This is a genomic window from Bradyrhizobium sp. dw_411, assembly GCF_018449695.1.
Taxonomy (GTDB): domain Bacteria; phylum Pseudomonadota; class Alphaproteobacteria; order Rhizobiales; family Xanthobacteraceae; genus Bradyrhizobium.
On sequence record NZ_JAAVUY010000003.1, the window covers coordinates 115,343 to 230,685 of the forward strand.

Sequence of the window (115,343 nt, forward strand, 5' to 3'; positions counted from 1 at the left end):
ACGATGCTGACATAGTGGCCGTCGACCACGGAGCGGGTGTCATACTTGCGCTCAAAACTCCAGCCGCCGTCGTGAAACAGTTGCGGATCCTGTTTGCGCGAGGCGTTGGTCTCCGCGGCATTCTTGTCGATCCACTTTTTGCCCTCGGCAAGACAATCGGCGGCCAGTGCCGGATCGGCCTTGATCTTGTCGTCCAGGAATACGTTGGCTTCGACGTTCCTGTTCTTGATCGCGGCGTCGGGTTTGAGCTCGGCGGCAAAAGCTGCCGATAGCGCGAGACAGGCGGCAGCACCGATAAAGCCCATCCTGCGGGCGAACGTAACGGTAGCTGTGGAGCGCAAAGTGGAAATCCTTCGAATGAAAGCGGTCGCGGGGAACTATTCCGCCGCCTCGCTATGCCCGAGCCGTGCATTGAGCTTGTGGATCAGCTCCTCAGCGGCGTCGGCGATCACGGTGCCGGGCGGGAAGATCGCCTCGGCGCCGGCCTTGTACAGCGCATCGTAATCCTGCGGCGGCACCACGCCGCCGATGATGATCATGATATCCTCGCGGCCTTGTTTCTTCAGCGCGGCCTTCAGTTCCGGCACTGCGGTGAGATGCGCTGCAGCCAGCGACGACAGTCCCAGAATATGCACGTCGTTCTCGACCGCCTGCCGCGCGGCCTCGTCGGCGGTCGCGAACAGGGGCCCGATATCGACGTCGAAGCCGACATCGGCGAAGGCCGAGGCGATCACCTTCTGGCCGCGGTCGTGGCCGTCCTGGCCGATCTTGGCGACGAGAATGCGCGGCCGGCGGCCCTCGGCATCCTCGAACGCGTCGATCAGCGCCTGTACCTTTTCGACCCGGTTCGACATGGTCGATGCCTCCCGCTTATAGACGCCGGTGATGGATTTGATTTCGGCGCGATGCCGCCCGAACACCTTTTCCATCGCGTCGGAGATTTCGCCGACGGTGGCCTTGGCGCGCGCCGCATCGATCGCCAGCGCCAGCAGATTGCCGTTGCCCTCGCCGGCACTGCGGGTCAGCGCCGTCAGCGCGGCGTCGACATCTTTCTGGTTACGCTCTTTTTTAAGCCGCGACAGCTTGTCGATCTGCAATCGACGCACCGTGGAGTTTTCCACCTTCAGCACGTCGATCGGCGCCTCGTTGACCGGCTTGAAGGTGTTGACGCCGATCACCGCCTGCTTGCCGGCGTCGATCCGGGCCTGAGTTTTCGCCGAGGCTTCTTCGATCCGCAGTTTGGGCACGCCGGCCTCGATCGCCTTGGCCATGCCGCCGAGCGCTTCGACTTCCTGGATATGGCCCCAGGCCTTGGCGGCGAGATCGCGGGTCAGCCGCTCGACGTAATACGAGCCGCCCCAGGGATCGATGATGCGGTTGGTGCCGCTCTCTTGCTGCAGGAACAATTGCGTGTTGCGCGCGATCCGCGCCGAGAAATCGGTCGGCAGCGCCAGCGCTTCGTCGAGCGCATTGGTGTGTAGCGACTGGGTATGACCCTGCGTCGCCGCCATCGCCTCGATGGTGGTGCGCATCACGTTATTGTAGACGTCCTGCGCGGTCAGCGACCAGCCCGAGGTCTGGCAATGCGTGCGCAGGCTCAGGGAGCGCGGGTCTTTCGGGTTGAAAGGCTTCAGGAGCTTGGCCCAGAGCAGCCGCGCCGCGCGCATCTTGGCGACTTCCATGAAGAAGTTCATGCCGATGGCCCAGAAGAACGACAGCCGTGGCGCAAAGCGATCGACGTCGAGCCCGGCCGCAAGCCCGGCGCGGAGATATTCGACACCGTCCGCCAGCGTATAGGCGAGTTCGAGGTCCTGCGTCGCGCCGGCTTCCTGCATGTGATAGCCGGAGATCGAGATCGAATTGTATTTCGGCATCTTCTGCGACGTATACGCAAAGATGTCCGAGATGATCCGCATCGAGGGCGCCGGTGGATAGATATAAGTGTTGCGCACCATGAACTCTTTCAGAATGTCGTTCTGAATAGTTCCGGACAGTTTCTCCGGCGGTACGCCCTGTTCCTCGGCGGCGGCGACGAACAGCGCCAGGATCGGCAGCACCGCGCCGTTCATGGTCATCGACACGCTCATCTGGTCGAGCGGAATGCCCGAGAACAACGTGCGCATGTCGTAGATCGAATCGATCGCGACGCCGGCCATGCCGACGTCGCCGGTCACGCGCGGATGATCGGAATCATAGCCGCGATGGGTTGCCAGATCGAACGCGACCGAGAGACCTTTTTGCCCGGCGGCGAGATTACGCCGGTAGAACGCGTTGGAATCTTCCGCCGTGGAGAACCCGGCATATTGCCGGATGGTCCAGGGCTGGTTGACATACATCGTGGGGTAGGGGCCGCGCAGATAGGGCGCGATGCCGGGCCAGGTATCGAGGAAGTCGATGCCTGCGAGATCGGCTTCCGCGTAGGCCGATTTGACCGGGATGCCCTCGGGCGTCAGCCATGGCTCGGCGCCGCCGGCGGGCTCGGCGCGAGCGATCTGCTCGAATGCGATATTCGCGAAGTCAGGTATGCGGCTCATGCTCCTGCACTCTTTCGAATCTGAACACGACGCTCGATCTCTCTGGTTATGGCACGAATCTCGCTGACGATATGGGAGGGATCCAGATAGTCGTAAGGATCTTGGACAATCACTCTTGGCGTCATGTTGAACAGCATGAGATAGTAAGCCCAACCATACCTTTTCCTCACCGACTGGTTTGCTTGCCAAGCTCTCTCGAGCCGGTCAGCCAACTCAATATCCTCGAGTCGGATCAGGTCAGCGCGCTTTGTTAGTTCAAGCATGAGCGTAGCTGCTATGTTTCTTTTAGCGTATCATAGGCCCGATCAGCGTTGCCAGCGTCTTACGTGGTACCCTTAATCATGGTCCGGATGCTGGTGGCTGACGATGCCGCCGAGCTTGTCCGGCCCGTAATTCTGCAGCGTGGTCTGGCTCGGCAGGTTGGCAATCGCGACCACCCAGCCCAGGCGGGACTCGGTTCCGAATTGCTGTGTTGGCACCACCCGGTCCGCGCGGTCGAAGGCGCCGGTCAGGATCTCGATCCTCGGGCCGTCGATGCGGCGGAAACTGAGGGGCGTGCCGCAATCCCGGCAAAAATCCCGCTCGGCGATCGAGGACGAGCGAAACACCGCCGGTGTGCCGCGGGTCCAGGCGAAGTCGGCGTTCTCGATATCGGCCAATGAGGCGAATGGTGCGCCGGCCGCCTTCTGGCACATCCGGCAATGACAGATGCTGACCTTCACGGGGGCGGCCGACAGCGCAAAGCGGATCGCGCCGCATTGACAGCCGCCGGTCAGAACGGGTTTTGTTGCCGTCGTCATGTTCACTCCATCAGCCGATAGGCTTGCTGCAGTGTGGCCAAGGCATCTCCGCCGGCAAAGATAAAATCGTTAACGCCGGCGGCACACAGCGCAGCCTCCTGTTCGCCGGGCCGACCCACCAGATAGATATGTGTGGCGCCGGCCGCTTGCAGGGCCTTTGCCGCTGCGGCCGCCTGTTCGGCGTAGATTTTATCCGATGAGCAGAGACAGGCCAGCACCGCGCCGGAAGTTTTGAAGGCAGCGGCGAGGGCGGCCGGATCGGTAAATCCTGAGGTATCGACCGCCTCGATCCCGCCGGTCTCGAAGAAGCTCTTGGCGAAAGTGGCCCGGGCGGTGAAATCGGCGGCGGTGCCGAGATTGGCGAGAAATACTTTTGGCCTGCTGCCGCGCGCTTTAAGCATTTCGTCCGAGCGGTCGCGCAGGCGTTCGAAGGGCATGGCCAGGCGGATCGGCGTCAGCGCGTCGAAGGTGATCGTCTGTGCGGCAAGTGGTGCGGGCACGGCTGGCTTCACATCCAGCACCGCGACGTGAGCCTCATGCAAATTGGGAAATTCGCTGGCGCCGGTCTGCACGTCCTTGCGCTTGGCGATATTGGCCTCACGCATCGCGCGTGTCGTCGCGACCTTGTGCTGGATCAGGTTTTGCTCCAGCGCAGCAAATACGCCGCCGGCTTTCTCGATGTCCTGAAACAGCGTCCAAGCCGCCTCGCACAATTGCTGCGTCAGGCTTTCGATGCCACCGGAGCCGGCGGCGGGATCGGACACTTTGGAGAGATTGGATTCCTCCAGCAGCACCAGTTGCGTGTTGCGCGCCGCGCGCCGCGCGAAGGCGTCCGGCAATCCCAGCGCCAGCGTATGCGGCAGCACGGTAATTGCATCGGCACCGCCGAGGCCGGCGGAAAACGTCGCCATGGTCGCACGCAGCATGTTCACGTAAGCGTCGCGCTGCGTCAGCATCCGCCAGGACGTTTCGGCTGCGATGAACGCCGACCGTGGCGCCAGACCGCAGCTTTGCTCGACCCGCGCCCATAGCAGTCGTAGCGCGCGGAATTTCGCCATCGTTAAAAATTGATCCGCGTCGGCGCAAAGCCGGAACGAAATGGCTTTGGAGGCAGCGTCGAGCGCCATGCCGCCGGCTTCCAGCATGCGCAGATAGGCGACCGCGACGGCGAGCGCGAAGGCCAGTTCCTGGACTTCCGATCCACCGGCATCATGGATCGGGCGGCCATCCGCCAGCACGAATGGGCCCTTGAAGCCGCGGCTCATCAGACCGCCGACCACTTTGGCAAACGGTATCGTCATTTCGGACCAGGGCGATGGCGCGGCGCCGCGGACCGCCATGGTGGTTAGCGCCTGATAGTTGACCCGCAGGTCGACATCGGCCGGGTTGACGCCCTTGGCCTCGATGATGTCAGCGAGAACCGTGCCGGCATTCTCGCGCCCGACCACCGGATTAAGCGCAATCGAAATTCCGGCGTCGAAAAAAACGCCGTCGAACAGTTTTGTCAGGGTTTCCCGGGTAGCGTCGGCGACGCCGAAGCCGCGCGCGCCCGGTCCGCCCGCGAATTCGATTTCGAGCCCGGTCGCGCCGTTTTCGAGATCATGCAGCGCCTGTGCGTTGGCCATGACAGCATCGGGATGATCGACGCGCTGCATGATCTGCCACGGCTTGGTGGCGGCGCGGCCGGCGATCGGGGCGCGATCATGGGCGCGCTGGTAGATCGGTTCGATCTTCAGGCCGTCATAGGTCTTGCCGATCAGTTTCTCGAACGGCGCGCCTTTCAGCACACCGTCGACCAGCTTGCGCCAGTCATCATAGGTCGCCGGCGCAAAGTCGGCTGCCAGCCGCAGATCGTCAGTTACAGATGTCATTCGGCGGGTCGCTCCCGGCAGCGGTTCTTGCTGTTACCCCGAAATTGCCACGGGCCGACCGCCAAGCCAAACGGTTGTTTTTGACTCTTTTAGCTTAGCCCGGATCGGGCAACCGCTCGATCCCCTCGACCGGCAGCTTGGCCAAAGCTGTGGCGACGCTTTGACCTGCGATCAGGCGATCGGGCACGATCTGTGCCAGCGGAACCAGCACGAAGGCGCGTTCGAACAGCCGTGGGTGCGGCAGCGTCAGTTCCGGTTTCTGGATCGACACGTCGTCATAGGCGATCAGATCGAGGTCGAGCGTGCGCGGTCCCCAGCGGGTTTCCTTGCTGCGGTCGCGGCCGAACCGGGCCTCGATCTTGTGCAGCGTGAACAAGAGAGCGTGGGGATCGAGGTCGGTTTCGATCTCGATGGCGGCATTGATGAAACGGGCCTGCTGCTCGTCGCCCCAGGGCGGTGTAACATAGTCGGACGAGCGTGCCAGCAACGCGGCCTGCGTCATGCCGCAGATATTGGCGATCGCCTTTTGAAAGGTCGCGCGGACGTCGCCGACATTGCCGCCGAGTGCGATCAGGACGTCAGCCATGTCTAAGGTTGTTGCCGGGTGCGGGTCAGGACCACACCGACGTCCTCGAAGATCGCGGCGATCGGCGCATGCGGTTTGTGGACGGTGACCTTGATGGCGCTGATGCGCGGAAACGCCCTCAGCACGGCGTCGGCGACGGCGCCGGCGGCGCGCTCCAGCAATTTGTAATTGGCGTCCTTGAAGGCTGCGGTCGCGGTCGCGACCACGTTGGAATAGGACACGGTATCGGCGAGGCGATCGGTGCGTGAAGACTCCGATAAATCGGCGGAGAGTTCGAGATCAATGACAAAACGCTGGCCGACCTCGGTCTCATGTTCCATCACGCCATGGCGGGCATGGATCACGACACCTGTAATGAAGATCGTGTCGGTCATATCCGGTCCTCGATCGCTGCGGCCACGCGTAATGCCTGTACGGTTTCCTGGACATCATGGGTCCGGATGATCCGCGCGCCGCCTCTTGCCGCGACAAGGTGGGCGGCAATCGAGCCGCCCAGGCGCTGCTGCGGTTCGGACGGTGTGACCGAACTGATGAAGCGCTTGCGCGAGGCGCCGACCAACAGCGGCAGGCCGAAAACGTGCAGTTCTTCCAGCCGGGCCAGCACCGTCATGCTTTGTTCCGATGTCTTGCCAAAGCCGATGCCGGGATCGAGCACGGTGCGATCGCGGGCGATGCCTGCCTTGTCGGCAATATCGAGCGAACGCGCAAAGAACGCCGCGATGTCCTTCATGATATCGATGGAGGCATCGGCGCTGTCGCGGTTGTGCATGATAATGACCGGGCAGCCGCGCGCCGCAACCAGCGTGGCCATACCGGGATCGCGCTGCAGGCCCCAGACGTCATTGGCGATGGCCGCGCCCGCATCGAGCGCCCAGGCCACGACCGGCGACTTCATGCTGTCGATGGAGACGGGAACGCCGAGCGCAACCACCTCGGCCAGGATAGGCGCCAGGCGTTGCCGCTCCTCATCGGCCGAGACCGGTTGTGAGCCGTAGGGGCGGGTGGATTCCGCGCCAATGTCGATGATGTCGGCGCCTTCGGCGATCATGCGCCGGGCCTGCGACAAAGCGCGCTCGGGCGCGACAAATTGTCCGCCGTCGGAAAAGGAGTCCGGCGTGATGTTGAGCACGCCCATCACGGCGGGCCAGCGCTTGGGCGACAAGAGCTTGGACAACAGTTCAGGCCACACCGGATGATCTGCCGGGGAGGCCGCCGGGGAGGGTCTGGACGTGGTCGCGATCATGCGGTCGCTTTGCGCGGTCCCCGCATGGGAGTCAAGATGCGGGACCCGCCCCAGGCGCGACGTCAGGTGGGCTGTCTGTCAATCCGGCAGGCACACCGTCTTGCAATTGATCAGTAGGTAATTTTGGGCTGAAGTTTGCGCGCCTGCGCGATCAGTTGCTCGACCGACTTCTCCGAGGGCAGCACCCGGACCAGTCTATCCCTTGTATTCACTTCCCGCATGTTCTGCGCCAGGCGGGCCGGATTGCGCAGCGCGAGTTCGCGCACCGTGGTAACGCCGGCGGCACGCACCAGGCCGACCTTGGCCTTGCCCATGCCGGGAATCCGCATGTAGTCGGAAACATTGGCCCATTCCAGCAATTGCTGTTCGCTGATGCCGGTCTTCGCCGCCAGTGATTTGCGGCCTTTAACGGTCCGGGCCGCTTCAAGCAGCCCTTCAGTGGTGCGAATGCCCAGCGATTTCAGTTTGGAAGCAGCGAAGGACGGTAAGCCGTCTATCTCGGAGATTGGATATGTCATGATACTCGATATGAAAAAGGTGCTTTAAGCGAACTGGCTGAGCCCCGGAGTCCATGCGATGATCTCGCCCATCTGATCCGCTCCGATTTTGTCTCGGCCGAACCGGAAAAGTTCACGCGCGACGTTCTGAATCTCAGACATACCGAGGCCAAGCCCCATCAGCTTGGTGCCGAGCGCCATCAGGCCGCCGCCCATCAGATTTGCAAGACCGCCACTGTTGCTGGAGGCTGAGATCGCGGCTTCCGCGCCGGGAATCTTGTCGATCAGGGCCTGAACCTTGTCCGCGGGTCCTTCCTTGCGCAGGAAACCCAGAACGATGCCGATGGTTTTTTCGGCGACAGCCTTGTCGATGCCGGCCTTGGCGGCCAGCTGTCCTATCAGTTCGTCCATATTGCCCCGCCTCAACCGGTTGCCTGCCGGATCCTTAGTTTGCGAATTTATCTTGATCTTCCGCGATACGAATTACAAGCGATGACCGCACGCAGTGGTGCGATTCATTCTTGATCGCGTCTCAAGTGTTGCAGCAATGCAAGAGTCCGGTGTGCGGTTTGCGTTATATTGCGTAGCACGTTTCGATTTTTACCGTGATCTTGCGGGGTCTCCAGATACGTCAAGCCCGTTGAACGGTTTCAATCGGCTTGCAAGATGCGGTATAATCGTGGTGGCGGGTAACTGCGAACCCGATAATGCGGCATGACGAGGCGACGCAATGGCTATATCCGACAATCAGATGGCCGATAGCGACGAGAAGATTTTTATTGGAAAGGGTGAACAGCCGGCATGGCTGACACTCGGGCTTGCCAATCGCCACGGCCTCGTCACCGGTGCGACGGGAACCGGAAAGACCGTCTCGCTGCAGGTGATGGCTGAAGGATTTGCGCGGGCCGGTGTTCCCGTGTTCGCGGCCGATATCAAGGGTGATCTTTCAGGAATATCGGAAGCAGGCGAGGCCAAGGATTTCATCGTCAAGCGGGCGGCCGATATGGGCCTGAGGTTCCAGCCCGACCAGTTTTCGACGGTGTTCTGGGACGTGTTCGGCGAGCAGGGCCATCCCGTGCGCGCGACGGTCTCGGAAATGGGTCCGCTGCTGCTGTCGCGCATGATGGACCTGAACGACGTCCAGGAGGGCGTCGTCAATATCGCGTTCCGGGTTGCCGACGAGCAGGGATTGTTGCTGCTGGACATGAAGGATCTGCGGGCGATCTTGACTTTCATCGCCGAACACGCCGCCGAACTCACCACGCAGTATGGAAACGTATCGAAACAGACGGTTGGAACCATCCAGCGTCAGCTTCTGGTGCTGGAAAATCAGGGCGGCGCCAAATTTTTCGGCGAACCGGCGCTGGCGCTGAAGGATTTCATGCGCACCGACCGCGACGGACGGGGAATGATCAACATTCTGGTCGCGGACAAACTGATGCAAAGCCCGCAACTCTACGCGACCTTCCTGTTGTGGATGCTGTCCGAGCTGTTCGAAGAGCTGCCGGAAGCCGGCGACCCGCCAAAACCCAAGCTCGTGTTCTTTTTCGACGAGGCGCATCTGTTGTTCAACGACGCGCCGAAGCCGTTGATGGACAAGATCGAGCAGGTGGTGCGGCTGATACGTTCCAAAGGCGTCGGGGTGTATTTCGTCACCCAAAATCCGATCGACGTGCCGGACAAGGTGCTCGCCCAGTTGGGCAACCGCGTGCAGCATGCGTTGCGGGCGTTTACCCCGCGTGACCAGAAGGCGGTCGCGGCGGCGGCGCAGACGTTCCGGCCCAACCCCAAGCTCGACACCGCCCAGGTCATCATGGAATTGGGCAAGGGCGAAGCGCTGGTCTCGTTTCTGGAAGGCAACGGCGTCCCGGCGATGGTCGAGCGCGTCATGGTCCGGCCGCCTTCGGCGCGGATCGGGCCGATCACGCCCGAGGAGCGCAAGGCCATCATGGATCTGAGCCCGGTCAAGGGTAAATACGACACCACAATCGATTCCGAATCCGCCTATGAGGTGCTACAAAAGCGCGTTGCCGGCACCGCCGCAGGTGCGGCCGGGGCAGGGGGCATCCTCGGGCACATCGGCGCGATCGTCGGGACGATTTTCGGCACCAACGTCCCGCGTGGTAAGATGTCGACCGGTCAGGTCATCGCGCGAAACGTGACGCGGTCCGTCACCAATCAGGTGGTGGGCGGGGTTGTCGCCGATCTCGGCAAATCACTGGGCGGCTCGGTTGGCGGTTCGGTGGGACGTGCCCTCGTGCGCGGCGCCCTCGGCGGGCTGCTGCGAAGATAGAATTTTCCCGGCGCTCGCCACGCGCGATCGCTGTGATTTTCGGAAAGTGACGTGTGTTAAAATATCCGTCGTTGCGAGCTCCGCTCGATATTCTTTTCCTGGTCTGCTGCATCCTGCTGACCGCCGACGTTCTCGTTCCGGAGATTTTCGGCAGCGGAAAGACCAAGGACTATCCGCTCTGGTTCTGGGCCGGCCATCAGATTCTGCAGGGAAAAGATCTCTATCCCAGCGATCCCAAAGAGTATTTCGAATTCATCTACCCGCCGCTATCGGCGATCCTGCTCGCGATACCCAGCTATTTCGGCAAGATACCGCTCTATCTGCTGCTGTCGGTGATGAACGCCGCCGCGTGGTGGATGACCGCCCAGTTCTCGAATGCGATGACCGGGGCGGGGCGGATACCCAGTCCGTGGCTGTTTGCACTGCCGGCCTTCGTGACCGTCTCCTTTGTTTTCGACATGTTCGATCTCGGGCAACCCAATCTCGTGCTGCTGGTGATGATGCTGTACGGGTTCTGGCTGTTGCAGCACGAGCGCCCGTGGATGGCGGGAAGCATGTTTGCGCTGGCGACGGCGATCAAGGTTTTTCCGGTAGCCGTGTTTCCCTACCTGGTATGGCGGCGGAAGTGGAAGGCTGTCGCTGGCATGGTCGTCTTCCTGGGAATCTTCCTGTTCGTCGTTCCCGCTCCCGTGCGCGGTTACCAGCGCAACGTTTCCGAGCTGAAGACCTGGTATCAGGGCATGGTGGGGTCGAGTTCGGAGCAGGGATTTGGGCAGCGCGCCGAACAGAACTGGTCATGGGTCAATCAATCCATCATCGCCGTGACGCATCGGCTGACGCGTCCGGTGAATTACAACCAGGATAATCCGGCCAAGCCGCCGCAATTCATGAATCTGGTCGATATCGATTTCAAGACGGCCAACTGGATCGTGGTTGCGATCTCGCTGGCGATCGGGCTCGGCTTTATCGCGGTGCTGCCCGCGCGTTCGCGGATAACACGGCTGTCCGAAGCCGAGGAACTTGGTATCCTGTTCTGCCTGATGACGGTGGCATCGCCGCTGGCCCGGCAGTATTATTTTCTGTGGCTGTTTTTTCCGGTGACCGTCCTGATCCACCGGGCCGCCTATGATCTTCGCAGCCGTGTGCGGTCGGGAACATGGACTGTGCTTGCGATCGCGGGGCTGTTGATGTGCCTGTCGCTTCCGGTTTTCCCCCATGATCTGCAGGCCTATGGCAATAATCTGGCCGCCACCGCCGTGATTGCCGGGGGCCTGGTCTGGCATATTCTGCACCCGGTCGCGGACGGAACAGTCCATGTCGTATCTTCCGGCGCGAATCCTTCCAGTGCGAGTTCTTCCAACGTCTTGTCTTCGACAACCGGCAAGCTACAACCCGATACGCAGATTAGCCCCAGCTAACAAAGGGAAAATCCGAATGTCCGACGCAGCGCAACTTCAGCCGGTCCTCGACCGCATCGATGCCGATTTCGACAACAGCCTCGAGCGGTTGTTTGCGCTGCTGCGGATCAAATCGATCTCAGCCGATCCGGCCTTTGCCGGGGATTGCAAAGCGGCAGCCGATCATCTGGCAAAGGATATCGCGACGCTCGGGTTCGTCACGGAAGTCAGGCCGACCGCCGGTCATCCGGCCATCGTCGCCAAGATGGATGGCAAGGCAAGCAACAAGGCAAGCGGCGGCGCGCGGCCGCATGTCTTGTTCTACGGCCATTACGATGTGCAGCCGGTCGATCCCTTGAATCTGTGGCATCGTCCGCCGTTCGAGCCTGTTGTCACCGACCACGCGGACGGACGAAAAATCATCGTCGCGCGCGGTGCGGAAGACGACAAGGGACAGTTGATGACCTTTGTCGAAGCCTGCCGGGCCTGGAAATCGGTGACGGGTTCGCTGCCGGTCGACATCACCATCGTGATCGAAGGCGAAGAAGAAGTCGGGTCGAAGAATTTCGTTCCGTTCCTTGAAGCCAACAAGGCAGATCTCAAGGCCGATTTCGCGCTGGTCTGCGACACCGGCATGTGGGACCGCAACACGCCGGCGATCACGACCTCGCTGCGCGGACTTGTCTATGAGGAGGTGCGGATCAAGGCCGCCAATCGCGATCTGCATTCCGGCATCTTCGGCGGCGGCGCCCAGAACCCGATCCGGGTGCTGACCCGCATTCTCGGCGGCCTTCACGACGAGAACGGCCACATCACGATTCCCGGTTTCTACGACGGCGTAAAGGATTTGCCGGCCGATATTCTGGCGCAATGGGAAAAGCTCAATCTGACAGCGGATTCTTTTCTCAAGCCGATTGGACTTTCGATCCCCGCCGGCGAGAAGGGCCGTTTGCTGATCGAGCAGATCTCATCGCGTCCGACCTGCGACATCAACGGCATCATCGGCGGCTATACCGGGGAGGGTTCCAAGACGGTCATTCCGGCGGAGGCTTCCGCGAAGGTCTCGTTTCGGCTGGTCGAAGGGCAAGACCCCAACAGGATTCGAAATGCATTTCGCGATTACGTCACCGCGCGATTGCCCGGCGACTGCAAAGCCGAATTTCTGGATCACTCCAATGCGCCGGCGATCGCGCTGGACTGGAACATGAAGCCGCTGGCCGCCGCCAAGCGTGCATTGACCGACGAGTGGGGCAAGGAAACCGTTCTGATGGGATCGGGCGCTTCGATCCCGATCGTCGCGGATTTCAAGCGGACGCTCGGTCTCGATTCGGTATTGGTGGGCTTTGGCCTGGACGACGACAACATCCATTCGCCGAATGAAAAATATGACCTGCGCAGCTTCCACAAGGGCATCCGTTCATGGGCGCGCATTCTTGCCGCGCTGGCGGACGCGCCGCGGTAGGGAAGGTGTTTTTGCCGATGGGTTCGCGCCGTAGCGTAACCCGTCGACAAGCAGGGCGACCATGCCTCGCGCGTGCGAGGTATCCTTGTCCTGGGCCGGCGTACACAGGAGCGCGACCGCTCGCAGCAGATCGTATGGCTCCACATCGGCGCGCATCTCGCCAGTTGTGGCCGCGGCTTCGAGCAAGGTTTGAAGCGCGGGTAGGAGGCGCTTTTCAAAATACGCGGGCAAGGTATCGAAGGCTGGATTTCCCGAGTGCAGCGCCGCTGCGAGGCCGCGCTTGGCGGCAATGAAGTCCACGTAACGCTGCATCCATCGCGCCAGCGCCTCGCCCGGCTCATACTCGGTCGCGAGGACCGAAGCCGCATCCGCGCACGCGTCGACTTCGTGACGGAAGACGGCGCCAATCAGGTCCGAGCGCTCCGGAAAGTGGCGATACATAGTGCCGACGCCGACGCCGGCTTTTTCGGCGATCTCTCGCACCGGCGCGTCCACGCCAGAAGTTGCGAACACCGCCATGGCTGTCTGGAGCAAAGTATCGATGTTGCGCTGGGCATCGGCGCGCACGGGCCGGGACTTCGGGGCGGCCTCGCGCCCGGCGTCATCTCCTTTTCCCGCGACCTTCTTGCCCATCGATAAAAATCCCCCTTGATAAACGGAACATCGTTCCATATATAAATGGAACGGGGTTCCGTTTTATTAACCTAGCGCAGCAGCGCGACGTTGGCCACACACCGACGCACGGCTGGAGATGATCAGGCAGGACAATCCGCCGCCCTGGTTGCCGAGGCCAATGCCCGGCGCGGATGGTCCGACCGGACTTTCGCCCGCGCGGCGTCGTGATCCCGCGGTGATTTAGCTCGCCAAGCCCTGGACAAAATTCAAAAGGAAAAGCCATGCAATACCGCACGCTGGGACGAACCGGCATCAAGGTCAGCCCTTACTGCCTAGGCGCAATGATGTTCGGCGGACCGGGCAATCCCGACCACGACGACTGCATCCGCATCATCCACAAAGCCTTGGACTACGGCATCAACTTCATCGACACCGCCGACAGGTATAGCCGCGGCGAGTCGGAGGAGATCGTCGGCAAGGCGCTGAAGGGCCGGCGCGGCAACGTCGTGCTGGCGACCAAGGTGCACGGCCCCATGGGCGAGGATCCGAACCAGCAGGGCAATTCGCGACGCTGGATCATGCAGGCGGTGGAGGCATCTCTGCGCCGGCTGCAGACCGACTGCATCGACCTTTACCAGATCCATCGGCCCGCGCCGGATACCGACGTCGAAGAGACGCTATCTGCGCTCACCGATCTGATGCGTGCGGGAAAAGTGCGCGCGATCGGATCATCGACCTTCCCCGTCTCGGAGATCGTCGAAGCGCAGTGGGTGGCGGAACGGCGCGGGTTCGCACGCTTCCGCACCGAGCAACCACCCTATTCGATCCTCGACCGCGGCATCGAGCGCGACATGCTTCCCACCTGCGAGCGTTATGGCATGGGGGTGATGGTCTGGAGCCCGCTGTCGAAGGGCATGCTGACCGGCCGCTATCGCAAGGGACAGCCGATGCCCGACAGCCTACGCTCGAAATACTTCCCCCAACAGATGTCCGATGAGCGCAATCTGGATGCGGTCGAGCGGCTGATTCCCATCGCGGAAGCGGCCGGGCTGTCGCTGACCCATATGGCGATGGGGTTCGTGATGGCGCATCCTGGCGTGACCTCGGCGATCCTTGGGCCACGCACGATGCAGCATCTCGACGACCTGCTCGCCGGCGCAGAGGTTCGTCTCAATGACGAAATTCTGGACCAGATCGATCAAATCGTCCCGCCCGGAATCGACGTCGCGCCGAATGGGGCCGCTTACAATCCGCCGGCGATCCTGAGCGCAGGCCTGCGCCGGCGGCCAACCGCCGAGCGCGCCGCGGCGTGATCGCGTCAGGGGCGGAAGCTTTGAAACTCGGTTCCCGCTGATGCTTCCGGAAGCGGTCGAGATCTGCGGGGCCGAACGAAATCATCTCTCCTCCTGGGAGGTCGGAATCGTCGACAGCAAGGCACGTGTCTCCGCGACCACGCGATCCCCGAACTTCGGGTCGCGCACGAGCGCAGAGCCTTGCATCGGTTGGCCGCGCTCGTCGTAGTAGACGCCGGTTTGACCGGATGTATCGATCAGGATTTTGGTAATCACGCGCGCGGCTCGCTTCGGGGTGCTCAATATCTTTATGAAGGGCATGAGCAGCGGTACAAGCAGCGGAACGATGTATGTCTGCAGAAAGCGCACGGAGGCGCCGACATCGCTCCCGCCGAGACCCGTGGTCGGATTGAAGCCCGGCTCGACCGCATTGAAGTGCAGCCTTGGAGTCTCGCGGGCGAACGCCCTCGCCGTGGCGAGGGTACATTGCTTGGACGTGGCGTAGGCGTCAAAGCCCGGATTCGCGGAACCGCCAAGTTTCCACTCGCCGCGCGCACTGGCCTCCGCCGAGATATAGCGACCGCCGCGAAACCCGGCAGCCACGGCGGGCTTCCGCTCGGGATCTTCCACGGCGGAAGCGACGAAGACGACGTTCGCTCCGTCGGGGAGATGCGGCATGAGCGCCTCTGTCAGCGCGAACGGCCCGAGGTGGTTCGTCGCAAACGTCATGTCCCAGCCCAGCGCGTTCTTCGTCGCGCGCATCTGCATGATGCCGCGTTGTTGAGCAGCCCGACGATCGGAAGATGGAGTGCGACGATCTCCGCGGCCGCGCGCCGCACGCTCGCAGGATCAGACAAGTCGCACACGACCGAAACCGCGTGCTGACCCATGTGCTCGATCGTTTTCTGCACCTCGTCGAGCTTTCCGTGGTCTCGGCCGACCAGCACGACGGTGCCGTGCTTGGCCAGTTCGAGTGCCGTGCGGCGACCTATGCCGGAGGTCGGGCCGGTGACGATGTACGCGTTGCGATCTGAAGGATGTTTCAGAACAGGGCTCGGCATGTTTTCCTTCACTTAGTTGTGTGTCTAGTCAGTCTTTAATTAGGAAAAAAATCAGGCGATCATTCGCCAGAGAGCGTTGAATGCAGCCTTGCTGTGTTCCTCTGCGTTGGCAGGGTCACGAATCATGAAGTCGGTAGCTGCTTCCGCCAGCGCATTCATGAGGGATGCGACGAAGGCCAGCGGCGCAGCACGCATCGGTCCATTTTCGCGGCTTCGTTCCAGAAGCTCGCGGATTCCAGCGAACGCGTTGCTTGCAGCCTGATGACTTGCCGGGGTGATATCGTCCGATACGGCGAGTTGCGCGAGCGTCCGGCGCTTTTCGGGGCTGGACGTAGCCCACCGCAGCCAATGGGACCACGCATATTGCATTTGCTTACGGATGCTGCTCTTCGTCGGAAGCCCCTCTAACGCAGTTGCAGCCATCTCCGCCTTGAGATCCAGATAGAGCTGGTTCATCAAGTCGGCCTTGGTTTCGAAATAGGTGAATAGTGACCCATTCGAGACGCCTGCCTCCTTCGCGATCGTTGCCGTCGCTGCGCCCAGGCCCTCGGAGGCGATGACACGGATGGCTGCCGCGATGATCGCGCTCCGTTTATCGTCGCTTCTCGGTCTGGCCATGCTTCTCGTCCCCAAGCGGCTTGCAGATATATATAAGAGAGCGGCTAGTCAGTCAACTCGTGATAAGATGGCATCAGAGCGTTTTCGAGCCAACGGGTCGCGCGAACGCGCGCCCGATGACAGGCTCCGTGGATACCGGTTCGCGTGAAGAAAACGCGTCAAAACAAAAGACTGGAGCCCGGTTCTGATTCAATCAGAACCGATAAGGCTCGAATCAATCGACTCCCGGCCGCCGGTTGCGCGATCTCCGAGATCGGCTCAAATAAAAACGCCGCCCGGAATTGGGCGGCGTTTGAATTTTCGAACGTGTAGAGGTCGTTCAACCGTTACTCTACACAAAAACCGCAAAATTTCAATTCTTGTAGTTGGGGTCGAGGCGCTCGACCTTGCGCAGCAGCGCCGGCCACACCAGCGTGGTCGAGCGCAGTTCCTGCCGCTCGGGGTTCGCAAGCAAAGCGGTATTCTTGTCAATCACGGCCGCATCGACCGGATAGGCCGTCGGTCCCAGCATGCGGGTGCGCACCTGCATGGTGCAGGCCCGCTCGAGATGGAACATGCGCTCGAAGGCCGAAGCCACCGAGCGGCCCACGGTCAGCGTGCCGTGATTGCGCAAGAGCATGTGGTTCTTGTTGCCGAGATCCTTTTGCAGGCGCGGGCGTTCGTCATGGTCGAGCGCGATGCCTTCATAGTCGTGATAGGCGAGATCGTAGGTCACAAGCTGCGCGGTCTGGTTCATCGGCAGCAGGCCTTCCTGGCTGCTCGCAACTGCAGTCCCGTCGGGCGTATGCAAATGCAGCACGCAGCCGGCATCCTCACGGACCTCATGGATCGCCGAATGAATCGTGAAGCCGGCCGGGTTGATGTTGTAGGGGCCCTTGGTGAGCAGGTTGCCGTCGAGATCGACCTTGACCAGGCTCGATGCGGTGATTTCGTCGAACATCAAACCATATGGATTGATCAGGAAATGATGTTCCGGACCCGGCACCCGCGCCGAGATATGAGTATCGACCAGATCATCCCAGCCATAATGCGCGATCAGACGGTAGCAGGCGGCAAGGTTGACGCGCTGGCTCCACTCGGCGTCCGTCATATCAGACGGGACTTCCTTCAGGCGGGCTTCCGCTGGTGACATGATCGGTTCTCCGTTGAAATCTCGATGGCGAGCCTAATCCTGCGGCAGGTTCGCAGCAAGGCGCGGACCCGGCGTGGCAGTCATGCCCTGGTAACGGCGCCCTTGCGTCAGGGCGCCGGAATAGCGAGCAGGCTGGAAATACTGCGGCCGCGGATGTCGTAGACGCGGGCGAATACGACATCGTCGCGCTTGATTTCCACCATGACGGGCGCGGTCAGGCCCTTGCAGTAGAATTCGCCAAGCGTCATCGCGAAATCGGCAGCATTGCTGTCCCAGCCGATCGTGAAATCGGGGCCAAGCGCGACCTGGGCCGGACGTTGCGGACCGCACACCGCAACCTTCCATTTGCGCCCGTGAGGCGCGACTTCCTGACGTTCGTTGAGTTCCTCACGCAGGCTGTCGGAAGCCTGTTTGAAGGCGAGGCCCCAGTAATCCAGCATATAGAGCTCATCGGCACCGCGCACTGTGCCCGCGATGTGGTTGAAATGAGTGTACTGGTAGGGGTGCAGCCGGATCATTTCGCCGAGCGGCAACAGCAGGCCGAACGAGAAGATGGCGACGGCGACCGGCTGCCAGCTGCGGCGGTTTTCCCGGAGCCAGTCCATTCCCCAGGCAAACGTCGCGCCCGCGAGCACGGTCATCGGCGGGATAACGAAGATGAAATGGCGAATGCCGTTATACAGCGCCGGGCGCTTCACCATCGCGATCACCAGCGGCAACGTGGCCGCCAGCGTCAGCATCAGCAGGATGGTTTTGCGGCGGCCCGGCACGCCCGGTCGCGACAGCAACACAAAGGTGCCGGCGACACCGGCGATCGTCAGACCGAGCAGCACTTCGGGAAGCTGCAGCGCGAACAGCGTCGGCAGATAGAACCACGGCATGTCCGGCACCGAGACCAGCGCGCCGTCGAACATTTCCTTCCATGGCTTCTCGAAGAAATGCGAGAAGTAGGTGAGGGCCTGGAACGGATTGCCGGGCTCCATGATCGACCACGGCCAGATCAGCCCCATCACCAGGTAACCGAAGATCAGGCCGGGCAGCAGCACATAGACGACGTGCGAGAATCGTCTGACGGCCTCGCGAGTGCCGTTGGTGCGCATTTCTTCCAGCAACAGCGGCACAAAGCCGATCAGGGCATAGACCAGCGCCAGTCCGCCAAGAATGCGCGAACCGATCGACAGACCCGCGCCGAGCCCAACGATCAGGATCGTGCGCGGCGAGGGCGAGGGATATTCCTCGGCGAGGCGCACGAGACCGAGCATCAGGATCACCATCGCCACGGCGAACGGCGCATCCTTTGGATTCATGAACATGTGCCCGTAGAAGGTGGGGCACAGCGCCAGCAGCAGTAGCGCAGCAAGTCCCGCCAGCGGACCGCCAACACGGCGGCCAAGCCGCCAGGTCACAGCAAGGCCGATCATGCCGACGATGGCGCCGAGCAGGCGGCGGGTTTCAAACAGTTCGAGCGGAATGATCTTGTGCAGCAACGCCGCGACCATGTCGAAACCGCCGCCATACATATAGAGATTGGCGAACGACAGCGCGCTGACGTCCTTGAACCCGGACTCGTACATGCGCAGCAGCAGATCGGCATATTCGGCGTGGGTGTAATCGTCCCAGCCCAATCCATAATCGCGAAATGTGAGACCGGCGATCAGCCCGACCGCGGCCAGCACCATGACGGCGAGGTCGTCGCACGTCCGTTCCACCGAGCGCCGCGTTGGCGTGTCGATAGCCGAAGTAGTGATGGATGACATGGCTATTGGTAACCCAGTCCCCTGTGGCCCAGTAGCGCTTTGGGCCTCTTCCCCGGCATCCATATAGCGCAGTTCCCTTTCCAAGTAATTGGGAATTGTGGCGTAATTTTCCTGATGCAACGCAGCAATCGTCAGGTGAACAAATTTTAACGCTAACGGGGAATGGCGGGTTTGATCAGAATTAAGTCTTAGGTTGCTCTTGGGTTGTACCATTAGGCCAAGTCGGCAGCCGTGTTTTTACGGGAACTGGCCCGTAATTCCCGGTTGGCGAGGTGCGTAATATGACGGTATCGTGGCATCGGGGCCTTGCGAGTATTTCGAGCGCGGCCCGGGGGTTAGTTTGATGATGATTGTGATGTTGGTCGCCGGGATTGGCTGTGTATTGGCCGGTCTTCTGGCGATCGGTTTCGGCATCCCGGTTCAGGAATTCAGTTTCGGTAACACCCTGATTCTTTCGGGGGCCGTTACCGCATGCACCGGCCTGATCATCCTCGGCCTCTGGGTGGTGGTCGGCGAATTGCGGAATATTGCGCAGCGGCTTGGCGCCGGCGTTGCCCCGAACCTGGCGGCACCGCGCAATCCAGCGCCGGAAATCAGCAGTTTTCCGTTCAACCGCGATCAGGCGGCGCCGGAAGACGCCGGCCACGCCGAAGCAAATGTGCCATCCGCAGCACCGTCACCGGCGCCATGGCGCGAGGAGGCTGCGGCACGTACGCGCAGCGAAGTGTCGCCGCCGGCACCGGAGCCGGCCGAAGCCGAAGCGCTGGCCCCCAAACCCCGGCGCAACCTGCTGTTTTCTTCGTCATCGCGGAAGGAACGCGAGCGCGCGCAGAGCCGAACGGTCGATCCGGCCCTCTCCGAATTTCTGCCCGCCCCAGCCGTCGCACCGCCGGTTGCCGAATCGGACGACGTGCCCGCGGCGACATTCGACGATGCCTGGCCCAAATCAGAACGTGCGCGGGCAGCCGACACGCCACCATTGCCGCCGCGTCCAACCCGTACGCCGTCGATCTTTGCCGAAGCGGCCGCCATACCCGATCGCCCTTCGCCGCCTGCGCGAGCCGAGGAGCAGCCGCCGGTGACGGTGCTCAAATCGGGTGTCGTCGATGGCATGGCTTACTCATTGTATTCCGACGGCTCGATCGAGGCGCAAATGCCCGAGGGCATGATGCGGTTTGCGTCGATCGACGAACTGCGCTCGCATCTCGATCAGCGGCCTTAAGCAGGATACCGGCCATTCCGGCTCGAAAAATAAAGTGCCGTTGTTCTTGTCACCGTCAAAGTAATCCGCTCATATTCGGCAGGTCGAGCAAGGCGCCACAAGCGTAATGGCGCGACGGTTACTGTTCGGTCCGTAATATTTCTCGCCACTAACATTGCTCGCGCGATGACGCTTTTCAGAAGGTTCAGGCCATGACCGACGCTGCCGGAAAGAGTTTCATCGATCTGACGGCGAGCATCGTATCGGCCTATCTCAGCAACAATCCGACGCCGGCATCGGAAATTCCGGCCCTGATCAGCCAAATTCACGCCGCGTTGCTGCGGGTCTCGACTGGCCGGGCGGAGACGCCGCTGGAGCCCGCCAAGCCTGCGGTTTCGGTGAAGAAGTCGATGACCCCGGATTATCTGGTGTGTCTCGAGGACGGCAAGCGTTTCAAATCGCTGAAGCGGCATCTGCGCTCGCAATACAACATGACGCCGGAACAATACCGGGACAAATGGGGCCTGCCGCCTGACTACCCGATGGTGGCGCCGAATTATGCGGTGGCGCGTTCGCAGCTCGCCAAGAAAATGGGACTGGGCCAGCAGCGGCGGCGGCGGAAATAAGCTTTACGACGTCGCCGCAAGCGCCTCGCGGGCGTCGGCGCGAATCCGCTCGACCATCGCGCGCAGGCCGTTGGAGCGCTGCGGCGTGAGATGTTCGCGGAATCCCAATTCGTCGAACACCGCGGGTGCATCGGTGGCCAGAATCTGCTGCGGCGTGTGGCCGGAATAAAGCGTCAGCAGGATCGCGATCAGGCCGCGCACAATATGGGCATCGCTGTCGCCGAGATAGTTCAACGACGGTTCGCCGCTTTGCTTGCGGTCGATCTGTTTCGAGAGCCAGACCTGGCTGGCGCAGCCCTGGACCTTATTGGCCGTGGAATGCTCGGCTTCCGGCATCGGATCGAGCGTTCGGCCGAGTTCGATGACATAGCGATAGCGGTCATCCCACTCGTCGAGCAGCGCAAAATTGTCCCTGATTTCGTCGATCGTCATCGCATCCCGCACTCAATCCCTCGAAGCCCTATATAGGGTCCAATGCGGCTGAAAGCGATATGATTACGCGGAAAACTGAAGCGGATCCGAAGCCTTATCAGGGAGACGGCGGCGCCTGCCACTCGACCTGCATGTCATCGGCGGTGAGCGTTTCGCGCGGCGCCGTTTCCAGTGACGGGTCGGCATTCTCGATCCCGCCGATCGAGCCGGTGTGGTCGGGCGCACGCTTGTCGGTGATGATCCGATAGAGCTTGCGCGCGCCGTTTTGGGCGCGCTGGCCGATCACGGTAGCCGCCTGGCCGCCGACTTCGCAGGCCGCCGGCTGGCGCTTGCAGAATTGACTCATGTCGGACACCGCGGCGGTCGCAGCGGACACCGCTTCGGACGCGCCTACTTGTGGCAGCTTGTCCGATTCGGGTGTCTTGTCCCTGGGCAGGAGCACCAGTACGAGCCCAACCCAGAATACCATGCGAAGCAGAAAGAACATCTCGCGACCCCGGCCGCTTTTCGATCGTGTTGCGGTCTAGTTTGACTAACAGCCGTCGATAAATCGCAAGTGTTTGCATTGAGGTTAAATCGCCGAAAATTAGCGAAAAATTCGAATCATTCGATTCGGCGTAAATTTTCGATTGATGCCGTTTTTGCGGCGAAAGTACTGCTTTGCGCATATCCACCATTTCGAAACCATACCGGGCCCGCGCCGGAAACCCCGCGTTCACCATTCGCGCCGATCGAACGGCCCGCAAATGCCCGAAAACCGCTGGATTATGCGGTGTTCGGACGCGGGCCCCGCGCGCCTTAGCGTTCGCTTAAGTTAGCTCTGACACGGTGAGGCAACGATAAAGGGGGCGTTCCGGCGCGTCTGTTTGATGCACACAAGCCGCAGCGTGAGAGACGTGACAGTGTTGAGTATTTTTCGCGATTGTCTTGATGCGTTGTTGCATCCGTCTGCGCGCTACGATGCGCTGACGCGTGCGCGCCATCGCGCGTTCATGGCGCCGAGGCTGCTCGGCAGCCTCGCGGCCTTTGCGGCATTTCCGGTCTATCTCGCGATGCGCGGCGCACCCAACGCGCTTGAGGTCGCCGCATTCACGTGGCTGATCGCGCCGATCTTGCTGTCCTGGTTCCTGTCGCGCACCGGCCGCTACGAGGGCGCACATGTGCTGTCGTCGCTGGCGCTGGCCGGTCTGGTCGTGACGATTGCGATGAGCACCGGCGGGATCGAATCCTTTGCCGCGATCTGGCTGGTGGTTGTGCCGCTTGAGGCGGCGTTGTCGGCATCGCGCCGGGTGGTTGCGTTTGCGTCCGCTCTGGCGCTGGCATGTGCCTCGCTGCTGATCGTTCTCGGCCATCTGGACATGTTGCCGGTGCCCGAAGCCAATACGGGCTTGCGCGCTTTCTTCATGGGATTCGGCGTCGCGTCGGCAACGCTTTATGCCGCCGGGCTCGCCTTCGGCGCCGAGTCGCTGGCGCGCACCAGCGTGTCGCTGCTCTATGTCGAAGAAGATCGCTATCGCCTGCTGGCGCGCAACATGAGCGATGTGATCTCGCGTCATCATCGCAACGGCATGGTACAGTTCATTTCGCCGGCCGCAGAGGCGATGCTGGGTGCGCCGGTAGCACGGCTGCTCGGGCACGGCCTGTTCGATCGCGTCCATGTCGCCGACCGGCCGGCCTATCTCACAGCACTTTCGGATGCGGCGCGCGGCGGCGAGGCGCGCAGCGTTGAATTTCGTCTGCGGCGGGATGCGCCGCGCAGCCGCGAGCGCGGTCAGAACACGCAAGTGGATTTCATCTGGGTCGAGATGCGTTGCCGGCCGCTCGAACAGGTGCTGGGAACAGCCGCCGCCGAAGCCGAGGTCGTCGCCGTGATGCGTGACGTCACCGACCGGAAGACTCAAGAGCAGGCGCTGGATCTGGCGCGCACCGCCGCCGAGCATGCGGATGCTTCCAAGACACGATTTTTGGCCACCATGAGCCACGAACTGCGCACGCCGCTGAACGCCATCATCGGTTTCTCCGAGATGATCGTTCAGGAAGATGCGCTGATGCTCGATGCCGCGCGCCGCAAGGAATACGCGCAGTTGATCAACGATTCGGGTCAGCACCTGCTGTCGGTGGTCAACGGTATTCTCGACATGTCCAAGATGGAAACCGGCAATTTCGAAATCACGCCGGAACCGTTCGAGCCGCGCACGGCGCTGATCAATTGCTGCAACCTGCTGGCGCTTAAAGCGCGCGAGAACGCCATCGACCTCGTGACCCGCGCGCCGGAGAATTTGCCGTACATGACCGGCGATCCGCGCGCCTTCAAGCAGATCGCGCTCAATCTCGTTTCCAACGCGATCAAGTTTACCGAGCGCGGCGGCTCGGTGACGGTTTCCGCCGGCGTGGAAGGATCGCGGCTGGTGCTGCGCGTCGTCGATACCGGCGTCGGCATCGCGGCCGACGATCTCAAGCGGGTCGGCGATCCCTTCTTCCAGGCCGGCAAGACCTATCAGCGACGGCATGAAGGCACCGGTCTTGGGCTGTCGATCGTCAAAAGTCTGGTCGCCCTGCACAGCGGCGAGATGACCGTGCAAAGCAGGATCGATGAGGGCACCACCGTCACCGTCGCGTTGCCGTTGGCGTTCACGTCGCCGGTGCCGACCAGCAATATTGCAACGTTGACGCCGCCGTCGCGCTCCGCCACCCAAGACCAAGTCCATCAGGTGAAGAAAAGTGCCTAGACAGATATCGAACGACGAAGAGATGCCGCGTCGCCGCCGCCGCGGCGCCAGCGCGGTGGCGATCGAACCGGAAGCCGAGAGCGAGCGCGGTCTGGTAATGCGCGTTCTCTTGCATAGCCCGAAGGATATGGTCGCAGGCGCGCTGGCCTTTGCCGCCGTCAGCGCCATCGTCACCAATGCGCTATGGTTGCAGGCCGGCCGCCATCCGGCGCCGCTGTTCGGGACCATCGTCAACCTGCCCGCGGTGACGTCAGCGCCAGCCAATCTGTTGCCGCGCCCGCGTCCGGTCGAGGCCGACGTGCAAGAGTCAAAGTCCACCGAACTGAAACCAGCCGATCTCAGGGCTGCGGAGCCAAGAGCTGCAGAGCCCAGAACCGCGGAGCATAGGGCTGTCGAGCCTAAAACTTCCGATCCCAGAACTTCCGACCCAATGGGTAATCTCGTCAAGGCGACCAGCACGGCGCCCATTACCAATTCGATACCACGGCCACCGGCCTCGATTCCGGGCGACGGCATTTCGGGCGCACGCCGGGTCGCAGCGGTGCAGCGCGCGCTGACGGAATATGGCTATGGGCAATTGAAACCGACCGGCACCGTCGGTTCGGATACCCAGGCGGCGATCCAGAAATTCGAACGGGCACGCAAAATCCCGGTGACAGGCCAGATATCCGATCGCCTGGTGCGCGAACTCACTGCGGTGATCGGTCACCCGATCGACTGATCGCGGTTCAGCCGCCCCGTCACGCCTTTTCCGGGGTGGCCGGGCTGGATGCCTCGAAGTGATCCGGCACGGCCTTGAACATGTTCAGGAGCCAGGCCGCACCCACCATGATCGCCATGCCGGCAACGCTGACCAGGATCTGGGCCAGGATATCGCCTTCGATCTGGACCAGGAACCAGTGTGCGGCGAATGACAGGAAGACACCGAGGCAGAAAATCGGCAGCGAGTTCTGTCCCATCAGAATCAGCGGGCGCAGGATCCGCGAATGCAGCGCTGGCCACTGGCGCGGGATATAGCGCACGAACACCACAGCCAAAGCGAGGAAGTGGATCAGGCGGAACATGTCGAGATCGGATTTGTCGATCGGGTAGATGATATGGATCATCCATTGCGGGACCAACACGCCGAGGGCCGGAATGTGCCAGGTCATCACGATCAGGAACGAGAACGCGATCCAGGCCAGCGCCAATATCTCGACCGCGCGTGACTTGATCAGTGGTGCAATCTCCTCAGCCTTGGTCAGGCCGCACCATGTCCCGAACACAAACAGCATTTGCCATGCGAAGGGGTTGAAGTACCAGTTTCCGCCCGGAAACGACGGCAGATTCCAGTCGAACATGCGGGCCAGCACGTAAAGCACCGCCGAGGCGAGCAGTGTCCAGCGCGGTGCCTTGATCAGACCCCACAAAATCAAGGGGAGTGCCAGCACCAGCACGATATAGAGCGGCAATACGTCGAGATCGACCGGTTTGAACTTCAGCATCAGGGTTTGCCCGATCATCACGTCGGGATGTTCGAGAAACAGAAAGATGTTGTATTCATTGCCGTACATCGGATTGTCGAAGCGGCGTGCCGCGCGCGCGATCTGGGCCACGAAAACCAGGAACAGGAAAATATGCGCCACATAGAGCTGCCAGGCCCGTTTGAGCAGGCGCTTGGTGGCGGCGAAATACTGTCCACAGGCCATCGCCGGGCCGTAAACGAAGCCGGCGGTATATCCGGAAATGAAGACGAAAAATTCAGCGGCGTCGCTGAAGCCGTAATTGCGCAGCGTCAGCCAGCTAACGATATCGTAGGGAATGTGATCGAGGAACACCATCCACTGTCCGATGCCACGCATCAGATCGAGCCGCAGATCGCGTTCGGCCGGAGCCAAAAGACCAACACCGTTGCGATCAGCCATGTTTCGTCCCCATCGCTGTGGCCAGTGTGCGCAACTTGCGCCTGCGAAACAAGATCAAACAAGTAATGCATCCTGCCGCAAACCGCTTTTGTGATCCGGCAGGCGCCGGCTCAGGTCTCAACGGGCCATGAGGAGAGCCCTAGCGGTAATTGACCGGCTGGCCTATCGTCATCCCATGCGTTTGAAATCGAGCATATGGGTGGCGGCCTATTTACGCCGTTGCCAGACCGAGGGAATCTTCGGGGCCGTACGCCGCCGCGGCGCGGAGGAGGCCGGTGCTGTGTTCGTCAAGGTTGCGACGCTCGACGGCAACGCTATGCTGTACGCGCCCGCACCGCAGACGGTTTATGACGACAGCCGGCCGATCGAGCGTATTTTCGCAGCCACGTCACCGCAGCCGGTGCCGGAGCCGTCAGTGGAAGAGCGTCTGGCCAAGGAAGTCCGCTTCGACCCCGACGTCTGGATTGTGGAGACCGAGGACCGGGCCGGGCGGCATTTTCTCGATCTGGCGAAGAGCTGACCTCAGGCGTCCCTTATGACTGGACGGCCTGGCGTTTTGGCGCCGAGCGCCAGACCAGCCATTCGATCAGCATGACGATCGCTGGCGTAATCAATGCGATATAGATGTCGTCGATCCCGAACGGATCACCCATCATGTACCACGCCGTCGTCGTCACGGTCGCGCCGATCAATCCAACCGTTGCACCAAGATTGCTGCCGAAGCGCGGAAAATAGAAAGCGAAGATCGCCACGACGGAGATCGACAACCTCAGGGCCCGCGTGAAGAACGACAGGTGCAGAATTTCAGGCACAAAAAAGACCAGCAGCAGGGGGAGAAACCCGATCGGCAACGCCAGCAGCCGCGCCATGCGCAGCTCGGTTTCGACGCCGGGCTTACGCCATGGAACGTAGAAATCGCGGACGATCAGGGCGGAGATCGCCAACACAGCGCTTCCGACCGCAACCAGAATCGATGCGATGATCGAGACCGTCACGATCGCCGCGAGAAACGGCGGCATGTGGCTGAGAAATACCGGGAAAGCGTAGAGGCTCCTGATGCCGGGAAAAAGGTACTTCGCTGTAACCCCGATGAGCCCCAGCGCGATGCTGATCGGCAGGCACAGCAGTGCAGAGATGTTGCATGCCTTGCGGACGTCTTCCGGCCGCTCGAGAGATGCGATGGCCTGGATGATGTATTGTGTCGAGAAGATCGCGCCGATGCTCGCAATTGTCCACGCGATGATCGTCGTAGGGCCGATCGTACCACCCCAGCTGAAATAGACCGGTGGCAGTTTCTCGACCACGGGTGTTACGCCGCCGCTCATGTAAAGGGCGACGCCGAGCACGATCACCACGCCCAGCATCTTGAACAGCGTGTGCATGAGCGACACGTAAGCCGTACTCTTCTGGCCGCCGATCATGCAGTAAAAAACGCTGATCGCGGCAATCAGGAGGGACGATGTCGTGAGGGAAAGACCGAAGGTCGAGGCAAGAACGGCCGCGCCGCTCACATATTGCGCGACCAGCACGAGCAGGAGTGCGTAGATCATGATGAGCGACACCGTGAGCTGTGTCGATCTGCCGTACTTCTTGGCGATGGCGGCCGAGATCGTATACTCGCCGGATGCGTATAATTTTTTGGCCAAAACCCATCCGAACAGCAGGAATCCGATCGCAACGCTTGCGACCGCCCACGAAGCGGCCATGCCCGATTCGAATGCGGCCTGCGCGACGCCGACCGTCGATTTTGGCGCGATGAACTCCGACATCATCAGCACGCCAATGACAACCGCGGGGACCGAGCGGGCTGCGACCATGTAATCTTCCGAGGTTCTGGCTCGGTAACGCAGCGTCAGCCAGGTCGTGATCCCCAAATAGGCGATGACCAGCACGATCGTTACGATCAAAGCGACGCCTTGTGTTGCGCCTTCCATGGCTGTTCCTGCTCCCGTTGTTGTTTTATTTATTTTTGTTGGTTTGTAGAAATTCGACAATTCGCGCGGTGGTGGCTTCGGGCTGTTCCTGCTGCACCCAATGCCCGGCCCCGGCAATGAAGTGTGTCTCCTGCATGCGGGTAAAGACGGCGGTTCTCATACGCTCGAGCCCGCCTGGAATTTGCTGCGCGCCCCAGTCGCGATCGCCGGCAATGAATAGTGCCGGACAATCGATCGTCCTGCCAGCGAACAAGGCCAGGTTATGCGCAAGGCTGCCATTCATGCGGCCGCGATACCATTGCAAGCCGCCCTGAAAGCCGGTGCGACGATATTCCTCGCTGTAGAATTCCAATTCGCGCTCGGTCAGCCATTTGCAGGCTGCGATATCAGCGGGAGACGGCATGTGCGGCGCGACAGTCTCGGCCATGCCGAGCTGACGTGGCATGATGTAGTAATCCGGCATCTGGGCGAGTTCTTCGGCGACCCAGGATTTGAGCGCAAACGGTCTGTTGCCGGGCCAGTCGCCGCTCTTGAAATGGAAGTAGGCGCGCAGGAATCCGTGGACGCCTTGCGAGCAATGCCACATATCCTCGTTCGCTCCAGCGGTGGCGAAATAAGAGTGGTAATGTTTGCGTGGAGGATTCAATGTCGCCAGCGCATCATTGACCGGATCGTTCGACCGCGGTGGTGGCAGCGGCCAGGACGGCGCGCCGGTAAAGGGCGCACTCATGATGACGAGCGATCCGAACAGATCAGGTCGTACGAGCGCGCAGGCCGCCGCCGCCCCTGCGCCGTAATCGTGGCCGACCACACATGATACGGATTTGATGTTGAGCGCTGCCGTCAGCGCCACCATGTCGCGGACCAGATTGAGAATCTCGAACGGTGCGAGGTCGTCCTCGAACGAGGTCGGTATCGGCGAGGTGCGGCCATAGCCACGCTGATCGGGCGCAATCACATGATAGCCGGCTTCGGCGAACAAGCCCATCACCTTGCGCCAGGAGCAGGCGATCTCCGGAAAGCCATGCAGGAGCAGGAGGACGGGACGTTCGCTTCCTGACCAGCCGGCCTCGAGTATGTGAAAGGAGATGCCATTCACATCAGGGACGATCCGGGCGCGAATTCCAGACGGCAGCACGGAAGAAGGAGCCGGGGCAATACCAGTCACGTCCAAACTCCATCGTCGATGTGGAGTTGACCGTGATCGCATTGTTTGTTGAAAGGGCGTGCGGCCGGGAGCAATCTTGCAAGGCCGTTTGGTTTCAATAACATCATCGGATGTTCGGGCTTGCGCGTCGCGGCCCCGCGGACCTGGAGAATCTCGATAAAATGGTGCAGCAGGACGAACCGGAGCAGGCTCGCTACATCGTGACGGCGCTTCGCCGTGGCCTGGCTGTGCTGTCGCTGTTCCGCCGCGAGCGACGCGTCATCACCGTGCCCGAGATCGCTTCCGCCTTGAAGCTCTCCCGCGCCACGGCGTTCCGGACCGCCTATACGCTCGAGCAAGACGGCTACCTGCAGCGCCTTTCGAATTCCCACGCGTTCCAGCTTGGTCCTCGGGTGCTTCTGCTCGGCTTCGATTATTTGCACGGGACGGAGGTCGTCGCTTGCGGCCGCGAAGCGGTCTACGCGCTGCGCGACCGTACCGGTTTTTCCGCCCATATGTGCGTGCGTGACGGCACCGAGATCGTTTACGTCTTGAATGCTTCCTCGAACCATCGTCTGCGAGGCGAGATACCGGTCGGCACCCGCTATCCGTGCCACGCCGTCGCGTCGGGCCGTGTGCTCCTGTTCGACATGAGCAAGAGCGAGCTTGGCGCGCTCTACCGCGGCGTCAAGATGCAGGCCTTTTCCGAACAGACGCCGACCACGGTCGCGGCGCTGTTTGCGACGATCGCGGCCGAGCGTGCGCAGGGATACGCAGCGAACATTTCCGGCTTCGTCAGCGGCATTGTCAGCCTGTCCGTGCCTATTCGAGACCGGGACGGAACGATCGTGGCGGCGATCAATGTGTCGGATTCCGAGACCGTTCTGAAAGACCTGCCCTCGGTGCGAAACGAGGTATTGAATGCCGCGAGCCAGGTCTCGGCCCAGCTCGGATGGCGCGGATAACTTTTGAGCGGTGCCTGAAACCATCAACGCAGTTCGTCCGCGTGCAGCGGCATGCCGATCTCGCGCAGCGCGCTTTGGATACGGTCAATCGGAGCTTCGCGAACCGTGGTGTTGCCTTCCAGCGCAATCGCGGCGGCAATGCCGGCGGCCTGTCCGGTTGCCATGCAGGCGGGAACGTTGCGGCTGCGGCCATGCGCGGCATGATCGGCCGAGATGCAACGGCCTGCGACCAGCAATTGCTCGACATCCAGCGGCACCATGCAACGGTAGGGTAGCTCATAGGGACGTAGCCCCTGGAAGTCGACGTCGCCTCCCTTCACGTCATGCACGTCAAAGGCAGAGACATCCGCTGCGATGCTGTCGGGAAAGCTCTTGTCGCCGCGGACATCGGACTCGGTGAGCGTGTACTCGCCGATGATGTGCCGGGTCTCGCGGACGCCGAGCACGGGCGCGATCTGGGCAATTTTTGCCTTGGAGAAGCCGGGCACCTTGGCGATCAAGAAAATGGCGTATTCCTCGATTTGCCGATAACATTCCACGATTGCGGCGCTGAACTCGGTCGGCGAGAACACGTTGACATTGAGGACACGCGTCGCATTGACATACATCAGGCCGTTAGCCGTCTTCAGCGTGATGTTCTCGCGCGGCAGGTCGATGTTCGTTTCCGTCCGATAGGCTTTGATCGTATTGTTGAAGCCCGTCAACCACAGACCATAGTCGAGGTCTTCGTCGTTTTCCGGAATTGCCTGCGCGGGAATATCGTCGGTCTTGCGTGCGAAACGGGCCAGTTCGACGACGTCGACGTCGGACATGGTGAAGTACATGCCGACAGGCTGCATCTTCGGGCTTCCACCATCTTCCTCGCCCGTGCCCATCACGAACGGCGCGCCGGCGCCGGCGGCGATATCGCCATCGGCCGAACAATCGATCACGACCTTGGCGCCGATGAAGCTGCGGCCGGCCTTGTTTTCGATGACCACACCGCTGATCGTTTTCCCATCGAGCACAGCACGGGACACGACTGTTTCGAACAGGATCTGGACGCCGGCATCCACGCAAAGGCGCGTCAGCAGCATCTTCATGATTTCCGGGTCGCACGGGGAGGCGATCTTGACCTTTCCTGTTTTGGTGCCGGCAAAGTAATCGTCGCCGGCGGCGCCTTCGGAACGGGCCAGGGTCCAGAGCTCGAGCGGTAGACCACCGACCAGCGCACCGGATGGTTTGGTGTTGAGGCCGAGCGTGAGGTTGCCACCAAGCGAGCCGAAGCGCTCGATCAGCACGACCTTTTTGCCCCGACGGGCTGCTGCCACGGCGGCGATGGGTCCGGTGGTCCCTCCGCCCACGACGACGATATCGGCGTCCATCAAAACGGGAATGTCGCGAGCTGGCTCTTGGATCGTACGCACTCTGTTTTCTCCCTATGCTTCGTATATGAAACATTAGTTCATTTTATGCTTTGCAAAGTAAGGTACGGCGCGGTTGTCCGTCAATCGTTTTGGTGAGCCAAATCGGATGGAATCGTCGCGTTCGCGTATTCGATGCGCCGTTTCGGTGGGGCCGGTCGTGGGATCTGCTCTTATAGAAATGGATCAATGGCCGGCAGATCACGGCCGCGCTCGAAGGCGAATTCTCGGATGTAGCGTTGCTCCGGAAAGGGAGCAGTGCGTTATGGTGGTAAAAGCGACTTTCCCTGTCGGCACTCAGCGGCAAAATAACGCGAACTTGGAATGTCCGCTTTCGGCGCTGAAGCCGAACTGCGCTTTAGCGCTCGGAACCCTGCGAACCCTTCCGCGGCGTGATGCCGGCGCCGGGCAGGGAGGCTGCCGGATGGGCCTGGGCGGTAGCGGGGCGGGCGCGATTGCGTTCGTCGTCGTAAAGGCTGGGGCGATATTTGGCGCGGGTCACCGCCATCGTCGAGCCGCGCCACGCCGCCAGCATGACCAAAGCGGATCGCTCGCTCAACCGGTCGTACAGACGCGACAGCCGGTAGACGGTTTTGACCGACGTTCCGAATTCGGGCTTGAGGAACAGCAGGACGCGCTGGAACACCGGACCAGGCATGTCCAGCACCCTGGCCGCGCAAGCCAGCGGCTCGCCGCCGGGATCGTTGACCACCTGGACGGCTACTTTCCACGGCAATATCAGCGCCTCGCCGATCTCGATCGTGAAGCTCTCGACATCGGCGGCGAAGGCGGCCATTTCCAGCGTTTCGACCGCCCGCGCCGCGCGTGCGGCGGGAACACGCGGCGAGGCCCGCAGCGGGGTTTCGGCGAGATTGTGCAGGATCAACGCGCGTTCGCTGGCGCTTGCGCCAAAAAACATTCCGCTGATTTCGGCGGCGTCCTTTGGCTGCATCGACAGGCTGGACGCCATCCGCAATTGCGTTTCGCTCATGGCCTTGACCGGCGGTGCCGATGGGGCGGTCTCCTGCGTGAACGGCGCATGCGCGGTGGAAGCCAGTGGCTTCAACCCGAGTTGTTTCATGACTTCGATCGGTGTGCCCGGATAGACCGCAAGCCGGGCCCGCACGGCCGCGCGCGTCGTGTCATCAACCTGATCGATCAGACGGGAGGTGAGTTCGACAAACTGCCGCGTCTCGTCCTCGCTATGCACGCTGGCCTGAACGAAGAGGTCGGTCAGCACACGCAGCAGAGTGGGCCTGATATCGACACCCTCCCGGCGGGAGAGCGTCATCAATCCATCAAAACCCGGGAACAACGGAGATGTGGTCATGTCAGGGATACGCGACTGAGTAATATTCGCGCCAGCCTACGATGGTTGCTTTAACAGCTCGTTAACTTTAACGAAAATCTGAAATCTTTAAGCAATTGTTGACGCGCCCCAGCGCGGATGCCGCGGGAGTGCATGCCTTCCGAGACGCTTCGGATTCAGGAGTTCGTTCCTTGCTGTGTCGTTCCTGAGCCGGCAGATGGGCGTTGGCGTATAGGAAGTCGAGATCATAAGCGCGGCGTACAGATGCGTGGCATTTTTTTTCTTATTCATCATGGATGTTGGCGCGTCCACGCCCGAATGTGCGAGCTCACCTTTGCTTGAGCCCGCTGAAAAGAAAATCACCGATCGTTGATCGGACCATAAGAGTGGTTGATCTCCATGCGGATAAGCCTCGACGTTGATGCGGTCATGTAAGACTAAATTCGTTTTTAGTTGAGAGCCGCGCGTTCGATTCCCATCTACCAGTCACTCCAGGAGTTCATCTGAACGTCAGCCTCATTTTCGATGAGCCGTTCAAGAAGAACCTTTTCAGGAAACGCTTAGGGGTGAACGGGGGAGAGACCCACCCATCCGATGGCGGAACCTGTGCGGAGGTAAAGATGATTTTGTTTTCGCGGTCATTTGTTCGCAGGCGCGTGATCTCACTCGCGACGACAGCAGCCGTCGCTGCGACATCATTGGCTTTGGCACACAGGCCGCTGAGGGCGCGAGACTCCCGCGTAACAATACCCGTCCAATATGTTGCGAGTCGGCCCGGCATTTCCGGCGAAGCGCCGTCCATGTTGGACAGCGCTAGCGCGATGCGCGCCGCCACTGGAAAAGATTCGGCAGCATCATCCCAACTTGGCGCGTCGTCTGCGTCGCCGCAATAACGAGCGCGGCTCGCCAATCGATCGACAAAGGCGAGCGCGCATTAAGGATATGCCATGGGCATTGTTCGTTTCGCCCTTAGATTTCCGCACACGTTTTACGTCGTGGCCGCCCTGATCCTGTTTCTGGGCATCGTCGCAAGCCGTGAGATGCCGACCGACATTTTTCCGGAAATAGATATTCCGGTCGTGACGGTGATCTGGAGCTATACCGGCCTCAGCACGCCGGAGATGGAGCAGAGGGTCACTACCTACAGCCAATACGCGATCAGCTCGAACGTCAACGGCATCAAGAATATCGAGGCACAGACTCTCGCCGGACTGTCGGTTCAGAAAATTTACTTTCAACCGGATGTTAATCTCGACCTCGCGATTGCACAGATCGTCTCGGCGACAAATGCCATCCGTTCTTTGCTGCCGCCGGGCATTCAGGCCCCGCTTGTGGTGCAGTTCAACGCTTCCAGCGTGCCGGTTTTGCAGGTTAGCCTGAGCTCGGACACGCTTAATGAGCAGCAACTCTACGACTACGGTATCTATCGAATTCGCCAGCAATTGGCCCCGATACCCGGCGTCACGCTGCCGACACCGGCGGGTGGAAAATATCGCCAGATCATGGTCGATCTGGACCCCTCAAAGCTGCTGGCAAAGGGCCTGACGCCGCTTGATGTCGTGAATGCGGTCAACGCGCAGAATCTCACGCTTCCCGCCGGCACCGCAAAATTCGGATCGAAGCAATACGTCGTTCGAACCAACGCGACGCCGGCTACGATCGAGGATCTCAATGACATCCCCGTCAAGGTGGTGAACGGCGCGACGGTGTTCGTGAAGGATGTCGGTCAAGTCCATGACGGATGGCTGGTGCAGCAGAACATCGTCCGGCAGAACGGCAGGCATTCGGTGTTGCTCAGCATCATCAAGAACGGCAATGCCTCGACATTGAGCGTCGTCAATGCGGTCCACCAGGCCTTGCAGACGGCCCGCGCCGCGGCGCCTCCGGGCATGGAGATCAAGGAACTGTTCGACCAGTCGGTATTCGTCAAAGATTCGGTCGCGGGAGTGCTTCGGGAGGGCGCGATCGCGGCTGCGCTCACCGGATTGATGATCCTGCTGTTTCTCGGATCATGGCGATCGACCGTGGTCGTGATGATTTCGATTCCGCTGGCGATCCTTTCGTCGCTGGTCGTGCTGTATTTCATGGGTGAGACGCTGAATACCATGACACTTGGCGGCCTGGCGCTTGCGGTGGGTATTCTGGTCGACGACTCGACGGTGACGATCGAGAACACCCATCGTCTGCTCACCGAAGAGGGGCAACCGCTGCCACAAGCGACGCTGCATGGCGCGGCGGGGATCGCCATCCCGACCCTGGTTTCGACGCTCGCGATCAGTTGTGTCTTTACATCGGTGATCTTCCTGAACGGGCCGGCGAAATATCTGTTTACGCCGCTCGGTCTGGCCGTGGTTTTCGCGATGCTTGCTTCCTATGGCCTGTCGCGAACATTGACGCCGATCACGATCGGCTTGTTGCTCAAACACGAACATCACGGTCCGGCGGAAGCGGGTTCGGCCGGGTTGTTCGCTCGTTTTCATGCCGGGTTCGAGCGCGGCTTTGAATCGATGCGCCACGCTTATTCGGGGCTTCTCACCGCATTGCTCAATCACCGGTTCATTGTTCCTGCCGTCGTGGTCCTGGTGCTCGCGCTCGGGGGCGTGATGTTGCCGCTGGTCGGGCGTGACTTCTTTCCGAACATCGATGGCGGACGGATTCAGCTCCATGTTCGTGCGCCCGCTGGAACCCGGATTGAAACGACAGAGCTGATCTTTCAGCAGGTGGAAGACAAGATTCGCCAGATCATCCCTGCGAACGATCTCGATCTCGTGGTCGATAACATCGGACTGCCGGCTCGCGCCTATAATCTGGCATTCACCGACGGATCCACGATCGGCGTCAATGACGGCGTGATTCTGGTGTCGTTGAAGGAAGGTCACAAGCCGACCGGTGACTATGTGCGCAAACTGCGCGCGGCGCTGCCCGCGGCATTTCCTGAAGACACCTTCTACTTCCAGGCAGCCGACATCGTCACCCAGATTTTGAATTTCGGGCTGCCCGCGCAAATAGATGTCCGCACCGTCGGCTACGACAAGGCCAACGACCTGCGTGTGGCAAAGGAACTGCGCGAGCGCATTGCGGCAATCCCGGGAATAGCGGATGCGCATCTTCAGCAGGAGGTCGATGCGCCGGCGTTCTACGCCGATATCGATCGTACGCGGGCCGCTCAGCTCGGGCTCAATGCGAATACCATCGCAACCAATGTCAATGTGAGCCTGAGTTCGTCGGAGCAGGTCACGCCGAATTTCTGGACCGATCCGACGTCGGGAATACCCTATTATCTCGCGGTTCAGACCCCTGAGAACCGGATCAGTTCGATCAGCGACCTCGGTAACACGCCGGTTTCCAGCTCGATATCCTCGTCCATGACGAATGTTCCGGTGCCCGGCTTGCTCAGCAACGTCGCGACGTTCAATCGCGACAAAATTCCGACCAACAGCAATCAGGCCAATGTGCAGCCGGTCTATGAAGTGTTTGCGAACGTTCAGGATCGTGACCTCGGCAGCGTATCCGGCCAGATCGGAAAGGTCGTGGCCGACCTGCAGAAGCAGTTGAAGCCCGGAAACACAATTCAGGTCATCGGCCAGATCCAGAGCATGAACGATGCGTTCATTGATCTGGGCATCGGATTATTGTTTGCTTCCGTATTCGTCTATCTGCTGATGGTCGTGAACTACCAGAATTTCGGCGATCCGTTCGTCGTCATCCTGGCGTTGCCGGCGACGTTATGCGGGATCCTCACGATGTTGTTCATTACCGGAACGACGCTCAATGTGCCTTCGCTGATGGGGGCCATCATGGCCGTTGGCGTCGCCTCGGCGAATTCCATCCTGCTGGTGACCTTCGCGCGGGAACAGCAATTGACGGGCAAGACCGCGTTCGAGGCGGCCATCGAGGCCGGGTACACACGGATCCGGCCCGTGCTGATGACGGCCGCGGCGATGATCGTCGGCATGATCCCGATGGCGATAGGTGCCGCGGGGGAAGAACAGAATGCGGCATTGGCGCGCGCGGTGATTGGTGGCTTGCTGTTCGCGACGCCGACGACGCTGCTGGTGGTGCCGTATCTGTTCGCCATGCTGCGAAAAGGCAACGACGGCAAGATACATCACGGGGTATTTGACGAGGTGCTCGAATGAATGTCCACGAACCGATTGATCCAAAATCCCCGGCGATGAAAGATAACCAATCCGAACCGGCGCCGGTCAGGCGCCGAACGGGCCGGCGATGGAAAGGCCGGCTCGCGCTGCTCGGCCCGGGACTGGCGCTGGTGGCGGCGCTGGCATGCGGAGCATGGAGTCACTATGCCCTAAGCCGCGAAGTCGCCGACACCGCCTTGCAAAGCCGCAATCTCGTTCCTGAGGTGCGGGTGACCACGGTGCAGCCGAGCAGTGGCACTGAAATCGTCACGCTGCCTGCGACGACATCGGCCTTCTCGGTCGCGAACGTCTTTGCTCGCGCCAGCGGCTATATCGACAAGCGCGAGGTCGATATCGGGGACAGAGTGAAGGCAGGGCAATTGCTCGCGGAAATCGTGGCTCCCGAGCTGGATCACCAGATTGCGCAGGCGGATGCTACGCTTGAACAGCTCCGGGCGGCCCTGCAGCAGGCCCAGGCCAATAGCGAGCTTGCAAAGGTAACCTGGGATCGCGATAACCCGCTGGTCAGCAAGGGATGGCTGACGGCGCAGCAGGGGACCATTGACGTTCAGACATTGAAGGCGCAGCAGGCCGCGGTCTCCGTGGCGCAAGCCAATGTGGTGGCGGAAGAGGCGCAGGTTCAGGTGCTGCATCAGCAGAAAATCTATCAGCGCGTCGTTGCGCCGTTCGACGGTGTGATCACCCAGCGCAATGTCGATATCGGCAGCCTGGTGCAAGCCGATGCCACCAGCGGCACGTTCATGTTCACCATCATGCAAGGCAATGTTATTCGAACCCAGGTATTCGTGCCTCAAGACCATGCCTTTGGACTTGAGCCGGGGATCGACGCGGTGGTTCACGTTCCGGAAATCCCGGATCGTACGTTTCCCGGCAAGGTGACGCGCATCGCGAATGCCTTGCAACCCGGTTCGCGGACACTGTTGACCGAAATCGATATTCCGAATCCCGATGGCGTTCTGACGCCCGGAATCTATTGCACCATAGACCTCCATATCCCGCGCAAGGCCCCGAGCTTCACGATCCCCGCCGATGCGATCATCTTCAACGAATCCGGAGTGCAGGTCGCCGTCGTCGAGAACGGTGCGGTGCACCTGCGCAAGGTCGCGGTGATCCGCGATCTTGGCGAGGAGGTTGAGGTCAATAGCGGCGTGAAACAGGGCGACCGGTTGATTCTCAACCCGGCGGTCGATCTTGCCGAAGGCAGCAAAGTAACAACCGCACCCGCGGTCGCGCAGGTTTCCTGATTGCGGCGCCGGGCCGGGAGCCATCGAGCCAATGACATTCTTGGCCAGGCGCCGATGTCATCCGATCATGAAGTTTGATACGTGGAGTTGGCTGATCGTGGTGCCAACAAAGTCGATGGACCCGGCGGCTGGGTCGGTCCCCAGCGCAAGCAGGGTGCCGCCGTGTCCATCGCCATGCAATGCGCTCATGATGTCGGCAGCGGAGTGGTAGTTGCCGACCCCGTTCATAAGATGGACGATGCCGAGCGCGTCGCCGCCGAAGCCGGTGATTGTATCGACCTGGCTGCTGGAATTTATCGAGACAGCCAGACCCACACCTTGATCGACGATATCGACATGGGCTTGACCATTGATGATCGCCTGATTGCCGGACCCGACGAAATGGAATTGGTCCGAGCCGCCATTGGCCGTCAGCACGTCCAGCCCGATCTGATTGCTGACCGTGGCTTGTGATCCATTGAGCACGACGTGGTTGCCCGTTCCGGCCAGCGTAATCGTATCGTGGCCCGCGCCGGTGACCACGCTGTCCAATCCGCTTCCGGCCGTGATCGTGTTGGTCCCGGAGCCGACGGCAATCTGATTTCCCATTCCCCCAAGCGTCACGGTATCGTTGCCATTGCCTAGACTGACCTGGTTATTGCCATCTCCGCCCATGACGACGTCACTGCCATCACCAAGGGTGACTGTGTTGCCGTAACCAGCGATCGTCACCTTGTCGGAACCGTTGCCAGCGGTCACCTGGCTTGTGCCATCACCCGCATGCACAACATCGTTGCCGTTGCCGAGTGTGATACTGTTTCCATATCCGCCGATGTTGACAGTGTCGCTGCCATTGCCGAACGCAATCGTGGTGGCGCCTGTCGATCCAGTCACCGTGATGTCGCCGTTCCCGGCGGTGACGTGGTTGACGATCCCCTGCAGGTGGACCGTGCCATTGCCGCTTGGCAGATCGACCGTGCTGTACAATCCTGCATAGACGGTGTCGTTTCCGCCATTGCCGTGGATGGTGTTGAACATTCCAAAGGCGTTGATGATATCATCGCCAGTCGTACCCTGGATGATCGCGTAACCGGACGCCGGGCCGTCGATCGTGTCAGGCGCGGCTTGATGTGTGTCCGTGACGGAAGTGCTGGCGTCGCTTACGGTCAGGCCGACGCTACTCGTATCGCTCAGAGTGAATGTCGTCGTCGCGCTGCCGTCGCCGTGCTGTGAGGCCGTGAAGGTGAGGTTGTGCAGCCCGGCGGTGAGGTCGGCAGCAGTGGTGGCGGCCAATTCGTAAATGCCGTTTCCGAGCGAGATTAGCCCTGTCCCGGACAAAACGCCGCCCGCGCCAGCGAGTGTGATCGTCAAACTATCCGTTGCTCCCGCGTTCGGATCGGTAATCGCTACAGCAGCGAATGGATTGATCGCAGCTTCGTTGCTGGTCTCTTGTCCCGACACGGCTCCGGCGATGGTCGGTAAGGCCGCCGCCGTGAGCAGTATGCCGCCGGAACTGTCCCTGGTGATGCCGAAATGCGTGACCGACGTATTCGCCAGCGTGAAGCTCTCACTGGCTGCACCGTTGCTGACAGTGAGAGTCGAGCCGGACACGTTTGTTGTTGCTCCGCCTGTATAAGACAAGCCGGACAGATCGATTGAGTCGCCGAGCGCGATGCCGGTAATCTGGCTTGCAAAGGTCGATGTGCCGGAAAGCACCTTCTGCTCGATCTTGAGTGTGCCTTGTCCGGAGAAAGTGATGGCGTCATCCGAAATCGCCCCGGCTTTCAGATCAAGCGCGCCGCCGGCGATCGTGGTCGCACCGATGATGCCGCCGGTCTCGACAAGCTCGGTAGCGCCAAGATGAATCGTCGAAGCATTCGCAGTGCCCTCGTTGAGGACATCAAGCGTACCGCCATTGAGCGTCGTGGACGTAATGATCGCGCCGTCCGAGACGGAAAGGCTGCCCGAATTGAGGATCGTGCCGGTCGCTGCACTGGCATCGATGGCCGGAAGATTGTAAATCGGATAGCTGGCTGCAGGATCCGGAATCGATCCTGAAACGGTCATGACGCCACCGTTGACGGTGGTGTTCGATGCAATGCCCGCGCCCGATAAATGAAGCTCAGCACCGCTGCCGACAATGGTTGAATCGAGTTGGCTCCTGATGACTTCGGCAAATTGCCCCCCGGGAGAGTAATAGATCGTCTCTCCTGAAACATTGACGGCGCCGCCTGACTCGATGACGTCGCCACTGACTTTGCCTCCAGCGGTCACATTCTGGATACCACCGGAACTGATGGTGGTCGCGGTCACAATGCCGCCGTCGATATCCTGCTCGCCGCCATTGTTGACGGAGGTGTGATCGGCGCTCCCGGGACCTGGCTCGTCATGTATATAGATGCCCTCCACACGCTGAATGCCACCCATGTTGATGGTTGTGTAGCTCGCAACGGCGCTGAGCGCGATATCCTGTTCGCCGCCATTGATCACGGTATTATTGGCAGTGCCTCCTTGGTCAGATTGTCCGACGAGTTGCGTGCCGCCGGCTGAAATCGTCGTGTTGTTGGCTACACCAAAGACTTTAAACACCACGCCACTCGACACGGTGAATCCATCTTCCTCATAGCCATAGTCAGCAAGCAGCGTTGAACCACTCTCGAAAACGGTGTTGGTTTTGACAGCCCCTTCTTCAAGGACGAGTGTTCCGCCTGAAGCGACGACACTGTTCTCCACCACGCCGCCGCTCAAAACGGCCAGCGTCACAGTATTTGCGACGGTGAATCCGTTTTCGGTCGCGCCATCGCCGATCTGCAGGGTGCTGTTAGCGTTAAGCACCAATCCGGAACTAACGGCGTCACCATACAAGTAAAGCACGCCGTATTGATTTACCGTCGTATCGGCCGCCGTACCGCCTGCGTCGACAATTAAAGTGGAGTACGCGTCAACTATCGTACCGGCAACCACTCCTCCATCCGAAACGGTCAATGTTCCATCACCTTCAACGGTGGTTCCGGTGGCCCTGCTGTGGTCGACGGCCGGCGCGCCCGGGACGTTGGCAAAAGGATCCGGTATCGATCCCGAGACGGTCATAACACCGCCATTGACGATCGCATTCACTGCGGTTCCGCCACCTGTGATATCGAGTTCGCCTCGGTAGTTGACGGTTGCCGCGGTCGCAACGCTTTGGATGACGGGCTCGGGGAACACGGGGGCGGTTTCTACAGTCTCACCCGAAACCGTGAGCTTGCCGCCGGAATTGACGATCGTGCCGCTTGCACTGCCGCCATTCGTCACATTCTGGACGCCGCCGGAATTGACAGTCGTTGTGGTTACAATGCCGGTGTCGACATCCTGCTCGCCGCCATTATTGATTGTGGTGTGATCGGCCGCTCCCGGGTTTGGTCCTTCATGGACATACTCACCGGTGACATGCTGCCGGCCACCGATGTTGATCGTCGTGAAGCTTGCGACGCCGTCAATGAGGACGTCCTGTTCCCCGCCATTGATAACGCTGTTGGTTGCCGTACTGGTTCCTACAGAGCCGCCGACGCTCTGCAAGCCGCCGGTCTCGATTGTCGTATCGTCCACCGAAGCGGCATCGGTGACATCCATCGTATCGCCGTTGTGAAGGGTAATGCCATTGGCGGGGGCGACGACTGTCATCGGACTGCTCCATGATTAGCGCGCGAATTGAAAAATCACACAGTCAACGCTGACTGAAACGACTTCCAAAAGAAAATCGCTGCCGTTGATCGATACGCGTCAAGCGATCATTATTTTAAGTGGGATTTGTGACCGGCCTCCCGCGCACTTCGAAGAAGCCGGATGTTTTTCGTGTGACGAAGAAATTGCCATGAAGAACCGGACGATAATTGCCTGATGAGGTCTTCGGCAGAGTGGCAAAAGTTGTGGCGAGAAATTTGCTCGCAATTTGCGCACGTCGTGCCAGGGAGAGATTGATCAGTAACATTGCGTCGATGTTGCTCAAGCACATCGAGTTCCCACAACGTCGCTTGCGATGCGGATTGCCGGATACTGGACGGTCATTCCCGATCAGGCGTCGCCGCCGGCGGCTCACCGCGCCGTGGGCGCCATCGCACGGCTTTTCCATATTTCCGGCTCGAAGCCAACTTCGATCCCAGGTGCGAAATTAAGATGCCGTTAACCACGTCCTGTTTTTAATGTTGACGTGTCGCCGGCAAATCACGCCGGAGCGGCAACCAGAGAGAATTTGGCATGGGCACTATTATTGAATTTCCGGCGGATGCGGCAGCGCGACGGCTGGGCCCAACCATGGAGGGCGCGCCGCGCGAAGGCATGGGCACCGTCCTTATTCTTCCTGTCATCCGGATCGAGCGCGAACCCGAGGAAACCAGCGGTGGTCGCGGGCCGGAAGAGGGCACGGCGCCGCGCCGCCGCCGCCGCCGAAGATAACATCGGACATTGGATATGCCGGAGACGTTTTTTCCGATCCGGACCAGAGCGCGGGTTCCGGTCGCCGCCGCAACGTTGTTTCTGCTCGGCCTGACGCTCGGGGGATGCAGCGGCGGCGATTTCGGCCGCACCCGCCAGGATTTTGTCAACGACGACATGCATCGATGGATGGGCGGCGAGGCCACCGGCAGCATTGGTCTGCGGGCGTCGCAATTCCAGCTCACCGATGGTGAACGCCAGCTTCGCGATCAGGCCTATCCCCTGATCGAACCGCCGCATTCGCGCCCCGCCTGGAAGAGCGTGTTTGGCGATTATGCCGTGCTGCCGTCGCCGTGGCGGCAGAAACAGCCGCCGTTCGACCGCACCACCTATGGGCGCCAGTTAATCGATGAGCCGCACCGCTCCCACGCCTCGCGCTATTCGCAGATGACCGACGATGTGCGCGACGACATCACCCGGTTCGAGCCGTTCTACGCCAATGCCGGGCGGGTGCTCGATCTGGACAGAAAACGCAAGGCCAGCCTCGCGCATGTTTCGGAATTGTCGCCGCGCGAACGCGCCGACGCGGTCGCCCGGATGGAAGAGAATACCCTGATCGTGCAATGGGTGCAGCAATGCCTGGAGCGCAGGATCTCGTCCTACCGGTGGGCGCTCGAGCGGCTGGTGATCCAGGCGCCGGACAACATGGCGGCGGAAGTCGATCGATTGATCAATGAGCTCGCCGCCCAGACCGCCAATCCGCCGGTCGCGACACAGCCCGTGATCGGACACGCCGTCGTCTCGAAGGGCTAGAGATTCCGTCGCGATCAGCGTTTGGCCGGCGTCGGCTCGGTCTGCACCTTGCAGCTTGATGCGGCGAGTGAAGCCTGGGCCTGCGGCATCAAGCCGGGCTCAGCCGCCAAGGCCTTCAAGACGATCAGTCCCGCCGCGGTAGGAGAATCGATGATCAGGCGGTCGGCCGCGGTCACGTCTTCATCTTCGGGCAATTCGGCATGCTGCGCCTCGGTCATCAGATCGAGCTCGATCACTTTTCGCCCGGCGGAGCGGTCGTTGATGGCGTAATAGGCCACTTCATTGCGCGTATAGAACGACACGGACGTGTAGGCCTGACTGACGGGGACCGTGAGCTTGATCGGTCCGCCTGAGAGGTCATAGCGGCAGATCGCGGTGGCGAAGGCCGGATCCATGAACGGCATCGAAGCGTTGTTCGGATCGGCCTGCGGCAGCGGACTGACGGCGTTGAGTTTCGTCAACGGCGTGAGACGCGAATAGGCGTCCTGGGTCGCAATCCGCGGCAGCGCCAGCACGCTGACGAGATGCACGACGCCGCCGAGCAGCACGCCTGCGACGATGGTGAACAGCAGCCGGATCATGGGCAACCCACCGTCGTAATCGTCGGCATCGGCGCATCGCGCTGGGTTCGCGTCGCCACGCCGACCGGGGTGTCGTACAGCCGGAGCATCAGCGCGTAACGCTCGATGCCCCCGGTGGGCAGCCAGTTGCCCGCACGCGATCGCGACGCGACCCGGACCTCAAACGCGCCGTCGGCGCCGCGGATGATTTCCTGACTGGTGAAGCCGTAGCGTTGCAGCGTGTTCGCGACCAGGCGTCCTTTGGTGTCGTAGAGCGTCAAGGTCCAGAACCGCGCCGCGGGCGTGACGCCGCTGACGATCACGTCGCAACGGCCATCGAGCGGCCGCTTGCGATCGTCCGTTGTCGCCGAGAAGGCCACGCCGTCACCGGTGCCGATCGGCAACTCGCCGCTGCGCGCGATGGAGGCGCGTGAATAGGGATCGACGTCGGCGGTGCCGGTTTTGGGCCGGGCGGTCCAGGCGCCGATTTTCAGCGTGCCGAGATCGGTGCCGCGCGTCGCCGTCATCCACGTCGCGCCGAGGCCGACGACGGTGGCAAGGATCAGCGCGAGTAACGTGATGAAGATCAGCCGCACGGTCAGTTCTTGCGCGGCGCTGATTTGGCCGGATCGCCTGGGGCTGCCGCTGCAAAGCTTTCAGGGTACGGAAGCGAGGTCGATGAGACCGGCTTGGCTGGTTTTGCGGGATCTACAGGCGGCGTGTTGCCCGCGGTCTGCGCCGCATCGTCGAGCAGTTTTTCAACATGCATCAGGGCATCCGCGCCGCGTCTGGTGAGGATCGGAGACACCGCAGACTTGGCCTCCTGAGCCCTCACGGCGCCATTCGCGGCCATGGTCGTTGCGGCGGGCGCAGGCAATTTCGTGCCCGCGCCGATACCGGCGATTTCCTTGATCTCGACGCCCTGATGGGCTGCGACCATGATGTCGTGCCAGGTCTGCGCCGGCAGCGAGCCGCCGGTCATGCGGTTGGTCGCCGAATAATCGTCGTTGCCGTACCAGACCGCGCAGGTGAAATTGCCGGTGTATCCGACGAACCATGCATCGCGATAGGCGTTGGTGGTACCGGTCTTGCCGGCGGTCGGAATGCCGTCGAGGGCCGCGCGCCGCGCGGTGCCTTCGCTGACCACATGGCTCATCATGCCCGCCATGTCGGCGGCGACCGAAGCCGGGATCGCCTGCAGCGGTTTCTTGCCGTCGCGGTCGAAACGCCAGACCAGATCGCCGGCGCCGGTGCGGACTTCCAGCACGGCGTGCGGCGTGACCGATTTTCCCTTGTTGGGGAATGTCGCGTAGGCCACAGCGTGTTCGAGCACGGTGACTTCGTCGGCGCCGATCGGCAGCGACGGCGTATCCGGCAGCGGCGCCTTGATGCCGAAGCGGCGCGCGACTTCCACGATCTTTTCACGGCCGGCCTTCGGGCCGCCCTTGCCGCCGATCGCGATCGACAGTTTTACCGGAACGACGTTGATCGAGCGGGTGATAGCCTGCGTCAGCGTCACCGCGCCGGAATAAGAGTGGCCGTAATTCTGCGGACACCAATTGCCGATGCAGACCGGACCATCGACCACGATCGAGGTCGGCTTGAAACCGTTGAGCAGCGCTGTCGTGTAGACATATGGCTTGAACGACGAGCCGGGCTGCCGGTAGGCGTCGGTGGCGCGGTTGAACTGGCTGGCGCCATAGTCGCGGCCGCCGACCATCGCGCGCACGCCGCCGTCGAGATCGGCCACCACGGTCGCCGCCTGCGTGGCGTGATAGTCGCGGCCGAACTGGCGCAACTGGTTCTCGATGGCGTCTTCCGCGGCGCGCTGCACGTTCAGGTCGATCGCGGTGCGGACCACGAAAACGCGCTCATTGTAGGATTTCGGGAACGTGTCGACCAGCTTGCGCATCTCGTCGAACGCCCAGTCGAGATAATAGTTCGGCGAATTCTCGTCGCGGCGATCGACCGCGGTGGCCGGATTGCGCCGGGCGCCGAACACCTGGCCCTCGGTCATGAAGCCGGCGTCGACCAGATTATCCAGCACCACGTTGGCGCGGGCACGCGCCGCGGGCAGGTTGATATGCGGCGCATATTTGGTGGGCGCCTTGAACAGCCCGGCGAGCATCGCGGCTTCCGCCAGATTGACGTCGCGCGCGGACTTGTTGAAATAGAAGTGCGCAGCCGCGTCGACGCCGAAAGTGCCGCCGCCCATATAGGCGCGATCGAGATAGAGCTTCAGAATTTCGTTCTTGGTGAGCCGCGTCTCGAGCCAGATCGCGAGAAATGCTTCGTTGACCTTGCGCTCGATGGTGCGCTCATTGCTCAGGAACAGATTCTTGGCCAACTGCTGGGTCAGCGACGAACCACCCTGTCGCACGCCGCCGGCCTGCGCGTTGGTCACCAGCGCGCGAGCGGTGCCGGCGATGTCGATGCCGAAATGATCGTAGAAGCGGCGGTCTTCGGTCGCCAGCGTCGCCTTGATCAGATTGTCCGGAAAATCTTCCAGCGGAATCGAGTCATTATGCTTGATGCCGCGGCTGCCGATCGGGTTGCCGTAGCGATCGAGGAACGTGACGGCGAGATCGGATTTCTTCAGCCAGTCTTCGTCGGCGGTTTCGCGAAACGCCGGCACTGCGAGCGCCAGCATCAACAGCAATCCGCCAAGTCCGAGCGTGGCGGCTTCCGACAACGGTTCGATGAAGATCCAGCGCTTCCAGCGGCCGACATAGAAACGATCCATGAACGTCGAGAAACGCTCATAGAGTTCGCGGGCGCCCTTGCCGGAGGAGAACAGCGTTGAATCGATGCGCGCATCGAGATCCAGCAGCCAGTGCCGGATCTTTTTCTTCCATTCCGTAGGTACGATCTTGCGCACCGGGACCCTTGGTCAGTTTGCAGCGCTCAAGCACCCGGCTGGGGCACCGTCGAGACGTCTTGCGGGAATGTTGCGGCAAACCCAAGGCGCTATTACGCCACGGGGGACTCCATCCCTATCTATCCGAGCGAGGGCCATAAACCAATGGTCCTGCTGCTATTTCGATCGGCAGGGCTAACGCTGTCCCGGCCTTTTCGATTGCCTCGCCATCGCAATTGCACCTGTGATGCTGCAGCCTCCAGGGCCCGGTTCCGATGAAGTCAGAACCGGGCTCTAATCTCAGGTTTTGACGCGTTTTCTTTCCACGAACCGGTATCCACTTCACTCGAAAACGCTATAGAACGGCCTTTTACGGCCCTCAGGCCCATTACGCCCGGAAATCGTCAGGACTCATGACCGCCCCGCCCAAGCCGCCCTCGACTCAAGAGGGATTCTTTTGGAAAACCAAGACGTTGGAGCAGATGTCCAGCGCCGAATGGGAAAGCCTGTGCGACGGCTGTGCGCGGTGCTGCCTGGAGAAATTGGAGGACGAGGACACCGGCAAGATCTATTTCACCCATGTTTCCTGCAAATTGCTGGATGCCGGGCTTTGTGCCTGTAAGGATTATGCAAATCGCTCCGATCAGGTTCCGGATTGCGTCCGACTCACGCCAGAAAATGTCCGCACGCTGAACTGGCTGCCACCGAGTTGCGGTTACAAGCTGGTCGCCGAAGGGCGCGATCTCTACTGGTGGCATCCCCTGGTTTCCGGCGACCCCAACACGGTCCATGAAGCCGGTGTTTCCGTGCGCGGGCGGGTGCAAGGAACCGAGGACGAGATCGCGGACGCCGATCTCGAGGATCATATCGTGCGATGGCCGGCGCTGCTGCCGAAGCGGGCGCGGCTGAAAAAGCGGCCAAAATCCTGAAACCGCGCTGCTCATCCCGTCACGGGATTGCGTTGGTCCTCCGGCGGGACGCACCCATGCGCGCAACCCGCTGCCAAAGCGCCGGTTTTCCGCTTAAGTAACGGGCAATATGATGATTCCCGCGGCCTTTGCCCGCGCACCCCGTATAACCCCAATTCCGCATGAACAAGTTCGAACGGCAAAGCCCCCAACCGGCTGACCAACAGACATTGCCCGATGCCGTCCCCGGTGGCCTGTCACAATTGTCAACTGAAGTCATCGATATCAGCGATGCGCCGCCGATCGCGCCGCCTGCGCCGCTGACGCCGAGCGAAGTTCACACCATCCTGCTCAGCCTGATGCTGTCGATGTTTCTGGCCGCACTCGACCAGACCATCGTCGCCACCGCGCTGCCGACCATCGGGCGGCAGTTCCGCGACGTCTCCAGCCTGTCATGGGTGATCACGGCCTATCTGCTGGCTTCGACCGCGGTGGCCCCGGTGTTCGGTACGCTCAGCGACATCTACGGTCGCAAGGCCACGATCATCACCGCGATGAGCCTGTTCATGGTGGGTTCGATTCTGTGCGCGGTGGCGCCGAACATGCCAGTCTTGATCCTGGCGCGCGGACTGCAAGGGCTCGGCGGCGGCGGCATCCTGCCGATCGTGCAGACCGTGATTGCGGACGTGGTGTCGCCGCGCGAGCGCGGTCAGTACCAGGCCTATTTTAGCGGCGTGTGGATGGCGGCCGGCATCGGGGGACCGATTCTTGGCGGCGTCTTCGCAGAACATCTGCATTGGTCGATGATCTTCTGGATCAACGTGCCGCTTGGGCTGACAGCGCTGGCGCTGCTGTTGCCGAAAATGGGCAAGATCCCGGTGTTCCACCGAAAGCGCAAGGTCGACTGGCTCGGCGGCGTGCTGCTGATGGCTTCCGCCGTGCTGTTCATGCTGGTGCTGACGTGGGGTGGTAACCGGTATCTGTGGTTGTCACCGGCGATCACCGGGATGATCGGCGCCTCGGTCGCACTGGCGCTGTCGTTCGTATGGCATGTCCGGCGCACCGATGAACCATTTTTGCCGCTGCCGCTGCTGGGCGGAGCAGTCGTGCCCTATGCAATGGGCGGCGGCAGTCTGGCGATGGGCGCGATGCTGGGGCTGACCGTGCATCTGCCGCTCTATTATGAGGTGGTCTATCACCTCAGTGCCAGCGAGGCAGGGCTTGCGCTGATTCCGCTGGCGGCGGTCTCGACCGGCGGCGCCGCGATTGCCGGCCGGGCGATGGCGCGCTCCAAACATTACAAGCGTGTCGCAATCATCGGAGCGTTGTGTGGGGCATTGGCGGGCGGCGCGCTGGCGTCGACGTTCATGCCGCTGTGGGTTTTGCTGGTGCTGTTGTCGCTGTTTGCGCTCGGTCTTGGCACCGTGTTCCCGGTCACGACGGTTTCGGCGCAAAATTCCGTAGTGCGGTCGCAGGTCGGCACCGTGACCGGGGCGCTGAACTTTTTCCGCTCGCTGAGCGCGTCGTTTACAGTGGCCGTCTTCACCGCGATCCTGCTGATGGCGTTGGGGGCGGATATTTCGCTGAGCGGCGAGCATCACGGACCGGTGAACTCTATTCCGGTTGCCGACATGGTTATCGCGTTTCGTTATGTGTTCGCCGCCGCTACGGTGATGCTGGCGGCAGCCTCGCTGTGTGTCGTCCTTATGGAAGAGAAGCCGCTGGCGGGTCCATCCACGCCGCTGGAGATGGCCGAGTAGGGCGCTCTGCCCTGAAGCGGTAAACTTGCCGGCTTGGCGATGACTTCGTCTATCCCTGCGCCGCGATTTGATCTAACAGCGGCGCCAGCAAATCAAGCAGTGGAATCCGAAGGAGCCGGCCATGAGCAAAGCCACCGTTGAGCAGACCCGGATGGGCACCGAAGGCATCGCCTTTTGTATCGCGCGTACTCTGATCGAGCGTGATCCCTCGTTGAAGGCGCCGATGCGCGCCAATCTGCGCAAGATGTGGGAACTGCTCGAGCAGCGGGAAGATCACGACGCCGCCGATATGGTGGATACGATGATCAAGGCGCTCAACGATCCCGCGTTCTTCAAGCCGTGAGCTTGCGGTTAATCTGCCTGTGAGGCCTGAAGCCGACGCTCTCCTCCGACATCGGCGGGAGTTCCGGCGCCGTTATCGTGCGTTCGGCGCTCCCCGGCGGATCAGCACGTTGGCGATCAGAGCGCGCAAAATAGCCTTCATCGGGTGACGGGAATTCGCCAGTTCGGCGGCGGCGGATTGCTCGTCGATCTCCTCGCGCAGGACACCGATATAGTTCTTTCTCAAATCCTGCTTCTGCACTGGCATGTTCGCTCACCCCTGAGACGCCGGTCGCAACCATGCGAGGCCATCGCAAAATCAGAAGTAAATTTTTGATGCCGTATAAATACCGTGGATGGATACGGAAATTGCGAACGATTTATTTAATCCCTCGTTGAGGGTGTTTATCAACACGGTTGCAACCAATGTGTCGCTAGATTTCCGCGCAATTCGGCCTGACCTGCCAACAGGAGTTTTTCGATGGGGCTGCTGGTTTCAAGATTCCTCAGCAATGAGTCCGGCGCGACCGCGATCGAATATTGCCTGATCGCAGCCGGCCTTAGCATCGTGATCGTAACCGCCGTCAACGGTATCGGTAGTACCCTCAATGGCCGATTCACCTCGATCAATACGTCGCTGAAGTAACTGGCCGGCCCCGACCACGATCACGGTTGCTATTTCTTGCTTGTCCGTTGTCGTGCCGCGCGCGCATGCGATCCGCGCGAACATCAGCTTCCCGATCCCCAGTCATGATGTGCCGGCGCAAATGCCCCGGCACTATCCCGCCTTTTTCGACCGGACGGAGGGGCGCGCCGGTTTCTCGGCCTTCTTCGGTGCCTGGACTTTTGGCTCTTCCTTGGCGGTGCGTTTGCCGCTGATCGGCAACAGCATTTCGCGCTGGCCGGCGACAGCCTTGCGCGGCTTCTTGCCCGTGGCTTTCGAGGAAGAGGCGGCTTTCGGGGCAGGGGCGGCTTGCCGCTCGGTGGCAAGGCTGCGCTTCAACGCATCCATCAGATTGATGACATTGCCGCTCGATTTGGGCGCGGTCTTTGCGGAGGGCGTGACGCCAGCGCGTTTCTTGTTGATGAGATCGATCAGCGCGGATTCATAGTGGTCCTCGAACGCATCGGGCTCGAACGATCCCGATTTCTGTTCGACGATATGCTTGGCGAGATCCAGCATGTCCTTGGTGATTTTCACGTCCTGGATGTCTTCGAAATATTCCTTCTCGCCGCGCACTTCGTAGGGATAGCGCAACAGCGTGCCCATCAGGCCCTTGTCGAGCGGTTCCAGCGCGATGATGTGTTCGCGGTTGGTCAGCACGACACGGCCGATCGCGACCTTGTTCATGCTGCGGATAGTTTCGCGGATCACCGCGAACGCATCATGACCGACCTTGCCGTCCGGCACGAGATAATAGGGGCGGATCAAATAGCGGTTGTCGATATCGGCTTTGGGCACGAACTCATCGATCTCGATGGTGTGGGTCGATTCCAGTGCAATATCGTCGAGCTCGTCCTTCGACACCTCGATATAAGTGTCGGTGTCGACCTTGTAGCCCTTCATGATGTCTTCGGCGGCGACTTCTTCGCCGGTGTCGGCATCGACCTTGGCATATTTGATGCGATGGCCGGTCTTGCGGTTGATCTGGTTGAAGCTGACTTTTTCGGTATCCGATGTCGCCGGATAGAGGGCGACCGGACAGGTCACGAGCGAAAGGCGCAAAAAGCCTTTCCAGTTGGCACGGGGCGCCATGGGATACTCCGAAAACGCAACAAATATCCTAGCAGGATACCACCACGGCACCGGGTTTCAAAGAAGCCGCGTTAAGGAATCTCTCAATGACGTTAACCGTGGCGGCGGCCGGAAGTTGCAGACTTGTTTCATGGGCTTGCCGCCGGGGGTGCAGATCCGACTTCAGGCAATGGGGTACCGGTGGCCCCCGATGCCTGCTGTTCCGTTTTGAGGTGGTCCGAACCAGTCAGCACGCGCGTTAAACCCGGAACATCGTTCGAAATCATGCGTTGCCCTTCGCATCTTGCGCCGAACGACTTGGCGCGCCATCGAAAAAATCGAGGCCACCATGGCAACACAGCATCAACGCCAGATCGATCAACAGCAGATCGTCGAAACGCCAACCGAAGCGCGGCAGGCCGAGCCGGGGCCGTCGGTACTTGCTCTTCTGCTTGTCTCCACCGGTCTTGCGGTCTTGATCCTCGGCGTGGTCTGGTTCGTATTCTTCCGCGTCTGAGGGCGCGCGGAATGAGCATGCGCACATCAGTTGGACGACAGCCTGAAGAAATTCATACTGATCGCTCCACATGTGGTGTCGAAAATTCTTCGCCGCGCGACGCGCAACAAAATAAAAATGCAAAATGAAATATCTGCCGATCAATAAATTTTTTCAGTAATCGGCGCCTCCTTGTGATTGCGTCACGAGATCATCCAAATTGCGCGGTAGCAACGCGCGTCGTGGGATTTTGTGAAGCGAACGCCGATGCTCTCCGAGTCAGAAAAAATTCCGTTGCTTCTGAAGGCCAAGGAGTTGGCATTTTTCGGGTCGTTCCTTGGGCTGGCGCTGCTGGCGACGTTAACGTGGGTCTATCTGTTGGGTGAAATTTTTTTGAAGTTCGTCATCTGGTGTTTCTCCTGACGAGGAGATTCGCGAATGGCTACAGTCGAATGCGTCATGATTATTTCCGCGGCAGCTTCTCGCTGCACAAAGATTTCTTCAAATGGCAAAATTTTCGACGTCGCAAACCATCATGTTGTCACATCAGGGAATGAAAGTACCGGCGGGTTGATAACCGGACGAATCGCATGCTCACTTTCCTGATCCAGTCGTCGATTTTTGCTGTGGGGCTCTGTCTCGGATACGTCGCAGGCTCATGGCGATCGTACCGGCGTCGTGCCCAACATGTGACCGCCTCAGTTCGGGATGCCGGGTCGCATACCACCACGTTCGGACATGCGCGCCGGGCATTTTGAATCCGGTTTCGGGCGAGCCCGGACGGTTCCGAAATTCAGCCTTTATTAACTAAAATAGCGTGACTTGGGACAGATGGAGCCACGGCTTGGATCGGACCGATCGAGATGTTTCAGCTTTTCTGGCGGGCCCGCGCACATAATTACCTGAGGACACGTCTGGGCGATCAGACATTTAGAGCGCGCGCAGCCGATCGCGACGCTGAAACTGACCGGTCGCGGATCAGCTCCATCCTGGAAGCCATCGAGGATGCCCTGCATGCGGCGGAGTTGGAACAATCGGGGCTCAGCCGAAGGGTCGAGGATGTCCTTGCCCGCGCGGCGGTTACCCTGGGGAATGGAACTGACGAATATCTAGAGCGCGACGCGCTCGACAGCCATTATCAGGATCTGTTCAGCACCGAGATTGCCAACGGGCAGCGCCGCCTCAAGGAACTGGCGACGTCGATCACCCATTTCAAATTTCTGAAAGCCGCGATGCTGAGCCGGTTTCCGGACCACAAGCCTGCCAATCCCAGCCACTGACCAAGCGCCATCGCCCTGTCAGACGGCGAGCAAGCTGCTGCCCTGAATCGATAACAGTGTGAGATTTCCGGTCGCATAGGCCCCGGTATCGATATTGGCGCGGTTCGCCAGCACTTCGGCGCTGCGGACCGGCGTGTGGCCGTGCACGATATATTTGCCGAAATCCGTCTGGCTCTGGAGAAACTCTTCGCGGATCCACAGCAGGTCAGCTTCCTGCTGATTTGCAAGGGGAATCCCGGGGCGGACGCCGGCATGGACGAAGAAAAAATCACCACATGTGTAAGTCAGTCGCAGGCGCTCGAGGAAGGCACGATGCTGTCGCGGCATTGCCAGGATCAGTTCCTTTACCAGCGCGACTTGCTCTTCATAATCCGGGCTAAGCGACGGCGAAAGCCCGTAGGATATCATGGTCTGCAATCCGCCGACGCGAAGCCAGTCTGCAATCCGTGACGGGTCCTGAAATACCTCGGTCAGAAATGCTTCGTGATTGCCTCTCAGGAAGATCGTATTTCTGTGGCGGCTGCGCTCGATCAAGAGGTCGATCGTCGATCGCGAGTCAGGTCCGCGATCGATGTAGTCGCCCAGAAAAACTTCAATCGCGCGATGGGGTTCGCTGTGGGCCACATCGGCGTCAATCACCCGGAACATTTGCTCGAGCAGATCGGCGCAGCCATGAATATCGCTGATGGCGTAAATGCGAACTCCGGCAGGGAGTTTCGGCTTGGATGTCGGACTGGTAGATCGCAGCGCTGAAAACATCTGGGACTAATTTGGAGGAAGCAAATCCGGACGGGGCATCCGGCATCTGCCGCTTTTATGTCCAGTTCAAGGCAGCATGTGGCCCACGGGAGGCGGCCGTTCAAGGCTTTGCGTTCAAGACCGGGGCTTTGCGCTCAAGACCTGGCGAAACTTCGGGCTTCTCTGCGGCCGCAGCGGCGTCTGGCTCAGAACCGGAATCAAGGCGTGCTTCATGACCGCTGCAAAGACATATCCAAGCTGGAGACTTGCCGCGAAAACAATCACCATCAACGCGATCCGGGAAAATGGCTCGTCTGGGGTTGCCGAGATGGTGGCCAGCACCGCGGAGCCCAAAAATATGATCGGCAGCAGCACGATTACTCTGAAACGGATCGCCAGCGTCGATCCGATCAGCATGCTGCAAATCGCCAGCATCATCATAAGATTGGTCCCCATCAAACTGAGGCGAAATTTAGCGCTTGCGCGCTAAAATTGGCTTAAGACCACTGCGTCAAATTAAGGGGTTCGGCGCGATGCTGTTCCGGTCATTCATTGAGCGGCTGGTGATCAAAATAGCGGCCGATGATCGGCAATTAAGCCTTATGCGTCCGCCTGCAAAATTTTGTGGTGTAGAATATTTTGTGGCTGCAGAATTCTGTAGGTGCAGATTCTGTGGAAGTAAGTGCTCCGCCAGTTTTTGATCGTGCTGTGCCGTTAATCTAAATAACTTTCAGCCGGGCGATGAGCGAAACACCAATCACAAAAACGTCCATAGCTGTGTATTGATTTGCCTGTGTATTGTTTTGGCAGCCCGGTGGCGGCCGGCGGGAAATCCCTTGGGCGGGAAATCCCTCGGGTGGGAAATCTCTTGGGTAGTGAAAAGTTTGGGCGGTGAGATGAATGGCGGGCAGCGAAGCAATTCTCGTCACGGGCGGGGCAGGATATATCGGCGCTCATTGCTGCAAGGCGCTGTCGGAGGCCGGATATGTGCCGGTTTGCGTTGACGATCTTTCGACCGGAAATCGTGATTTCGTGAAATGGGGTCCGCTGGTCGTCGGCAATATCGCCGACACCGCGCTGGTCCGGGACACGATCAGGAGCCACCGTATCGCGGCGGTCATGCATTTCGCCGCTTTCAGCCAGGTGGGCGAATCCGTCGCCGATCCCCAAAAATATTATTCGAACAATGTGGGCGGCACGCTTTCGCTCCTGGCGGCGATGCGGGAGGCGGGGTGCGACCGGCTCGTCTTTTCCAGCACCGGTGCCGTCTATGGCACCGCCGGGCGTGATCCTCTCCCGGAACAGGCTGCCGGTTCGCCGGTCAATCCCTATGGCGCTTCGAAATGGATGATCGAGCAGATTCTGGCCGACTTTCGCAGGGCTTACCAACTGAATTCGACTTGCCTGCGTTACTTCAATGCCAGCGGCGCGGAAAAATCCGCTTCGATCGGTGAGTTCCGCGATCCCGAGACACATCTTATTCCGCGCGCAATGATGGCGCTGCAGGGACATGTCCAGGATTTCGCGATTTTCGGCGAAGACTACGACACCCCGGATGGAACCGCGGTTCGCGACTATATTCATGTCGACGATCTGGCAGCGGCCCATATCCTGGCGGTCGAGGCGCTGTTGAAGGGTTCAATCGGGGGTTGTTTCAACCTCGGCACAGGTTCCGGATTTTCCGTGCGCGCGGTGGTTGCCGCAATTGAGGCCGCCGCCGGACGGAAAATCCCCCTGGTTGTGAAGCCGCGTCGCGCCGGCGATCCTCCATTTCTTGTCGCGAATCCATCGTCCGCCCGCAATGCGCTCGGCTTTCGCCCCGTGTCTTCCGATCTTGCCACGATTGTGACCTCGGCGTGGGCGTGGCACCAGAAGGCCCATCCGGCGCGCTGATTTGCAGCGATGCTTCGTGTCGCTTTCGCAAGCGATGATCAATGCGACGTCAATTTGCCCATGACGATGTTCGCATGCTGACGAAATTTCAGGCGTTCAATTTTTTCCGAGTCTGACTTTTTGGAGTCTGAATTCATCACATAGTTGCAATGCAAAAATTAGTTTTGAATCTCATGCTGCGACGCCACACAATCGCTCAGGTTAGCTAACAAGGTTTGAACGAAATTCCGGGAAGCTGAATCTCCGGAAAGACGACTTACTGCGAGAGGCCGCGATGTCTTCAACAACGTATGGTTTGGAGAATGCGTATCCCGGCGATGCCAAGCGCAACGCCACACTGCAGAGACCACTTCAGATTTTCGTCGCCGCCGGCGACTTCCTCCTGATCCTAATGAGCTATCTCGGTGCCAGCCTGATCTACGGCACATTTTTCAGCCCGCTCCTCGAGAGCGATGTTTCCAACGGCGCCGGATTGATTGTCGGGGTGGTGTTCGTCGGCATCGGATATCTGCAGGGCACGTATGACAACCATCGGCTGCTCAATGTGGCATGGCAGCTTCGTAAAGCCGCCATCAACTGGATGGTTTCGCTGATTATTCTCGCAATCGCCGCGTTTCTCCTCAAATCCACCGATCATCTTTCGCGCGGTACGATCATTCTGTTTGCATTGATCGGCTTGACCGGTCTGTGGGGGCATCGCGCCGCCTGGCGGATTGGCTTCGCTTCGCCGTTCGCCAAAGGGCATTTTATCGACCGCAGGGTTGTGTTGCTCAGCATGCGAACGCTGGATTTCACCTCGAGCCGGTTCAAGGATCTCAAAAAGAGCGGCTTCGATGTGGTTCGTCACTTTGTCCTGAATTCGACGCAGGATGAGGCGGCATGGGACCGTGAGATCCAGGATATCATCCAGCAGTCCCGCGCTACCAATGTGGACGAATATCTGCTGGCAGTCGATTGGAACGAATTGCCGATGTTGCAAAAGCTGAGCCAGCATCTTCGCGTCGTGCCGCAGCCGATCAGGCTGTTGCCCGATTTTCCGATTGCCGATCTGGTGGCGCGTCCGTTCGTGCCGGTCGGCGGCACCATGGCGATCGAGATTCAGCGGCCGCCATTGTCGATTTTCGAACGGGCCCAGAAACGCTGCCTCGATATTGGGCTGGCTTCGGTTGCGCTGGTGTTGCTGGCGCCGCTGCTGCTGACCACGGCGGTTCTGATCAAGCTTGATTCGCCCGGTAATGTGATTTTCCGTCAGTCACGCCGCGGCTTCAACGGCAAGCCGTTCGATATCTGGAAATTCCGCAGCATGTTCGTAGCCGAGAATGGCTCCACGATCACGCAGGCCAAGAAGCAGGACGCCCGCGTGACCCGAATCGGGCGTTTTCTGCGAAAGAGCAGCATCGATGAGTTGCCGCAGTTGTGGAACGTGCTGCGCGGGGAGATGTCGCTGGTGGGGCCGCGGCCCCATGCGCTCGCCCACGACAATTACTATGACCAGATGATCAGCAAATATGTGTTCCGCCACCATATGAAGCCAGGCTTGACCGGTTGGGCCCAGGTCAACGGGTTTCGTGGTGAGACCTCGACCATCGATCTGATGGAAAAGCGCGTCGAATACGACGTCTGGTACGTCAGCAACTGGAGCATCTGGCTCGATATCCGGATTATCTTCCGGACCGCGGCGGCGCTGATGTATCAGGAAGCCTATTGAAGGTATCGAAGTTGCCGTAGACGAATCCATCTGGCTAAGTTCGTTATGCCCGGCCTTGTGCCGGGCATCCACGTCTTAACTGCGGCCATATTCTTCAACCGCGTCTTTATAATCAAAGACGTGGATGGCCGGGACGAGCCCGGCCATGACGGGCTTAACTGGAAAGCCCCAATTCTCCCAATTCTATTGGCTGAGGAGGGCCCCGACCCCTCTCATGGTGAGCAGCGCGACGAGTCTATCATCGGGCCGCGCTTCGCGCGGACCCGTTGGCGCGTCTCGAACCATGAGGCCACGGGAACAGTACTATACCGATCAAACTGGAAAACGCTCTTGAGTTAGGACGTTACAGCGAGAAGTCAGTTGCCGCTCCCACGTCAAAGCCTGCTTGCTAAATCGGGCCGCAGCGGCCCCTTAGGCCCGTTCCACGTAGTAGCTGTTGTAATGCGAGCCCTTATAGGCCTCGATGCGCTTGAGCATTTTCGGGTTGGCGCGGTTCAGGACCGCACCCAGCAGCTTTTTCTGGATCGCTTCCGAACTGGACATCGATTCCTGCAAGGCATTGCGCGTGGTTCGTCCCCATTCGATGACGTAAACCATTGCATCGAGCAGATGGCTGACCGCCTTGGCGTCCGTGACTGGCATGACCGGGGCGAGATCGATGATGATGTAGTCGTAGTTCTCCCGCATCACCATCAGCATATCCGCCATGGCCTTGGACGCCATGACATCGGCGGAATTGACCATGCGCGAGATGACAAAGGAAGGCAGGAAATCGAGGCCGGTTTCCTGGCTGCGCTTGATGTGGTGGCCGAGCGATCTTGGATCCTTGAGTACTTCGACCAGGCCGGTCGTTGCATTGGGCGCCAATTCGCGGGTCAGCGAGCGCGTATGCAGGTCACCGTCGATCAGCAGGGTGCGGTGGCCTGTCAGCGCGGTCAGATGACCGAAATTGGCGGCGACCGTGGTCTTGCCTTCCTTCGGGAGCGAAGAGACGATGCCGATCACCTTGACGTCGCGGGTCAGGCGCGCGACGTCGATGGAAACCTTGATGTTGCGCAGGGTTTCCGCAAAGCGAGAAAATGGATGGTCGACGACATAATGCGAGAGTGAGCTTTCTCTCTCTGCCTCCGGCGAGGCATCGCCGGGTCGCAAGGCCCGCGCTTTTTTCGTGACGGGAGCAGCGGGCCGGATATCGGGCAAAACGCCGAGGCACTTGACCCCGAGTTCGTCCTCGACATCCCCCGGGGTGCGCAGAACGTCGCTCAAAAGCTCCCGGGAGAAGGCGGCGCCAAAGCCGAAACACAGCCCGCCGATCACGCCACCGATGAGAAACAACACCGTCTTCGGCGAACTTTTCTTGTCGGGTTTCACCGCGGTGCTGATGATGCGGGCTTCGCTGATCGGGAAGCTCTGGTTTTGTGTCGCCTGCTGCAGCTTCTCGAGGAAATTGTTGTAGAGGTTGCGGTAGGTATCCGCAGCACTTTCGAGATCTCGGAGCTTGACCTGGGCCTGGGCGGTGCTGCCGGCCTGGGCGACCAGCCCCCTCATGTTTTCTTCCAGCGAGGTTTCGCGGCTTTTCGCGATCTCGTATTCGCTGCGATAGGAATCGGCAATGCGCCGGACTTCGTCGGCGATCGCCTTGCGCAATTCTTCCATGCGGTTGGCGAGATTGATGGAGGCCTGATGGGTCTTGCCATAGCGGCCCGACCAGTCGGCATATTGCGCAGCGAGGTCGAGATATTGGGCGCGCAGGCGGGTGATAACCGTATTGTTGATCGCGTCGGTCACCGTCGGCTGGGATAGATCCTTGTCGGAAATCGCCTCGATCCGGTCGAGGCGCGCCTTTGCCTCGGCGGTGGCCGCGCGGGCCTGGATCAACTGGGTATTCACGTCTGTCAGTTGCTGCTCGCTCATCAGGCCGCGGCTGGTGCCGACAATATTGTTCTGTGCCTTGAAGGTCTGCACCGCCCGATCGCTCGCGGTTGCCTGCTCGCGCAGTTCGGCGCTGCGCTGTTGCAGCCATTCGCCGGCCCGCTTGGTGGACTGATATTTGGCTTCGAGCGCGCCGACCATATAGGCGTCGGAAATCGCATTGGTGATTTTAGCGGCCTTTTCCGCGCTGATCGAACGGAAGCTCACGGACAAAACGTAGGTGGTCAGCACCCGCTCCACCTTGAGGTTCTTCTGGATCGTCTCGACGGCGCCTCTTTCGATTTTTTCCTGGGAAGGAGGACCGTCGGAGCTGAACAGCGAAAGCACCTTCCCGATCACCAGGGGAATGAGGCCGGGATCGGAGCCGTTGAATTCAGGGTCGTCGGTCAGCTTCAGCTTGCGGACGATCGACAGAATCAGATCGTCCGAATTGAGAATCTCGACCTGGCTATCCACAAAGCCGGGATCGATCAGCGCGTTGGTGACGCCGCTGTCCTTGTCCAGCACCTGGGTCTGCCGCGTATCCATCAGGATTCGGGCGTTCGCCGTATACATCGGCGTCGCCGTCAGCAGGTAGGCGATGATGAGCGTCAGTACGCCCGCCAGAATAGCCGTGATCAACGGCCACTGCCGGCGCACGATATCGACCACCCGTTCGACGGTGAGCGTCTTGCCGAGGTCGATCCCGAACTTCGGTCCCTCAAACTGATTTCGCGGCTGATACATCTGTATGTTCATTTATGTTGTGGGACGTCTGTTCCAGGCGGGTCTATTCGGGAAGCGGCACGCTCTCAAAGGGATCGGCGAGTTCGTCGTGCCATTCGCCGGTCATCAACGGATTGGATTTTACCGGGGGGCGGACGGGCTTGATAACCGACTTGTCGTTATTGTCGCCAACGGTGGGTTCGGTAGAAGGTTCTTCCGTCAGGGCGACATAACCCGCGGTAACGGATCGGTCGGCCAGATTTCGGACGAAATCATTGATCTTGCGCGCCGCTTGCGGCTGCACGGCAACACAACGCAGTTCCGCCTGCCGAAGCGCCTTACCGATCGTCGGGCGGATGTCCGTGGGGGCTCTTCTGACCAGCGTCGCGACGGAAGTCAGGAGGGTGGGATCGGTGACCAGAATGCCGGTCAATCTCGCCGCCAATTTTTCCTTGTCGTTGCGCAGCACGTACAACAGCGCGGATGGTTCGGACGCGAACAACTGCATGGTTTCCGTCGGCATTCGGTCGGTGAGTTCCACGCATTGGGCGTGAGATGGTGTTGTGCTTGCAAGGAGCACGCCGAACCCGACCAGCCAGCCCGCATGACGGCCGACATGCCTAAATGGTGTCGCTATGCGGGACATATTTTCCACTTCTCGCCGAGTGACGAAAATATTCAGACATTCAGTCGGTTATCGAAAGACTGTGTCAAATTCTTGTGCGGTGCAAAAGAAACGGGGATATCCAAAACAAGTTCTCCGCTTTCGAGTCAAACAATCGCCAACATGTAGACGACCTCGCGCCTTCAATGGATTCTGTGCGCGCTTTGAGAAGCAACAACAATCCGGACAACACTGTCGTGGTGAGCGATTGGTCGCGTTGCTTGTTTTCAGTGCACGCGAACAGGCACGGATGAATCTGCGGTCAGGCCCGGAATGCTTCGGAAGCTTGCGCGCTCGCCGGTTCATCGACGGGTTCGGTCGTGCTTGGAATCGGCTTGGGCACATTTTGCATCCAGCGCTTTAACTTCAGCGTCGGCTTTTCGATCGCGTGCCACGATACCCAGGCGACACAGAATGTCGCCAGCACGGCCAAGATAAAAACCATCCACCAGCTTCTAAAGCCCGGGAAGAACTGGACGATCGCCTGTTGAATCGGGAATGCGTAGAGATAGAGGCCGTAGGAATAATCGCCGCTTTGCAGAAATTTCACATGCGGAAATCTCACCATGCCGAGATACACCATGATGTAGACATTGGTGAGCGGCAGAACGATAAACGTGGTCTGTGGCAAGCGCATGAGCACATAGCTCAAGATAAGGGCAGCAACAAACAGGCGCCAATTGATCACGATGGCGTCGCGCCAGTGATAAGCCACAATTCCCGTCAGGAAGTAATAGATCAGGATGCCGCCTGAATAGATTCCCCGAAGCTCAAGCTTGGCCGTCATCAAATTATAGCCGGCCAGCACCACCGTGGCGAAAATCCAGAACAAAGTGACCTTCCATCGGCTGTAGACCCAGCCGACGGTCATGAGCCCCGCCATCAGCACGTAAGATAGAAGTTCGGGATGCAGGGTCCACAGACTTCGGTTGACGATGCCGGGATTCGGATTTTGTTCGAAGACGCCCGGCAGTTCGAAATGAATCCAGCCGATAATGTTGCCGAAATATCTCAGGAACCTCGGATCGCCGAAATATTCGCCGAGAGGCACGGTCGTCAGCAACGGTCCCAGGATCAGCGCCGACAGGCTGATCTCGACCGCCAGCGCCGGAAAAATGCGAAGCGCGCGGAATGTCAGGAACACTCGCAGGCTTCGGGAGCGCAGGGCGCTGCCGGACACCAGGAATCCACTTAGTCCGAAGAAGATCGGAAGCGTAGCTGCCCAAATCGGGTGCGACCATCCGGTGGCGAGATATTCGGCAGCCGGTATGCCATAGGCAGTATGAAATGAGTGCAGCAGGATCACGAGCAGCGAAAGAGCGATTCGCACCATATCGAATCCCGGACCGGCGCCGCCATGCTCATCCATGATTTGCTTTGCGCTGGGACCAGATAGCCATCCGGCGGTGGCGTATCTGTTGATCAGGATTGCCGGCTTCATCAAATGCACTCCTGATTTCTTCCGCAGTCGAACTCGCACGGCGCGACGATCAACCTAAACCAAAACGCGCGAACGCCGCGATCATTTTGCAAGTTCGGTTTGGTTAGTTGTTGAGCTTTCTGCTCATCAGCTGAGCGCGGCGCGCATCTTTCAGCGGCGACGATCAAACAGAACAGCTTACGTTTGCGCGTTCAATGAGTTCCCATTGTCGATGTGCATGATTGCACCCAGCGTGTCATGCACACAAAGACTCGATGCAGAACTCGTTGAACCTAACTCCGCACATAGAGTGGCGATATTGTGGTGATTTGTGGTGCGCGTTGAACAGAACAAATCACTCGCTCGAATGTGAGCGTTGAAAACAGCGCGCGAGGTCTATACAACGAAACCCATGTCGCAAATGCAGTGTGGGATGCTTGCTTGACTGCATCGATACATCGTTCGAAGAATCATTATGTGCCGCTGGACAGCATTCGCGGTCTCGCGGCGCTGTGTGTCGTCATCCATCATTTTGTGATTTCAAAGCCGCTCTCGGAACTGTTGCAGAACAAAGCCTGGGTCGACAGTGCGTTTTTTGTTAATGCGTGGCTGTTCGTCGATCTGTTTTTTGTTCTGAGCGGGATCGTCATATCGCTGAACTACGTGCAATCAGGTTTCGGGTCATTCGGGTTTCGTGAATATGTCACACGCCGGCTGGCTCGAATCTATCCGATGCATATCGTCACCTTGCTGGCGTTCCTGCTGTTCCGGCTGGTGAGGCTCAGCCTGGTTGGCGTGGGTTTCATGCACACCGTGCCGCCGGAAATGCCGGTCAATAATGCCTATTCGTTTTTTGTGAATGTGCTGCTGCTGCACGCGCTCGGTTTCGTCGATTATTTGAGCTGGAACGCGCCGAGCTGGAGCATCAGCGCCGAATTCTACACCTATCTCGTGTTTGGCCTCGTCGTGATCTTTGCGCAGAAGATGAAAGATGCGAGCTTGATCTACGTGCTGTCGGCCATCCTGGTGTCTGCGAGCCTGCTCATCATTGTGTTCGTTCTGCACAAGGACAGCATGGATTTTCATTATGATTTCGGTGTCGTGCGCTGCGTGTTCAGCTTTTTCATAGGGGTGCTCACCGTGCGGGTCGTTGCAGCGGTGCCCGCGGCTACGTCGCCTCTGCTCCAGACAGTTTGGCAGTTCGGCGCGGCGATCGCCGCGATAACGGCTGTTAGCATTGTCGGAAGCTTTCCAGCCGTCGGGTTCGTCGCTCCGGTGGTCTTTGCTGTTCTGCTGGGATCGCTGATGGCGTTTCCGGCTCGAATGCTGCCGCTTCTGTTGTCGATCAGGCCGCTGGTCTGGCTCGGCAAGCGGTCGTACTCGATCTACATGGTTCATGCCTTCGTTCTCGTGCTGATCGAATATTTCGCGAGAGGGGTGGGCGCGCAAAGGTTTCAGGCGCTGGATAGCCACCTGCTGTCGGGGGCGGCTGCGTCCTCGCTGCTGATGGTCCTTGTTGTAGCCGTTCTGGTGGTCGCCAACTTCACATTTGAGCATATCGAGAGCCCGGGCTCGCGGATCGTCAAAAGGCTGCTCGGCCGCGCGATCGAAAAAGATGGTCTTTCAACCGCGAAGGCGGAGGTTGCAGGCCAATGAGTGCTTCGGCGCGATCAGACACCATGGTGTTGACAGGCCCGGGCTATTCACCCCTCGGCCAGGAATCCAATTCCATCTGGAATCTGGAGGCCTTCGCGCTGTTCCTGTATTTTTACCGGGACGCCTTCGCCGGCGCATTGCGCTATGCCTTCGCGATCGTGAAGCTCGACGCGTTGTGGTTCATTCCGGATCTTGCGGCGCTGGCCTGCATTGCCTTGTTTCTGCAACGTTATGTCATTGCCGGCAAAAGCCTGATCGCGTTGCTCACGCTGCTGTACATGGTGTTCTCTCTATATATTGGCTATATCTTTCTGGGGCAGGCCGCGGGCGCTGCGTCGTCTCTCAAGATGATCGCGCCGGTGTTTGTGGGATTCTGTTTTTGCGGGCGGGATCTCAGCCAATACAAGCGGTTGCTCGGTTCGATTCATCTGGTGTTCTATCTCACCATCATCGGCATCTTCCTGTCGGCCCACATGCGCCTGCCGTGGGTCGGCTTTTCCTATGAATCCTTCGGCACCGCGCGTGAGGCCCAGCGACTGTGGTGGACGCAGTCGGATCCGCGGCTGGCCGGCTTTGCCGCCGACAGCACCATGGCCGGATTCTTTACCTTCATCGCCTTCGTCATCACCTCGGTTCGCCGCAACATGCTGTGGTGTGCAATCTGGGCTCCCATCGGGATGTACGCGATCAAGCTGACGACCAGCAAAACGACCCTGGGATTGATGATTATCTATCTGGTGTGCCTCGTCATCATCAGAATTATCCCGGAGCGCGAGAAATTCCCGATGCTGCGTCGAATGGCGCTGTGGTCGTTCCTGACCATCCTCATTCCCATCATATTGATGATCCTGTTTTCCGGTATCAACCTCGCCAGAGAATATCCGGTGCTGTTCAGCATGCAGGATCGCATCAATAACAGCTGGCAGCTTCCGTTCGTCTATATGAGCGACCTGATGCCGCTGGGTTTTCTGACCGGCTGCGGTCTCGGCTGCTTCAACTATCCCCAGCAGCTGTTTTCCAACAAGGTCAGCTATTACGTGCCGGTCGATAATTTTTACATCGGCACCTATCTGATGTTCGGCCCGATCTTCGTCGTGTTTGTGATCTGCGTCTTCTTTGCGGTGATGCGGACAAAGGACATTTACAAGCTGACGGCCGTGATTGTGATGAATTTGTTCGCAGTGACGGTGCTTGCGTACGGTCCGGCCAGCGGTTTGCTGACCATCGGCTTTGCATTCAGTGAGGTATTCCGGAGCCGGGCTGCGAGCGTGCACGAAAGCGTGCAGGAAATTGCAGACGTTGTACCGGTCGTGCCGGATTCCGGAGGATTGACGCCAAGGGCGGCGTGAATCTGCGGTTGCGGCTCTTTTTCGTCGTTTTTCTGATTGCATAATGTTGCCATGACCGATGCGCCGCCGATCGATCGTCCGTCAACGTTTCGCGACAAGCAGCCCGTAACGGCGGCCGGTGGTTTTCTGCCTGCGGTTCAAGGGCTTCGCGGCATTGCTGCGGCGACGGTATTGGCGGTGCATCTTTACGACATGCCAAAGGGCGGCGTCTACGATATCGCGAACCCCGGATTCCTGCCGCCGATCTGGCCGTGGCTTCAGTCGATCATGAATGTGGGAGGACACGGCGTCGAACTTTTCTTCATGATCAGCGGCTTTCTGATTCCGGCCAGTCTGGTGCGGCATGGATCGTTCTGGAAATTCATCCGCGACCGCGTCATGCGCATCATGCCGGTGTTCTGCGTTCTGCATCTGCTGCTGTTTATTGTTGGTCCCATCGTCGGTTATAAATTCTTCCGCGATATCGACGCGGTCAGCTATGCCAAGATTTTCCTGGCCAATCTTTTCTTCGTTCCCGAGGCACTTGGGTTGCCGATTGCGCAGCAGAACGCCTGGACGCTGACATACGAGTGGGCGTTTTATATCTGGTTCGGCGTCACCTTCGTCGCGGCCATCCAGTTACGGAACTGGTTCCTGGCTGTGCCATTGATTGCGTTGGGGCTCGCGGGTGTCGTGCTGTGGCCGATGTCCGCATTTTTTATCATCGGCATGCTGTTCGCTGCCGTCGATCTGCGAATTCCGCTCAAAGGACGGCCCGGCTTGCTGGCTGGCGTGGCCTGCGGCGCGATCATGTATCTGGCGCTGGAGTATCTTCATCCGGTCTATGGCTTGCTGCCGGGTTTTCTCGTTTTCGGCATGGTGCTCGCGCCGGGCTCCGGCGTCGCAACCGCGCTCAGTGCACCGTTGCTGCAATATTGCGGCAAGATCAGCTACAGCCTTTATCTCGTCCACCCCTTTGCATTGTTCCCACTGCAGATGCTTGGGTTGAGGCTGGTGGAGCATGGTGTCAATCGCTGGCTGTTGTGGGGAGCCTTTGTGGTTCTGGGTATTGCCGCGTCGCTGGCGGCGGGTTCGCTGAGTTATGAACTCATCGAAGTGCGGCTGCGCCGGTGGCTGGATCGGGTGCTGCCACATCTATTTGCCCGGCCGCTTGGCGGAGTTGGCCGGCCCGTCTGATCGCGGCCGCTACCTTGCGGACTCCGCGTGAAGCGGACGTCCTTAAAATCGGAGACTTTCCTAAATGGCATGGCGCGAGGATTTGGTCGCCAATACGGGCCTTTCCGGCGCAAGAGGAGCGATCGTCGGGTGGATCACGAGTCCGGGCTTTGTGATTGTCACCTGGTGGCGCCTGGCAAAACGGCTGCGCGGCAGTGGACGAATTGGACGGGCGCTGTCCTGGATCATTCTGCGATCCTGCCTGACCGGGCGAGGCTGCTACATATCGCTGCTCGCTGAAATAGAGCCGGGACTTATCCTGCCGCATCCGATCGGGCTTGTGATCGGGGAGGGGGTACGGATCGGCCGATCCGTCACGCTTTATCAAAGCGTGACGCTGGGCCGTCGCGGCTCGAGCGAGGCAGAATACCCCAAGCTTGAGGACAATGTCGTCGTCTATGCCGGCGCCGTCGTCATCGGCCCCGTCACCGTGGGCAAGGCGGCCGTCATTGCCGCCAATGCCGTGGTCAATCGCGACGTGCCGCCGGGATCCGTTGCGGCGGGAATACCGGCACGGATCCTTTCGAACACGAAGTTAACGGCATCGTCAGCGCGCCGCGAGGCTTGAAGGCGCGCTGAACGATGTGGTTGCTTTCATGCAAACAGGAAGTTGCCGTGATCGAGGCTGCCGACCGCGATATTTTTCAGCAGGATCGTATCCGTGGCCGAAACATGCACCAGGGAGTCGGCCCCGGATTGCGTGATCTGAAGATGGCTGTAATCGGCGACCAGTGATTTGGCGATCTCGATAACGTCGTGGTTGGCTGCAGTACCGGCCAGGAATCCGTTGACCTGCTCGGCGCCGTGATCGAACGCGATCGTCAGGCCCGAACTGACAGCCGTGATGTTGTGCGTCAGGCCGTTGCCGTTGAGCACATCGACCTGCAGCAGGTTGCCGTTGGCGTAGCTGTCGTGCTCGGTCGCGCCCGGCAAGCCCGCGACCTGGAATTTGAAAATGTCCGTGCTGCCATTCGGATTGACGATCGTCGACAACGTTTCTGTGCCGGTGGCATTGTAGTTGTTGGTCGTAACGGTTCCGTCGCTCCCGACCACCTGAGTATAATCCAGCGAGCCGTCGGCATGGGTGCGAGTGACGTCGACGACCTTGCCGGTCGTATCCAGATGCTGATCCATCGTGGTGTAGCTCTGGCCGGTGACGTTGTAGTTCCAATTGTCCTGGGTGTGGTCGGCGTTGAGGATATAGGCCGCCGTCTTCACGCCGTTGGTGTAGACGGTCGTGGAATTGTAACCGTTTGCTTCCTGCACGACTTCGCTGGTGAGGACACCTGACGCGTCGTAGGTATCGGCGGTCTTGGTGCCATCGCTGGTCTGGGTCAGATGGAAGGCATTCGTGCCGTCATTGTGGGTCCGCAGCAGTGACGTCTCGAGACCGGTTGCATCATAGGTGTCGTGTTCGGTGCCGTAGGTCTGGCCTTTGATGTTGAGGATGTAGACATCTTTGCTGCCATTCGGGTGGAAAATCGTCGACAAGGTCTCGTTGCCGAGCGTGTCATAATTGTTGATCGTATCGGTGCCGTCGCTGCCGATCACCTGGGTGTAATCCAAGGACCCGTCGGCGTGGGTGCGGGTGACGTCGACGACCTTGCCGGTCGTATCCAGATGCTGGTCCATGGTCGTGTAGCTCTGGCCGGTGACGTTGTAGCTCCAGTTGTCCTGGGTATGGTCGGCGTTGAGGATGTAGGCGGCCGTCTTCACGCCGTTGGTGTACAGCGTGGTTGAATAGTAGCCGTTCGCCATCTGCACGACTTCGCTGGTGAGATGACCCGTGGCGTCGTAGATATCGGAGGTCTTGGTGCCGTTGCTGGTTTGCACGAACTGAAAGGCATCGGTGCCGTCATTATGGGTGCGAAGCTGCGATGTCAGCAAACCCGTCGCGCTATAGGTGTCGTGTTCAGTGCCGTAGGTCTGGCCCTTGATGTTGAGAAGATAGACGTCCTTGCTGCCATCGGGGTGGAAAATGGTCGACAGCGTCTCGTTACCGAGCGCATCGTAATTGTTGATCGTATTGGTGCCGTCGCTGGCGATCACTTGGGTATAGTCCAGCGACCCGTCGGCATGGGTGCGCGTGACGGAGGTTACCTTGCCGGTCGCATCCACATGCTGGACCATGGTGGTGTAGCTCTGGCCAGTGACATTGTAGCTCCAGTTATCCCGAGTGTGGTCGGCGTTGAGGATATAGGCCGCGGTCTTCACACCGTTGGTGTACTGCGTGGTCGAGTAATAGCCGTTCGACATCTGAACGACCTCGCTGACAAGATGACCCGTGGCGTCATAGGTGTCTGCGGTCCTGGTGCCGTTACTGGTCTGGGTCAGTTGGAAGGCAGTGGTGCCGTCGTTGTGGGTGCGAAGCTGCGAGGTCAGCAAACCCGTTGGGCTATAAGTATCGTGTTCGCTGCCGTAGGTCTGTCCCTTGATGTTGAGAAGATAGACGTCCTTGCTGCCATCGGGATGGAAAATGGTCGATAGGGTCTCGTTGCCGACCGCGTCGTAGTTATTGATCGTGTCGGTGCCGTCGCTGGCAATGACCTGGGTGTAATCCAGCGATCCGTCGGCATGGGTGCGCGTGACGGAGGTCACCTTGCCGGTCGCATCAAGATGCTGATGTTGCGTGGTATAGGTCTGGCCGGTGACGTTGTAGCTCCAGTTGTCCTGGGTGTGATCGGCGTTGAGGATATAGGCGGCCGTCTTCACACCGGCCGTATAGACCGTCGTGGAATAATAGCCGTTTGTCTGCTGCACGACTTCCGTCGTGAGGTTGCCGCCGACGTCGTACCAGTCGACGGTCTTGGTTCCCGCCGTGGTCTGAGTCATCTTGAGGAAGGTGCTGCCGTCGCTGCGGGTTTGCACGACGTTGGTCAGGAATCCCGACGCGTTGTAGCTGTCGTGTTCGGTCGTGTACGACTGGCCCTTGATGTTAAAAGTGTAAACGTCCTTCGAGCCGTCGGTATTGACGTGAATCTCGCTGGCCTTCACGCCGGCGGTATAGGCCGTGGTATCGGTCGAGCCATCGGCATAAACGATCACGGTGGACGTCAGAAGTCCGTTGCTGAGACCCGAATTCGACGTCGATAGCAGCGTTCCGTTCGCATTGTAGGTAAGGGTCTGACTCCACTGCGATGTGGACGTTGTGACGGAAAATGAATACCCGCCCTGAATCGATGCCAGCGCGTTACCGTAATGCGAGATGATATAGCTCATGGTCGACTGCGACGCGACCGGCAGGATATGCGTATCGGTCAAGGTGATGGTCTGGAGCGATGTATCCGCGTTGAGGGCCGAAAGCTGCCCGACGATGTCAGCGGCTGTCCCACTGACGTTGACCAGCGGCGTGGTCACCGTGCCGGACCCATTCGCAGGGGCATCGATCTCGATGATCACAGGATGATCGCTGACTGGTATGACGATCTGGCTTACATTGGTATAGGTAGCAATGGCGGTCGTGCCGCTCAGCGGATCGTAGACGCTGACCGTCCGATGAACGCCGCCGAGATTGACGGTTACAGACTCCGTGGGCGCGGCGACTTCCGTATCGGTCGTGTCATTCCAGATTTTGGGCTCCGCCCACACCACCAGATCGTAGGCGCCGTTGCTTTTGCCGAGCACCATGCTGCTGCCGGTGGAGGGCAGGCCAGTAATAGAGTAGCCCAACGGCGTGGTTGGCGTGTGCCCGCCGGTTCCATTATCGCTGAGGATGGTCGTCAGATTGTGGATCGCAGTCGCGGCCAGTTTGGGGGTGCCGTCAGTGTTGAACAGACCGAATTGTGTCTGGGGATCATTGGCGGCGCCGGTCGAGGGGTGATCCAGCAGCTCATATAGATAAGTCGTGCTCACGCCATCCTTGTAGGCGTCGACCAGCGTATTGAGAATCGACTTGGCCTGCACGGACTGGTCGGCGCCGAGAAAGGGCGTGTTGCTTTGCGTGGTGTAACCGGTCTCCGTGATCACGGTCGGCTTTCCGGAAGCTACGGAACTTGCAGCGCTAAGCGAGGCCGCGAGCGCCGCCTGCGGTGTGGTCTCGGTGCTGGCATAGGCGTGGGAATTGATGACGTCGGTCGAGGCCGAGAGATTGCCGAGCTGTGAGTAGCCGGACAGATCATTATAACCGATGGTCAGATCGTATACCGGGATATTGGCAAGCGCGGCGTCGCCCTTGATCGCGGTGTAGTAGGCCTGCTGGAACTGGCCCGCGGCGGCGATGCTTGAGCTGCCATTGTAGCTGAACGGCTGCACGTTCGCCTCGTTCAAACCCTCCAGCGCCACGATGCCGCCAGGATGGGTGGCTTCGAAGCTGTCCACCGACGCCAGATATTGCTGGAGTCCTGCGCTACCTGCCGCCGGGATGTTGGAGGGAACAATGAAATCGAATTTGAAGCCGGCACTCGCCAACCCGTCGAGGACCGGTTGCGCCGCGGGGCTGGCGGCCAGCGAATCGCGCAGCGTCGTGACGCCGAGATATTTCAGGTCGTCCACCATGAGGGCGAGGTTGTTGTAGGAACCCCAAGCGTAGCCCGCATGCGTATTGACGCCGATGGAACCAACAAAGGAGCTTGCGGACAAAATGGTTTGATCGATAGCCGAAGTGGTCATGGCCGCTCACCTGGTAGGAGGAGATTTGCTGTTGTTATTTTTCTAGCGCTCAAGTTTTCATGTTGGGTGTTGAATTTGGGTAAAACTCAACGCAACAAGCCTTCTTCGTTGAAGAAGCTCTTGTTGCATGGAACTTGTGCAAGAAATTTCACTTCAGGAAATTTCACTTGCAGCGACGAAGTTCACACCAAGGGTCTGCGCAGCGCCGTATCATTGATCCACGAATACAGTGGCGTGAGCGCGGCGATCACGCGACCAAAAATATTTTGTCTGCTGAAAGTGCGCGCAAGTTGCCGCAGATGTGGGCGCAGCGGTCCTAATGCCGGGAGAATTTTCGTCTGGCGCGTCGGCGCAGATTTGTCACACCGGGATTTTACGGATCACCGGGGCATGCGGAACTCGGGCAAACAATTAGACAAGAATCGCGCGTCAGATCTCTGTGGAGTCGCAAGTCGGGCGAGCGTCGGAAATCTGACGCAACAAGAAGCAGACGTTACGGTTAAGCCGCGCGCTGCTGACGCGTGGCGGCGAGGGGTTCCATTCCGCCAACGCGCTTGTCGGAGAAAGCCCACAACACGATCGCCGCGGCCAAAGCCGCGCAGGACAGAAAGCCCGCCGCGAAAGCAACAATTGCAATTTGCAGAATGGTCATTGGTCGCCTCGGCCTCACGGGCGGTTTTGCTGCCGCCTTTGGGCGAGGAAACACGGAATAAATTGACGAGGTAGTAAAAACCCCCGTCACGCCGGCGCATTTCTTCTTCGTCGTTAATTTACCGCCTACGCTCAATCGCCGTCGTGACCAAAATAACGCCGGCGAGAACGCGCCATTTATTGCGCAGATTTGCATAAAAAGCGGTATTTATCGGGCCAACCGCCTATAAGATGACACATCTTCTTGGCGGAGGGGATTGTGTGACCACTGCGTTTTATCTGTTTCTGGGTTGGCTGATATTTAACATCGTATTTGCAGCAGGCATGTATTTCCGGCCAACGCGTAGAGCATCGGTTGACTCACATGAAGGTCCGGAATCCGGCTTGAACGCGCGTCCTCGGCGGCCGGACACAGTTGAGCTTGTCCTTGACGACGATGCGCTGGCCGCGCGCGGTGCCGCAAGTCTGCGCAGGATAAACCCGTGGCCCTCGGCCTTGAGCCGGATCATCTTTTTCGGGTTCTGGCTCGGCGACCGCCGTCATTCGATTTGACGGGCAGGTTGGATTAGCCGCGCCGCGCCGACGTCAGGAAATTGCCGCGCCATGCGACCAGGGCAGTGGCGATGGCCGAGAAGGCAATCTTGCCGAGGAGCCAGATCAACGGCTGCGAAGGGACAGCGCAGAGCGATCCGATCAACAGCGCCGCCACACTCGCCGTCGCCACCAGCGACCATCGCGGAACCGCTCCAAATCGGAGGATCGGACCACTCGCAAACAGCATGACAACAGCGGTCGCGATTGCCGCTCCCGCGAGTACGTTTGAAGATGGCAAGTTCAAAGCCACGGCAGCTACCGAGAAAATCGAAACCATCACGAACTGACCCGCTGCAACCACGACCAGCCGGACCGCCGATTTCTTCAAATGCGGGACCACGGCGAGCGTGGCCTGAAGGTGAGTGTGGAGGAAGTAAAATACGGCAGCCATTGGTGCGGCAACCAGGAAGCCGTCCAGAATGTCGGGAGGAACGAAAAGGCGTCCCGCGTCCGGAAGGAATGCAATGAGCCCGCCCAGCATCACGACAGTCGCGCAGATGACGAATTCGAACAATCGGGCCGCGACCTGTTTCGCGTCATTGGGGTTACCGTGCTCGAATGCTACGATCACTTCCGGATAATTCACCGTATGAATCGCCGCGACCAGCACCGCGAACGGCCGCTGCATCAGATCGATCGCCATTGAAAATCCGGCGCTGGCGGCAAGGCCGGCCGCGCCAAGCTTGCTGATGACGATGAAGCGGATCATCACCGGCACCGAAAGATGAATCACGGAAGCGCCCGCGGCGAGCATGCCGTAGCGGCAGAAATTCGCCCAATCCGCCAGCATCGTTTGCCGGGACACTCTTCGCAGCGGTGTGCGATGAATGATCAGGCCGGTAATGAGGGCTGCGATCTGGCCGCTCAGGATGCCAAAAAGCGTCGCTTCGGTGGTTCCATAGAGCAGCGCGCCGGTGATGGCGCCCGCCAGCAGCAGGCTGGCGCGCAGGATCAGCAAAATCGCTGCGGTCCCGAGCCGGCCCGAGACGCGGATCACCATGAAGGACATATCGGTGAAGCCCTGCAGCACCGACAAGGCAAGTCCGAGGACGACAACCCTCAGCGCCAGCGTGCTGGCCAGTGAGGCGACACCGCCGAAAGAAATCAGGGCAAACGCGCTAAGCAATCCTGCGGCAAACAGCGAAAAGCGGAGCTTCGCGGCGTCTTCTCCCTTTGCTGCGGCGAGGAAGCGAACACCTGCCAATTGCAGCCATTCGAACATCAGAACGCAAAGCAACTGGCTCGAAGCCAGAGCGAGCGAAAACGACGTGTAGTGGGCCGGCAGCAGGATATGACTGACGGCGAAGATGAGAACGATCGCCGTGGCGCTCTGATAGATGTAACCGACGAGTGCAAGGAGCCGGATCATATCTGATCTGGTCTATGTCGGAGCCGCTGCCGATATGGGAGCAGGGCGCAAGTCATGGCGTCTTTGATTTGCCGGATCACTTGAAGCTATTTCTTCGGTTGCCGCACGCGGTCGAACAGATTTCGATATTCGGTCACCACGTCGGGGAAGGTCCATTTATTCGGAGCGTTGGCTAACCGCTCGCTGATGTCAGCAATCTGTTGCGGGTTTTCGATGATCTCCAGAATGCTTCGGGTCATCGATTCCGGATCGGCCGCCGTCAGCCAGCCATTGACGCCGGGCTGAATGGCTTCCGGCATGCCCCCGAAATGCGTTCCGAGAATGGGCCTGCCGGCCGCGCTGGCGTCCGCCACCACCAGCGGACCCGGATCTTCCCAGATCGACGGCGCAACCGCGACATCGACTTGCGCATAGAATTCTTCGGGCGAAACAAAACCTAGAAATTCGATCCGGGCGTCAGGCGCCAACTCTTTCAAGCGCTGCTGTTCGCTTTCGCTCGCGCGCCCTGCGATCACGAGCCGGACCTTGTCCTTTGGGATAGCGGCAAATGCCCGGACGAGATTATCGATCCCCTTTTCGACCGTCAGCCGCCCGATGAATCCGAATGTGATTTCGGCGTCAGCCCGCACACGTATCTGGGGTTTCAATGTCGCCGTTGAGGCGTTGCGAATGACGGTGCGTAGCGGCGTATCCGAAAACAGGCCGAGCCTGGTATGAATATCGAGAACCCGCTGGCTCACACCGACGACCGCGTGCAATTGACGCGTGGCGCGCTTTCGATTGATCGTCAGGATTTCGCAACTGAAGCACGTCCGCTCGCAGGCGTGCCCCGCCATGAAGCGCGAGCATCGCGGGCACGTCAGGTAATAATCGTGAAGCGTGTGCACGACAGGCACGTTTTGATCGAGTGCCGATTTCCAGATCGCGGCCGTCAGGCCCGACAAATTGTTGGAATGCATGCAATCCGGTTTGAAGGCCTGTATGCGTTTCGAAACCAGTGTCGCCGAGCTTTGCCAGTCTTCGATCGCGTGCCAGATGCCGCGCACGGGTGCACTTCGAGGCTCGGAGAAGGGAGGATAGATATTTTGAACCGGCGCCGAATAGACGGTCACGCCGTTGCATTCTTCCACCGGCTGGTCACGCTCGGTTTCGGCGCGGACCACTTCCACGGTATCGCCGGCTTCCACGAGACTCTCTGCCAGCCGGCGTGCAAATATCTCCGCGCCGCCGACAATCTTCGGCGCTCCCGGCGTCGGGTAGATGGATGATGTTATCAGGACTCTCATCTAAGAAACCTCATCCGGAATATCTCGAGTACATGCCCGATTCATTACGGCTAAAATGAGCTTTCAATTTTCGTCAACGTAAATTTCCAAATATTGTCTGCTGATCGCATCAGGTGAGAACTGCTCCTTGAAACCGGATTTGATCGGTTGTCTCTGTTTCCATCTCTGCGCCTCGCCGATACTTTTGCTCATAAGTTCGGCAAGCCGCCGGTGATCGCGTGCTTCATATGAGCCGATCAGCGCGGACATGCCGGATATTTCCGGAATGCCTCCCGCTGTGGAGCAGATCGTGGCGCAGCCATTGCTGATGCTCTCGATCAGGGTGCGCGGCAGAGGCTCGGGCCAGACCGAACTGATCAGGCAAACATCGATACTGGCATAGAAGTCACGCGCGTTGGCGAATCCGACCCACTCGATGCGATCGGTCCGGTAGCGGGCCTTGAGGTCGTTCACATAGGGTTCGGCACCAGCGCCGGCGATCTTCAATCGCCAGCCGGCATCGGGGAGCAGATCAATGGCTTTCAGGACGATATCGATGCCTTTTTCGGCTTCAATTCGTCCGATAAATCCAAACACCAGATCGTCGCCAGAAGGACGCGTGAGGGGAACGTTGTCTCTGATGTCGGCGATATTGAAGATGACTTTGTCCGGCGTCCTGGAGAAATATCCGAGCTTATGATGGGTATCGAGCACGAAGCGGCTATTGGAAGCGACCACATCGACCAAGCGCGACGCGTAAAGATAGGGGGCGGTCATGGTTGCGCAGGCCGAGCACCGGCGCTCGCATGCCGTTCCGTTCTTGAACAGCGTAGATCTTTTGCAGGTCAGCGAGTAATCGCGCAGCGTATGCACGATCCTGATATTGCGGCGGTTTGCCTCGGACCACAGCGAAACCGAAAATCCCGTCAGATTGTTGGTGTGCACGACATCGGGTTTTTCGATATCGAGTATCCTGCCGAACCGCCGGGCGGCCTTTCGATTCCAGGTGTCGCCAAGGTGCCATTTCAGTCGGTCCAGCAGCGCCGGTTTTTCGGGCTGGCCGAACGGCCAATAGATGTTGTCGAGCGGCACCCGGTAGACGCGGACGCCGTTGACCTCATCGACCGCCAGATCCGGCTCCTTGTTAAGGCAGACCGTCGCGACGTGGTGGCCCTTCGCGGCCAGGGATTCTGCCAATAGCGAAACGGATACCTCCGCCCCTCCCACCACGACGGGCGGATATAAGGTATTGACGAGCAGTATCCTCAACGATCGCCCCTTATTGAAGTCAGGCAGTGCCCTGGCAGGGCGCTACTGGGCCTGCCGTATTTCGAGATCGGGAATCGCCGATCCGTCCGCGCTCAGCAGCAGCGGTGTGCTTGAGACCGTCATCCATGTGCCGGCGGCCGATTTAGGGGAGTGACGGCAGGGATAATCGTACGTGACCTGCGGTGCGTCGTTTTTCAGCCGCACCTGGTAGTGCTTGTTCGTATTCTCGGACCAAATGGCAGCCCTGCCGCCAGAGCTTTTGATCAAGACGACATCATCGGCGAGCTTTGTTTCCTTGGCGCCAAGACTGGCGCGGATGAAGGCCCAGCTATCGCCGACGGCGCACACGGCAGGTTTCGGCGCGTTATCGAAGTGATAGAGACCAAAATTGTCCTCCAGTTCAGCGCTGTTGGTGCCGCTGTCCTTCAATTCGTACAACGAAATGCCCTTGAGCCAGGACGGAGCGGTTGAGGCCCACAGGATCAATTGGGACATGTTGTCGGCCTGAACCTGCTCGCTGACGCCACATTTAGAGGTCGCCGTCGGCCAGCCTGTTTCAGTGACGTAGATCGGGAAATCCTGCCGTCCGCTCGCTTGCGCGACAAGATTGTGAAAGACCGTCAGCCGCTCGATGATCTCGGCGGCGGTGCGCCGCGCCGGCGAAGCGCAGTGATTGTAGAGATGGATCGAAATGCCATCTGAATATTTCAGCAGTCCGAGCTGAAGCAGGCTTTTGGTCCATTTCCAGTCGGGATCGTCGCCAATCGCCCCTATGATAAAGGGTGCGCCGGGCGCTGCTTGCTTGACCGCAGGGTAGGTCGCTTGCGCCAGCGCGAGGTAATTGTCGGCGTTGAATTCGGCATTCTGTCTGGCCGAGATATTCCACTCGTTCCAGAGCTCGAACAGCGGACGCCGGTTGGCCACGGAGTGCGCGGCGGCGATGGCATATTCGACGAAGCGCTGGCGGGCCTGATCGGTCGTCGGCGGATTGGAGTTCGGCACGAGATAGTGACCCGATCCCAGAATCAAGACCGGCCGCGCGACCCCGGAGGTGATTTGAGCCTCAAGCCTGCCCAGCGGTGCTGCGAAACCGAGTTTGTGCCCGGGCAATTCGAAATCCGACCAGGAGAAGTCGTCGCGAAAAGCGGTGACGCCAAGCTCCTTGATCTCCTTGATATTGATCGTCGGCACATAACCGCGCTTGCTGACAACGCCTCCCATCCCCTGATGGGTGCCGACGCCGAGCAACAAGCGTTCTTCCAGCGGAACGGCATTTTGCGCGTGCACGCCATGAATAAGGAGACTGGCCACCGCAAGCGCCGCCGCCGGAATTCGAAGGACGCCCAAACCCCGACTAAGGCTTTGAAGCATCCGTTTATCTCGTGTTGAAGATTGTCGATCCGATATTGGATGCATTGGTGGTGGCCGAATTCAACGTTGTCATCAGCTTGATGAATTCGGTCGATGGCGATTCCGCGACCGAAATCACATCGTGATCGCGCATCTTGAAATTATCCGCCTGGAACATGCCGTCAGGCTTACTCATATCGAACGCATAGACAGAGGGCGCGGTCCGGGTTGGAAACCGGGATACATCGATCCCGACATTTTCCAGGAGTTGCTTCGGTTCCGACCGATAGACATAGATCGATTTGCTGTCAGTACGGGTTCCGTCAAGGCCGCCTGATTTCGCCAGCGCCTCGGCAAGCGACATGTCGTCATTTTCGAACGTGAAGCGGCGGTTGTTGGTGCCGCCGATCGAGCCGGGCGAGGGTGTGGCGCCAAATACCATGTACACACGCGGCACCCGGGTCAGGAATACGGTGTCGCCGGGAGCGAGCAGGACATCTTCCTGCGGGTGGTGGATCACGCTCGACATCATCTCGTCATAGATGCGGCCGTTACGCTTGAGCGTGATCTTGATTTCGTAAGGAGGAGATTTGGGTCCGCCCCCGCGCGCGATGGCCGACATCAGGCTGATCCCGCCGGGATCGATCGGGAAGCGCTGGGGTGTGTTGACCTCGCCAAGCACGCTGACCTGATTGCCGCGTTGTTCCGCGACCGCGACAACGGCTTGCGGATCGATTGCCCTGTCCTTGAGCCGATCGCGGATGATGTTGGAGACCGCGCGAGGGGTGAGGCCTGCAACCTTGATCGAGCCGGCGTAGGGGATATTGATATTGCCGGATTGATCGACCTGCTGGCGCGGGATGTCGACGAAATTTCCGGGCCGCACGCCCGCTTCGCGCGGAATGAAGAGTCCGCCGGCTTGCGCTTCGTAAACGGTCACCGTGAGAATATCGCCAACGCCGATGGTCACGTCGCGATAATTGCCGCCGGACAACTTTGAAAAGGCCGCGCCGGTGTCGTCGGTGATGGAGTTTGTCGCGCGCAGCACGTCGGGGTTGATCGGCATCAATGCGTAGGGAAGCGGTACCGATGGCGACGTAATCAGCGCAGCATTGGTTTTTGTTGCGGCCGCATCAGGCGCGTCCAGCGGCAGGAAGCCTGCGCATCCCGCGACCGATGTTGTCAGGGCAACAACTATCAAGGCGCGGCCAAGATTCCGGCCGCGAAATGTTTCCTCAGGAAACGATCTGTTACTCAACCGCATTGTCAAACGCTACGTCCCCCGTTGTGTAGAATACCTATCAGCGAGATGGAGTCAGAGTCACGACACTTCGCTGCAACGCAACGCGTAAGCGGCGCGATGTGACTTTGCTGCAACTCGCTGTTCGGAATTCCCCCTCAAATATTTCGCCGCAACTAGACAACACTTTATACGGTCGCGATGTTGGTGAGTTCGCGGCGCCGATCCTGCGTAACGTCCTGGTAAAGTTCCCTAAGCACTTGGTGGGTCTTTTTTACGTCGTAGAGTCGCCTGAAACGGTCATAACCATGGCGGCCGGTGGCGCGCAGATCGAGTTTCGATGCACGCGTGAGTGCATCAACCAACGATGCGACTGAAACCGGGCTGCTCAGCACGCCGGTTACGCCGTCTTCCACAATTTCAGGCAAAGCGCCGACGCGAAAAGCAACAATTGGCTTAGCCGCGCGCATCGCCTCAAGCGCAACGAGACCGAATGCCTCCCAGCGCGACGGAATGACTACAAGATCGGCAGCTTCCAATTGCGCTTCGATTTGCGAACGATCCATCCATCCCAAAAGGGCCACATTCGGCGGAGGATCCAGTTCTTCGTGTTTGCCGACGACCGATGAGCCGATGATTCGAACCTCGACCGTTTCATGCAAACGTCGCGCCGTTTCGACCAGCAGATCGTATCCTTTCTGACGATCGAGGCGGCCGATGAAAAGTACTTTGGTTTTTTTTGACACCCAGGGAACCAAATCGCTGCGAGGTGACGGGCGATTGGCCGAGATGCCATTGTGGACAAGAATCAGGCGCTGGCGGGCGATACCGGCATTGATCGCTTCCTTCTGTTCGTCCCCGGAGATGCAGACGATCCGATCGGTAATCCTGGCGAGCATCAGTTCGACAAGCTTGGTGATCTGATGACTGAGCCGCGAGGTCTCGCGCGAAAAAGCCCAGCCATGGGGGCAATAGACCACCTGCGGTCCGCCACGCCTCAGAAACAGAATGGGCCGTATGACGAGGCCCGCGAATGTCGAATGGATATGCACGATATTGGGCCGGACGCGGCGAATTTGCTGGAGCGTCACGATCGCCATCCGAAATAAACCCGGAAGGCTTCGGCCGGCACGCTCGAATACCGAGACTTCGGCGTCGGCGAAGCCTACGAGATCGCCGCGATGATCTGACGGTACGACATAATGTACATTGTCGCCGCCGAAGCAGGCGCGTTGGTGGGGATGAAGCTCGTTGAAGTAAGTCGCAATTCCGCCACGAACGGTTTCGGCAACGTGAAGTACTCTCAGCGTGCCTGTCTCTTCATTCGGCATGGGGAACTTTCTGATCCAAACTCTGGAAGCAGACTCTTCATGTGCCTATGAAGCAATATTTAGACCGCCGTAATTTTTTCCTGAGCAATTTGTCAGTATGCTGTGTTTTCAAGAAATTTCAAAAACAGTGTTGCAGAATTACGCCATGAATATGCAGCGATGCGTTGCATCTGTTTGCTGCGCTCGTCGCTGGAAATTTGACCAGCTGCTATTCTTTCGAGCATCCGCTGACGCAGATCGTCAGCATCGAAGGGATCAAAATAGGCAGCCGCGTCGCCGCAGGTTTCTTTGACGGCATCGGCCGTCGAGGCGATGACCGGACAGCCCAATAACATCGCTTCAAGCGGCGGTACGCCAAAGCCTTCGTAGAGACTCGGAAACACAAAGGCTGCTGCGCGCGCATAGAGCGCTGCAATTTCTTCATCGCTGAGGCGGCCTGCCAAGATAATGCCATCTTCGGCGGCCGTTACGCCGCCTTGAAAGACTTTGCTATTGTCGCCACCGACCACAACGAGTGGAACGTCGGGTCGCTTCAGCCGCCGCGCCGCTTCGATGGCCAGGGAAATATTCTTGTTCTTGTTCATGGAGCCGACCGAAAGAAAGAAATGAGCGGCTTTCAGCCCCAGCCGGTCGATGATTCCAAAGTCTGGAACGGTCGTGGCAAAATGTTCGGCGCTATTTGGGAATACCGGAATTGATTCGGGCCGCAACCACAGCACCGATGCGAGTTCGCGGCGGGAAAACTGTGAAACCGTCGCAATCGTGGCCTTGCGTGCGAGCAGGTGGCCGAGGGTACGGTGGACCGCCAGATAGCTCCAGTTGAAGAATTCCGGTTTGCGGAAGACTTGCGCATCGTGAATGACAACAATGTGTTGCGAATGCAGCACAGGTCCGGAATTCGCCAGACTGATCAGCCGGCCGCCCGCGGCGGCCCGCGCAAGGTCGACCTGGTCCCAGGCATGCCCGGTTCGCTGTCCGATTTTTCGAATCTCGATACGCTCAAGATTGAGAGAATTCCTGGCGTCGGGTGGGGCCAAAATCTGCCACGTTGCATCACGTAGCGCTGGTGGCGCCTCGCCTGAGGTCAGCAGCCGATCGACTGCCTTGACCATTTCGGCGGCATAACGTTGAACGCCTGTGGTGGACTGCGACAAAAACCGGCCGTTGATAGAGATCTTCAAAGTCAGTCCTCTTTGATGACATCAAATCGGGCAGCCTGGAATTTGAGCAAGCTTGGCATCCTGATCGACGCGCAGGTTCGATATCACACCCAGCATCGCGATGATTGTGAACAATGCATGGTGATCCCGGTTCGATCGCATAACAACTCATCGCAATTGTGTTCAACCGGTTCGGGTTCCGCATAGTCGATTTTCATCGGACCGTCACTGTTAATCCCACATTGAATACAATCATGCATGCTGCAACGTATCATCCGGTTTCGCACGCCGCTGCAGAGTTGCGAAACACATTTCGGCTGATGTGATTGCGCACACGCGTCGCCAGCTCAAAATACGGCCTCTGGCGTGGATGGATTTTCACAGTGAACATTTCGGGGCCAATGAAGATCAGCGCTATTCTCAATACCGGGGTGAAGTCGTGCGTGCCGGCCGTCGCCACAACCGTCATCTTCAGCTTCTTCATCAATCTGCTCGCCTTCACGAGTCCTCTCTACATGCTGCAAATCTATGACAGGGTCATCGGCAGCCGGAGTGAAGTTACGCTGCTCGGTATCACGCTTCTTGTTGGCTATCTTTTGATCATCAACGCATTGCTGGAGATGCTGCGCGCGCGCCTGATGGTGCAGGCCAGTCTGGCGTTTGACGGCAAACTCGCAGGCGCGGTGTTCGATGCGACGCATTTCGCCGGATTGCGGTGGCCCCGTCTGGCGCAAGGGCAATCCTTGCGCGATCTCGACGCGCTGCGCGAATTTGTTGCCGGCCCGGGACTGATCGCGCTCTGTGATCTCCTGTGGATGCCGATTTTCGTGACCGCGTGCTTTATTCTACATGCATGGTTTGGTGCGATCGCGATCGGCGGGGCCGTCCTTATTCTGACGCTGACGCTCGCCAGCGAGTTGGCGACGACGCATTTGTTGGGGCGGGCATCCAGATCATCTGCCGCAGCGACGCAAAGTGCGGTATCCGCCTTGCGCAATTCAGAAGTCATTCAGGCGATGGGGATGCTTGGCGTATTGCGCGAGGCGTGGCTGCAGCACCATGACGGCGTGCTCAATTCGCAGGCATCGGCCGGTGGCCGCTCCGGATTGATTTCGGCAGCCTCCAAATTCGTCCGGATGTTCCTGCAGACCATGATCCTTGGCCTCGGTGCCTATCTCGCGATCCATAACGAGATTTCGCCGGGCATGATTATCGCCGCATCGATCTTTGTCGGCCGCGCGCTCGGCCCGGTGGAAGGCATCGTCGGCAACTGGAATGGACTGACCAACGCGCGCAACAGCTGGGCGCGGCTGGTCAAATTATTCGTGGTGGCAGGAGAGCAGACGCCTCAACTGGCTTTGCCGCGTCCACTCGGACATTTGAAACTCGTATCCGTGACCGCCGGGCCGCCGGAGCAGCCGAATCCTACCTTGCATCATATCTCCTTTGAGGTGCTGCCGGGCGAGGTCCTTGGCGTGGTCGGTCCGAGCGCTGCGGGAAAATCCAGTCTGGCCCGGGTCATGACAGGCGTTTGGCCGCCTGTATCAGGGCAGGTACGGCTGGACGGATCTAATCTGGCGCATTGGGATCCGCAGCAGCTCGGCCAGTATCTCGGTTATCTGCCGCAGGATATCGAACTGTTTTCCGGCACCGTCGCCCAGAACATTGCGCGCTTCCGGCAGGTCGACAGCGAGACGATCATCGATACCGCACGGCTTTGCGGTTGCCATGAGATGATCCAGGCGCTGCCGAATGGTTACAACACGCCGATCGGCGAGAGCGGCGCGGCGCTTTCGGGTGGTCAACGCCAGCGCATCGGGCTGGCCCGCGCATTTCTTGACCGTCCGTCGCTTGTCGTTCTCGATGAGCCCAACGCCAGCCTCGACCAAAGCGGTGAGGATGAATTGATCGGGACAATCCGCCGGTTTCGGTCGTTCGGATGCACGATCGTCCTTATCACCCACAAGATCAATATATTGGCGGTCGCGGACAAGGTTCTGATCTTGGCCAATGGCCGAATGCAGGGTTTTGGTACGCGCGAAGAGGTGCTCGATCCCCTGATCGCGCCGCAGCCGGTCAAGACGGCGGCGATTCGATGAAGGGTGACGCGATGTTGATGTTGGGCTTCGGCAATTCGACGGCTCCGGTTCGCGCGCAACGCCGGACCGCGCTCGTCGGCTACACGCTGATCATCCTCACGTTCGGCGTGATGGGAGGATGGGCCGCTGTTGCGCCGCTCAATCGCGGCGTGGTGGCGCAGGGCGTCGTCATGATCGAAGATAACCGCAAGGTGGTTCAACATTTCGAAGGCGGCATCGTCAATCAGATCCTGGTCAGGGAAGGACAGTCGGTCGGAGAGGGTGAGGTGTTGCTGCGGCTATCGCCGGTCGCGGCCGGTTCCAATCTCGATACTATTCGCAACCAGCTCGATAGTGCGCTGGCGCTGGAGGCCTCGCTCACCGCCGAACTTGCGGGGCGTGACAGCATCGTGTTTCCTCAGCAACTGCTGGCGCGGCAGGACAGCACGCCTACCGTCGCCCGCATGATCGAAGATCAAACGGTTCAGTTCGAAGAGCGCAAGCGTTCGCGCGATGCGCAGGTCACTTTGATCGAAGCCAAGATCAAACAGCTCGAAACCGAAACCGAAGGCATCGCGGTTGAGAAGTCTTCGACTGAAAAGCAGATCGGATTTCTCGACGAGGAATTGACCGGCCTTCGCTATCTGAAGGAAAAAGGCCTGATTCCGGTGACACGCGTGCTGTCCATGGAAAGGGAACACACCCGTCTCGAGGGAGTCGTCGGCCGCGCGGTTGCGGATACGGCAAAAGCCGCCAACGGGATGAACGAGGCGCGGCTGCAGGTCATCCAGTTGAAACAGAAATTCCAGGAAGAGGTGTCTTCCCAGCTCCTGGACACGCGCCAGAAAATCGAAGCGGCCAATGAGAAGCTCGTGGTCGCGCGCGACATGATCACGCGTCTCGATATCAAGTCGCCGCGTGCGGGAACCGTGCAGGGGCTCAAGGTCTTCACCGTCGGACAAGTCGTCCGCGCCGGCGAGTCGCTGATGGAAGTCGTGCCGAGCGGTGAAACGCTTGTCGTGCATGCGCAGCTTCCGGTCAATTCGATCGAGCATCTCAGCATCGGACAAACGGCGGAAATACGCTTTCCGGGATTGCATTCGCGCCAGTTGCAGATGATGAGCGGCAAGCTCGCCTCGATTTCGCATGACCGTCTTGTCGATGACGCGACCAAGCAGCCTTACTTCCTTGGCCTGATCAATCTTTCGGACGCTGACCTCGATGAGCATTACCGTGACAAGCTGGTTGCGGGCATGCAGGCGGATGTCGTGATCGCCACGGGCGAGCGCACGGCCCTAGAATACATGGTTTCGCCACTGGCGGATGCGCTGCATCGTTCGTTCAGGGACTGACGCGCCAATGGTGAGCCAATGGTGATATGTCTCGCAAGTGTTGGATTATCGATAGATGGGGAGAAATGCGTTGGCTTCAGGATCTGTTCTCGTTACCGGGGCCGCCGGATTCATCGGCATGCAGGTGTGCGAGCGATTGCTCGCGCGCGGCGATCAGGTCGTCGGTGTTGACGCGCTCACGCCTTATTACGATCCGGCGCTGAAACGCGCCCGGCTCAATTATCTGAAGCAGCACACAGGTTTCACCTTCTATGAGAAGGATCTGGCGGATACCGAAGCGACGGGGGATGTTTTCAGCGCCGCAAAGCCTGACCGCGTTGTGCATCTGGCGGCGCAGCCGGGTGTGCGGGCGTCTATTGACGATCCGTTCACCTGCATCCGCGCCAATTGCGATGCGTTCGTCAGCGTGCTCGAGAATGCCCGCCGTCATGAGGTGAAGCATCTGGTATTTGCGTCATCGAGCTCGGTTTACGGCGCGAACCGCACTTTGCCGTATGCGACACACCAATCCGTCGATCATCCCGTGAGCCTGTATGCGGCCAGCAAAAAGGCCAATGAGTTGATGGCGCATACCTATGCGCATGTTCATGGATTGCCGGTCACGGGGCTGCGCTTCTTTACGGTCTATGGTCCGTGGGGCAGGCCTGACATGGCCGTCTATATTTTCACGCGCGCGATTTTTGAGAATACGCCGATCAAGATCTTCAACAATGGAAACATGCGGCGCGATTTCACTTACGTCGATGATATTGCCGAGGGCGTATTGCGGACGCTGGATCGTCCGGCGGCGCCCAATCCCGCCTGGGATCCGGAACGGCCGGAGGCGGCCACGAGCTCGGCGCCCTATCGAATCTACAATATCGGCAACAACCAGCCGGTGAACCTGCTGGATTTCGTGGCGTCGCTGGAGAGGATCATTGGCAAGCCGGCCATTCGGGATCTTCGCCCGATGCAGGCGGGCGACGTGTTGGAGACCTGCGCCGATATTTCCGCGCTTCAACGCGACGTCGGGTTCGCTCCTTCGACGCCGCTTGCGGAGGGGCTCAGCAAATTTGTCGCCTGGTACCGCGGCTACCACGGCGCATAGGTCTGACAAGACCAAGCCGCCTCACGCTGGTTAACAAACGGGAAATCGCGGGCGGCACATTTGACCCATGTGCCGGGCAAAATAGAAATTGGTTGGCGCTATCTTCCCGATCAAGAAACGGGAGACCAACATGAAAAAGAACATTTCCATCGTCGCGACGGCCATCGCCGCGCTCGGTATCGGCCTGCATCCGGCAAGCGCTAGTCTGCTTGGTATGCCGATAAACCTGAAGGTTGCAATCGAGTTGCGCGAAGCAAGTGCGGCGGTTCCCGTCTGTCAGTTTTATACCGGCGACGCGCTAACCGGTTCGCTGCTGCAGGAATTGCTGGCGAGCAATTCGCAGGGCGACTGAGTAGACCCAATCTCGGTTCCGTAGTTTCACGGAACGAATTCAGTTCAAGTTCCCTGCATGATGCGCGCCGATTAGGCAGAGCGCCTGCGATTGCGCCTAATTACTTAGGCGAAATGGTGCGTCGCCGCATCGAAATATAAGGCCCGCCAACAGACTTTCTTTTATGTTGGCATTAACCAATTCGAAAAACGGAGAGGAAACGTGTCGCCCACGATCATCGCGTTGCTGGCTGCATGGCTGGGATTGAACGTGGCCTTTGTCGCGATACGTTTTTACGTCACGGCGGGTAAGCGCCCGCGCGCGGCGCCGAAGATCGTCGGATATCCGATGCTCCTCAACGTCGTCATTCGGCCATCGTCAAATTGATTGCTTGATCGCGAGTGAATGCGCGACTGCAGTTCGGTTATCAAAATAAAGCAGCGTGATTATCTGGCGCGACTAATGCGAGTCCGCAACAGAAACAGGATCAACTGGCCCGCGCTGATCCCGCAGATGCCACCAACCGCTTTCACGACGGCGTCGAGCACGCGGCCATGGCGATCCGGTGTCAGCAACTGCAACGTCTCCAATCCAACCGCGCTTCCCAGGACGATGGTGGCCACAAGAGGCAAGCGGGCAGGGTAAGCCAGGCCGAAGGCGAGCCCCAGCAACGCAAACGCAGCGAAGTGTTCAAACTGAGGGCGCGCTAAAACCGGACGATCGCTAATTGGAGAAAGCGTCGCAAAGACAATGAAAGCGAGCGCCAGCCAGCCCACAATAATCGATACTCTTTGAATCATTGTCGATAAATAAGCTACAAACCCTGTGATCTCAATGTTTTCTCCGCCGTATCGATTGGGTTCCCGGGCTGAATGGGTGAACATCGTTAACCCCGATATCCCGGTTAACCCTTAAATCTCCGGCCCGTATTGCAGCAGCCCATGAGCCAGACCTACGTCATTCCGGACATTCACGGCCGACATGATCTTCTCAACGAAGCTCTGGCTGAAATCGCCGCGCGGGGCGATGCCGGCGTCATCGTCACGATCGGCGATTACGTCGACAAGGGTCCCGACAGCAAGCAAGTCATCGACCGATTGCTGTCAGGTGTTGAGGGCAGCCGTCTCGTTGCGTTGAAGGGAAACCACGACGCGATGATGGTGGAAGCGCTGCGCGATCCATCGAAGCTGGCGGCGTGGATCGCCAAGGGCGGAGATGCGGCGCTGGCTTCCTATGGCGGCAATCCCGCCGACGTGCCGGAAGACCACATCGCGTGGCTCGACCGGCTGCGCCTGATGCATGTCGACACCCACCGCATCTATGTTCATGCGGGTGTTGATCCCGATGTCGCGCTGGATCGGCAGAGCGAGGCGACGCTGTTGTGGAAGCGCTATCCGAAGGGATTCCCCGGCGGGTACGGCGATCGCCACGTCGTTCACGGCCATGATAATTTCCCCGAAGGGCCGCTTCTGTACGAAGGCCGCACCAATCTCGATACGCTTGCCTGGCGGACCGGACGGCTGACGATCGGGGTTTTCGACGATGACAGGCCGGGTGGTCCGGTCGATTTGATCGTGATCAGGGGATCGCCGGCGGAGCGTTAACCGGGCTGCGCTGGCGGACCTATTGGGGCTTCCGATTCGGCGTGTTAGTGATTCAGATCACGGTAGCCGCCGCTGGAAGTGGTCTAGAAAAGGCCCCTGCTTCCAGAGGTAAAGCCCCGGGCCTTGTCGCATATTAGCCGGAATATTTGGTCGTACGGATTGTCAAAAATACGGTTTGTGAAGAAAAAGTAACACACGATAACTGCCCTGTTCATAGCTCATTCACGCCGGCAGGCATCATCATGGTGGCAGATATCGTGCGGCTTACATTTGGAGATCACCTTGCGCCTGCTTGTCGTTGAAGATGATCCGGACCTCAATCGTCAGCTCACTACCGCGCTGACCGACGCCGGCTATGTCGTTGATCGCGCCTTCGATGGTGAAGAGGGGCATTTTCTCGGCGACAGCGAACCCTATGACGCTGTTGTGCTCGACATCGGCCTGCCGAAGATGGATGGCATTTCGGTGCTGGAGGCCTGGCGCCGCAACGGGCGTGCGATGCCGGTGCTGATCCTGACCGCGCGGGATCGCTGGAGCGACAAGGTTCAGGGCTTCGACGCCGGGGCCGACGATTATGTCGCCAAGCCATTTCATCTCGAGGAAGTGCTGGCCCGCATGCGCGCGCTGCTGCGCCGCTCTACCGGTCACGCGCAATCCGAATTGACCTGCGGGCCGGTTTCGCTGGACACCCGCACTGGCCGGGTCAGCGTGTCAGGCAATCCTATCAAAATGACCTCGCACGAATATCGTCTGTTGGCTTATCTCATGCACCATACCGGGCGCGTGGTGTCGCGCACGGAGCTGGTCGAACATCTCTACGATCAGGACTTCGATCGCGACTCAAACACGATCGAGGTCTTCGTCGGCCGCATCCGCAAGAAGCTGGACGTCGATATCATCCAGACCGTCCGCGGGCTGGGTTATCTGCTGACGCCGCCATCGCCCACCAGTTAAATGCGCGGCAGCTCGCTCGCCACCCGGCTGTTTCTGTCCGCAACCGCATGGGTGGTGGTGATCCTGGTCATCACCGGCGTCGTACTGTCGTCCGTGTACCGCGATGCCACCGAGCGCGCTTTCGACCGCCGCCTCAATCTTTATCTGCGGACCCTGGTTGCGGAAGTCGCAACGCCCGACGAACCGCCTGACCATCAGTTCCAGTCGCTCGGCGAACCGCTGTTCGAACTGCCGCTGTCCGGCTGGTACTGGCAGATCACCCGAACCGATTCCGATAAGACCGAGATACGCGCGTCGCGCTCGCTGTGGGACAAGAAGCTGCCGAAGCTCGAAGAACATGGCTCCGATTTAACGGCGGCCGGCGTCCGCCTCGGCTATGTCGACGGGCCGGAAGGACAGAACCTGCGGATGGTGGAGCGGCCGGTCGATCTCGGCGCCGACGGCAAATTTCTGGTCGATGTGGCCGGCGACGCCACCGAGATTTTCGACGAAACCCGCAGCTTCGATTATTACCTCGGCAGCACATTTGTGGCCCTTTCCATCGTGCTGGTGTTGACCACGATTTTCCAGGTTCGTTTCGGTCTTGCGCCGCTCAAGCGCATTTCAGAATCCATCGCCGATATCCGCTCCGGCCGCGCCGAACGGCTTGAAGGTGAATTTCCCGTCGAGATCGCGCCGCTGGCGCGCGAAACCAACGCGTTGATCGATGCCAATCGCGAAATCGTCGAGCGCGCCCGGACCCATGTCGGCAATCTCGCACACGCCATCAAGACGCCATTGTCCGTGATCGTCAACGAAGCGGCCGCACACGGCGCCGATCCGTTTGCGACGAAGGTTCTGGAGCAGACCGATGTGATGCGAGATCAGGTTGCCCATCACCTGGAGCGGGCCCGCATCGCTGCGCGCTTCACCATCGTCGGCACGGTTACCGAAGTGGCTCCCGCCATCGAGGCCTTGCGCCGGACCATGGAGAAGATCCATCGCAGCCGCAGCATCGCCATCGAGGTCGACGCCAATGCTCAGGCCAGGTTTCGCGGCGAGCGGCAGGATCTCGAGGAGATGGCCGGCAACCTGGTCGACAACGCCTGCAAATGGGCGACATCGCGCGTCTTCATCGAGGTGCTGGTGGAACGGCCGGTTGAGGCTGGCGCCGGTCCGATGCTGCGGATCATCGTCGACGATGACGGGCCCGGACTTTCAGAGGCTGAGCGCGCGCAAGTATCGCGTCGCGGCCAGCGACTGGACGAGTCCAAGCCGGGTTCCGGGCTCGGGTTATCGATCGTGATCGACCTTGCGGCCTTGTATGGCGGCAGTCTTACGCTTGGCCGCGCGCCGATCGGGGGACTGCGCGCCGAACTGGTGCTGCCGGGGGTTTAGCGAGCCTTAAATTATCCCGCTGTCGCAGGGCTTAGCAGCTAGAAGACGTTTTGCCGGATGCGTCATTCCTAACGACTTCTTAACGTGGGCGCTTTTATTATTGTGGGCGGACGCGCCTTGCCGTCCGCGCGAAACAGCATGCATACCGGGCGCATGAGCCAGACATCGAACGAGCGGCTGAGGGACTATCTCGCACAGCTTCCGCCGCAGTCGCAGGCGCTGCTGATGCGGGAGTTCGAACGCGCCATCGAGCGCGGCGAAGACACCACGGTCGCCACTTTCGTACTCGAAATGTTGCGCAAGATTGTGCGTGGAACCGACGAAGAGGTGCGGCCGCGCACCGAGGATCCGGCACGGCTGGTGTTCCGTCCGCTTGAGCCGTTCCTGGTCGACGGCAGTCTTCCGATGAGGCCAGGGCAGATCCGCCGGGCATCGCTGTTGCCGGTGTGGCAATGGCTGGTGCGCGACGGTGCGCCGGAGCAGGTTCGTGCACTCGAGACGGCGTTGTCGCGGGGGCCGGAAACCGGCACAAACTCCGATATCGAGGTGGCGGTCCGCAAACTGCAACTCGCTGCGGCCGATGCGATCGTTAAAATCGCCACGCCGACGCGGGGCGACGACCTGCGGCGTTCGCTGGCCCGCGTGGGTCCACCCAATGTGATCGAGGATATGCTGCCGATCGGTTCGGTTTTGCAGGCCCGCGAGGCGATCGACACTCTCAACAGCCGGCTTCCCAGCTTTTTGCGGGTTTTCGCAGAATCGCAGCTCGCCTCGGTGAGTGACGCGCTCAACGTTCCTTCGCTGCAAACGCCGCAATTGCTGCCATTTGCGCTGTCGATGGTGCTGCAGCGGTTGACCGCGCCGTGGCAGATCATCCGGCTGGCCATCAGGATGGCTGCGTCCGACGATGAGGTGCGCGTTGCCGCCACGCCCTTTGGCGTGGCCGTCACCATCGCCTTGCACGATCTGTCAGGCCTGGCTGCCACTCTGCGCGCCGATATCAAACGCGGTCATTTTGAAAACGTCGCCGAAAATCTCAAGATCCTTCACGACGGCGCGCGCGGCTTGCGGACCGAACTCGATCTGCGCAACGATTCCACCTGGGGCCGGCAACTGACGTCGATCCGGGCCGATATCTCCAATGCCCTGCAATCGGAAATCGACAGCGTGCCCGGCCGTGTCCGGCGTCTGCTGCGACAGCGGGCCGACAAGGACATTCCCGCCGGTGCCCAGCTCGATACCGGCGAGGTTGAGGAAACCGCAGCGCTGATCGATTTCGTCGCGGTGTGCCGGACTTATGCCAGTGAACTCGCGATCAACGAGGTCACGCTGCGGACCTATTCCGATCTGCAACATTATGTCGAGCAATCCACGGAATCGTTGGTGCAATCCCTGCGGGCGAGCACGGGCAAGGGCCGTGCCTATCGTCAAATGCAGGTCGCGGCGGCGATCCGTTTCTGTGAGGTATTATTTGGTCACGATTACGCGTCCCTGATGAACAGGGCCGCCGAAAACGCGTTGACCGGTGAACGCAAGCCGTCGCGGGCTGGCTAAAAAGATAGTGAAAATTGCAAATACAATTTACGGTTGACTGAGGCCGGCGCGGGCCGTAGGTATCCGCGCATGAACTCAATCATCAATTTCGTTGAACTTGAGAACCGCATCATCTCGGCAACCTACCGTAACCTCATGATCGGGGCGAAGGTGGTGCTTGTCGACCAAACCAGCGGGGAACAATTGCCCGAGCCGGTCACCAGAATTACCTCCCCGGTGCCGGTCGGCTCGCTCCGGATCAGCCTGCCGCCCTCGGTCAGGTCGGGGCACTATTACCTCCAGGCATTAAACGGGCACGGCCAGTTGGCGGCACAAAGTGCCGGATTTTCCGTCGGCTAACCGTTTATTTTCTCCGGGTTTTCTGGATTTGCTGCCCATGTCGGTAAATTGATAATTGTCATTTGCCCGGCTTGCCGCCGGTGGTGTAAAGCGGCGGCAGCGGTGCTTTACCTGCAGGCACCTTTCCACCGGAACCCGCTTGATGACGCTGTGGTTTGTGTTCGCGCTGATGACGGCCGCGGCGATTTTCGCCGTGCTTTGGCCGCTGAGCCGTGGCAACCGGTCCCAAAATGACGGCAGCGAGGCGGCGGTCTACAAGGATCAACTGACCGAGATCGACCGCGATGTCGCGGCTGACCTGATCGGCTCTTCGGAAGCGGCCGCGGCGCGCGTCGAAATCAGCCGCCGGCTGCTCGCCGCGGCAGATCATCAGCGCGATCCACCCGCCGGCTCGAACCTCAGGCTGCGCCGTATCGCGGCTATCATCGCGCTGGTGGGATTGCCGGTCATTGCAATCGGGTTTTACTACCCGCTGGGCTCGCCCGGTCTGGCTGATTTTCCGTTGGCGGAGCGCACCCGCACGCCTGACGGGACGCAGCCGCTGGAAAATCTGGTGGCGCAAGTAGAGCAGCACCTGGCGGACAGTCCGAACGATGCGCGGGGCTGGAACGTGCTCGCGCCGGTGCTGGCAAGGCTGGGCCGTTTTGACGATGCTGTCCGCGCCTATCGCAATGCGATTACCTATGGCGGTGACAGCGCCGAGCGGCGGGCCGATCTTGGCGAGACCTTGACCGCGGCGGCCGGCGGTGTCGTGACCGCCGAAGCCAAGGCTGAATTCGAACGCGCCGTTGCCCTCAATGCGGATGATGTCAAGGCGAGCTATTTCCTCGGCCTGGCTGCCGAGCAGGATGGGCGTACCACCGACGCCGCCACGATCTGGCGCGCGATGCTGGCGAAGGCGCCGCAGAATGCGCCATGGCGTCCGCTGGTTCAGGAAGCGCTGCTGCGGGTCGGCGGTTCGCCCGCGCCGGGGCCGTCAAACGAGGCGGTCGCCGCGGCAAAAGACATGACTGAGACCGACCGCAACGCGATGATTCGCGGCATGGTCGAGCGTCTGGCCACCAAGTTGAAGCAGAATGGCGACGACGTCGAGGGATGGTTGCGGCTGGTGCGGGCCTATATGGTCATGGGCGACCAGGACAAGGCCAAGGGCGCGCTGACGGAGGCCCGTCAGGCCGTTGCCAACGATCCGGAACGGTTGCGGCAGTTGAACGAGGGCCTGAAAAATCTCGGGCTGGATGGATAAGCATGATGCCGAAAAGTGTGAAACGGTTTTCGGACAACATCATGCGAAGGAATAAAAGAGCATGATGCCGAAAAGTGTGAAGCGGTTTTCGGGTAACATCATGCACGGGAATTAGAGGCTACGCATGACGCGCAAGCAGCGGCGTTTGACAATTATCGGCGGTTCGATCGCGGTGCTCGCGGTTGCGGCCGCGCTGGTGCTCAATGCGCTGCGCGATTCAATCGTGTTCTTCTCGACGCCGACCATGGTCGCCGAGAAACATATCCAGGCGGGCAAGCGTTTTCGGCTCGGCGGCTTGGTCCAGCCGGGCTCGCTGGTGCGTGGCGACAATTTGGTCGTCTCGTTCCAGGTGGCCGATGGCGGCGCCACCTTGCCGGTTTCGTACAAGGGCATTCTTCCGGATCTGTTCCGTGAAGGGCAGGGCGTGGTCGCCGAAGGCGCGCTCGATGCGGCCGGCGTGTTCAAGGCCGACACGGTGCTTGCCAAGCACGACGAGAATTACATGCCCAAGGATGTCGCGGACGCGCTGAAAAAGCAGGGGCACTGGAAAGACGATTACGGCGCGAAGCCGGATGCGTCGCGCGCGGCGCAAGGTGCCGCACCGGCCGGACAAGGAGCGCTGCGGTGATAGCGGAAGCCGGACATTACGCGCTGGTGCTGGCGCTGGCGTTGGCCCTGATCCAGTCGACCCTGCCGATTCTGGGCGCGCGCTGGCGCGATGCCGCGCTGATGAATGTCGCGCGCTCGGCGGCGCTGGCGCAATTGCTGTTCGTGGGGGCGTCGTTCGCGGCGCTGGTCACGCTGCACGTCACCTCGGATTTCTCCGTGGTCAACGTGTTCGAGAATTCGCATTCGCTTAAACCGCTGATCTACAAAATCACCGGTGTGTGGGGCAATCATGAAGGCTCGATGCTGTTGTGGGTGTCGATCCTGGCGCTGTTCGGCGGCCTGGTCGCGCTGTTTGGCAACAATCTGCCGCTGTCGTTGCGTGCCCATGTGCTGGCGGTACAGGCCTGGGTCGCCAGCGCGTTCTATCTATTCATCCTGATCACTTCCAATCCGTTCCTGCGCATCGCCAATCCGCCGATCGAGGGCCGCGATCTTAATCCGGTATTGCAGGATATCGGCCTCGCGGTGCATCCGCCGATGCTCTATCTCGGCTATGTCGGCTTTTCGATCTCGTTTTCCTTTGCTGTCGCGGCCCTGATCGAAGGCCGGATCGACGCCGCCTGGGCGCGTTGGGTACGGCCCTGGACGCTGATGGCGTGGATATTCCTGACACTCGGCATCGCGATGGGCTCCTACTGGGCCTATTACGAACTCGGCTGGGGCGGCTGGTGGTTCTGGGATCCGGTCGAGAACGCCTCTCTGATGCCGTGGCTGGCCGGCACCGCGCTGCTGCATTCGCTGGTAGTGATGGAAAAGCGCAATGCGCTGAAAGTCTGGACCATCCTGCTGTCGATCCTGGCGTTCTCGCTGTCGCTGCTCGGCACCTTTCTGGTGCGTTCGGGCGTGCTCACGTCGGTCCATGCATTCGCGACGGACCCGACGCGCGGCGTCTTTATTCTGCTGATCCTGTGCATCTTCATCGGTGGCAGTCTTTCGCTCTATGCGTGGCGGGCATCCGCGCTCAAGCAGGGCGGGCTGTTCGCCCCGATTTCGCGCGAAGGCGCGCTGGTGCTCAACAATCTGTTGCTGACAACGGCCTGCGCAACCGTCTTCATCGGAACGCTCTATCCGCTGGCGCTGGAGGTGATCACCGGCGACAAGATCTCGGTCGGCGCGCCGTTTTTCAATCTCACCTTCGGGCCGTTGTTCCTGCCCTTGATGATCGCGGTGCCGTTCGGACCGCTGCTGGCCTGGAAGCGCGGCGATCTGCTCGGTGCGGCGCAGCGGCTGATGGCGGCTGGAATCGCCGCGCTGGTCATGGTCGCGGTGGTGTGGGCGTGGACCTCAGGCGGTGGCGCCTTCGCACCGCTCGCGATCGGGCTTGCGGTGTTCGTAATCGCGGGGGCGTTGAGCGACCTCGTCGAGCGCACCGGCCTGTTTCGGATGCCGCTGGGGATCACCTGGCGGCGCGCGCGCGGCCTGCCGCGCTCGACCTGGGGCACGGTGTTTGCCCATGCCGGCGTCGGTGTCGCGCTGATCGGCATCGTCTGTGAGACCACCTGGAACAGCGAATATATCGGATCGATGAAGTCGGGTGATGTGATTCCGATTGCCGGTTACCAGATGAAGCTCGATAGCGTGACGCAGCATCAGGGTCCGAACTTCCGCGAAATGGTAGCGCAATTCAGCGTTCTGGTTCACGGCGAGCCGCTTGGCACCATGACGCCGTCGAAGCGCAACTTCAGCACCCGGGCCGCGACGACGACCGAAGCCGCGCTGATGACGCGTGGCGCAAGCCAGCTTTACATTTCACTCGGCGAAGTTACCAACGACGGCACGGTCGCGGTGCGCATCTATCACAAGCCGTTGGTGCTGCTGATCTGGTTCGGCCCAGTGCTGATGGCGTTCGGTGGCATGCTGTCGCTGTCGGACCGGCGGCTACGGGTCGGCGCGCCGAAGCCCGCGAAATCCCTGCGCGGACTGCAGGCGGCGGAGTGACGCTTTGAAACGGATCATCTCCTGCGTGTTCGCTCTTGCGGTGATGGCGGTCTCGCCCTCGGCCTACGCCGTGCAGCCCGACGAGATCATGTCCGACCCTGCAAAGGAATTGCGGGCACGGGATTTGTCGCGCGAACTGCGCTGCATGGTATGCCAAAACCAGTCGATCGACGATTCCGAGGCGCCGCTGGCGCGCGATCTCAGGCTATTGGTGCGCGAGCGCATCGCAGCCGGCGACAGCGATGCGCAGGTGATCGATTTTCTGGTCGCACGTTATGGCGAGTTCGTGCTGCTCAAGCCGCGGCTCAACTCTCACACCTGGTTGCTTTGGTTGTTGCCGCCGCTGGCGCTGGCTGGAGGCGGCTTCGCGCTGTGGGTCAACGGCCGGCGGCGAACGAAAGCCGGAACCTCGCAAGATGACGCGCTTTTCGCGCTGACGGCCGACGAAGAAACGCGGCTGGAACGGCTGATTGCGGAACCGTCGCCGGACAAACCGGTTTAGCGCGGCGAAAAGCCTGTTTTGCTCTGCGAAAAGGCCGTTTTCGCCCTGCGATAAACTGCCGCATTCAATAAGGTCTTTATTACAAAAGTTTAACTCTCCCGCCAGCGCGCCGTAAGGCGGAAATCCCCATGTTCAGAACCACACGGTGCTTGCCCCCGCATCATTGATTCTGGCTCTGGAGATTTCTGAGATGATCGACCGTCCCACCGATTTTTCGTCCCTGCCGTCCTACAAGGCGCCCGGCCGTTCGCTTTTCTCGGCGCGCAAATTCGCGCTGATGGCTTCGGTCGTCGCCGGCCTCGGCGTAGCCGTTTACGGTTTCAGCCCGTCGTCCGGCCCGGTTGATATTTTCAGCACCGCGGCGCACGCGCAGGTCAACAACGAAGTCCGCAAGGTTGCGCAGCCGGTCGGCTTTGCCGACATCGTCGAGCGCGTGAAGCCTTCGGTGATTTCAGTGAAGGTCAATATCAACGAGAAGGTCGCCAAGAACGACAGCGCCGACAACAATGATGACTCGCCGTTCCAGCCGGGATCGCCGATGGAGCGCTTCTTCCGCCGCTTCGGCGGACCGGATGGCATGCCGCGCGGCGGACGTGGACGCGGTGCGGTGACCGGTCAGGGTTCCGGCTTCTTCATCTCCGCGGACGGCTTCGCCGTTACCAACAACCACGTGGTGGATGGCGCCGACAAGGTCGAAGTCACCACTGACGACGGCAAGACCTATTCCGCCAAGGTGATCGGCACCGACGCGCGCACCGACGTTGCGCTGATCAAGGTCGAGGGCGGTTCCAACTTCCCGTTCGCCAAGCTGTCCGAGGGCAAACCCCGGATCGGTGACTGGGTGCTCGCGGTCGGCAATCCCTTCGGCCTCGGCGGTACCGTTACGGCCGGCATCGTCTCGGCCAGCGGCCGCGACATCGGCAACGGTCCGTATGACGATTTCATCCAGATCGACGCGCCCGTGAACAAGGGCAATTCCGGCGGTCCGGCCTTCAATACCGAAGGCGAAGTAATGGGCGTCAACACCGCGATTTACTCCCCGTCCGGCGGCAGCGTCGGTATCGCGTTCTCGATCCCGGCCTCGACCGTGAAGACCGTGATCTCGCAGCTCAAGGACAAGGGTTCCGTCAGCCGCGGCTGGATCGGTGTCCAGATTCAGCCTGTTACGGCTGATATCGCCGACAGCCTCGGCCTCAAAAAGGCGGAAGGTGCGCTGGTTGCGGAGCCCCAGGCCAACGGTCCGGCCGCCAAGGCCGGCATCGAATCCGGCGACGTGATCACCGCGGTGAACGGCGAGACGGTCAAGGATGCCCGTGAACTCGCCCGTACCATCGGCGGTCTGGCACCTGGCAATGCAGTGAAGCTCAACGTGCTGCACAAGGGCCAGGACAAGGTGATCAACCTGACGCTCGGCCAGTTGCCGAACGCGTTGGAAGCCAAGGCCGACACTGATAATGGCGACAAGGGCGGTGCGACCCGCGGAACCGACGTACCGAAGCTCGGTTTGACCCTTGCGCCGGCCAACAGCGTTGCCGGCGCCGGCAAGGATGGCGTCGTGGTGACCGAGGTCGACCCGAAAAGCGCGGCAGCCGAGCGTGGTTTCAAGGAAGGTGACGTGATTCTCGAAGTTGCGGGAAAGACCGTCGCCAATGCCGGTGATGTGCGCGAAGCGATCAATGCCGCACGCACCGACAACAAGAACAGCGTGCTGATGCGCATCAAGAGCGGCGGTTCGTCGCGCTTTGTGGCGGTGCCGCTTGCCAAGGGTTAAGTAACAAGATGGAGGGTGTCGCCGGCATTTGTCGCCCCCGCCGACGGCCCTCTCCGGGGGGCGGGCTTAGGCCCGCTCCCTCAAGTTACCTTCCGGTGGAATACGCCCCCCTCCGTCGGAAGGTTAAAAGGGCGGTGAGGTCCCCCCAGCTTCACCGCCCGCTTTCTTCTTCGACCGGGTGCGCCAGATCATCTTGTTAAGTCGCCTTGTCAGTCGTCTTGCATGAGGATGCTGGGCGCGCCATGGTGACGGAAAGCTGCCTCACTTGACCGTGACTGACACCCAGATGCGCCTGTTGATCGTCGAAGATGACCGCGAGTCCGCCGACTATTTGGTCAAGGCGTTCCGCGAAGTCGGTTATGTTGCCGATCATGCCGGCGACGGCGAGGAAGGTTTGTCTCTCGCCGACACCGGTGAATATGACGTGCTGGTGATCGACCGGATGCTGCCGAAACGCGACGGCCTGTCGCTGATCGGCTCGTTGCGCGAGAAGGGAAACCGCACCCCTGCGCTGATCCTCTCGGCACTCGGTCAGGTCGATGACCGCATCAAGGGCCTGCGCGCCGGCGGCGACGATTACCTGCCCAAACCCTATTCATTTGCCGAATTGCTGGCGCGCGTCGAAGTGTTGTCGCGCCGCCATGGCGGTCCTGCCGAGGAAACCACCTATCGCGTCGGCGACCTTGAACTCGACCGGCTTTCGCACCGGGTCGCGCGCGGCAAGGACGAATTGACGCTGCAGCCGCGCGAATTCCGATTGCTTGAATATCTGATGAAGCACGCCGGGCAGGTGGTGACGCGAACGATGCTCCTGGAAAACGTCTGGGACTATCATTTCGATCCGCAGACCAATGTCATCGATGTGCATATTTCGCGGCTGCGCTCCAAGATCGACAAGGGCTTCGAACGGCCATTGCTCCACACCATTCGTGGCGCCGGGTACATGATCCGTGACGGCCTTCGGTAAACTGATCCGCACCACGGCGTTTCGTCTGACGCTGGTGTATCTGTTTTTGTTCGCGCTGTTCGCCGCATCGCTGCTGGGCTATTTCGCGTGGAATACGCGCCGGTTGATCACCGAACAGATCACCACCACCGTGAATGCGGAAATCGGCGAAATCAGCGATATTTTCGGGCGGCGCGGTTTGCGCGGCCTGGTGCTCACCATCGAGAACCGCGCGTTGCGGCCCGGCGCCAACCTCTATCTCGTGACCACCCCGGCGGGACAGGCGATCGCCGGCAATGTCGGCTCGCTTGCGCCGGGCGTGATGGCGACGACCGGATGGTCGGAGACCGACTATCGGCGGCTCGATGAGCAGGACACCGCGGATCATCGTGCGCTGCTGCGGGTCACTGAGCTTTCCAGCGGCTTTCGTCTGTTGATCGGGCGCGATCTGGAAGAGCGTCGCCGGCTGTTCGGCATTGTCGCCAACGCCGCGCAATGGTCGGTCCTGATCGTGGTGGTGCTCGGTCTCGGCGGAGGCATCTTCGTGGCGCGGCGGGTGCTGCGGCGGATCGATGCCATGACCGGCACCACCCAGCGCATCATGGCAGGCGATCTCAGCGGGCGGCTGCCGGTCGGGCGTAGCGGCGACGAACTCGATCGTCTGGCGGAAAATCTCAACGCGATGCTGGAGCGGATCGAAGCCCTCATGATGGGGCTGAAGGAGGTCTCCGACAACATCGCCCACGATCTGAAGACGCCGCTGACAAGATTGCGCAATCGCGCCGAGGAGGCGCTGGCGAAGTCCGGCAGCGAGGCCGAATACCGTGGCGCCCTGGAGCGCACCATCGAGGAATCCGACGGCCTGATTCGCACCTTCAACGCGCTGTTGATGATCGCCCGCGCCGAGTCCGGGCAGGCGCGCGGCAATATGGACAATTTTGACGCCGCCGACGTGGCCAATGGCATTCACGAATTGTACGAGCCGCTAGCCGAAGACGACGGCATGACCCTCCATGTCAAAACCGAACCGGCGCCGCTTCACGGCAATCGCGAACTGATCAGCCAGGCGCTGGCGAATCTCGTCGAAAACGCGATCAAATACGGCAAGCCCGTTGTGGCTCCCCAACCGCTCGGGGCCGATGCGGTCGCGAAGGCGCCCAGCAAGGAAATCCTGATCGAAGCCCGGCGTATCGGCGATCAGGTGCAGTTGAGCGTCACCGATCACGGGCCGGGGATTCCGCCGGCCGATCGCAAGCATGCGGTGGAACGATTTGTGCGGCTGGAAGCGAGCCGGACCCAGCCCGGTTCCGGTCTGGGACTAAGCCTGGCGTCGGCGGTGGCGACGCTGCATGGCGGCGATCTCAGGCTTGGGGATGCGTATCCCGGATTGACCGCGACCCTGGCCATCCCGGCGCTGTCGGCCCATGACGGGGTTGCGGCTCAAACGCATGATGTGCCACAGAAGGTGGCATGACCTCATCCGCGAAGGGCGACGCGGACCAATTGGCCGCGCGGTTCGTGGACGGACCGCATGTGTCCGCTCCCGATATAGCCGAGCAGCGACTGTCAGACTGGCTGACCGGCCTTGCGGCCGGGCAGGCGGCCGCTATCGATAATCTCATCGGCCGATTTCCCCTGACCAAAACCATCCTGCTGGGTATCGCCGAAGCCTCGCCATACCTTTTCGAGCTGGTTCGCGCCGACGGCACGCGCGCGATCCGGCTGCTGCAATGCGAGCCCGATCAATATCTGGCGTATCTGATCGAAAATACCCGCCGCGAGGTGCTGGACGCATCGGCCGAACCCGACGTGATGCAGTTGCTGCGCCGCATGAAATCGGAAGCGGCTCTGTTGATCGCACTGTGCGACATCGGCGGCGTTTGGCCCGTGATGCGGGTGACGGCGGCGCTGACCGATCTTGCGGTGGCCTCGGTGCAGTCGGCACTGGGCTTTTTGCTGCGGCAGGAAACCATGCGCGGGCGGATGTCACCGCCTGATCCGGATCATCCCGAGGACAACAGCGGTCTGGTCGTGCTGGCGATGGGCAAGATGGGCGCCGGCGAACTGAATTATTCCAGCGACATCGATCTGATCGTGTTTTTCGAGGCCGATGCGCCGACGCTCGCGCCCGATATCGAACCGCAGCCGTTCTTTGTGCGGGTGACGCAGGGATTGTCCCGGATTCTGCAACAGCGCAGCGGCGAGGGTTATGTGTTCCGCGTCGATCTGCGGCTGCGGCCGGATCCCGCCTCGACACAGGTGGCGATCTCGACCGCGTCGGCCCTGAATTACTATGAGCGGGAAGGGCGGACCTGGGAACGCGCAGCCATGATCAAGGCGCGGCCCTGTGCCGGCGACCCCAAGGCGGGCGAGGCGCTGGTCGCGGAAATCGCGCCTTTCGTCTGGCGCAAGCATCTGGACTTCGCCGCCTTGGGCGATGTGCACGACATGAAGCGGCAGATGCAGACCTATCGCGGGCAAAGCGAAATCGCGGTCGAGGGCCACAATGTCAAGATCGGACGCGGCGGCATCCGCGAGATCGAGTTTTTCGCCCAGACCCAGCAGCTAATCGCCGGCGGCCGGCACCCCGAATTGCGGGTGCGGCCGACGCTGGAAGCGCTCAATGTGCTGGCGTCCAGCAACTGGATCACCTTCGAGGCGCGCGACCAGCTCACCGCGGCCTATGAATTCCTGCGGCGGGTCGAACACCGGCTGCAGATGATCGCGGACGAGCAGACCCATGCGCTGCCGGACGACAGCGAGGCGGTGGAGCGCTTCGCCTGCTTCTTTGGGTATGACACCCGCGCCGCGTTCGCCAGCGACCTGCTGCTCCATCTCAACATCGTGCAGGGACATTACAGCAAACTGTTCGAGGGCGACCCGACCGGTACTGAAAAATTGCCTGCGGTGGATTACGCGGCCGGTCCGGAGGACCCGCGCGTGCTCGAACACTTGGCCTCGCTCGGTTTCAAGACGCCGATCAATGTGGCGCAGACGATCCAGAACTGGCTGGCTGGCGACTACCGCGTGTTCCGGATGGAAGCGACGCGCAACGCGTTCGTCGAGTTCGTTCCCGCCTTGATTGCCGGACTGGCGGACGCCGAGGAGCCTGACGGTGCGGTGACGGCTTTCGATCATTTCCTGCAGGCGCTGCAGCGCGGCGGGCGGCTGATTTTGCTGCTCAGCCAGAATCGCGACCTCGTCGCTCTGGTGGCGCTGATCCTCGGCGCCGCGCCGCGCCTGGGCGACATGCTGGCGCGGCGGCCGCAGATCATGGACGGATTGATCGATCCGCGATTCTTCGGCGCGATGCCTGACAAGCAGGAATTATCCGAGCGGCTTGCGGCCACTTTGGTGGACGCGAATTCCTATGAGGAATTTCTCGATCGGCTACGGTTGTTCGGCAAGGAAAGCCTGTTTCTGATCGGTACCCGTATTCTGTCTGGTACGGTCTCTGCCCAGCAGGCCAGTATCGCCTTTGCCGACGTCGCCGAGGGCATTGTCCATACCGTGCATGGCCTGGTAACCGATCAATTCGCAGCCCAGCACGGCCGGATCAAGGGTCAGGAGACTGCGATTCTCGCGATGGGCCGGCTAGGCAGCCGCGAGATGACGGCCGCGTCCGATCTCGATCTGATCCTGCTTTATGATTTCGACCCCGAACATCCGGATTCCGATGGCGCGCGTTCGCTTGAGGGCGCGCATTATTTTGCGCGCTTCACGCAACGGCTGATCAGCGCGTTCACGACGCGGACCAATCACGGGGTGCTCTACGAAGTGGATATGCGGTTGCGGCCGTCGGGCCGGGCTGGGCCGGTCGCGTCGCACCTGCGTTCGTTCGCCGAATACCAGGATATGGAAGCCTGGACCTGGGAGCATATGGCGCTGACCCGGGCCCGGGTGATTTCGTCATCGCCGGATTTTCGTCGCAAGATCGAAAACATCATTCGCCAGGTGTTGACGCGGCCGCGAGACGCCGCCGGCATTGCGGCCGACGTGGCAGATATGCGCCGCGCCGTCGGGTTGGAAAAGGGCGAGGACGATATCTGGGATCTGAAATACGCCGCGGGCGGCATCGTCGACATCGATTTCATCGCCCAATATCTGCAACTGGTTCACGCGTCCGCCAAGCCTGACATCCTCAGCGTCAATACAATGCAAGTGCTGGACAACGCCGCGCGGCTTGGCGTGCTGCCGCAATCATCCGCCGAAATCCTGCGCTCCGCGGCGCGGCTCTATCAGGACCTGACGCAAATTCTGCGGCTGTGTGTCAGCGAAAAATTCAATCCGGAGACGTCGGGGGAGGATTTGTTGCGGATCATGGCGAGGGCTGGTGACGCACCGGACTTTTCCTCGCTCGAAGCGCGGGTCAAGGAGACCCAGACCGAGGTTCGCCGGGTGTTTCGGACGCTGGTCGGCAACGGCCGGTAACGGGCGCGCGGCCTGTACGCCTTTATTCGGATTAGCTAAGGTTCTCGCGAAAGATTTGCCGAGGTTTCTTGGAGAACGGAAAAATGGCCGAGCGCGGTCGAAAAGCAAAGAAGCGCGCCATGGCGACCAAGCGCAAAAAGGCCGCTCTCAAGCCCAAGAAATCCATTAAGTCGAAATCCATCAAATCCAAATCGACCGTGTCCAAATCGACCGTGTCCAAGTCGCTCGCGTCCAAGTCACCGACGTCTAAGTCGATCAAGCCTGCCAGTTCCAAGTCCAAGTCCGAAAATGCGCGGCTGAAGAGCGAGCTTCGCACCGCCCGGGATCGCCAAGCCGCCAGCGCCGAGGTGATGCGGCTCATCAGCGCGTCACCCGGCGATGCCGACCAGACCCTGCGGCGGATCGCCGAGATCACCGAGCGGCTGTTTGATGCTTCGAGCGTTACGCTATTGATCGCCGACGGCGAGCGTTGGGGCCAGACGATCCGCGTCGGCGCGGGCTCGGAACGGATCACCACCGCTATCCCGCTGGCTCATGTCGCGATCACGCTCCAGTTCATGCCCGGTACGGTCTATCTCGAAAACCGCCAGGTCCACGTTGCTGACCTCGATGATCCCGCGGCGATCGCCCGGTGGCCCGGGGTTACTCCGGCGCGGGCGGCTGGTAGCCGCACCATGTCGGGCACGCCGCTTCGGCGCGAGGGAGGGTCTATCGGCGCGCTTATCGTGCACCGTGCCCGGCTCGCTCCCTTCACGGAGGATGAACTCGCGCTGCTGCAGAGCTTTGCCGACCAGGCCGCGATTGCGATCGAGAACGCCCGGCTATTCAACGAGACCCGGGAGGCACTGGAGCGGCAGACCGCCACGGCCGATATCCTCAAGGTGATCGCCAGTTCGCCGTCGGACGTGCAGCCGGTGTTCGAGGCGATCGCCGCCAGCTCCAACAGGCTGATCGGGGGCTTCTCCACCGCCGTCCTGCGCTTTGTCGGCGAAGACCTTCATCTTGCCGCCTTCACGCCGATCGATCCTAGGACGGACGCAGCTTTGAAGGGTGCTTTTCCGGCGCCACTTTCCGAATTTCCGCTCTTCAGGGCGGTTCGAGGCGGCGAGACCCAGCAGTTCAGCGATACCGAATCGGAAGATGTCCCGCCGCAGCAGAGGGCGTTGGCACGGTTGCGCGGCTATCGCAGCATGCTGTTTACGCCGCTGATGAACGGCGACAAGCCGATCGGAATGATCAGCGTCACCCGCAAGGATCCCGGAACATTCGCCGCGCATTATGTCCAACTGGTGCGAACCTTCGCCGATCAGGCCGTAATCGCGATCGAGAATGTGCGGTTGTTCGACGAGGTGCAGGACCGCACCAGGAAACTCGCCGCGTCGCTCGATGAATTGCGCACCGCGCAGGACCGCCTGATTCAGACCGAGAAGCTGGCCTCGCTCGGTCAGCTCACCGCCGGTATCGCGCATGAGATCAAGAACCCGCTCAATTTCGTCAATAATTTCTCGGCGCTATCGGCCGAACTGATCGACGAGCTGAACGATGTGCTCAAGCCGGCCGCGCTCGACGGCAAGGTGAGGGAGGAGATCGACGAACTCACGCAGATGCTCAAGGGCAATCTGGAAAAGGTCGTGCAGCACGGCAAGCGCGCCGATTCGATCGTCAAGAACATGCTGCTGCATTCGCGCGAAGGCTCCGGCGAGCAGCGCTCCGTCGATATCAATGCGATCCTGGATGAGAGTCTCAATCTCGCCTATCACGGCGCGCGCGCCGAGAAGCCGGGATTCAACATCACGCTGCAACGGGACTTCGATGCCGGCGTCGCCGCGATCGACGCGTTTCCGCAGGAAATCACCCGCGTCTTCCTGAATTTGATCACCAACGGGTTTTATGCCGCAGCCAAGCGAAAGTCACAGACCGGGGATTCAGGCTTTGAGCCGGTACTTCGCGCCACCACTAGAAGTATCGGCCACGCCGTTGAAATCCGCATTCGCGACAACGGCACCGGCATTCCTGCCGACGTAAAGGACAAGATTTTCAATCCGTTCTTCACCACCAAACCGGCTGGTGAGGGCACGGGACTCGGTCTTTCGATGAGCCACGACATTATCGTGAAACAGCACGGTGGCAGTATCGATGTGACCACGGAGCCCGGGCAGTTTACGGAATTCACCGTTGTTTTGCCAATAGGCAAAACCTAGGGATTGGCGACGCGCGTTTTGTTTCCAGGGCCCTTGGCGCTCACTTCCAGTTGGCGCGTTGTCGGACACCCTGGCTGGCGGCGGATGCTTCCTCCATCAGTTTGCCGGTATCGATGGTGGTCAGCTTGCCCTTGCGCTTGAGGATGCGGCCGTCGACCAGAACGGTGTCGACATTCGAGGCCTGCGCCGAATCGACCAGCATGTAGGCGGGGTCGGTGAACGGCCCGATATTCACATCCCGGGTGCCCACCATGATGATGTCGGCACGCTTGCCTTTCTTGAGCGATCCAGTGCGATCGGCGAGGCCGAGCGCCTTCGCGCCCTCGATTGTCGCAAGCTCAAGTACCCGGCGCGCCGGTAATTTGAATTCGTTTTCAGCGCGGCCGTTTTCGAGATTTTGCGCGAGCTTCATGATTCCGAACATGTCGGCGTTGCCTGTTAGCGGCGTGGTATCGACCGACAGTGCAAGATTGACCTTATGGTCGAGAAATTCGCCGATCTTGGTCAAGCCGAAACCGATGCGCAACTCGGATGCCGGCGAGATGCTGACCGAGGCGCCGGCCGCGGCGAGAATGTCCATTTCTTCCGGCGTCGTATTAATGGCGTGGATCACCTGCAGGCCGTTGAAGACATAGCCGAGCTTTTGCAGTGCTAGGATGTGCCCGCTGTCGAATTTGTTGGAATTCAGATGGACCGTGATCGGTAAATTAAGCTTGCGGGCGGCTTCATACTCCACGCGGTACATGTCCGGCGATAGCGGCCGCAGCTCCAGCTTGCCGTCTGCGTTCGGCAGCGGGGCCTGGACGCCGCGCCAGGCGAGGCCCAGCGTCAGCAGGCCCTCGTTCGACAGGCCGGCCCAGTCGCCCTGCATGCGCGCGAGGTCGGCCACGTTGATCGGCTGGGTGAGGGGGGTCGAGCGGGCCGGACCATAGGAGAAGCGGCCGCGCAGTCCGGTCTCCTGCAATGCCCGAAGATCCTCCACGGCGTGCTCGTAGCTCATGACGTTATGGCACCAGTCGTGCACCGTCGTCGTGCCCGAGTGCAGCGCTTCGGCCGAGGAGAGCAGCGTGCCGTAATACATGTCGCGCGGCGTGAAGACTTTGCCCAGCGCCGTCGTCATCGGGAAATAGCCGTGGGCGCGATCGTCGCCCGACATGTTGCGCAGCAATGTGGTCCACATATGCCAGTGGGTGTCGATCAGGCCGGGCATGACGATGAAGCCGCGTCCGTCAATGATTTCTGCGCCGGGTGCCGCGAGGTTCGTGCCGATATCGACGATCGATCCATTGTCGACGTGTACGTCACCGTCCGGCAGATCGGCTTGGCCGGGCTCCATGGTCAGGACATAGGCGTTGCGGATAACAATATTTCCGCGCGACGGCAGGTTGCCGACCGATGGAGAGATCGCCGCCTGTGCGCGTATTCCGAAACCCTGCATGGCGCCGAGTGCCGCAACGCCGCCCAGAAATGCGCGTCGACGGATGTGGATGCCGCTGGCCATAAATCCCCCCTGGCTGCAAACTTGATTGTTCGTATCTTGGTCGGTACGCCGCGATTGAGCAAGTGCCGTGGTGCTGATCCAGGCATTGCATGCGAAGCATGCCGTTTACGCTGCCCTTGTGCGATAGCGCGTGCTATCTGTCCAGATTGACGGTTGACCGAAGGATCCCGTAATGGAGCGTCGCGCATTCCTGGCCATGCTCGGTGGCGTTGCGTCGGCATTATCCGGCGCGGCCGGCGCACAGACGCCGGGCAGGAAATACCATTTGGCGACACTTACCCCTGTAGAGGCGATAACCGAGGCGAACCCGCTTGGAAAAGTCCTGCTGGACGCGTTGGCCCAGCAAGGCTACGTGGTCGGGCAAAACCTGACCTACACCGCCCGCAGTTCGCTGGACGATAATTCAAAAATCCCGGGATTGCTGCAGGAGCTGAAGACCAGCGGTGCCGATGCGATCGTGGTGATCGGTTTTCCCGCGGCGCTGGCTGCGAAGTCTATCGGCATCCCCACGATTGGAGCGCAAGGTCTCGGCGATCCCGTCGAGACCGGACTGATCTATAGCCTGTCTCATCCCGGCGGCAACATCACTGGAATCTCGGATATGGCGACGACGTTGACGACCAAACGGCTGTCGTTCCTGAAGCAGGTGGCGCCCGATATTCGAAAAGTGGCGATGCTCTGGAATCCGAATGATCTGGCCATGTCGCTGCGCTACCAGGCATCGGCCCATGTTGCTGGGTCGCTCGGAATTTCGGTGCAGGCTTTCGGGATCCGCGAACCCGATGACTTCGGCCGGGCGTTTGAGGCCATGAACGGCAACATGCCGGATGCGATATTGATGGTCGCCGATGCCCTGACCAATTTCAATCGCAAGCGGGTCATTGAGTTCGCCTTGGCCAGGAAGGTGCCGGCCATCTACGAATACGATTTTTACGTTCAGGACGGTGGCCTGATGTCATATGGACCGGATTTGAAGGAATCGTTTGAACGCGCGGCGGCGCTGGTGGCCCGCATCTTTGGGGGAGCGAAGCCGGCGGAACTGCCGTTCGAGCAGCCGACCCTCTATACTTTTGCACTCAATCTAAAGACGGCACGAAGCATGGGCCTCCAGATTCCGCCGACCTTGCTCGCTTTGGCGGACGAAGTTATCGAGTGACCGCCCAAGCTCGCCTTTAAATCCCGCCGCCCCCGGCAGAAGGCGGCCCGAAGTGAGTTCCGGCCACTATGAAATCATACGTCCAAGCCGATATGATGCCGCCGCTTGAGCCGGAATGAAGCTCGTTGGCGAGGCCGCCAAACGCAGAACTAAAAGGGTTGGGAGAGAAACATCATGAATTTTCGCCGCGGGCTAATGCTGGCCGGCCTGTCGTCCTTGGTGGTGTCCTCCCTCTTGGCGGTGTCTGTCCTGTCGGTTCGGCCGGCCATCGCGGCCGACAAGGTCAAGATCGGCTTCCTCCTGAAGACCATGCAGGAGGAGCGCTACCAGCGCGATAAAGCCGCGTTCCTCGCCAAGGCCAAGGCACTCGGCGCCGACGTGGTGTTCGACTCGGCCAATAACGACGAACAGACGCAACTCGCAGCCTTCGAAAACATGCTGTCGCAGGGCGTGCAAGTCATCGTCCTGCAGCCGGTGAACACCGGCACCGCCGGTGGCATGGTCACATCGGCGCACAAAAGCGGCGTGAAGGTCGTCGGCTATGATGCGATGCTGCTCAACGGTCTGCTCGATGCCATGGTGATGCAGGACAGTTGGGCCGTCGGCAAGCTTCAGGCCGACGCCATGGTGACGTGGCTCAAGGCCAAAACCGGATCGGTCAAGGGCAATGTCGCGCTGATCCGGGGGCAGCCCGGCGACTCCAACGCCAATGCGATGAGCAGCGGTGTTCTCGAGGTTCTCAAGGCCAATCCAGATCTCAGGCTGGTCGCCGATCAGTCCCATGAAAACTGGCTGCCTGATAAAGCGATGGCGACGACGGAAAACCTGCTGACCAAGTTCGGCAACAAGGTCGATGCCATTATCTGCAACAACAGCGGGATGGCGCGCGGCGTTATCGCCGCGCTCGACGCGCAGGGCCTCGCCAGTGCTGACAAGGTTTTCGTCGCCGGATCCGATGCTGACCTCGTCAACATCCAATATGTTGCGCAGGGCAAGGAAGCTGCGGAGATATGGAAGAAGATTGCGCCGTTCGCCGAAACGGCGGCAGAGACAGCCGTGACGCTTGCCCGTAATCCGGACAAGGAGCCCAAGGCCATTCTGAAGGTCGACAGAATAGTCAACAATGGCGCTTTTGACGTGCCGACGATCGTGACCCCGGTCGTACTCGTCGACAAGAGCAATCTCGACCGCACTGTTATCGCCGAGGGCTTCTACACCCATCAGCAGGTGTACGGAAAGTAGCTCCGGCAAATGTCCGAAGTCGTTCTCAGGATGGAGCATATCGTCAAGGAATTCCCGGGCGTCAGGGCGCTCGACAACGTCAATTTCGAGGCGCGCGCCGGTGAAGTTCTGGCGCTGATGGGCGAGAACGGGGCGGGCAAATCGACCCTGATGAAAGTGCTCGGTGGCGTGTGGCCGTATCCCACCTATCAGGGCGACATCTTCATCGCGGGAGAGAAGAAGCGGTTTTACACAACCCGCGAAGCCGAGGAATCCGGTGTCGCGATCATCTATCAGGAACTGAATCTGATTCCCGAATTGAGCGTCGCCGAAAACATCTTTCTTGATCGCCAACCGACCAGCCGCCTCGGCGCCATCGATTGGCGCCAATTGAATTCCGATACCCAGGCTCTCCTGGACGAACTTGGAATCCGAGACTTCAAACCTGCCGATCAGGTCAGGAGTCTCACGGTAGGCAAGCAGCAAATGGTCGAAATCGCGAAAGCGCTGTCGAAGCGCGCGCGCATTCTCGTCCTGGATGAGCCGACCTCCGCACTGACCGACAGGGAGGTGACGGATCTGTTTCGGATCATCCGCAAGCTGAAGCAGGACGGCGTCTGCATGTGCTACATCTCCCACAAGATGGAGGAGATCAAGGAGATCGCCGACCGGGTCGTGGTGTTGCGGGATGGACAGACCATCGGGGACGTCACGCCAATCGCCGACGTCACGCTCGACCAGATCATCGCCAGAATGGTCGGCCGCGACATCAGGGATATGTTTCCAAAGAGCGTGCGCGAACGCGGCGACAAAATCCTTGAGGTGAGAAATCTCGAAGTCGACCAGCCGGACGTGCCGGGCGAAAAAAGGGTCAAGCGCGCGTCATTTTCGGCCTATCGCGGCGAAATCCTCGGCATTTCCGGGTTGATGGGCGCGGGGCGAACCGAGCTCGTTTCCGCGATTTTCGGGGCTAATCCGGGCGCGACGCACGGAGATGTGCTGATCGAAGGCAACAAGGTCGACATTCGCTCACCCGCCGACGCCATTGCTCATGGAATCGCGCTTCTAACCGAGGACCGCAAGGCGCAAGGCCTGTTCTTGGACCAGTCGATCGCCTTCAACACGACAATATCTTCTCTGCAAACCATCAGCGCCGGAATGGTCGGGACGATCGACGTCGATCGGGAACGCGCTTTGGTCGAGAAATACGTCGCACAGCTTAATGTCAAAGCGCCCGATATCGATACGTCCGTCGGAACGCTCAGCGGAGGCAACCAGCAAAAGGTCATCCTGGGAAAGTGGCTTAACGCGAGCCCGAAGATTTTCATCCTGGATGAGCCGACCCGCGGCATCGACATCGGCGCCAAGGTCGAGATCTACAAGCTGTTGGATCGGTTGGCCGGGGAGGGCGTCGCGATCATCATCATATCTTCGGAATTGTCCGAGGTTTTGGGGATGAGCGACAGAATCCTGGTCATGAGCGAGGGCGCCATCGTTTCGGAATTCACACGCGAGCAAGCGACGAGGGAAGTGATCATGGAATTTGCGACCGGCGCTCGCCGGATGGGGCATTGACGGATCATGAAACAGAATCAGGTGCTCCGGTTCGTCAAAACCAATGCCACGCTGATCGCCCTTGTGGTCCTCACCGTCGCGCTCGCTGTGGCCGACCCCACCTTTTCCACCGCACGCAATCTGAGCAACGTCGCACGGCAAGTGACAATCGTTGGGATCATCGGGGTCGGGATGACGATGGTGATTCTGATCGCGGGTATCGATTTGTCGGTTGGTTCCGTTGTCGGTGTTGCGGCCGTGGTTGTGACCCTGCTGATGCAATATGGGCTGTCCGCATGGATCGCCGTTCCGGTCACGCTGGTGGCGGTCGGCGGCCTGATCGGCCTGTGGAACGGCTTCTGGATCGCGCATTACCGTATTCCGCCGTTCATCATTACGCTGGGCATGCTGACGATCGGGCGCGGCGTTGCGCTGACGCTATCGGGGGGCAGCTCGGTGCCCGTCACCGATCCATCGTTCGCCAATCTTGGCAGCGCGTATATTCCGCCGGTGCCGACGCTGGTCATCCTGGCGATATCGGCGGTGCTGTTTGTCTATAAGTTGGTTCGGGACCTGAAATCAGGTGGCCAGCGAAACGCCGACAGACTGGCAGCAAGCATCGTCATCGCCGTGGCGGGGTTCGCGCTTGCGGTTTATGTTTTCGGCAGGGGAGACGGCCTTCCGGTTCCGGTGGCGATCTTTGTCGTCATCGCCGCCGCGGCGATCTTTGTTCTCGGTCAGACGCGATTCGGCCGGCGCCTTTATGCGCTCGGCGGCAACGAGGAAGCGGCGCGCCTGTCGGGCATCAACATCTACCAGACGAAAATGGTCGTCTACGTGACGGTGTCGCTGCTCGCGGCCTTGTCGGGTATCCTGCTGGCGTCCCGCCTTAACGGCGCGTCGCCCAATCTGGGCACCATGTTCGAACTCGACGCGATTGCCGCGGTGGTGATCGGCGGTACCAGCCTGGCGGGAGGCTCGGGCACGATCGGCGGGACGATTATCGGCGCGCTGATCATCGGCGTTCTGAACAACGGCATGAGTCTGCTGGGCGTCTCGTCATTCTACCAGCTGATCATCAAGGGCCTTATCATCAGTCTGGCGGTCTGGTTCGACGTCCTGCAAAAGAAGAAGTAGGCGGGCCGGATAAAGCGGGAACGGGGTATGGCCGGGAAAAATCCGGCCCCACGGATGATCTTCCCGCACTGCGGCAAGAGACAAGGGCTGGCGTTCTTGCTAATTTGTTCGGGATGAGCATTTCTCTCCACCCCGACGCACCCCAAGGTAGAGTACTGGCAACAGCGCCGGTCGCGGGCGCGCCTGCCGAGGCCAAGCCCTCCAGCACGAAAATCCGCAGCCGGTTGTTCATCAAATACGTCGCACTATTCGTCGCGGTGGTGGCGGCCGCGTTGTTATCCAACGGAATTTTCGAGGTTTTTTTCTACTATCGCGAGCACAAGGCCGCGCTGATACGAATTCAGCACGAACAGGCCGAGGCGGCGGCTGCCAAAATCAGCCAGTTTATCAAGGAAATTGAAAGTCAGCTCGGCTGGACCACTCAATTGCCGTGGTCCGCGGGCTCGATCGAACAACGCCGTTTCGACGCCCTGCGGCTGTTACGGCAGGTGCCGGCCATCACCGAACTGGCGCAGGTCGATTCCACCGGCAAGGAGCGCTTGCGGGTATCGCGTTTGGCCATGGATGTGGTGGACAGCGGGCTGGACCTCTCGAAAGAGCCGAAATTCACCGAAGCGGTCGCCCACAAAGTCTATTACGGGCCGGTGTACTTCCGCCGGGAGTCCGAACCTTACATGACGCTCTCGCTGGCGGGCACCCGCAAGGATGCCGGCGTCAGCATCGCGGAGGTCAATCTTAAACTGATCTGGGACGTGGTGTCGCAGATCAAGGTCGGCGAGCGCGGTCACGCTTATGTCGTCGGCGCGCAGGGCCGCCTGATCGCGCATCCCGACATCAGCCTCGTGCTGCGCAACACCGACATGTCCAAACTGCTGCAGGTCCAGGCCGCTCGTGACAAGGCCGCCATGACCGATCCGGAGGCGCTGGAAGGCACCGAAAACATCCAGGGCCAGAAAGTGCTGACGGCGTCCGCGCCGATCGCGCCGCTGGGCTGGACGATGTTTGTCGAACTACCGGTGGAAGAGGCCTACGCCTCGCTCTATGCCGCCCTGCAGCGGTTGGCCATCGTGCTGGCGGCTGCCTCGATCTTCGCGGTGCTGGCCGGGATATTCCTCGCCCGCCGCATGGTCGGCCCGATCCAGGCCTTGCGGGCCGGTGCGGAACGCATCGGTGGCGGCGACTTCGCCCAGCGCATCTCGATCAAGACCGGCGACGAACTGGAAGGTCTCGCCAATCAGTTCAACGACATGGGCGCACGGCTGCAGGAGTCCTATGCCGACCTGGAAAACAGGGTCGAGCAGCGGACTGCCGAATTAACCGAATCATTGCGGCACCAGACTGCGACTTCCGAGGTTTTGCAGGTCATCAGCCGCTCGCCCGGTGAACTAAATCCGGTGTTCCACACCATACTGTCGAACGCGACCAGTATTTGTGAGGCCCAATTCGGCCTGTTGCTTCTCTCCGAAGACCATGGCTTCCGTTGTGCCTCGATGTTCAACCTGCCGCCGGCCTTCGCTGAAACCTTCTCGCGCAATCCAGTCATCCATCCGCCACCGATCGATCCGTTGGGGCAGGTGATTGCGACTCGACAACTCGTTCACGTCGTCGATGTCACGCAAGAGCCGGCTTACCTCACCGGCTTCCCGCCGATCGTGGAACTGGTTGAACTCGGCGGAGCCCGGACGCTTCTCCTTGTGCCGATGCTGAAGGAGACCAGCCTCGGCGGCGTGATCGCGATTTTCCGGCAGACTGTTCACGCCTTTTCCGACAAGCAGATTGACCTGGTCACAAGCTTCGCCAATCAGGCCGTGATCGCTATCGAGAACGCTCGCCTGCTTTCCGAATTGCGCGAGCGCACCGACGATTTGAGCGAATCCCTGCAGCAGCAGACCGCGACGGCCGACGTGCTCAAGGTCATCAGCCGCTCGGCCTTTGACCTCAAATCGGTGCTCACCACGCTCACCGAATCCGCGCAGTCGCTTTGCGGCGCTTCGCTGGGAATTATCTGCCTGCGCGAAGGTGACGTGATGCGGCTGCAGGCCGAGTCCGGCTGCACGCAGGCTTTTATCGATTTCATGCAGGCTAACCCGATCAGGCCCGGCCGCGAGACGATCACCGGCCGGGTCTTTATGGACAGCAAACCTGTCCACGTCGCCGATGTGCAATCCGACCCGGAGTATAATTTCGGTCAGGCGCCGACGATCGGCGCCTACCGGGCAGTCCTCGCAGTGCCGCTGATGCGCGACGGCGCGGTCGAAGGCGTGCTGCTGCTAGGAAGGCCGCAGCCCGGACCATTCAGCCAGCGCCAGATCGATCTCGTCCAGACCTTTGCCGACCAGGCCGTCATCGCGATCGAGAATGTGCGCCTGTTCGAACAGGTGCAGGAGCGCACCAAGGAACTTTCGCTCTCGCTCGAAGACCTTCGCACGGCGCAGGATCGTCTGGTGCAGACCGAGAAGCTGGCCTCGCTCGGTCAGCTCACGGCCGGAATTGCGCATGAAATCAAGAATCCGCTGAATTTCGTCAACAATTTCTCAGCGCTATCTGGCGAATTGATCGACGAGCTGAATGATGTGCTCAAGTCCGCTGCGCTCGACGACAAGGTTCGCGAAGAGATCGACGAGCTGACCCATATGCTGAAAGGCAATCTGGAAAAGGTCGTCCAGCATGGCAAGCGCGCCGATTCGATCGTCAAGAACATGCTGCTGCATTCGCGCGAGGGATCGGGCGAACACCGGCCCGCCGATATTAATGCGATCGTCGAGGAGAGCCTCAATCTGGCCTATCATGGCGCGCGGGCGGAGAAATCCGGCTTCAACATCACGCTGCAGCGCGACTTCGATCCCGCTGCCGGCATGATCGACCTCTATCCGCAGGAGATCACGCGGGTGTTTCTCAACCTGATCTCGAACGGCTTTTATGCCGCCGCCAAGCGCAAGGAGG

97 protein-coding genes (2 of these 97 running past the window's edge) are annotated in these 115,343 nt (G+C 60.2%); 51 read left to right on the plus strand and 46 right to left on the minus strand.

Going from position 1 to position 115,343, the window contains the following annotated elements; genetic code table 11:
- The 10 genes from HB676_RS05610 to HB676_RS05655 form a co-directional block, all read right to left on the minus strand.
- A protein-coding gene (locus tag HB676_RS05610; protein WP_213737006.1) for an RsiV family protein crosses the window boundary here: on the minus strand, nt 1–305 show its 5' end (the start). Its footprint begins 460 nt before the window's first position; only the first 305 of its 765 coding nucleotides appear in the window; its start codon is at nt 303–305; the stop codon falls past the left edge of the window.
- A 72-nt stretch (nt 306–377) separates the two neighbouring features.
- On the minus strand, nt 378–2,534 hold the full coding sequence (scpA, locus tag HB676_RS05615; RefSeq protein ID WP_213736710.1) for a methylmalonyl-CoA mutase: 2,157 nt from the start codon (nt 2,532–2,534) through the stop codon (nt 378–380).
- Nucleotides 2,531–2,797 (minus strand): hypothetical protein, encoded by a 267-nt coding sequence (locus tag HB676_RS05620; protein WP_213736711.1) that lies wholly within the window; start codon nt 2,795–2,797, stop codon nt 2,531–2,533. The genes scpA and HB676_RS05620 overlap by 4 nt, the downstream gene beginning before the upstream one ends.
- A 72-nt stretch (nt 2,798–2,869) precedes the next feature.
- The gene (locus tag HB676_RS05625; RefSeq protein WP_213736712.1) at nt 2,870–3,334 is read right to left on the minus strand and encodes a GFA family protein; all 465 of its coding nucleotides are present in this window, start codon (nt 3,332–3,334) and stop codon (nt 2,870–2,872) included.
- Nucleotides 3,335–3,336: 2 nt separating this feature from the next.
- The gene (locus HB676_RS05630) at nt 3,337–5,205 is read right to left on the minus strand and encodes a methylmalonyl-CoA mutase family protein (protein ID WP_213736713.1); all 1,869 of its coding nucleotides are present in this window, start codon (nt 5,203–5,205) and stop codon (nt 3,337–3,339) included.
- Nucleotides 5,206–5,299: 94 nt separating this feature from the next.
- Entirely contained in the window at nt 5,300–5,791 is a 492-nt protein-coding gene (folK, locus tag HB676_RS05635; protein WP_213736714.1) for a 2-amino-4-hydroxy-6-hydroxymethyldihydropteridine diphosphokinase, read from the minus strand.
- Between the two features lie 2 nt (nt 5,792–5,793).
- Nucleotides 5,794–6,165: a dihydroneopterin aldolase gene (gene folB, locus HB676_RS05640; protein ID WP_213736715.1), complete on the minus strand. Its 372-nt coding sequence runs from the start codon at nt 6,163–6,165 to the stop codon at nt 5,794–5,796.
- The gene (folP, locus tag HB676_RS05645) at nt 6,162–7,034 is read right to left on the minus strand and encodes a dihydropteroate synthase (protein ID WP_213736716.1); all 873 of its coding nucleotides are present in this window, start codon (nt 7,032–7,034) and stop codon (nt 6,162–6,164) included. The genes folB and folP overlap by 4 nt, the downstream gene beginning before the upstream one ends.
- A gap of 110 nt (nt 7,035–7,144) precedes the next feature.
- The gene (locus HB676_RS05650) at nt 7,145–7,552 is read right to left on the minus strand and encodes a DUF4332 domain-containing protein (protein ID WP_213736717.1); all 408 of its coding nucleotides are present in this window, start codon (nt 7,550–7,552) and stop codon (nt 7,145–7,147) included.
- A 24-nt stretch (nt 7,553–7,576) separates the two neighbouring features.
- Complete coding sequence (locus HB676_RS05655; protein WP_213736718.1) at nt 7,577–7,942, minus strand: DUF2267 domain-containing protein; 366 nt, start codon at nt 7,940–7,942, stop codon at nt 7,577–7,579.
- 319 nt (nt 7,943–8,261) lie between these two features.
- Here HB676_RS05655 and HB676_RS05660 point away from each other — a divergent pair, with 319 nt between their 5' ends.
- Genes HB676_RS05660 through HB676_RS05670 form a run of 3 tightly spaced genes read left to right on the plus strand, consistent with a single transcriptional unit; the run spans nt 8,262 to nt 12,683 of the window.
- Entirely contained in the window at nt 8,262–9,824 is a 1,563-nt protein-coding gene (locus tag HB676_RS05660; RefSeq protein ID WP_213736719.1) for a helicase HerA-like domain-containing protein, read from the plus strand.
- Nucleotides 9,825–9,877: 53 nt separating this feature from the next.
- Nucleotides 9,878–11,242 (plus strand): glycosyltransferase family 87 protein, encoded by a 1,365-nt coding sequence (locus HB676_RS05665; protein ID WP_346347264.1) that lies wholly within the window; start codon nt 9,878–9,880, stop codon nt 11,240–11,242.
- A 16-nt stretch (nt 11,243–11,258) separates the two neighbouring features.
- Nucleotides 11,259–12,683 (plus strand): M20/M25/M40 family metallo-hydrolase, encoded by a 1,425-nt coding sequence (locus HB676_RS05670; protein ID WP_213736720.1) that lies wholly within the window; start codon nt 11,259–11,261, stop codon nt 12,681–12,683.
- Here the strand turns inward: HB676_RS05670 and HB676_RS05675 are convergent.
- Nucleotides 12,639–13,316, minus strand: a complete 678-nt coding sequence (locus HB676_RS05675; protein ID WP_213736721.1) for a TetR/AcrR family transcriptional regulator — start codon at nt 13,314–13,316, stop codon at nt 12,639–12,641. The genes HB676_RS05670 and HB676_RS05675 overlap by 45 nt on opposite strands.
- A 263-nt stretch (nt 13,317–13,579) precedes the next feature.
- Here HB676_RS05675 and HB676_RS05680 point away from each other — a divergent pair, with 263 nt between their 5' ends.
- The gene (locus HB676_RS05680) at nt 13,580–14,611 is read left to right on the plus strand and encodes an aldo/keto reductase (RefSeq protein WP_213736722.1); all 1,032 of its coding nucleotides are present in this window, start codon (nt 13,580–13,582) and stop codon (nt 14,609–14,611) included.
- Between the two features lie 81 nt (nt 14,612–14,692).
- On the opposite strand, the gene HB676_RS05685 is transcribed toward HB676_RS05680, so the two are convergent.
- The 5 genes from HB676_RS05685 to HB676_RS05705 form a co-directional block, all read right to left on the minus strand.
- Nucleotides 14,693–15,352 (minus strand): hypothetical protein, encoded by a 660-nt coding sequence (locus HB676_RS05685; RefSeq protein WP_213736723.1) that lies wholly within the window; start codon nt 15,350–15,352, stop codon nt 14,693–14,695.
- On the minus strand, nt 15,316–15,651 hold the full coding sequence (locus tag HB676_RS05690) for an SDR family NAD(P)-dependent oxidoreductase (protein WP_213736724.1): 336 nt from the start codon (nt 15,649–15,651) through the stop codon (nt 15,316–15,318). The genes HB676_RS05685 and HB676_RS05690 overlap by 37 nt, the downstream gene beginning before the upstream one ends.
- Nucleotides 15,652–15,702: 51 nt before the next feature.
- Nucleotides 15,703–16,269, minus strand: a complete 567-nt coding sequence (locus HB676_RS05695) for a TetR/AcrR family transcriptional regulator (RefSeq protein ID WP_213736725.1) — start codon at nt 16,267–16,269, stop codon at nt 15,703–15,705.
- Between the two features lie 352 nt (nt 16,270–16,621).
- Nucleotides 16,622–17,401, minus strand: coding sequence for a class II aldolase/adducin family protein (locus HB676_RS05700; RefSeq protein ID WP_213736726.1), 780 nt, complete (start codon nt 17,399–17,401; stop codon nt 16,622–16,624).
- A gap of 107 nt (nt 17,402–17,508) precedes the next feature.
- Nucleotides 17,509–19,158 carry a glycosyltransferase family 39 protein gene (locus HB676_RS05705; protein ID WP_213736727.1) on the minus strand — a complete coding sequence of 550 codons (1,650 nt, stop codon included), beginning with the start codon at nt 19,156–19,158 and terminating at the stop codon, nt 17,509–17,511.
- Nucleotides 19,159–19,501: 343 nt separating this feature from the next.
- Between HB676_RS05705 and HB676_RS05710 the strand changes: the two genes are divergently transcribed.
- Nucleotides 19,502–20,380 carry a DUF308 domain-containing protein gene (locus HB676_RS05710; RefSeq protein ID WP_213736728.1) on the plus strand — a complete coding sequence of 293 codons (879 nt, stop codon included), beginning with the start codon at nt 19,502–19,504 and terminating at the stop codon, nt 20,378–20,380.
- 191 nt (nt 20,381–20,571) lie between these two features.
- On the plus strand, nt 20,572–20,985 hold the full coding sequence (locus HB676_RS05715) for a MucR family transcriptional regulator (protein WP_213736729.1): 414 nt from the start codon (nt 20,572–20,574) through the stop codon (nt 20,983–20,985).
- 3 nt (nt 20,986–20,988) lie between these two features.
- Here the strand turns inward: HB676_RS05715 and HB676_RS05720 are convergent, their stop codons facing one another.
- On the minus strand, nt 20,989–21,417 hold the full coding sequence (locus HB676_RS05720; RefSeq protein WP_213736730.1) for a SufE family protein: 429 nt from the start codon (nt 21,415–21,417) through the stop codon (nt 20,989–20,991).
- Between the two features lie 97 nt (nt 21,418–21,514).
- Entirely contained in the window at nt 21,515–21,904 is a 390-nt protein-coding gene (locus HB676_RS05725; RefSeq protein WP_213736731.1) for a DUF5330 domain-containing protein, read from the minus strand.
- Nucleotides 21,905–22,286: 382 nt separating this feature from the next.
- Here HB676_RS05725 and HB676_RS05730 point away from each other — a divergent pair, with 382 nt between their 5' ends.
- A complete protein-coding gene (locus tag HB676_RS05730; RefSeq protein ID WP_213736732.1) occupies nt 22,287–24,146 on the plus strand; it encodes an ATP-binding protein in 1,860 nt (619 codons plus the stop codon).
- Complete coding sequence (locus HB676_RS05735; protein WP_213736733.1) at nt 24,139–24,867, plus strand: peptidoglycan-binding protein; 729 nt, start codon at nt 24,139–24,141, stop codon at nt 24,865–24,867. The genes HB676_RS05730 and HB676_RS05735 overlap by 8 nt, the downstream gene beginning before the upstream one ends.
- A 19-nt stretch (nt 24,868–24,886) precedes the next feature.
- On the opposite strand, the gene HB676_RS05740 is transcribed toward HB676_RS05735, so the two are convergent.
- Nucleotides 24,887–26,050 carry an OpgC domain-containing protein gene (locus tag HB676_RS05740; protein WP_213736734.1) on the minus strand — a complete coding sequence of 388 codons (1,164 nt, stop codon included), beginning with the start codon at nt 26,048–26,050 and terminating at the stop codon, nt 24,887–24,889.
- A gap of 175 nt (nt 26,051–26,225) precedes the next feature.
- Here HB676_RS05740 and HB676_RS05745 point away from each other — a divergent pair, with 175 nt between their 5' ends.
- Entirely contained in the window at nt 26,226–26,570 is a 345-nt protein-coding gene (locus HB676_RS05745) for a DUF1491 family protein (protein WP_213736735.1), read from the plus strand.
- A gap of 13 nt (nt 26,571–26,583) precedes the next feature.
- On the opposite strand, the gene HB676_RS05750 is transcribed toward HB676_RS05745, so the two are convergent.
- Complete coding sequence (locus tag HB676_RS05750; RefSeq protein ID WP_213736736.1) at nt 26,584–27,984, minus strand: sodium:solute symporter family protein; 1,401 nt, start codon at nt 27,982–27,984, stop codon at nt 26,584–26,586.
- Nucleotides 27,985–28,009: 25 nt separating this feature from the next.
- On the minus strand, nt 28,010–29,152 hold the full coding sequence (locus HB676_RS05755) for an alpha/beta hydrolase (protein WP_346347266.1): 1,143 nt from the start codon (nt 29,150–29,152) through the stop codon (nt 28,010–28,012).
- A 161-nt stretch (nt 29,153–29,313) separates the two neighbouring features.
- Here HB676_RS05755 and HB676_RS05760 point away from each other — a divergent pair, with 161 nt between their 5' ends.
- Complete coding sequence (locus tag HB676_RS05760; protein ID WP_213736738.1) at nt 29,314–30,096, plus strand: IclR family transcriptional regulator; 783 nt, start codon at nt 29,314–29,316, stop codon at nt 30,094–30,096.
- A gap of 23 nt (nt 30,097–30,119) precedes the next feature.
- On the opposite strand, the gene HB676_RS05765 is transcribed toward HB676_RS05760, so the two are convergent.
- Nucleotides 30,120–31,502 (minus strand): FAD-dependent oxidoreductase, encoded by a 1,383-nt coding sequence (locus tag HB676_RS05765; protein ID WP_213736739.1) that lies wholly within the window; start codon nt 31,500–31,502, stop codon nt 30,120–30,122.
- Between the two features lie 355 nt (nt 31,503–31,857).
- A complete protein-coding gene (locus HB676_RS05770) occupies nt 31,858–32,790 on the minus strand; it encodes a DUF2336 domain-containing protein (RefSeq protein WP_249780077.1) in 933 nt (310 codons plus the stop codon).
- A 965-nt stretch (nt 32,791–33,755) separates the two neighbouring features.
- Here HB676_RS05770 and HB676_RS05775 point away from each other — a divergent pair.
- Both HB676_RS05775 and HB676_RS05780 read left to right on the plus strand, forming a co-directional pair.
- A complete protein-coding gene (locus tag HB676_RS05775; protein ID WP_213736741.1) occupies nt 33,756–36,947 on the plus strand; it encodes an efflux RND transporter permease subunit in 3,192 nt (1,063 codons plus the stop codon).
- 35 nt (nt 36,948–36,982) lie between these two features.
- Nucleotides 36,983–38,212, plus strand: a complete 1,230-nt coding sequence (locus HB676_RS05780; protein ID WP_249780078.1) for an efflux RND transporter periplasmic adaptor subunit — start codon at nt 36,983–36,985, stop codon at nt 38,210–38,212.
- 57 nt (nt 38,213–38,269) lie between these two features.
- On the opposite strand, the gene HB676_RS05785 is transcribed toward HB676_RS05780, so the two are convergent.
- The gene (locus HB676_RS05785) at nt 38,270–41,854 is read right to left on the minus strand and encodes a hypothetical protein (RefSeq protein ID WP_213736743.1); all 3,585 of its coding nucleotides are present in this window, start codon (nt 41,852–41,854) and stop codon (nt 38,270–38,272) included.
- A gap of 115 nt (nt 41,855–41,969) precedes the next feature.
- Nucleotides 41,970–42,179, minus strand: a complete 210-nt coding sequence (locus HB676_RS05790; RefSeq protein WP_213736744.1) for a hypothetical protein — start codon at nt 42,177–42,179, stop codon at nt 41,970–41,972.
- Between the two features lie 248 nt (nt 42,180–42,427).
- Here HB676_RS05790 and HB676_RS05795 point away from each other — a divergent pair, with 248 nt between their 5' ends.
- Nucleotides 42,428–42,625, plus strand: coding sequence for a hypothetical protein (locus HB676_RS05795; RefSeq protein WP_213736745.1), 198 nt, complete (start codon nt 42,428–42,430; stop codon nt 42,623–42,625).
- 15 nt (nt 42,626–42,640) lie between these two features.
- Nucleotides 42,641–43,417, plus strand: a complete 777-nt coding sequence (locus HB676_RS05800; RefSeq protein WP_213736746.1) for a hypothetical protein — start codon at nt 42,641–42,643, stop codon at nt 43,415–43,417.
- Between the two features lie 14 nt (nt 43,418–43,431).
- Here the strand turns inward: HB676_RS05800 and HB676_RS05805 are convergent, their stop codons facing one another.
- The 3 genes from HB676_RS05805 to HB676_RS05815 are packed head-to-tail and all read right to left on the minus strand — an operon-like array spanning nt 43,432 to nt 46,855.
- Complete coding sequence (locus HB676_RS05805; protein ID WP_213736747.1) at nt 43,432–43,998, minus strand: DUF1254 domain-containing protein; 567 nt, start codon at nt 43,996–43,998, stop codon at nt 43,432–43,434.
- Nucleotides 43,995–44,573, minus strand: coding sequence for a DUF1214 domain-containing protein (locus HB676_RS05810; protein WP_213736748.1), 579 nt, complete (start codon nt 44,571–44,573; stop codon nt 43,995–43,997). The genes HB676_RS05805 and HB676_RS05810 overlap by 4 nt, the downstream gene beginning before the upstream one ends.
- Nucleotides 44,574–44,575: 2 nt before the next feature.
- Nucleotides 44,576–46,855 carry a PBP1A family penicillin-binding protein gene (locus tag HB676_RS05815; protein ID WP_213736749.1) on the minus strand — a complete coding sequence of 760 codons (2,280 nt, stop codon included), beginning with the start codon at nt 46,853–46,855 and terminating at the stop codon, nt 44,576–44,578.
- A 392-nt stretch (nt 46,856–47,247) separates the two neighbouring features.
- On the opposite strand from HB676_RS05815, the gene HB676_RS05820 reads away from it, so the two are divergent.
- The 3 genes from HB676_RS05820 to HB676_RS05830 all read left to right on the plus strand — a co-directional run bounded on the left by HB676_RS05820 (nt 47,248) and on the right by HB676_RS05830 (nt 49,845).
- Nucleotides 47,248–47,763, plus strand: coding sequence for a YcgN family cysteine cluster protein (locus tag HB676_RS05820; protein ID WP_213736750.1), 516 nt, complete (start codon nt 47,248–47,250; stop codon nt 47,761–47,763).
- A gap of 161 nt (nt 47,764–47,924) precedes the next feature.
- On the plus strand, nt 47,925–49,502 hold the full coding sequence (locus HB676_RS05825) for an MDR family MFS transporter (protein WP_213736751.1): 1,578 nt from the start codon (nt 47,925–47,927) through the stop codon (nt 49,500–49,502).
- Between the two features lie 121 nt (nt 49,503–49,623).
- Complete coding sequence (locus tag HB676_RS05830) at nt 49,624–49,845, plus strand: hypothetical protein (protein WP_213736752.1); 222 nt, start codon at nt 49,624–49,626, stop codon at nt 49,843–49,845.
- 72 nt (nt 49,846–49,917) lie between these two features.
- Here HB676_RS05830 and HB676_RS05835 read toward each other — a convergent pair whose 3' ends face one another.
- A complete protein-coding gene (locus HB676_RS05835; RefSeq protein ID WP_213736753.1) occupies nt 49,918–50,085 on the minus strand; it encodes a hypothetical protein in 168 nt (55 codons plus the stop codon).
- A gap of 219 nt (nt 50,086–50,304) precedes the next feature.
- On the opposite strand from HB676_RS05835, the gene HB676_RS05840 reads away from it, so the two are divergent.
- Nucleotides 50,305–50,469, plus strand: a complete 165-nt coding sequence (locus HB676_RS05840; protein WP_213736754.1) for a Flp family type IVb pilin — start codon at nt 50,305–50,307, stop codon at nt 50,467–50,469.
- 132 nt (nt 50,470–50,601) lie between these two features.
- Here HB676_RS05840 and HB676_RS05845 read toward each other — a convergent pair whose 3' ends face one another.
- Together HB676_RS05845 and HB676_RS05850 are read right to left on the minus strand one after the other, a co-directional pair.
- Nucleotides 50,602–51,579 (minus strand): Ku protein, encoded by a 978-nt coding sequence (locus HB676_RS05845; RefSeq protein WP_213736755.1) that lies wholly within the window; start codon nt 51,577–51,579, stop codon nt 50,602–50,604.
- A gap of 262 nt (nt 51,580–51,841) precedes the next feature.
- The gene (locus HB676_RS05850) at nt 51,842–52,219 is read right to left on the minus strand and encodes a hypothetical protein (RefSeq protein ID WP_213736756.1); all 378 of its coding nucleotides are present in this window, start codon (nt 52,217–52,219) and stop codon (nt 51,842–51,844) included.
- Between the two features lie 87 nt (nt 52,220–52,306).
- On the opposite strand from HB676_RS05850, the gene HB676_RS05855 reads away from it, so the two are divergent.
- Nucleotides 52,307–52,477, plus strand: a complete 171-nt coding sequence (locus HB676_RS05855; RefSeq protein WP_213736757.1) for a hypothetical protein — start codon at nt 52,307–52,309, stop codon at nt 52,475–52,477.
- 440 nt (nt 52,478–52,917) lie between these two features.
- Nucleotides 52,918–53,334: a hypothetical protein gene (locus tag HB676_RS05860; protein ID WP_213736758.1), complete on the plus strand. Its 417-nt coding sequence runs from the start codon at nt 52,918–52,920 to the stop codon at nt 53,332–53,334.
- An 18-nt stretch (nt 53,335–53,352) separates the two neighbouring features.
- On the opposite strand, the gene HB676_RS05865 is transcribed toward HB676_RS05860, so the two are convergent.
- Nucleotides 53,353–54,093 carry a metallophosphoesterase family protein gene (locus HB676_RS05865; RefSeq protein WP_213736759.1) on the minus strand — a complete coding sequence of 247 codons (741 nt, stop codon included), beginning with the start codon at nt 54,091–54,093 and terminating at the stop codon, nt 53,353–53,355.
- Between the two features lie 211 nt (nt 54,094–54,304).
- Between HB676_RS05865 and HB676_RS05870 the strand changes: the two genes are divergently transcribed.
- From HB676_RS05870 to HB676_RS05880, 3 genes are all read left to right on the plus strand, one after another.
- Nucleotides 54,305–54,562 (plus strand): hypothetical protein, encoded by a 258-nt coding sequence (locus HB676_RS05870; protein ID WP_213736760.1) that lies wholly within the window; start codon nt 54,305–54,307, stop codon nt 54,560–54,562.
- Nucleotides 54,563–54,972: 410 nt separating this feature from the next.
- Nucleotides 54,973–55,965: a UDP-glucose 4-epimerase GalE gene (gene galE, locus HB676_RS05875; RefSeq protein WP_213736761.1), complete on the plus strand. Its 993-nt coding sequence runs from the start codon at nt 54,973–54,975 to the stop codon at nt 55,963–55,965.
- Nucleotides 55,966–56,239: 274 nt separating this feature from the next.
- Nucleotides 56,240–57,673 carry an undecaprenyl-phosphate glucose phosphotransferase gene (locus tag HB676_RS05880; protein WP_213736762.1) on the plus strand — a complete coding sequence of 478 codons (1,434 nt, stop codon included), beginning with the start codon at nt 56,240–56,242 and terminating at the stop codon, nt 57,671–57,673.
- A 411-nt stretch (nt 57,674–58,084) separates the two neighbouring features.
- Here HB676_RS05880 and HB676_RS05885 read toward each other — a convergent pair whose 3' ends face one another.
- The 3 genes from HB676_RS05885 to HB676_RS05895 all read right to left on the minus strand — a co-directional run bounded on the left by HB676_RS05885 (nt 58,085) and on the right by HB676_RS05895 (nt 62,415).
- Nucleotides 58,085–60,331, minus strand: a complete 2,247-nt coding sequence (locus HB676_RS05885; protein WP_213736763.1) for a polysaccharide biosynthesis tyrosine autokinase — start codon at nt 60,329–60,331, stop codon at nt 58,085–58,087.
- A gap of 43 nt (nt 60,332–60,374) precedes the next feature.
- Nucleotides 60,375–60,785, minus strand: a complete 411-nt coding sequence (locus tag HB676_RS05890) for a hypothetical protein (RefSeq protein ID WP_213736764.1) — start codon at nt 60,783–60,785, stop codon at nt 60,375–60,377.
- Nucleotides 60,786–61,236: 451 nt separating this feature from the next.
- Nucleotides 61,237–62,415, minus strand: coding sequence for an acyltransferase (locus tag HB676_RS05895; RefSeq protein ID WP_213736765.1), 1,179 nt, complete (start codon nt 62,413–62,415; stop codon nt 61,237–61,239).
- A gap of 420 nt (nt 62,416–62,835) precedes the next feature.
- Here HB676_RS05895 and HB676_RS05900 point away from each other — a divergent pair, with 420 nt between their 5' ends.
- The 4 genes from HB676_RS05900 to HB676_RS05915 all read left to right on the plus strand — a co-directional run bounded on the left by HB676_RS05900 (nt 62,836) and on the right by HB676_RS05915 (nt 67,182).
- A complete protein-coding gene (locus HB676_RS05900; RefSeq protein WP_213736766.1) occupies nt 62,836–64,050 on the plus strand; it encodes an acyltransferase in 1,215 nt (404 codons plus the stop codon).
- Complete coding sequence (locus HB676_RS05905; RefSeq protein WP_213736767.1) at nt 64,047–65,399, plus strand: hypothetical protein; 1,353 nt, start codon at nt 64,047–64,049, stop codon at nt 65,397–65,399. Before HB676_RS05900 ends, HB676_RS05905 begins: the two co-directional genes overlap by 4 nt.
- Nucleotides 65,400–65,450: 51 nt before the next feature.
- Complete coding sequence (locus HB676_RS05910; protein ID WP_213736768.1) at nt 65,451–66,575, plus strand: acyltransferase; 1,125 nt, start codon at nt 65,451–65,453, stop codon at nt 66,573–66,575.
- 64 nt (nt 66,576–66,639) lie between these two features.
- Nucleotides 66,640–67,182, plus strand: a complete 543-nt coding sequence (locus HB676_RS05915; protein ID WP_213736769.1) for a serine acetyltransferase — start codon at nt 66,640–66,642, stop codon at nt 67,180–67,182.
- A 26-nt stretch (nt 67,183–67,208) separates the two neighbouring features.
- Here the strand turns inward: HB676_RS05915 and HB676_RS05920 are convergent, their stop codons facing one another.
- The 9 genes from HB676_RS05920 to HB676_RS05960 all read right to left on the minus strand — a co-directional run bounded on the left by HB676_RS05920 (nt 67,209) and on the right by HB676_RS05960 (nt 81,472).
- Nucleotides 67,209–71,222: an RHS repeat protein gene (locus tag HB676_RS05920; RefSeq protein ID WP_213736770.1), complete on the minus strand. Its 4,014-nt coding sequence runs from the start codon at nt 71,220–71,222 to the stop codon at nt 67,209–67,211.
- 499 nt (nt 71,223–71,721) lie between these two features.
- Nucleotides 71,722–71,874: a hypothetical protein gene (locus HB676_RS05925; RefSeq protein ID WP_213736771.1), complete on the minus strand. Its 153-nt coding sequence runs from the start codon at nt 71,872–71,874 to the stop codon at nt 71,722–71,724.
- Between the two features lie 564 nt (nt 71,875–72,438).
- Nucleotides 72,439–73,836, minus strand: coding sequence for a hypothetical protein (locus HB676_RS05930; protein WP_213736772.1), 1,398 nt, complete (start codon nt 73,834–73,836; stop codon nt 72,439–72,441).
- An 86-nt stretch (nt 73,837–73,922) separates the two neighbouring features.
- The gene (locus tag HB676_RS05935; protein WP_213736773.1) at nt 73,923–75,122 is read right to left on the minus strand and encodes a glycosyltransferase family 4 protein; all 1,200 of its coding nucleotides are present in this window, start codon (nt 75,120–75,122) and stop codon (nt 73,923–73,925) included.
- Between the two features lie 63 nt (nt 75,123–75,185).
- Nucleotides 75,186–76,370 (minus strand): glycosyltransferase family 4 protein, encoded by a 1,185-nt coding sequence (locus HB676_RS05940; protein WP_213736774.1) that lies wholly within the window; start codon nt 76,368–76,370, stop codon nt 75,186–75,188.
- 42 nt (nt 76,371–76,412) lie between these two features.
- Nucleotides 76,413–77,681, minus strand: a complete 1,269-nt coding sequence (locus HB676_RS05945; RefSeq protein WP_346347268.1) for a hypothetical protein — start codon at nt 77,679–77,681, stop codon at nt 76,413–76,415.
- A 64-nt stretch (nt 77,682–77,745) separates the two neighbouring features.
- Nucleotides 77,746–78,921, minus strand: a complete 1,176-nt coding sequence (locus HB676_RS05950) for a polysaccharide biosynthesis/export family protein (RefSeq protein WP_249780079.1) — start codon at nt 78,919–78,921, stop codon at nt 77,746–77,748.
- 227 nt (nt 78,922–79,148) lie between these two features.
- Nucleotides 79,149–80,291, minus strand: coding sequence for a glycosyltransferase (locus tag HB676_RS05955; RefSeq protein ID WP_249780080.1), 1,143 nt, complete (start codon nt 80,289–80,291; stop codon nt 79,149–79,151).
- A 92-nt stretch (nt 80,292–80,383) separates the two neighbouring features.
- On the minus strand, nt 80,384–81,472 hold the full coding sequence (locus HB676_RS05960) for a glycosyltransferase family 1 protein (RefSeq protein ID WP_213736775.1): 1,089 nt from the start codon (nt 81,470–81,472) through the stop codon (nt 80,384–80,386).
- 380 nt (nt 81,473–81,852) lie between these two features.
- Here HB676_RS05960 and HB676_RS05965 point away from each other — a divergent pair, with 380 nt between their 5' ends.
- From HB676_RS05965 to HB676_RS05985, 5 genes are all read left to right on the plus strand, one after another.
- The gene (locus HB676_RS05965) at nt 81,853–83,550 is read left to right on the plus strand and encodes a type I secretion system permease/ATPase (RefSeq protein ID WP_213736776.1); all 1,698 of its coding nucleotides are present in this window, start codon (nt 81,853–81,855) and stop codon (nt 83,548–83,550) included.
- Nucleotides 83,547–84,881, plus strand: coding sequence for an HlyD family type I secretion periplasmic adaptor subunit (locus HB676_RS05970; protein ID WP_213736777.1), 1,335 nt, complete (start codon nt 83,547–83,549; stop codon nt 84,879–84,881). The genes HB676_RS05965 and HB676_RS05970 overlap by 4 nt, the downstream gene beginning before the upstream one ends.
- A 70-nt stretch (nt 84,882–84,951) precedes the next feature.
- Nucleotides 84,952–85,968 (plus strand): NAD-dependent epimerase, encoded by a 1,017-nt coding sequence (locus HB676_RS05975; RefSeq protein WP_275944921.1) that lies wholly within the window; start codon nt 84,952–84,954, stop codon nt 85,966–85,968.
- Nucleotides 85,969–86,098: 130 nt separating this feature from the next.
- Complete coding sequence (locus tag HB676_RS05980; RefSeq protein WP_213736779.1) at nt 86,099–86,320, plus strand: hypothetical protein; 222 nt, start codon at nt 86,099–86,101, stop codon at nt 86,318–86,320.
- 201 nt (nt 86,321–86,521) lie between these two features.
- Nucleotides 86,522–86,686, plus strand: coding sequence for a hypothetical protein (locus HB676_RS05985; RefSeq protein WP_213736780.1), 165 nt, complete (start codon nt 86,522–86,524; stop codon nt 86,684–86,686).
- 59 nt (nt 86,687–86,745) lie between these two features.
- Here HB676_RS05985 and HB676_RS05990 read toward each other — a convergent pair whose 3' ends face one another.
- The gene (locus tag HB676_RS05990; protein WP_249780081.1) at nt 86,746–87,183 is read right to left on the minus strand and encodes a VanZ family protein; all 438 of its coding nucleotides are present in this window, start codon (nt 87,181–87,183) and stop codon (nt 86,746–86,748) included.
- Between the two features lie 57 nt (nt 87,184–87,240).
- Between HB676_RS05990 and HB676_RS05995 the strand changes: the two genes are divergently transcribed.
- From HB676_RS05995 to HB676_RS06060, 14 genes are all read left to right on the plus strand, one after another.
- On the plus strand, nt 87,241–87,903 hold the full coding sequence (locus HB676_RS05995; protein WP_213736781.1) for a metallophosphoesterase: 663 nt from the start codon (nt 87,241–87,243) through the stop codon (nt 87,901–87,903).
- Between the two features lie 282 nt (nt 87,904–88,185).
- Nucleotides 88,186–88,857: a response regulator transcription factor gene (locus tag HB676_RS06000; protein ID WP_213736782.1), complete on the plus strand. Its 672-nt coding sequence runs from the start codon at nt 88,186–88,188 to the stop codon at nt 88,855–88,857.
- A complete protein-coding gene (locus HB676_RS06005) occupies nt 88,858–90,234 on the plus strand; it encodes a sensor histidine kinase (RefSeq protein ID WP_213736783.1) in 1,377 nt (458 codons plus the stop codon).
- 153 nt (nt 90,235–90,387) lie between these two features.
- Complete coding sequence (locus HB676_RS06010; RefSeq protein WP_213736784.1) at nt 90,388–91,788, plus strand: hypothetical protein; 1,401 nt, start codon at nt 90,388–90,390, stop codon at nt 91,786–91,788.
- Nucleotides 91,789–91,857: 69 nt separating this feature from the next.
- Nucleotides 91,858–92,127 (plus strand): hypothetical protein, encoded by a 270-nt coding sequence (locus tag HB676_RS06015; RefSeq protein WP_213736785.1) that lies wholly within the window; start codon nt 91,858–91,860, stop codon nt 92,125–92,127.
- A 142-nt stretch (nt 92,128–92,269) separates the two neighbouring features.
- Nucleotides 92,270–93,373 carry a c-type cytochrome biogenesis protein CcmI gene (ccmI, locus tag HB676_RS06020; protein ID WP_213736786.1) on the plus strand — a complete coding sequence of 368 codons (1,104 nt, stop codon included), beginning with the start codon at nt 92,270–92,272 and terminating at the stop codon, nt 93,371–93,373.
- A 124-nt stretch (nt 93,374–93,497) separates the two neighbouring features.
- The gene (gene ccmE, locus HB676_RS06025; RefSeq protein ID WP_213736787.1) at nt 93,498–94,001 is read left to right on the plus strand and encodes a cytochrome c maturation protein CcmE; all 504 of its coding nucleotides are present in this window, start codon (nt 93,498–93,500) and stop codon (nt 93,999–94,001) included.
- On the plus strand, nt 93,998–95,980 hold the full coding sequence (locus tag HB676_RS06030) for a heme lyase CcmF/NrfE family subunit (protein ID WP_213736788.1): 1,983 nt from the start codon (nt 93,998–94,000) through the stop codon (nt 95,978–95,980). The genes ccmE and HB676_RS06030 overlap by 4 nt, the downstream gene beginning before the upstream one ends.
- A 4-nt stretch (nt 95,981–95,984) precedes the next feature.
- Nucleotides 95,985–96,482: a cytochrome c-type biogenesis protein gene (locus HB676_RS06035; protein WP_213736789.1), complete on the plus strand. Its 498-nt coding sequence runs from the start codon at nt 95,985–95,987 to the stop codon at nt 96,480–96,482.
- Nucleotides 96,483–96,672: 190 nt separating this feature from the next.
- Nucleotides 96,673–98,253 (plus strand): Do family serine endopeptidase, encoded by a 1,581-nt coding sequence (locus HB676_RS06040; RefSeq protein ID WP_213736790.1) that lies wholly within the window; start codon nt 96,673–96,675, stop codon nt 98,251–98,253.
- 286 nt (nt 98,254–98,539) lie between these two features.
- Nucleotides 98,540–99,220 (plus strand): response regulator transcription factor, encoded by a 681-nt coding sequence (locus HB676_RS06045; RefSeq protein ID WP_213737012.1) that lies wholly within the window; start codon nt 98,540–98,542, stop codon nt 99,218–99,220.
- On the plus strand, nt 99,204–100,673 hold the full coding sequence (locus tag HB676_RS06050; protein ID WP_213736791.1) for an ATP-binding protein: 1,470 nt from the start codon (nt 99,204–99,206) through the stop codon (nt 100,671–100,673). The genes HB676_RS06045 and HB676_RS06050 overlap by 17 nt, the downstream gene beginning before the upstream one ends.
- Nucleotides 100,670–103,630, plus strand: coding sequence for a bifunctional [glutamine synthetase] adenylyltransferase/[glutamine synthetase]-adenylyl-L-tyrosine phosphorylase (locus HB676_RS06055; protein WP_213736792.1), 2,961 nt, complete (start codon nt 100,670–100,672; stop codon nt 103,628–103,630). The genes HB676_RS06050 and HB676_RS06055 overlap by 4 nt, the downstream gene beginning before the upstream one ends.
- Before the next feature lie 83 nt (nt 103,631–103,713).
- Nucleotides 103,714–105,831: a GAF domain-containing protein gene (locus HB676_RS06060; protein WP_249780082.1), complete on the plus strand. Its 2,118-nt coding sequence runs from the start codon at nt 103,714–103,716 to the stop codon at nt 105,829–105,831.
- A gap of 40 nt (nt 105,832–105,871) precedes the next feature.
- Here HB676_RS06060 and HB676_RS06065 read toward each other — a convergent pair whose 3' ends face one another.
- Nucleotides 105,872–107,332 carry an amidohydrolase family protein gene (locus HB676_RS06065; protein WP_213736793.1) on the minus strand — a complete coding sequence of 487 codons (1,461 nt, stop codon included), beginning with the start codon at nt 107,330–107,332 and terminating at the stop codon, nt 105,872–105,874.
- Between the two features lie 172 nt (nt 107,333–107,504).
- Here HB676_RS06065 and HB676_RS06070 point away from each other — a divergent pair, with 172 nt between their 5' ends.
- The 5 genes from HB676_RS06070 to HB676_RS06090 all read left to right on the plus strand — a co-directional run.
- Nucleotides 107,505–108,488: an ABC transporter substrate-binding protein gene (locus HB676_RS06070; RefSeq protein ID WP_213736794.1), complete on the plus strand. Its 984-nt coding sequence runs from the start codon at nt 107,505–107,507 to the stop codon at nt 108,486–108,488.
- Nucleotides 108,489–108,662: 174 nt separating this feature from the next.
- Nucleotides 108,663–109,730: a substrate-binding domain-containing protein gene (locus HB676_RS06075; protein WP_213736795.1), complete on the plus strand. Its 1,068-nt coding sequence runs from the start codon at nt 108,663–108,665 to the stop codon at nt 109,728–109,730.
- A gap of 9 nt (nt 109,731–109,739) precedes the next feature.
- Nucleotides 109,740–111,284 (plus strand): sugar ABC transporter ATP-binding protein, encoded by a 1,545-nt coding sequence (locus HB676_RS06080; protein ID WP_213736796.1) that lies wholly within the window; start codon nt 109,740–109,742, stop codon nt 111,282–111,284.
- Nucleotides 111,285–111,290: 6 nt separating this feature from the next.
- The gene (locus HB676_RS06085; protein WP_213736797.1) at nt 111,291–112,400 is read left to right on the plus strand and encodes an ABC transporter permease; all 1,110 of its coding nucleotides are present in this window, start codon (nt 111,291–111,293) and stop codon (nt 112,398–112,400) included.
- A 113-nt stretch (nt 112,401–112,513) separates the two neighbouring features.
- On the plus strand, nt 112,514–115,343 hold the 5' portion of the coding sequence (locus HB676_RS06090; RefSeq protein WP_213736798.1) for a GAF domain-containing protein. Its footprint extends 308 nt past the window's final position; only the first 2,830 of its 3,138 coding nucleotides appear in the window; it begins with the start codon at nt 112,514–112,516; its stop codon lies off the right edge, out of view.

Excerpts from the sequence above, each read along its gene's own strand:
- scpA (WP_213736710.1), bottom strand. The coding sequence starts at position 2,534 with ATGAGCCGCATACCTGACTTCGCGAATATCGCATTCGAGCAGATCGCT.
- HB676_RS05620 (WP_213736711.1), bottom strand. The coding sequence starts at position 2,797 with ATGCTTGAACTAACAAAGCGCGCTGACCTGATCCGACTCGAGGATATT.
- HB676_RS05625 (WP_213736712.1), bottom strand. The coding sequence starts at position 3,334 with ATGACGACGGCAACAAAACCCGTTCTGACCGGCGGCTGTCAATGCGGC.
- HB676_RS05630 (WP_213736713.1), bottom strand. The coding sequence starts at position 5,205 with ATGACATCTGTAACTGACGATCTGCGGCTGGCAGCCGACTTTGCGCCG.
- folK (WP_213736714.1), bottom strand. The coding sequence starts at position 5,791 with ATGGCTGACGTCCTGATCGCACTCGGCGGCAATGTCGGCGACGTCCGC.
- folB (WP_213736715.1), bottom strand. The coding sequence starts at position 6,165 with ATGACCGACACGATCTTCATTACAGGTGTCGTGATCCATGCCCGCCAT.
- folP (WP_213736716.1), bottom strand. The coding sequence starts at position 7,034 with ATGATCGCGACCACGTCCAGACCCTCCCCGGCGGCCTCCCCGGCAGAT.
- HB676_RS05650 (WP_213736717.1), bottom strand. The coding sequence starts at position 7,552 with ATGACATATCCAATCTCCGAGATAGACGGCTTACCGTCCTTCGCTGCT.
- HB676_RS05655 (WP_213736718.1), bottom strand. The coding sequence starts at position 7,942 with ATGGACGAACTGATAGGACAGCTGGCCGCCAAGGCCGGCATCGACAAG.
- HB676_RS05660 (WP_213736719.1), top strand. The coding sequence starts at position 8,262 with ATGGCTATATCCGACAATCAGATGGCCGATAGCGACGAGAAGATTTTT.
- HB676_RS05670 (WP_213736720.1), top strand. The coding sequence starts at position 11,259 with ATGTCCGACGCAGCGCAACTTCAGCCGGTCCTCGACCGCATCGATGCC.
- HB676_RS05675 (WP_213736721.1), bottom strand. The coding sequence starts at position 13,316 with ATGGGCAAGAAGGTCGCGGGAAAAGGAGATGACGCCGGGCGCGAGGCC.
- HB676_RS05680 (WP_213736722.1), top strand. The coding sequence starts at position 13,580 with ATGCAATACCGCACGCTGGGACGAACCGGCATCAAGGTCAGCCCTTAC.
- HB676_RS05685 (WP_213736723.1), bottom strand. The coding sequence starts at position 15,352 with ATGCGCGCGACGAAGAACGCGCTGGGCTGGGACATGACGTTTGCGACG.
- HB676_RS05690 (WP_213736724.1), bottom strand. The coding sequence starts at position 15,651 with ATGCCGAGCCCTGTTCTGAAACATCCTTCAGATCGCAACGCGTACATC.
- HB676_RS05695 (WP_213736725.1), bottom strand. The coding sequence starts at position 16,269 with ATGGCCAGACCGAGAAGCGACGATAAACGGAGCGCGATCATCGCGGCA.
- HB676_RS05700 (WP_213736726.1), bottom strand. The coding sequence starts at position 17,401 with ATGTCACCAGCGGAAGCCCGCCTGAAGGAAGTCCCGTCTGATATGACG.
- HB676_RS05705 (WP_213736727.1), bottom strand. The coding sequence starts at position 19,158 with ATGTCATCCATCACTACTTCGGCTATCGACACGCCAACGCGGCGCTCG.
- HB676_RS05710 (WP_213736728.1), top strand. The coding sequence starts at position 19,502 with ATGATGATTGTGATGTTGGTCGCCGGGATTGGCTGTGTATTGGCCGGT.
- HB676_RS05715 (WP_213736729.1), top strand. The coding sequence starts at position 20,572 with ATGACCGACGCTGCCGGAAAGAGTTTCATCGATCTGACGGCGAGCATC.
- HB676_RS05720 (WP_213736730.1), bottom strand. The coding sequence starts at position 21,417 with ATGACGATCGACGAAATCAGGGACAATTTTGCGCTGCTCGACGAGTGG.
- HB676_RS05725 (WP_213736731.1), bottom strand. The coding sequence starts at position 21,904 with ATGTTCTTTCTGCTTCGCATGGTATTCTGGGTTGGGCTCGTACTGGTG.
- HB676_RS05730 (WP_213736732.1), top strand. The coding sequence starts at position 22,287 with ATGCACACAAGCCGCAGCGTGAGAGACGTGACAGTGTTGAGTATTTTT.
- HB676_RS05740 (WP_213736734.1), bottom strand. The coding sequence starts at position 26,050 with ATGGCTGATCGCAACGGTGTTGGTCTTTTGGCTCCGGCCGAACGCGAT.
- HB676_RS05745 (WP_213736735.1), top strand. The coding sequence starts at position 26,226 with ATGCGTTTGAAATCGAGCATATGGGTGGCGGCCTATTTACGCCGTTGC.
- HB676_RS05750 (WP_213736736.1), bottom strand. The coding sequence starts at position 27,984 with ATGGAAGGCGCAACACAAGGCGTCGCTTTGATCGTAACGATCGTGCTG.
- HB676_RS05760 (WP_213736738.1), top strand. The coding sequence starts at position 29,314 with ATGGTGCAGCAGGACGAACCGGAGCAGGCTCGCTACATCGTGACGGCG.
- HB676_RS05770 (WP_249780077.1), bottom strand. The coding sequence starts at position 32,790 with ATGACGCTCTCCCGCCGGGAGGGTGTCGATATCAGGCCCACTCTGCTG.
- HB676_RS05775 (WP_213736741.1), top strand. The coding sequence starts at position 33,756 with ATGGGCATTGTTCGTTTCGCCCTTAGATTTCCGCACACGTTTTACGTC.
- HB676_RS05780 (WP_249780078.1), top strand. The coding sequence starts at position 36,983 with ATGAAAGATAACCAATCCGAACCGGCGCCGGTCAGGCGCCGAACGGGC.
- HB676_RS05785 (WP_213736743.1), bottom strand. The coding sequence starts at position 41,854 with ATGACAGTCGTCGCCCCCGCCAATGGCATTACCCTTCACAACGGCGAT.
- HB676_RS05795 (WP_213736745.1), top strand. The coding sequence starts at position 42,428 with ATGGGCACTATTATTGAATTTCCGGCGGATGCGGCAGCGCGACGGCTG.
- HB676_RS05800 (WP_213736746.1), top strand. The coding sequence starts at position 42,641 with ATGCCGGAGACGTTTTTTCCGATCCGGACCAGAGCGCGGGTTCCGGTC.
- HB676_RS05805 (WP_213736747.1), bottom strand. The coding sequence starts at position 43,998 with ATGATCCGGCTGCTGTTCACCATCGTCGCAGGCGTGCTGCTCGGCGGC.
- HB676_RS05820 (WP_213736750.1), top strand. The coding sequence starts at position 47,248 with ATGACCGCCCCGCCCAAGCCGCCCTCGACTCAAGAGGGATTCTTTTGG.
- HB676_RS05825 (WP_213736751.1), top strand. The coding sequence starts at position 47,925 with ATGAACAAGTTCGAACGGCAAAGCCCCCAACCGGCTGACCAACAGACA.
- HB676_RS05830 (WP_213736752.1), top strand. The coding sequence starts at position 49,624 with ATGAGCAAAGCCACCGTTGAGCAGACCCGGATGGGCACCGAAGGCATC.
- HB676_RS05840 (WP_213736754.1), top strand. The coding sequence starts at position 50,305 with ATGGGGCTGCTGGTTTCAAGATTCCTCAGCAATGAGTCCGGCGCGACC.
- HB676_RS05845 (WP_213736755.1), bottom strand. The coding sequence starts at position 51,579 with ATGGCGCCCCGTGCCAACTGGAAAGGCTTTTTGCGCCTTTCGCTCGTG.
- HB676_RS05860 (WP_213736758.1), top strand. The coding sequence starts at position 52,918 with ATGTTTCAGCTTTTCTGGCGGGCCCGCGCACATAATTACCTGAGGACA.
- HB676_RS05865 (WP_213736759.1), bottom strand. The coding sequence starts at position 54,093 with ATGTTTTCAGCGCTGCGATCTACCAGTCCGACATCCAAGCCGAAACTC.
- HB676_RS05870 (WP_213736760.1), top strand. The coding sequence starts at position 54,305 with ATGACCGCTGCAAAGACATATCCAAGCTGGAGACTTGCCGCGAAAACA.
- galE (WP_213736761.1), top strand. The coding sequence starts at position 54,973 with ATGGCGGGCAGCGAAGCAATTCTCGTCACGGGCGGGGCAGGATATATC.
- HB676_RS05880 (WP_213736762.1), top strand. The coding sequence starts at position 56,240 with ATGTCTTCAACAACGTATGGTTTGGAGAATGCGTATCCCGGCGATGCC.
- HB676_RS05885 (WP_213736763.1), bottom strand. The coding sequence starts at position 60,331 with ATGTATCAGCCGCGAAATCAGTTTGAGGGACCGAAGTTCGGGATCGAC.
- HB676_RS05895 (WP_213736765.1), bottom strand. The coding sequence starts at position 62,415 with ATGAAGCCGGCAATCCTGATCAACAGATACGCCACCGCCGGATGGCTA.
- HB676_RS05905 (WP_213736767.1), top strand. The coding sequence starts at position 64,047 with ATGAGTGCTTCGGCGCGATCAGACACCATGGTGTTGACAGGCCCGGGC.
- HB676_RS05910 (WP_213736768.1), top strand. The coding sequence starts at position 65,451 with ATGACCGATGCGCCGCCGATCGATCGTCCGTCAACGTTTCGCGACAAG.
- HB676_RS05915 (WP_213736769.1), top strand. The coding sequence starts at position 66,640 with ATGGCATGGCGCGAGGATTTGGTCGCCAATACGGGCCTTTCCGGCGCA.
- HB676_RS05920 (WP_213736770.1), bottom strand. The coding sequence starts at position 71,222 with ATGACCACTTCGGCTATCGATCAAACCATTTTGTCCGCAAGCTCCTTT.
- HB676_RS05925 (WP_213736771.1), bottom strand. The coding sequence starts at position 71,874 with ATGACCATTCTGCAAATTGCAATTGTTGCTTTCGCGGCGGGCTTTCTG.
- HB676_RS05930 (WP_213736772.1), bottom strand. The coding sequence starts at position 73,836 with ATGATCCGGCTCCTTGCACTCGTCGGTTACATCTATCAGAGCGCCACG.
- HB676_RS05935 (WP_213736773.1), bottom strand. The coding sequence starts at position 75,122 with ATGAGAGTCCTGATAACATCATCCATCTACCCGACGCCGGGAGCGCCG.
- HB676_RS05955 (WP_249780080.1), bottom strand. The coding sequence starts at position 80,291 with ATGCCGAATGAAGAGACAGGCACGCTGAGAGTACTTCACGTTGCCGAA.
- HB676_RS05965 (WP_213736776.1), top strand. The coding sequence starts at position 81,853 with ATGAAGATCAGCGCTATTCTCAATACCGGGGTGAAGTCGTGCGTGCCG.
- HB676_RS05970 (WP_213736777.1), top strand. The coding sequence starts at position 83,547 with ATGAAGGGTGACGCGATGTTGATGTTGGGCTTCGGCAATTCGACGGCT.
- HB676_RS05980 (WP_213736779.1), top strand. The coding sequence starts at position 86,099 with ATGAAAAAGAACATTTCCATCGTCGCGACGGCCATCGCCGCGCTCGGT.
- HB676_RS05990 (WP_249780081.1), bottom strand. The coding sequence starts at position 87,183 with ATGTTCACCCATTCAGCCCGGGAACCCAATCGATACGGCGGAGAAAAC.
- HB676_RS05995 (WP_213736781.1), top strand. The coding sequence starts at position 87,241 with ATGAGCCAGACCTACGTCATTCCGGACATTCACGGCCGACATGATCTT.
- HB676_RS06005 (WP_213736783.1), top strand. The coding sequence starts at position 88,858 with ATGCGCGGCAGCTCGCTCGCCACCCGGCTGTTTCTGTCCGCAACCGCA.
- HB676_RS06010 (WP_213736784.1), top strand. The coding sequence starts at position 90,388 with ATGAGCCAGACATCGAACGAGCGGCTGAGGGACTATCTCGCACAGCTT.
- HB676_RS06015 (WP_213736785.1), top strand. The coding sequence starts at position 91,858 with ATGAACTCAATCATCAATTTCGTTGAACTTGAGAACCGCATCATCTCG.
- ccmI (WP_213736786.1), top strand. The coding sequence starts at position 92,270 with ATGACGCTGTGGTTTGTGTTCGCGCTGATGACGGCCGCGGCGATTTTC.
- ccmE (WP_213736787.1), top strand. The coding sequence starts at position 93,498 with ATGACGCGCAAGCAGCGGCGTTTGACAATTATCGGCGGTTCGATCGCG.
- HB676_RS06040 (WP_213736790.1), top strand. The coding sequence starts at position 96,673 with ATGATCGACCGTCCCACCGATTTTTCGTCCCTGCCGTCCTACAAGGCG.
- HB676_RS06045 (WP_213737012.1), top strand. The coding sequence starts at position 98,540 with ATGCGCCTGTTGATCGTCGAAGATGACCGCGAGTCCGCCGACTATTTG.
- HB676_RS06055 (WP_213736792.1), top strand. The coding sequence starts at position 100,670 with ATGACCTCATCCGCGAAGGGCGACGCGGACCAATTGGCCGCGCGGTTC.
- HB676_RS06060 (WP_249780082.1), top strand. The coding sequence starts at position 103,714 with ATGGCCGAGCGCGGTCGAAAAGCAAAGAAGCGCGCCATGGCGACCAAG.
- HB676_RS06065 (WP_213736793.1), bottom strand. The coding sequence starts at position 107,332 with ATGGCCAGCGGCATCCACATCCGTCGACGCGCATTTCTGGGCGGCGTT.
- HB676_RS06070 (WP_213736794.1), top strand. The coding sequence starts at position 107,505 with ATGGAGCGTCGCGCATTCCTGGCCATGCTCGGTGGCGTTGCGTCGGCA.
- HB676_RS06075 (WP_213736795.1), top strand. The coding sequence starts at position 108,663 with ATGAATTTTCGCCGCGGGCTAATGCTGGCCGGCCTGTCGTCCTTGGTG.
- HB676_RS06080 (WP_213736796.1), top strand. The coding sequence starts at position 109,740 with ATGTCCGAAGTCGTTCTCAGGATGGAGCATATCGTCAAGGAATTCCCG.
- HB676_RS06085 (WP_213736797.1), top strand. The coding sequence starts at position 111,291 with ATGAAACAGAATCAGGTGCTCCGGTTCGTCAAAACCAATGCCACGCTG.